Here is a 104777-nt window from a genome sequence, read left to right as displayed (position 1 = left end):
TTCTTTAGAAATAAAGGATATGATATTTAAAAACATAATGTTAAAGTCTTAAAATTTTTCTAGCGAATATTTAAATGAGAGTTTAAATATAAACTAAAAAACGAAACAATTTTAAAAACACAACTTTTTTATTAGATGTAGCAATATATTTAATAAGATAGTAGCCAAGGAATAATTATTCAAAACGGTGAAGTAATGTAAATTACTTTATCAACAAAAATAAGCTATTAAGGGCTAATGGTGGATGCCTAGACTGTAAGAGGCGAAGAAGGACGTACTAGACTGCGATAAGCTACGGGGAACTGTCAAGAAGTTTTGATCCGTAGATTTCCGAATGGGACAACCCAGCATATAGAGATATATGTTACCTTTCGAGGGGCGAACGTGGCGAAGTGAAACATCTCAGTAACCACAGGAAGAGAAATCAAATGAGATTCCGTTAGTAGCGGCGAGCGAACGCGGATTAGGACAAACCCAATGCTTGCATTGGGGGTTGTAGGACCATAACATGAGACTAAAGAAGATAGAAGAAATAGTTGGAAAGCTATAGCATAGAAGGTGATACTCCTGTAATCGAAATTTTCAATAGCTCTAATGGTATCCTGAGTAGGTCGGAACACGTGATATTTTGACTGAATCTAGGGGGACCACCCTCTAATCCTAAATACTACTTACAGATCGATAGTGAACAAGTACCGTGAGGGAAAGGTGAAAAGTACTCCAGTGAGGAGAGTGAAATAGAACCTGAAACCATTAGCTTACAATCATTCGGAGCCCTATGATTTATCAGGGTGACGGACTGCCTTTTGCATAATGAGCCTGCGAGTTGTGGTGTCTGGCAAGGTTAAGTCAAGTACGAAGCCGTAGCGAAAGCGAGTCTTAATAGGGCGAATTAGTCAGATGCTGCAGACCCGAAACGAAGTGATCTATCCATGAGCAGGTTGAAGCTGGTGTAAGAGCCAGTGGAGGACCGAACCGGTGGGCGTTGAAAAGTCCTCGGATGACTTGTGGATAGGGGTGAAAGGCCAATCAAACTTCGTGATAGCTGGTTCTCTCCGAAATATATTTAGGTATAGCCTTGTGTAGTAGCATATAGGGGTAGAGCACTGAATGGGCTAGGGCTGCTTACCGCGGTACCAAACCCTATCAAACTATGAATACTATATGTGTAATCACAGGAGTCAGGCGTAGGGTGATAAAATCCTATGTCGAGAGGGGAACAACCCAGACTAACAGCTAAGGTCCCAAAGTCATATCTAAGTGGAAAACGATGTGGAGTTACTGTGACAACCAGGAGGTTGGCTTAGAAGCAGCCATCCTTTAAAGAAAGCGTAACAGCTCACTGGTCTAGTGATTCTGCGCGGAAAATATAACGGGGCTAAGATATGCACCGAAGCTTTAGACTCAAGTTTACTTGAGTGGTAGGAGAGCGTTCTATTCAGCGTTGAAGGTGTACCGGCAAGGAGCGCTGGAGCGGATAGAAGTGAGCATGCAGGCATGAGTAGCGATAAAAGAGGTGAGAATCCTCTTCGCCGAAAACCCAAGGTTTCCTACGCGATGCTCGTCATCGTAGGGTTAGTCGGGACCTAAGTCGAGTCCGAGAGGGGTAGACGATGGCAAATTGATTAATATTTCAATACCAACAAATAAGCGCGATGTGGGGACGCATAGAGTTAATCGAGCACACTGATGGAATAGTGGGTCGAAGGACGTAGGCTGTAACTTAGGCAAATCCGGGTTACATGAAGCCGAGATCTTATAGGCTCTTGACACTCTTCGGAGGAGATAGAGAATCGATGATACTGTCGTGCCAAGAAAAGCCACTAAGTATATTATTTGTTGCCCGTACCGTAAACCGACACAGGTGGGTGGGATGAGTATTCTAAGGCGCGTGGAAGAACCCTGGTTAAGGAACTCTGCAAACTAGCACCGTATCTTCGGTATAAGGTGTGCCTACTTTGGTATAGAGATTTACTCTCAAAAGCTAAAGAGGTTGCAACAAAGAGTCCCTCCCGACTGTTTACCAAAAACACAGCACTTTGCTAACACGTAAGTGGATGTATAAGGTGTGACGCCTGCCCGGTGCTCGAAGGTTAATTGATGATGTTAGCATTAGCGAAGCATTTGATCGAAGCCCGAGTAAACGGCGGCCGTAACTATAACGGTCCTAAGGTAGCGAAATTCCTTGTCGGTTAAATACCGACCTGCATGAATGGCGTAACGAGATGGGAGCTGTCTCAACCAGGGATCCAGTGAAATTGTAGTGGAGGTGAAAATTCCTCCTACCCGCGGAAAGACGGAAAGACCCCGTGCACCTTTACTACAGCTTGACACTGTAGCTTGGATATTCTTGTGCAGGATAGGTGGGAGGCTTTGATTCATAGACGCCAGTATATGATGAGCCATCCTTGAGATACCACCCTTGAATATTTGAGTTACTAACTGTGTATAATTATCTTATACCAGGACAATGTCTGGTGGGTAGTTTGACTGGGGCGGTCGCCTCCTAAAAAGTAACGGAGGCTTACAAAGGTTAGTTCATGGCGGATGGAAATCGCCAGTTGAGTATAATGGCATAAACTAGCTTGACTGTGAGACATACAAGTCGAACAGAGACGAAAGTCGGTCATAGTGATCCGGTGGTTCTGTGTGGAAGGGCCATCGCTCAAAGGATAAAAGGTACGCCGGGGATAACAGGCTGATCTCCCCCAAGAGCTCACATCGACGGGGAGGTTTGGCACCTCGATGTCGGCTCATCGCATCCTGGGGCTGGAGCAGGTCCCAAGGGTATGGCTGTTCGCCATTTAAAGCGGTACGCGAGCTGGGTTCAGAACGTCGTGAGACAGTTCGGTCCCTATCTTCCGTGGGCGTAGGAAAGTTGAGGAGATTTGTCCCTAGTACGAGAGGACCGGGATGAACGTACCACTAGTGTACCAATTGTTCTGCCAAGGGCATCGTTGGGTAGCTATGTACGGATGTGATAAGAGCTGAAAGCATCTAAGCTCGAAGCCAACTTCAAGATGAACTTTCCCTGAAGATCCCAGCAAGACTAGCTGGTTGATAGGCTAGGTGTGTAAGCGTTGTAAGACGTTTAGCTGACTAGTACTAATAGATCGTTTGGCTTTTTTTAATAAATTTCTTGGTTTACTATCTTATTAAGTATATTTACTTAATAAATGTGTGAATTGTTTCACAAAGCGTTTCCTTGAAAAGATGAACATCTTTTTAAGAAGCTATAAGACTTTAACATTATCTTTACACTCATTACCCTAATGTGAGTATAAAGAGTTTATTTGAACTTTTTATACTCATATTGCTGGTGGTTATAGAGAAGTGGAAATACCCAGCCCCATTCCGAACCTGGAAGTCAAGCACTTCATCGCTGATAATACTGCAGGTTTCACTTGTGGAAACGTAGGCCGCTGCCAGCTCTTGAGTATTGTTTCTCAAAAAGATATTCATCTTTTTAAGGCACAGTTTATTCTAAAAGCTTTTATCTATTTGAACTTCTTTACAGTTCCTTTAGGTAGAAGCTTTTTTTTTAGCCCTTTTTTATTATTTTTCTGTTTTTATTGCCTCTATCCATCTTTTTATAAATTGCTCTCTTGTGTATATCTTAGCTCCTAGTTTTATTTTATATTCCATATATGGATGACCTAAATTCCATATTTTGTATCTTTCTTTTTTTAAATACTCTCCTGTTACTACTAGTTGTAATTTTCCATAATTGTTGTATTTTTTCTCTTTTGAACTAAAGCCTGTTAATGATGTATAGGTTTTCCCTATTTTATATCCTATTTCACCTGCAATAATTTCTTTTGTATTTTTATCAATTATGCAAAATGTTTTAATTTCAAAGTTATTATGATTTTTTCTTTTATTTAATTTTATAATTAATTCTTTATATTCTTTTATAAGCCAGTTTGGTTTATGATATTTATCTAATTTATCAAGAACTTTTTCTAAATTTTTATCTACTTCAAATATATAGTCTTCTTTTTTTAAAAGTTTTTTAACTTTCTTACTTATATGTAAATCTTTAAAATCTAAGATTGCATATTCAAATTGTATTTCTGGTAATAAAAATAATTCATTATTATTTATTATAGAAGTACTGATAAATCCTAATGAGCATAAATCAATATAAAATTCTTCAGAGAAATCATCACTATAATAATAATTCGTGGTCTTATTTGCATAGATTTCATTTATTAATATATCTTTATTTAATATATCTTTGTGTTGTAAATAGTAAATTGTATTATTTTGCTTCATAATTTTCTTTATTAAAAGTGGGTTTAGTTAAACTAACGTATAATCAAAATTAAAAAAGACTATATTTTGAATAAATTACTTGTAAATAACGCTAGCTCAAATTTTTATAATTATATAACAAAACTTTTAAAAGAATGTGATTTTTTTGTTTTTAATGTTGCTTTTGTAAATTTTTCTGGGATTCAACTTTTATTAGATACTTTTGATGAACTCAATAAAAAAAATATAAAAGGAAAAGTATTAACATCTACATATTTGAATTTTACTGAACCTTATGCTCTTGAGAAGATAAATGAGTTTAGTAATATAGAATTAAAAGTATATGATAGTTTAACTACTCAAGTTGGTTTTCATAGTAAATCATATATTTTTGAGTTTGAAAATAAATATGAAGTTATAATTGGTTCTTCTAATATAACTGCAAGTGCTTTTAAATCTAATATTGAATGGAATTGTAAAACAATAAATAAAAAAGATGATTTATTTATAAAAGATATTTTTATCCAATTTGAGAACCTTTGGAATGATTCATATTTAGTAGATGAAAATTTTTTATTAAGATATAAAGAGTTTTATTTTAAAGATAAAAAGCATAAAAATTTTAAATTTATTGAAGAGATAATTCCTAATAAAATGCAAATTGAGGCATTAGAAAAGATTGAATATTTAAGATTAAAAAAACAAAAAAGAGTTTTAGCTATTGCTGCAACTGGTACGGGAAAAACATACTTAAGTATTTTTGATGTTAAGAAATTCAATCCTAAAAAAATGTTATTTATAGTTCATAGAGAAAACATATTAATAAAAGCAATGAACTCGTTTTATGCTTCTATTAAAAATAAATCTATGGGTTTATATACAGGTAATAAAAAAGAGTTAGAAAAAGATTATATTTTTGCTACTATCCAAAGTTTACACAATAGAGTTAATGATTTTAAACAAAATACTTTTGATTATATTATAGTTGATGAAGCTCATCATATCTGTAGTCCTAGTTATAAAAAAGTTATTGAATATTTTAATCCAAATTTTCTATTGGGTCTTACAGCAACTCCAAATAGAATGGATAATGAAAATATTTATGAGTACTTTGATGATAATATTGCTTGTGATATTAGATTGAATGAAGCTTTAGAACAAAAACTTATCACTCCTTTTCATTATTATGGTGTTAGTGATGTTTCTATTGATTATTCTTCATGTAATATAGATAAAATTTATGAGTTAACTAAACTTTTAATGGTAAATAAAAGAGTAGATTTTATAATTGAAAAAATGAATTTTTATTCTTTTAGTGGAGTAAAAAGAAAAGCATTAGCTTTTTGTGCTTCAAAGGAACATTGTTTTTTCATGGAAAAAAACTTTAATAAAAAAGGAATAAAGAGTATAAGTTTAACTAGTGATAATACAATTTCAAGCCGTGAAAAAGCTATTAAAAGTTTAGAAGACGATATGGATGATCTTGAAGTAATATTTTGTGTTGATATTTTTAATGAAGGGATAGATATTCCTTGTATAAATACTATTCTTATGTTAAGACCTACAAACTCTTCAATTGTTTTTGCGCAACAACTAGGACGTGGTCTTAGAAAGTATAAAGATAAAGAGTTTTTAACATTAATTGATTTTATAGGTAATCATGACAAAGCTTTTTTAATTGCTTTAGCAATGTTAGGAAACAAAAAAATAGATAAAGAGAGTTTAAAAATATCAATCTTAAATAACTTTGCTATTTTTCAAAATGCATTTATTAGTATTGATAAAATTTCTAAAAAAAGAATTTTAGATCAAATTAACAAAGAAAATTTTAATAGTATTAAATATTTAAAAGATGAGTATTTTAAATTTAAAGATTATCTACAAAATAAAATACCAATGTTATGTGATTATATAAATTATAATGATTTTATTGATCCATTAAAATTTATTAGTGAAAGCAAATCCTATATTGAATTTCTGTTAAAGGTTGAAAAAGATACTAAATATGAAGATTTATGTAATGATATTGAATTTATAAAAACTTGTAGATTTATTGAGTATTTGTTACCTATTAAGAGAGTTTACGAATTTGTGATATTACGAATTTTATCAAAGAACAAAAAGATAAGTTTTATATTTTTAGAAAAAGAATTAGAAAAATATCAAGAAAGAGTTGATAAAAATACTTTACTTCATGCAATAAATTTTCTGAAGCAAGATTATTTTGATAAAGCGCAGATTTTAAGGTATCCAAAACTACTTGAATTTAAAGATGGTTATATTTATAAATCAGAAATATTTGATAGGTTATTAAAAGATGAAAATAAAAAAATATTTATAGAGGAAAGTATTAATTATGGAATCATAAATTATGAGAAAAATTTTGGTTTAAGTTATCTTGGAGTACCTGCGTTAAAACTTTATGAAAAATATAATATGCTAAATATTGCACAACTGTGTAATTTTAATAAAATTCATTCATCTTTCAGAGGTAGTGGATTTTTAAAATTTAATAATGATTTCTTTTTATTTATTACTATAGATAAGCATAAATATTTAAAAGCACAAAAGTATGTAAATGATTTTGTTTCAAAAGAAGTTTTTACTTATTCAAGTAAGCCTAGCCATAGTAGTGATAAAGGAGATGGCTTAAGACTTGTCAAAAACAAAGAATATCAAGTCAATTTACATATATTTGTAAGAAAATATGCAAGTGTTGATAAAAAGACACAAAGTTTTATTTATCTTGGTTTAGCAGATTGTATTTCTTATAAAAATAATAAACCTATAGATTTAAAATTAAAGCTTCGAACTCCTCTTAATTCTAAGTTATATGAGGAGTTTACTAAGCTTGTAGATTAGTTTTTATTATAAGTTATTGGCTTATTATTTTTGTCAAATAATGGATATTTCTTTTCATTTAGTATCATTTTTTCTAAGATGGCTTTTTCTAAATCTATATCTAGCTTTATGCATAATCTAATAAGATAAATTGCTATATCAGCTATTTCTTGCTTAGCATGTTCTTTTTTATCAATGGTTAGATTTTCAGATTCTTGTAAATTTAACCATTGAAAAATCTCTAATAATTCTGCTGCTTCAACATTTAATGCCATAGCTAAATTTTTGGGATTATGATGTTTATCCCAATTTCTATCATTTGAAAACTTTAAGATTATTTTTTTTATATTTTCTATGTTCATGCTATTCCTTTGCTGTTAAATTACTTTATAATGGAAGCTATTATAGATACTCTTATATATAATATATATTAAAAAGTATATAATTACTTCAAAATAAGGAGACTAAGCCTATGCCAAATACAAAGCAAATAGAAGAGCTAAGAATTGCTTTAGAAAATAGAAAAGAAAAAATTCTTGAAAATATTGATGGTAGTAAAGAAAATATTCAAAGCTTAAAAAGTCAAGAAGTAAATGATGACTTAGATTATGCAGAATTAGCAAGTGATTCTTTCACAGAAGGGGCAATTGCTAATCATCAAATAGATGAATTAAAGCAAATTGAAGATGCTCTTAAAAGAATCAAAACGGGTGAATATGGTAAATGTGATATGTGTTCAGTTGTGATTCCCATAGGAAGACTAAAAGCAAAGCCTTTTGCTAGGTATTGTACTGAATGTAGAGAAGTTTATGAAAATGAACAATTAAGGAAGAGTTCTTAAGGTGATAAAAAGAGTATATAACCATAGTGCAAAAGTTTTGAATTTTGAGTTCATACAAAATGAAAATGATTTTATTGTTGATGAAATTCCTTTGAGGTTTTCTAATAGTGGAAATTTTATTATTTTAAAAGTAAAAAAAGTAAATCTTGATACTTGGGACTTAATAGAAACTTTTGCAAAATATCTTAATATTTATACCAATGAAATTGGATACGCTGGATTAAAAGATAAAAAAGCTACAACCACTCAATATATTTCTATTCCTAAAAAGTATTTAAAAAAAATTCAAACTTTTAGAAGTAATAAAATACAGATTTTAGAAACTATATTACATAATAAAAAATTGAATATAGGTGATTTAAAAGGAAATAGATTTAGAATTAATTTACATAATACTTCTCTTGAAGATTTAAATCATATTCAAAGGAGATTAAAAAAAATTTCTAAAGAAGGTTTACTTAATTATTTTGGTTATCAAAGATTTGGGAGAGATGTTGAAGAGAATCTTAGAAAAGCGAAAGAATTAATTGAAGGTGAAAAGATTATAAAAGATAGAAAATTATCAAAAATGTTGATAATGGCATATCAAAGTAATTTCTTTAATTCTTGGTTAGTAAACAGAACAAAAACTTCTAAAACAAATTTTGATTTAATTAATGGAGATGTTTTTTTAGATATCAAAAAACAAAAATATATAACACCTAAAATAATTACAAAAACAATTGAAGATAGTTTTTCAATAAAAAATATAGTTCCTACAGGTCTACTACCTGGTAGAAAAGTATTTCGTGCAATTGGTGAAGCAAGAGCTATTGAAGAAAAGTTTGATGATACATATATCCAAGATAAAGGATATAGAAGAGAAGCTATAATTTTCCCTAAAGATGTTATTTGTAAATTTAGTAATGACAAAAATATTTGTACTTTAGAATTTAGTTTGTCTAAGGGCTCTTACGCAACAGTTTTAGTAGAGTATTTAGCAAATAAGAACTTCTCATAAATAGTGTTTAACACTATTTATGGAAGAGTTATATACTTATTGTCAAAATATATTTTGTTACCTAATACAATCATTCTTTCTTCATTATCAAAATCAAATTCTAAAACTTTACTCTTTGTAAAATCTTTATCAATTTTAATAACATAACCTTGAGATTCAATAGCATACAAAGCATCTGCAAATGCTAAAGCATGGATTTTTGAATATTTAAATTTCATTTTTGAAATTTCTTCAAGATTTAAAGACAGTTTGATTATTTGTCCATCAATTGTTGCTATATAAATATATTCGTCTTTTAAAATAATATCTCTTATTTCGTACTCTTTTGATAAAATTTCTTTAGTAGATATTGAAACTACTTTATTTGCTGTAGCAGTAATTAAAGTTTGAGTTGGCTTATCAACATCTAAGAAAATAATATTATTGAATTGACCTTTTGGATCTACTGAAATATTTTTTACAGAGTCATTACTTAATGTTGAAACGATAATTACTTTTCCATTTAATGTTGGAAATAAAATCAAGTTACCCATAAAATAAGGATTTACAACTCTTGTATCATTTGCTAAGGAATCAGATAAATAGTCTTTGTATAAAGTTTTTTTAGTATCTAATTGTATTAACTCAATTGAATTATCAGAATAGATTAATGCTAGTTTATTATTTTTAAGTGATGCAGCAATAACTACATTATTTAAAATTAATTCTTCACTTCCAATCATAATTCTATCTTTTTTATTTGATGCGATTACTTTTCCATCAATTGATAAATTTAAAAACTCAAAATTTTCAGGTAATTTAAAATCTGATAGTCCATATTTTGTAATTACTTCATTTGATTGTAATGTAGCACCTACTCTATTCATAGCCTTTATTGATGATGGTAATGATGAAGTTTGAACTTTTAAATCATCTTCAACATCTTTTGGTTCAAAATATTTTTTTGAAGAACAAGCTGTAAATAATAAAACAGCTAAAAGTGAAGTTAATAAATATTTCATAATTATCCTTATTTTGTTGCTAAATAATGCTTAAGTAAGTTAGCAAGTTCAAAAGCTTTTGAGTCATTTGGAATTAATTTTAAAGCTGTTTTTGCTTCTTCATATTTTCCATTATTTGCTAATAGTAAAGCTTTATTAAAAATAGCAAATTCTTTTAATAAAAAGTCATTTTGCATTGATAATGTATTTAACTTTTCAATACTGTTTTCTTCTAATGCTTTGTTGTAAGCAACTAATTCTTTTAAGTATTTTACTTCTATATTTTCTTTTTCACCATTTATATATGATGCAACTTGATAAAGCTTGTTATTTGTTTCTTTTAAAGTTGATAATGCTTTTTCATCTTTTGGATTTTGAAGAAGTGTTTCAAAGGCTTTATTCGCTTTTATTAAATTTTGCTCATCCATGTAGCTTTTTACACTTAATCCTACTGTTAGTGCAATTAATAATACAACTACAGCTATAATTGGGAATTTATATTTTTTAAAAACTCTCTCAACTTTTACAAAGCTTTCAAGAAACTTTTCTTCACTATTTAATTCACCTTTTACAAAATCGACATTTTCTTTCATACTCATAATAATTAACCTCTTTATAATGTAAATGTATATTACAAAATTTTTGATAAAATCTTACTTTTATAAACTTTTTTGTATAATATATCTTTATTAATTTAATAAGGTTATATTCAAATGAAAAAACTAATATTGGCTTCAACTATACTATTTACACTAACTCAAACACTTTTTGCAAAAACTACAGAACCTCAAGAAGATGAACCTACAAGGTTTGAATCTTTATCAAAAATGACAAAAGTTATAGGTACTGTTGAAAAGTATTATGTTGATGATATAAAACTACAAGAAATAGTAAATAAATCTTTAAAAGGTTTAATGCAAGAACTAGATGCTCACTCAAGCTTTCTTGATAAAAAGTCTTCAAAAGAAATGAGTATTCAAACTAAGGGTGAATTTGGTGGTTTAGGAATTACTGTTGGTATGAGAGATGGTGCTTTAACTGTAATTTCCCCAATTGACAATACTCCTGCTTATAAAGCTGGAATAAAAGCTTCAGATATTATATTAAAAATAGATAATAAAGCTACTTTAAATATGACTTTAGATGAAGCTGTTTCTTTAATGAGAGGGAAACCAAAAACAGATATTTTTTTAACAATTGTTAGAGAAGGTGAAAATAAACCACTAAAAATTAAAATTACTAGAGATATTATTAAAGTAGAATCTGTTTTTGCTAAAAAAATAGAGGATGAAAAGTTACTTTATTTAAGAATTAGTAGTTTTGATTCAAAAGTTGTTAGTGCTTTAGAAAAAGCTATAAAAGAAAACAAAAAAAATGTTGATGGAATAATTTTAGACTTAAGAAATAATCCTGGAGGATTATTATCACAAGCTATTGGTACTGTTGATTTATTTGTAGATAAAGGTGTGATTGTTTCTCAAAAAGGTAGAGATGAAAGTACAGAAGAAAAATTTTTAGCTACTACTTCAAGTACAATTACTAAAAAACCATTAGTTGTTTTAGTAAACGCAGGTTCTGCATCTGCTTCTGAAATTGTAAGTGGTGCTTTACAAGATCATAAAAGAGCTATCGTAATTGGTGAAAAAACTTTTGGAAAAGGTTCTGTTCAAGCAGTACTTCCAATAAATAATGATAGAACAGAAAATATTAAACTTACAATTGCAAAATACTATTTACCAAGTGGAAGAACTATACAAGCTACAGGTGTAACACCTGATGTAATTGCATATTCAGGTGAAGTTCCACAAGATGCAAATTCAGAATTTAAAATAAAAGAAGCAGATTTAAAAAAGCATTTAGAAGGTGAGCTTGAAAAAGTAGAGACTAAAAAACAGAAAAAAGAGATTAAAAAATCAGATAAAAAGATAATTTCAAAAGAAGATCTTGCGAAAGATAATCAATTGAATACATCAATTGGTATTTTAAAAAGTTTAATTATTATGAGTAAATAAACATTAATTTATTAATAGGGGGAATTAATGAAAATTAGTGATATCATATCACTTGGTCTATGGCCAGAATCAAAAAAAACTACAACAAAAAAAGGTATTGCTGAGTTAGAAAACTTAGGATATAACCTTTTCTACATAGGTAAAAATGCTGATCTTTATACTTGTCCTGGGGATGAACCTAAAGTTCTCCTAGTTAGAAGTGATAGATGTTCTGTTTTTGATATTCCACTAAACTTAGAAATTGAAGGTAAGGGAGTTTCTCAAACTACTATTTCTAATAGTGGAGCATTGTTCGCTAATAAAGCAGGAATTAAAACAGCTATTTTAGATGAAAAAATTGATCAATCTTTAAAAATAGCTCCAAGATGTCAAATTATGGAATTATGTAAACCTTTAGAAGCAAATATTGATGGAGAAACTGTTCAATTTGAATTTATTTTTAGAAATTATTTAACAGGTTCTTTATTTGAAGCTTGTCAAAATGGAAAAGATCCTTATGGTTTAGATTTGTCTTCTGATTTACCTCAATGGCATAAATTTGAAAATCCAATTTTTACTCCTACAACAAAAGGTGTTAAAGATGTACCTTTAAATTCAAAAACTGTAAGAGAACATTTCCCAGAAATTATCTCAAGTTTAGAAAACTTATTTACAAAATTTACACAGTTTGCTTTTGAAAATAATATTATAGTTGTTGATACTAAATTTGAAATATTTGTAAATTCAAAAGGTGAGTGGTTATTAGGAGATGAAGTTTTAACTCCTGAAAGTTCAAGATTTATTTCTAAAACTGATTTTGACTCAAAAAATTATATTTCAATGGATAAACAAATATTAAGAGATTTTGGTAAAGCACAAAATTGGAAAGAACAAGCTAAAGATTTAAAAGCTGGTGAAAAACTGGATGTTAATGTTCCTCAAGAGATTAAAGATAAAATCTTAAGTGGATATACAACGATAGAAAATAGTTTAACTATATAAGAGATAAAATTAGATATAATCGCAAAATATTAAAAGAAGAAGGGTATATATGAAAGCAATTGTAAATGTAGCATTAAAACAAGGTGTATTAGACGATCAAGGTAAAGCAACTCATCATGCATTAGATACTTTAGGATTTAAAGAAGTAGTTAAAGACGTAAGAATTGGTAAACAAATTATTATGGAATTAAACTCTACAAATGAAGATGAAGCAAAAGAAGAAGTTGCAAAAATGTGTGAAAAGCTTCTTGCTAACACTGTTATTGAAGATTATGAAATAGAAATAGTAGGTTAATATGAAAATATCAGTATTACAATTTCCAGGAACTAACTGTGAATATGATACTCAATATGCTTTTGAGAAATTGGGTGCAGAAGTTGAAATAATTTGGCATAAAGATAAAAATATCCCAGAAGATACTGACCTTTTAGTTATTCCTGGAGGATTTTCTTATGGTGATTATCTAAGATCAGGTGCAATTGCTAGATTCGCTAATATTATGGACTCAGTTCAAGAATATGCTGCAAAAGGTGGAAAAGTTTTAGGAATTTGTAATGGTTTTCAAATTCTATTAGAAGCGGGATTACTTCCAGGTGCAATGAAAAGAAATGATTCACTTCACTTTATTTCTAAATATAATCATTTAAGAGTTATTAATAATGATAATAGCTTTTTATCACTAATGAAAAAAGATGAAATAGTTAATATCCCAGTTGCTCATCATGATGGTAATTACTTTATTGACCAAAAAAGTCTAAGTAAATTAGAAGAAAATGGACAAATACTTCTTAAATATTGTGATGAAAATGGAAAAGATACAAATATTAATGGTTCATTAGCAAATATTGCAGGTGTTTGTAATGAGTCAAAAAATGTATTTGGATTGATGCCTCATCCAGAAAGAGCAATCGAAGAATTATTAGGTTGTGATGATGGAGTAAAAATGCTAAAAGGATTTTTACAATAAGAAGATAGAGAAATCTATCTTCTTAAATAAAAGTAATTATGAAAAAAATAATATCTATACTCATTTTTATTAATTTATTATTCTGTGTAAATTTATTTGCTGCAAAAAACCTGTATTTATCTTATAAAAGTGTCCCTAAAAATGTATATAAAAATCAAAGATTTGAAATTGTTGTAAAAGCTTTAGTTACCTCAAAATATTTTGATCAAATAAAAACTTCATTTAGTGGGGGAAATATTCAACCATTAAATAAACAAAGTAGCTGGAAAAAAATTAGTGATAATGTTTATGAAAACTCTTTTTATTATAAGGCTTCTAATCCAAAGTTTCAAATCCCAAATTTAAATGTTAGTTTAGAAAAAAATGCTCAAGTGATTGATAAGAGTATTTTAAATGCAATTAATATTAACTATTCAGATATTGCTAAGGGTGATATTAGATTTAGTGGAGTTATAGCAAAAGATTTAAAATTAAAAGCATATAAAACTAAACAGTATAATAATAAAGAATCTTTAACAATAATTGATATAGATGCAATAGGCTCAAACCTTGAAAATTTTAAGTTAAATGGTATTTCAGAACAAGGTGTTACTAAACTTAATGATAATTATTCAACACAAAATATCATTTACTATTTTGTTATGCCTGTTCATAAAAAGAAAGTGGTTTTTAATTATTATAATACTTCTACAAAAAGTTTACAAAGTGTTACAATACCATTAATATTACAAAATGAATTAGTAAGTACACAAACAGATTTAAATCCAAATGATTCAAGTTTTGAAAAATATAAAAAAATTGCTGTAGCAATTTTATTTATTATTTTTTTAATAATTTATATATTAAAAAGAAATAAAATATATCTTGTAATAACAATTATTTTATTCATAATTACTTCAATTTATTTAATGCCAAATCAAAAAGGTATAGTAAAAAAAGACTCTTTTATTTATATTTTACCTACAAAGAACTCTACAATATTTTTTAAATTAGATGAAAAACAAAAGGTTGAAGTATTAAGTAAAAAAAGAGATTTCATAAAAATTATGGGAATTGATAATAAATTTATTGGATGGGTTAAGGAAGAAAACTTTGAAGAAGATTAGAGGAATTATAATATTTATTCAATTTTCTATTACTGTTGCTATTACTGTGGTAGCAATGTATACATTTAGAAATCATACTCATAAAGTAATTAAAATATGGATGAAATTACAAATGTTCTTTTTAGGCATAAAACTAGAAGAACATGGAAAACTAGATGAGTCATGTGATATGGTTATGCTTAATCATCAATCCCTACTTGACATTATAGTAATGGAGTATATTCACTCAAGGGATTTAGCTTGGGTAGCTAAAAAAGAAATTTCAGATCTTTTCTTTTTTGGACATATAATAAAAGCCCCAAGAATGATTAGTATTGATAGAGAGAATAAAGCGGGAATTATCCACCTTTTAAAAGAAACAAGAGATAGACTTGATAAAGGAAGACCAATTGCTATGTTTCCTGAGGGAACTAGATCAAATGGTAAAGAACTACTATCATTTAAACCAGGTGCAAAAATGGTTGCTAATAAACATGGCTTAAGAGTTCAGCCTGTACTTTTATTTAATACAAGAGATATCTTAGATTCAAAAAAACTTGAAGCTAAACCTGGTATTGTTAAAGTAATATATTTAGAACCTGTACAAGCAGATAAAAAAACTGATTGGTTTGAACAAACAGAAGCTAAAATGAATAAAGTTTTCCAAGAAGAGCTATCTAAAAATGTCTCTTAGTTGGCAAACTATTTTAGCTATTGGAATAGGAGGATTCCTTGGTGCAATAGCTAGAGCTTATAGTGTACATTTAAGTAATAAATATATACCTTTAGAGTTTCCAATTGGAGTTTTATTAGTAAATGTGATAGGCTCTTTTTTAATAGGATTGCTTTTTGCTTATTTCAATCACTTTGATACTTCACCTACTCTAAAAGCTTTTTTAACTACAGGTTTTTTAGGAGCTTTAACTACATATTCTACCTTTGCTATAGAATCATATTTACTTTTTAATACTTCAATATTTTTAGCTATTACAAATATGATTTTAAATCTTTTAGGAACTGTATTAGCTGCTGGGAGTGCATATAAGTTATTAAATTTCTTTCTAAAATAAAATCTATGAAATTTGATTTAAATCATTTTTTTTAAGCATTAAGAAGATATAATATTTAATAAGAATAAAAATTAATTATAAGGATTTCTCATGGGTATGCCAGGTGGTATGGAATGGATTTTAATAGCTTTAGTAGTATTACTACTGTTTGGTGGTAAAAAAATACCAGAACTTGCTAAAGGTTTAGGATCAGGAATCAAAAACTTTAAAAATGCAGTAAAAGAAGATGACGAAAAAGTTGCAGACACTAAAAAAGCTGATGAGTTAGAAGAAAAATCAGAAACTAAATCAGAAACAAAAAACGAATCTAAAACAGTATAAGAGAATAAATTGCAGAGTTTAGTAAAAGAGTTTATTGAAAAAACACTAGAAAAAGATGTAGTTTTAGAAAAACCTAAAGATAGCAGTTTGGGTCATTTTGCGACACCAATTGCTTTTTCTTTAGCAAAAGAATTTAGAAAATCTCCTATGCTTATAGCAGAAGAGTTAGCTGCAAAATTTGATAATACTTCAATGTTTGAAAAAGTTGAAGCGGTAAAAGGTTTTATTAATTTTAAACTTTCAACTTCTTTTTTAGAATCATTAGTAGATGATGCACTTAATTCAAAAATGAATTTTGCAAAATCAAAGCCTAAACATGAAAAAATTTTATTAGAGTATGTTTCAGCTAATCCAACTGGACCTTTACATATTGGACATGCAAGGGGAGCAGTTTTTGGAGATACTTTATTTAGAGTAGGTGATTATTTAGGTTATGATATAACTACTGAGTATTATATAAATGATGCTGGTGCACAAATGGATTTATTAGGTTTATCTGTTTCATTAGCTGCAAGAGATTTTATATTTGAAGAAGATGTAGATTATCCAGAGACTTACTATAGAGGGGATTATCTAATTGATATTGCTAAAGTAGTAATTGAAAAATTTGGAAAAGAAGTTATTTATGATGAATCAAAATATAAAGAAATAGCTTTTTTCTCAAAAGATTTAGTTATGGATATTATTGTAAAAGATTTAAAAGATTTAGGTGTAGAATTCAATAATTTTGTATCTGAAAAATCTTTATATTCATCTTGGGATAAAACTAAAGAAGTTTTAGAAAAAAATGGATCTTTATATGAAAAAGATGAAAAAGTTTATCTTAAATCAACTGATCATGGTGATGATAGTGATAGAGTTGTAGTAAGAGATAATGGTATCCCAACATATTTAGCAGGCGATATTATTTATCATAAAGATAAATATGATAGAGCTTACGATCGATATATTAATATTTGGGGTGCAGATCATCATGGATATATTAAAAGAGTAAAAGCTGCAATTGAGTTTTTAGGAAATGATTCTTCAAAATTAGAAATATTACTTTCTCAAATGGTGCAATTATTAAAAGGTGGAGAACCTTATAAAATGTCTAAAAGAGCAGGTAATGTAATTTTAATGTCAGATATCACAAAAGAAATTGGTTCTGATGCTTTAAGATTTATTTTCTTAACTAAAAAAAGTGATACTCATTTAGATTTTGACATTGATATGTTAAAAAATCAAGATTCATCAAATCCTATATTTTATATTAATTATGCACATGCTAGAATAAACCAAGTTTTTAAAAAAGCTGAACTTAGTATAGATGATGTAAAAAATGAAAATTTTAATAGTTTAAATCAAGATGGTTTAAATTTAGTATATGAGTCATTATTATTAGGTTCTGTGCTTGAAGAAGCATTCATAAAAAGAGATATGCAAAAAGTAACTGATTACTTATACTCTTTAGCTTCATCTGTGCATAGATTTTATAATGATAATAAGGTTGTAGGTGTCCAACATCAAAATACTTATTTAAAAGTATTATCAATGGCTGCATTAAGCATAAAAGTTGGATTGTCTTTATTAGGAATTAAAGCTCGGGAGATTATGTAATGAAATGGTTTTTAGTAATTTTTGCTTTGGTTATTGGTATTGCAATTTATACAGGTAATATGGGTGGAGCAAAAGATGCTACATCTAATTATGGAAAAGTTATGAGAGGAGGAGAGTAAAACTCTCCTCTTTTATTTTCTTTCTTCTAGTTGATTTAAAAAGTCTTCTAGTGAATACTTTTCTCTTGCTTCTTCATTCATTAGGTTAATAAACATATCACCTAAATCACAAATAGTCCAATCATCATTTTCATCCACTCTTAAAAACTCTTCACCTAATGGCTTAAGTTCAGTTTTTAAGTAGTTTAATAATGCAAAACCATGTTTAGGATTTAAAGTAGTTGCAATAACTACATAATCAACTATATAGTCTTTTTTTGTTAAGTCAATAACTTCTATACTTTCAGCTTTCTTTTCATCAAGTATTTGTTTTATCTTTTCAATTCTGTTCAAAGTTTACCTTTTCATATTTTATATGATGTATAATATCATCTTTTATCTGATATGGAATAAAATTTAAGTCGATTTCATCCCTAAGTTTTGAAGAACTAATATTAATATTAACATTCAAAACTTTATAACTATCTAGTTTATTGCCTTCATATCCTTCTCTTGTTGCTATAACAAATTCAACTAAAGAATTTAATTCTTCATATTTATACCATTTTTCTAAACTTTTTAGATTATCAGCACCAATTATGAGATAAATTTTAGAAGGTTTATATAAGTTTTTTAAATAATTGACAGTTTCAATAGAAGGAACTGCTTTATTTTGTTTTATTTCAAAATCACAAACTTCAACTTTTTTGTTTTTTTGAAATACTTTTTTTAACAACTCATATCTTAATTTAGGTTCTAAATGATAGTTTGTTTTAAAAGGATTTAAATATGTGGGGACAACAATAATTTTGTTAATATTTAGTTCTTCTAATGCTTGTTCAACAATAGTAATATGAGCTATATGAACAGGGTCAAAACTCCCACCAAATATCGCTAGTTGCACCTATTTAAAACCTTTGAATTTTGCTTAAATAATATTATAGCAATTTTTGGATAAAATATCTACCATTAAGATTTAAATAAAGGGAAAATATGGCTGTTAAAGTTGCAATTAACGGATTAGGTAGAATTGGAAGATGTGTTGCTAAAATTGTAGCAAGTAGAGATGATGTTGAATTAGTAGCTGTTAATGCAAGTGGTAGTGAAGAAATGATTCAATACAACCTAAAATATGACACTGTACATGGGAATGCAGATGTTGTAGTTAAAGATGGGTATGTTTGTATTGGAAATGACAAAGCTAAATTACTAGCAGAAAGAGATCCAGCAAAATTAAACTTTGCTCAATATGGTGCTGATGTTGTTTTAGAGTGTACGGGAGCATTCTTAACACAAGAGAAGTGTCAAGCTTATATTGATGGTGGAGTTAAAAAAGTTGTAATGTCTGCACCAGCAAAAGATGATACACCAACATTTGTTATGGGAGCAAATGAAAAAACTTATGCTGGAGAAGCAATTGTTTCAAATGCTTCTTGTACTACAAATGGATTAGCTCCAGTTGCTAAAGTTTTAGATGATGTTTATGGAATTGAAAAAGGTTTAATGACTACAATTCACTCTTATACTTCATCTCAACCAATTTTAGATGCAAAAGATAAAAAAGATCCAAGAAAAGGAAGAGCAGGAGCAACTAACTTAACTCCAGCTAGTACTGGTGCTGCAAAAGCTATTGGAAAAGTAATGCCTCATTTAAATGGAAAATTAAATGGTCAAGCAATTAGAGTGCCAACACCAAATGTTTCATTAGTTGATTTAACAGTAACTCTTAAAAAAGATGTAACTTTAGAAGAAATTCAAGCTGCATTTAAAGAAGCTTCAACTGGTTCTTTAAAAGGAATTTTAGGAGTAGATGAAGAATATAGAGTAAGTTCTGACTTTAATGGTGAGACATTATCAACAGTTGTTCCTTTAGATACTATCCAAGTTATTGAAGGAAATATGGTAAAAGTATTATCTTGGTATGACAATGAATGGGGATACTCTACTAGACTTGTAGATATGGGTGTTCACGTAGCAACTAACTAGTAGTAAGGGAAAAGATGAAATTACAAGAAATCAAAAGTATTGATATAGCAAATAAAAGAGTATTTATTAGATGTGACTTTAACGTACCAATGGATGAATACAATAATATTACTGATGATAGAAGAATTAGAAGTGCTTTAAATACAATCAGATATTGTATTGATAATGATTGTTCTATTATTTTAGCCTCACACTTTGGTAGACCAAAAAATGGTTTTGAAGAGAAATTTTCTTTAAAACCAATTGCTAAGAGATTACATACTTTACTTAAGCAAGAAATTAAAATGGCTCCTGGAATAGTTTGTGATGATACTATTTCAATGGCAAAATCATTAGAAGCTGGTGAAATTTTATTATTAGAAAATATGAGATTTGAAGCAGGTGAAACTAAAAATGATGAAGCTTTAAGTAGTAAACTTGCTTCTATGGCTGATGTTTATGTAAATGATGCATTTGGTGTATCTCATAGAGCACATGCTTCTGTTGAAGGAATTGCACAACATTTTGATATTAATTCAAAAGCAGCTGGTTTCTTACTTGCTAAAGAGATTAAATTTTTCCATCATATTGTAAATGAGCCAAAAAGACCATTTGTTTCAATTGTAGGTGGTTCAAAAGTATCTGGAAAATTAGAAGCTTTATATAACCTTGTACCAAAAGTAGATAAGATTCTTATTGGTGGAGGAATGGCATTTACTTTTCTGAAAGCACAAGGTTATGAAGTTGGAAACTCATTAGTAGAAGAAGATTTAATTCCTGAAGCAATTAAGATTATGGAAGAAGCAAAACAATTAGGTGTAAAATTATATTTACCAGTAGATGTTGTAGCAGCAGAAGCATTTGATGCAGAAGCATTTGCTAAACCAACTACTACACAAGAAATTCCAAAAGGTTGGATGGGATTAGATATTGGACCTGCAACAGCACTTTTATTCTCTCAAGCCCTAGAAGACGCGCATACTATTTTGTGGAATGGACCAATGGGAGTTTATGAGATGGATAAATTCGCAAAAGGTAGTACAAAAATTTCACACGCAGTAGCTTCATCTTATGCAACAACTGTAGTTGGTGGTGGTGATACTGCTGATTTAGTAAGAGTAACTGGTGATGAAGATGAAATGACATTTATCTCAACTGGTGGTGGAGCATCGCTAGAATTAATTGAAGGAAAAGTTCTTCCAGGTGTAAAAGCACTAGTTATTGAAGACTAAATATTAATAGAAATAAAGTTTTCTTTTTAAAGAGAACTATTAAAAAGGAATGTTATGGCAATAATTGCTAGTAATTTTAAAACAAACCATACAAGAAAAACAACATCTTATTTTGTAGAAGAAGTAAATAAATATTTAGTATCAAATAATGTGTCGAGTGATGTATATATTTTCCCAACATCAACTTCACTTGATAAGTTTGAAACAATACCAACACTAAATATTGGAGTACAAAATGCTTATGCAACGCAGAAAGGCTCTTTTACAGGAGAGATTGGTACAGAACAATTAGATGAATTTGATGTAAATACAATTCTAATAGGTCATAGTGAAAGAAGACATATTTTAGGAGAATCTCAAGAAGAAATAGCAAAAAAATTTGCTTTTTATAGTGAACTTGGATATAAAATAATTTATTGTGTAGGAGAGCCTTTAGAAGTTAAAGAAGAAGGTTTAGAAAAAACATTAGAATATATTTATTCTCAATTTGAAGGAATTGATATAAATTATGAAAATCTAATTTTAGCTTATGAACCTATTTGGGCTATTGGAACAGGTGTTACAGCTACACTTGAAGATATTACAGATGTTCATTCTGCACTAAAATCAAAAATTGAAAAACCACTTTTATATGGTGGTTCTGTAAAAGTTGATAATGTTAGAGATATTTGTTCATTACATGGTGTTGATGGGGCATTAATAGGTACTGCTTCATGGATTATTGAAGACTTTATTCAAATTTTAGAAAATACAAAGGATTTATAATGTTTATGAAGGGTAAAAAAGGTGTAATTTTAGGTGTTGCAAACAATAAGTCTATTGCTTATGGTATTGCTAAAGCTTGTGCGGCACAAGGGGCGCAAATTGCATTTACTTATTTAAATGATTCTTTAAAGAAAAGAGTTGAACCAATTGCACAAGAGTTTGGAAGTGCTGATTATGTATATCCTTGTGATGTATCTAAACCAGAAGAGATTAAAGCATTAAAAGAATCAATTGAAAAAGATATGGGTCAAATTGACTTTATTGTTCACTCAATTGCATTTGCTCCAAAAGAAGGCTTATCTGGAAGATTTTATGATATTTCTAAAGAAGCATTTGATGTGGCAATGGATATCTCTGTTTATTCATTAATTGAAGTAGTAAGAGAATTAAAACCTTTATTAAGTGATAATTCATCTGTATTAACATTAACTTATTATGGTGGAGCTAAATATATTCCTAATTATAACTTAATGGGTGTAGCAAAAGCTGCGTTAGAAATGACTACAAAATATTTAGCAGAAGATTTAGGAAAAGATGGAATTAGAGTAAATGCTATTAGTGCTGGACCTATTAAAACTTTAGCAGCAGCTGGTATTGGTGATTTTAGATTTATGCTTAAGTGGAATGAAGCACATTCTCCTTTAAAGAAAAATGTATCAATTGATGAGGTTGGAAACTCAGGTATGTATTTATTATCTGATTTAAGTTCAGCAGTAACAGGTGAAATTCATTATGTTGATTCAGGATTTAATGTAATGGGTATGCCTGCGGTTAATTTTGATGAGAATGGAAGACCTACTATTGCATGGAATGGCACAGATAAATAGTCATTAAGCATAAGCTTTTGGCGAACTTCTACGTTGTCAGAAAAGTTTTAGACACTCACTTACTACAGTAAGCTCCTGCCTAAAACTTTTCTTCCGCCTTGAACTTCACTCAAAATCTCATACTTACTAATTATTTATATATAAAACAAAAAAGTTTTAATTTTTAATTTATTGAAATTTTAAATTAAGATTTTAAAGAGGAATAGGGAATTAAAGAGTATGAATATAAATTTTAAAGAATTAGCAAACAAGTATCAAACGCCATATTATGTATATGATTTTGATCATATTACGGCACAATATGAAGAATTAAAAGGGGCTTTTAAAGCTAGAAAATCTCTTTTAGCTTATGCGGTTAAGGCGAATTCGAATTTATCTGTTATTAAGCACTTAGCAAATTTAGGAGCGGGGGCTGATTGTGTTTCAATTGGTGAGGTTAAAAGAGCGTTAAAAGTAGGAATTCAACCTTATAAGATTATTTTTTCAGGTGTTGGGAAAATTGATAGTGAAATAAAAGAAGCTTTAGAACTTGGTATCTTAATGATAAATGTTGAAAGTGCTGCAGAGCTTGATAGGGTTGAAGTAATTGCAAAAGAGTTAGGAAAGGTTGCTAGAATATCAATTAGAGTTAATCCAAATATTGACCCTCAAACTCATCCATATATTTCAACTGGTTTACATGAAAATAAGTTTGGTGTTGATATTGATACAGCAAAAAGAATGTATATCCAGTGTAAAAATAGTGAAGCTTTAGAGCCAAGTGGTATTCATTTACATATAGGGTCTCAACTTACAGAGTTAGAACCAATAAAAGAATCAGTTAAATTAGTTGCTGATTTAGTAAGAAACCTTGCAGCAATTAAAATTGATTTATCTTTCTTTGATGTTGGTGGTGGATTAGGTATTGTATATGATGATGAAAAACTTATTGATACAAATGAATATGCTCAATCAATTTTAGAAGCTTTATTTGGTTTAGATATTACAATTGTATGTGAACCAGGAAGATTCTTAGTTGGAAACTCTGGGGTATTTGTATCAAAAGTACTTTATGAAAAAGTAAATGGTGATAAAAGATTTGTTATTGTTGATGGAGCTATGAATGATTTAATTAGACCATCTTTATATAATGCTTATCATAAAATTGAGGTATTAAATGACAATGAAGAGTTAAGTGATTGTAACTTAGTTGGTCCTGTTTGTGAAAGTGGAGACTTTTTTGCTAAAAATATTAACTTACCAAAAACACAACATAATGACTTGGTTGCTATTTATAGTGCAGGAGCTTATTGTTTTACTATGGCTTCAAACTATAATACAAGAGGAAAAGTTGCAGAAATTGCAGTTGAAAATGGGGAAGATAGACTAATTAGAAAGAGAGAAACTTTTGAAGATATAATTGCTTTAGAAGAAGAGTACATTAAATAGCACAAAAAAGGGTACAAATGAATGAGCACGGATTATTAGACTTAAGAAATAAACTTGACACTATTGATGAGGAACTTTTAAAACTTATAAATGAAAGAATGGAAGTTGTCCATCAAGTAGGACTTTTAAAAGCTAAAAGTGGTGGAGCAATTTATAGACCTGAGAGAGAAAAAGAGATTATTGACAGATTGGAAGCTGTTAATAATGGAAAATTAAATAGAGCTGCTATTGAAGCTTTATTTTTAGAGATATTTGCTATTTCAAGAAATTTAGAATTACCTGAAAATGTAGCTTACTTAGGTCCTGAGGGAAGTTTTACTCATCAAGCTGCTGAAGGAAGATTTGGAGCTATGAGTTCTTATGTATCGATTTCTTCAATAAATGGGATATTTAGGGAAGTAGATACTAAAAAAGCGAAATTTGGGGTTGTTCCTATTGAAAATTCATCAAATGGAATAGTTACTGATACTATCAATTGTTTAAGTAAATATAATCTTAAAATTATTGCTGAGGTTGTTCTTGATATTCATCATACTTTAGCAAGTACTTGTGATAAGGTAAAAGATATAAAAAGAATTTATTCTAAAGATATAGCTTTTGAACAATGTAGAAAATTTTTAGCTAATTTTGGTTTAGATGAAGTTGAACAAATTCCAATTGAATCAACAACAAAAGCTGCAAAACTTGCAGCAAAAGAACCATTTAGTGCAGCAATTTGTCCTCATGTAGGTGCAAAACTTAATAATCTTCCTATATTATTTGAAAATATTGAAGATAAAGATAATAATAAAACGAGATTTTTTATAATAAGTGATTTTGAAAATGCTCAGTCAGGAAATGATAAAACTTCTATTTTAGTAGAATTACCTGATAGACAAGGTGCTTTAGTTGAGTTTTTAAATGATTTTAACAATGCCCAAATAAATTTAACAAAAATTAAATCACATATTGTTCAAGGAAATTCTATTTTCTTTATAGATTTTGATGGACATAAAGATGATGAACATGTTAAAGAATTGTTAGCAAAACATAAAGACACTGTAAAAGTATTAGGATCTTATGTAAAAGAGATAAACGATATATAAATATTAAATAGGAAATATAAATGGAATTTAATAAAGTTTTAGAAAATGTTACAACTTATGAAGCAGGAAAACCAATCGAACTAGTTGTAAGAGAATATGGAATTGATCCAAAAGATATAATAAAATTAGCATCTAATGAAAATCCTTATGGAACATCGCCAAGGGTGCAAGAAAAAATTCAAGAGTTATCAAAAAATATGTTTATATATCCAGATGATTCTATGTTTGAATTAAAAGAAGCCTTAGCTACTAAATTTGATGTAAATGAATCAAATATTATTATAGGTTCAGGAAGTGACCAAATTTTAGAGTTTTGTGTTCATGCTAAGTGTAATGAAAACTCAAAAATGTTAATGTCTAAAACAACATTTGCTATGTATGAAATATATGGTAAACAAACAGGAAGTCAAATTTTAAAAACAAAAGATGATGAACATAATTTAGAACAATTTAGTGCTATGTATCAAGAACATGGTGCTGATATAATATTTTTATGTTTACCAAACAATCCTTTAGGAGAGTGTTTAGATAAAGAAGATGTTTATAAATTTTTAGAGACAATTAGCAAAGATACTTTAGTTGTAATAGATGGAGCTTATCAAGAGTATGCTTCATTTAAAGATGAAAAGAAAAAGATTGATGCAAAAGATTTAATAAACAAATTTCCTAATTGTATATATTTAGGAACATTTTCAAAGGCTTATGCTTTAGGTGGTATGAGAGTTGGATATGGTGTGGCAAATGAAGAAATTATCAAGACTTTATATAAATTAAGAGCACCATTTAATATAACAACTTTATCATTAGCAGCAGCAATAGAAGCTTTAAAGGATGAAGAGTTTGTTCAAAGTTGTATAGCTTTAAATTTTGAAGAAATGAAAAGATATGAAGAGTATGCAAAACAAAAAGGTTTTGATTATATTGATTCATATACGAACTTTATTACATTAAAATTTGGTGATAAATATAGTTCAAAGCTAATAGCAACTCAACTTTTAAAAAGAGGTGTTATTGTTAGAGATTTAACTGGCTATGGTGTAAATGCAATTAGAATTACTATTGGTTCACAAAGTCAAAATACAAAAGTCTTTAGTATCTTAGATGAGGTATTAGAAGAAAATAAATAAATAAGAATTATTATGGAAGTAAAAAACAAATCATTAGAAGAGTTAGAAGATATTTCTCAAAAAATCAGAGATAGAATTATTGATGTTGTATCGAGAAAAGGTGGACACTTCTCTTCAACTTTAGGTGCAGTTGAATTAACAATTGGAATGCATTATATATTTGATGCTTATAAAGATCCTTTTATATTTGATGTATCTCACCAGTGTTATCCTCATAAACTCTTGACAGGAAGATGGGAAGAGTTTGAAACTATTCGGCAGTTCGAAGGATTAAGTGGTTTTACAAAACCCAATGAAAGTGTTGCTGATTATTTTGTGGCAGGACATAGTTCAACATCTATATCATTGGCAGTGGGTGCTGCTAAATCAATACAGCTTAAAAAAGAAGATAGAACACCTGTTGTTATGATAGGTGATGGTTCAATGACTGCTGGTATGGTATATGAAGCTTTAAATGAATTAGGTGATTTAAAACTTCCTGTTGTGATTATTTTAAATGATAATGAAATGTCAATAGCAAAACCAATAGGGGCTATTTCAAAATATCTTTCTAAGCTTTTAGCAGGGAAGTATTATCAAGGATTTAAAGGTAAAGTTGATAGCTTTATTAAGAAAAATATGCCTGAGGGTACTACTTATATAGCAAAAAGAATGGAAGAAGCTATGAAGCTTATAACTCCAGGAATTTTATTTGAAGAAATGGGGATTGATTATATTGGACCTATTGATGGGCATAATTTAGAAGAAGTTATTGATACTTTAGAAATCGCAAAGGCAATGAAAAAACCTGTAATAGTTCATGCAAGAACAGTAAAAGGTAAAGGATACAAAGTAGCAGAGGGACAACATGAACATTGGCATGGAGTAGGGCCTTTTAATGTTGAAGATGGAGCTTTTGTAAAAAAAGAAGCTCCAAAAGCTGCAACAGCAGTATTTGCAGAAGCACTTACTAATTTAGCCTGTAAACATGAAAATGTAGTTGGAGTTACAGCTGCCATGCCAAGTGGTACAGGAATAAATAAACTTATGGACGCCTTCCCTGATAGATTTTGGGATGTAGCAATTGCGGAACAACATGCCGTAACTTCAATGGCTGCTATGGCAAAAGAGGGTTTTAAACCATTTATCACTATTTATTCAACATTTTTACAAAGAGGTTTTGATCAGATAATTCATGATGTATGTCTTATGGGCTTACCTGTAGTTTTTGCAATAGATAGAGCAGGAATTGTAGGAAATGATGGGGAGACTCATCAAGGAGCATTTGATATTTCATATTTAAGATTTATTCCAAATATGGTTTTATTTGCTCCAAGAGATAATGAAACTCTTCATCAAGCAATTGATTTTGCTTATATTTTAGATAAGCCTTGTGCTATTAGATATCCAAGAGGTGCATTTATAGAAACTAATTATAAAAGTGAAGGTTTTAAATTAGGAAAAGCTGAACTTTTAAAAGATGGTAGTTCAAAAAAACTTTTTATTGGATATGGAGCAGCTGTTGGAAGAGCCTGTAAAACTGAAGCTTTACATGAAGAAGATATAGCAGTTTTAGATTTAAGATTTGTAAAACCTCTTGATAAAGAGACTTTAAAAGATTTAGCCTGTAAATATGATGATTGGTATGTATTTAGTGACTCTCAAAAACAAGGTGGAGTAGGAAGCGCTATTTTAGAGTTTTTAAATGAAGAAAAAATATGTGTTAAGCTAACTTCTTTTGAATATGAAGATGATTTTATAGAACATGGTGATACAAAAAAAATAGAAGAGTCAATAGGTTTACTTCCTGAGCAATTAGTACAAAAGGTAATATGATGAATGAATCATTAGATGAATTATTAAAAAAAGCTTCAAAAGAAGAAATTTTAGAAGCATATTCTCTTGCATTAGATAAAAGTGAAGAAGAAGATTTTTGGAAAGAAAAAATTTTACCTTATGTAGAAGCAACACTATCAGTTCTTTTACCACTTAGAGATCAAAATCTACTTTTTACTCCTGAGGGAAAAAAAGTAGAGGAAATCAATAAAGATTTTTTTTATAGATGGGCTGACTTAGTTTGTTTAAGAACAATGGCTTTTATAATAGAGCAATCAAATGAAAGAAATGAACTTGTAAGAACACAATATAAAGATGTCGATTATAAAGCAATTGATTTAAAAATTTTAGGAGAGTATTTAAACTCTTATAGAGTAAATCTTACAGATGAAGATAATCTTGATTTTCCTGTAGCAAACTACAATCTTCATACAGGAATGTTAACTACTATAAAAACTCTAATTAAATAGGTAATATTTTACCTATTTAAAGTTTTAGATATTTTAAAAACTATGATTTAACTTTTGGATTTTGTCATATCCATAAATATCATCAGTAAATTTTAACTTACCATTTTTTTCATAAGCTGTGATATAAGTTATATGTAAAGGAAGTTTTTTACTTAGTCTAATAGAGTCAGTTTGTTCTTTATTATATATATTTCTTACACTTTTATATGACTTTGTCGTGTAATAAGTACTTATATGTTTCATTAAAGCTAATGGATGCTCCAATCTAATACAACCATGACTTACAGCTCTAATCTTTGATTTATTTATTTTGAAACGCCATGAACCAATAGTATCATGCATATAAACAGCATGGTCATTTTTGAACATATATTTTACTCTACCCATTCCATTTGTTTTAGAAGGCAATTGAATAAATTTATAAGGTATATATTTTACATCATCTTTTAGATATTTATCCCATTTTACATCTTTAAATTTTATAGGTTCTAAGTCTAAGTCATATTTTTTGTATCTAATTACAATATTTTTCTTTTTCAAAAAGTTTTTATCTTTTAAAGCCTTAGGAATAATACTTTTTTTAGCAATTGAAGTAGGGATATTCCAAGTAGGATTTATAATAAAATAAGATAACTTACTAGATAAAATAGGAGTTTGATCTTTTTTTGAGCCTACAACTGTACCAAAGCTTTTTACTTTTTTGCCTTTTTCATATAAACTAAAATTATAAGAAGGAATATTTAACTGAATAAAGTTTTTATTATCAAAACTTTTTAATAGTTTCAATCTTTCAATATTTAGTTTTAATCTATATTTTTTCTTTTTGTTTAAATTTTTTTTATTTAAAAGCGTAATAAATTTAAAAAAATCAGGATGTTTGGGAGTATATTGCTTTAGTATTTCATTTATTGAGATATTAGGATTTTCATAGTTTTTTAGAAGAGCTTTTGTATTTATTTCTTTTAAATACATTTCGTATGAATACTTAAAGTCTTTGTACTTTTCTTTTTTCAGTTCTTTAAAAAAAGCATCTTTATTGATACATGAGTTTTCTAAGTTATTTACATATATAGGAAAAAAATCTTTTAAATTTTGTGAGATTTCTTCTTTAGTATCTAGTTTTTTAATTTCTTCATAAAAATCATTGTTTTTACATAAAGAAGAGTATTTATCAACTTTTATAATCTCAAGAAATTCTTTTTCTTTCTTATTTAATAATGCCAAAGGATTTACTTTTTGTTTTTCCTTTTTTTCTAAAATATTTGCTTCTTTATATTTCGTATTTATAACATATTGTTCAGGTATTTCTTTTTTACTACAGGCTGTTAAAATAAAAATAGTTATACTTAATAGAAAATAATTTGATAGTTTCATGGTATCCTTTCTTTTGGCTATTTTACAATAAATTTATAAAATAGTTATTAAATTTTTAGTTCTCAATATAGTTATTGTGAGATTTAAAATTAATGGTTTTCTTTATACTTTTAACAATTCAAAATATAATTTACTCATTTTTTCATAGTATGAGGTATTATCACCTAATTCAATATTTAGTAGTTCATATATTACATAATCATTAAGTAAATCATCTGTTAGTTCAATAAATTCGGTCTCTATATCTATATTTACATAATTAGATTCTTCTTTAGATTTTAAATACTCTTTTATAGATTTAAGTGTTTTTGGTTTTTTTAATGTTTCTAAATCTTTTAATAGTTGAGTTAAATCATTTTTGATATCTGATTTTTCTTTTTTTGCCCAAGCTTTTAAATTTTCAAAATCTATTTTATCTATGTTTGAGTGTGCTACAGCTACTGCTTGAGGATAACATTCTTTTCCATTGTGATAGTAATATGCACATAATCTATCTTTAACACAATCTGTTGGAGATAAAAGTTTTAATGTTCCAACATGAGATTTTAACTCAATTGTTTTATGTACTCGTTCGTCACCTACAGAAATAGGACCTGTTGGAAATTCTATAAAGTATGGATTATCTTTATATTTAAAATAACCATCTTTTGTCTTGTGAAAACCTAAATCTAACATAGTGGAAATTACTTGTTTTGTTTTTACATTAGGATTTGCAATAAAATCTAAATCAAGTGATGAGTAATTGGAATTAGTATATATTTCCATACAACTTCCCCCAGTTAATACAACATCAATATTTCTATTTTTTAATACTTGACAGACTAATGTAGCACAATCTTGGACATCAATCAGATTATTAAGCAACTCAATATTACTATGGTCATTTTTTTCTTCCATATTTAATTTTACCTATCTTCTTAAATTTAATGGTTTATTTTTACTTCTAACTCTTGTTCTATCTTTTTTTACTAGTTTTGCTCTTTCTTCTGGCTCGTATGTTGATCTTACTTTTAGTAATAAAGCAATAAGTTCTTTCATATATATATTTCTTTGATTGAGTTTGTATATTCTCATATTACCATAGTCTTGGCCAACAATAATAGAGCCTTTTTCTAATTTATCTAGTTGTTTTTTAATTGTAGCTTGAGTTACATCATAGAATAATGCAATTTCTCTTGCATAAGCAGAGTCTCTTGCTAATAAGTATTGTAGGATTCTTTCTACATTTTGACCACCAAATAGTACTTCTAACATTTTTTGTTCCTTTTTATTTACTATGAGTAAATATATATATGCTTATGGCATATTTATATATTATAATAGTAAATATTAAAAAAAAATTAATTTAACTATAATTTCTATAAAATAAGGGTTGTATGAATATTGTCTTGTTTTTATACATATTTTTTAAGTTAAATTTTATAAATAAATATGATAGAATTTTAATAAATTTCTTAAAGATATGTTAAAAGTTTTTCAACACAAAGTCCCATTGCACAACTTTCATATCCCTTTACTTTTTTTATATAAGGCTTACAAAATCCTTCTACCATGATAGCACCTGCTTTTCCAAAACATTCACCAGAATTTATATATTCATTTATATGTTTTTCATCAAATTTATCAAATTTATATGTAGTAACACTTATATCTATAAGCTCTTTTTCCTTTGATTTATAAATCATACAAGTTATTACAGAAGTTTCATTTCCACTTTGAAGTTCTAACATTTCTCTTGCATCATCTTCATCTTTTGCTTTTCTAAGTAGCCTTCCATTTGCAGTAACTACAGAATCAGCAACAAGTAAAGGCATATCTTCAACACCATACTTTTTATATAGTTCTTCAAATTTTCCTTTTGTTGCCTCATAGCAAAAAGATTTTGGATTTTGTGTAGTTATACTATCTTCATCAAAATCTCCACCATTTTGAATAAAATCAATCCCAAAATTCTTAAGTATTAGTGCTCTTGTGGGTGAATTTGAACCAAGTCTTATCAAGTTAAACCTTTTTTAGTAGAATTATACTGTATTAGTATATAATATGACTTTTAAAAAATGAATAATTTATAGGAATAAATAATGAATATAGTTGTAATAGGTGCAGGTGGTATAGGTGCTTTTTATGGAATGATATTACATGAAGTAGGATGTAATATTAAGTTTATTGCTAGAGGTGAGAATTTAGAATATTTAAAAAATAATAACATGAAAGTAACTCACCCTGATTATACTATTGAAGATAAAATAGACACATATAGTATTGAAGAATTTACTAAAAGTTTTAAAGCAGAAGAAATTGATGCAATTTTTATAGCAACAAAAGCAATGAGTACAGAGAGTATTTCTAAATCATTAGCTTCTTGGGCCAAAAACTCTTCTAAAATACCATATTTTATTTCTCTTCAAAATGGAGTGGAAAATGAAGATATCATGGCAAAATATTACAATAATGATTATGTAATAGGTGGATTAACAAGGCTTATTGTTTCTCATACTATCTCTTTAGGGCATGTTCATTGTTCTGGAAATGTTGAGACTTTAATAGGTGCTATAAAAGCAAATGAGAAAAATCAAGCTTTTTTAAAAGAACTAAAAAATATTTTGGATAAAACACAAACATCAACGATACTTTGTGATGATATAAAACTTGAATTATGGAATAAATTGATTATTAATAATGGTGTGAATGCAATTTGTGCTTTATTAGAAGAGAAAACAAGACCTTTACTTACAGATAAGAAAACTTCTAAAATTATCTATGGGCTTATGAGTGAAACAGCCGTAGCTGCAAAAGCTGCAGGTGTAAATATATCACAAGAAGGCGTTGATAAAATGTTTGAATTGATAAAAGGTTTTGTAAACTTAAAACCTTCAATGTATGTGGATAGAGAAAACAATAGACCCCTAGAACTTGAAGAAATTTGTGGGGTAGTTGTACGAAATTGTGAAAAACAAGGTCTTGATGCCCCCTATACAAGAACTATTTCAACAATTTTAGAGTTTCAATACGAAAGAAAAAGAGTATTAAATGGATAAAACAGTTGTATATCAAGGGGTTGAAGGTGCATATTCACATTTAGCATCTTCTCAATTATTTCCAAACTCAAACTTAGTAGCTTCTGATTCTTTTTTAGAATCAATGCAATTAGTTGAGCAAGGAAGAGCAGATATTGGGGTAATTCCTATTGAAAATTCATCAGCTGGTAGAGTTGAAGAAATATATAGGCTTATTCCTAAAATGCAGTTAAATATTATAGATGAATACTTTCATCCAATAGAACATGCCTTAATAGCTGTAAAAGGGTATAAACTAGAAGAGTTAAAAACAGTATCTTCTCATCCACAAGCTTTAGCTCAATGTATGAATAATATAAAAGAGTTAAATCTAAAAGCTATTTCAGAGTTTGACACAGCAGGTTCAGCAATGAAACTAGAAAAATCAAAAGATAAAACTCATGCTGTAATTGCTTCAACATTAGCTGCAAAGATTTATAATTTAGAAATTGTAAAAGAAAAATTTTCAGATTATGTAGGAAATGTTACTAGGTTTATTGTTTTAAGTAAAGAGAAAAGAACACCAAAATTTGAGGAAAACAAATCTTACATAACTTCTCTTATTTTTAGTGTTAGAAACATACCAGCATCACTTTATAAAGCTCTTGGTGGTTTTGCTACAAATGGAATAGATCTAATAAAAATTGAGAGTTATTCAGGGATTGGAAGTATGTATTCAACTCAGTTTCATGCAGACTTATACGGACATACAGATGAAAAAAGACTACAACTAGCCCTTGATGAGCTGAGGTTTTTTGTAGAAGAGTTAAAAATAATTGGTGTTTATGAAAGACATGAATACAGAGATAAAATGTGTGAATTAAACCAAATAATAAAATGAAGCTCTATCTTCATTTTATTTGTTGATAATAGTATATCTGTAGAAGAACAAAAAATACTACTAATAAATCTTTTGTTATATTATCAAAAAGGTAAAGTACACGAATTAAAATTAAATAATGGCAAAATGATTGAGGATTAATTCCTGCATACTCTAAACTTTGTTGAGAAACTGGTTGAGAATTAGCAATTGATGAAAGTACACTTGCTAATTGTATATGCTGACTGTGACATAGTACCACTATTAAATGCTTGAGTATTATTTAAATATTGTTGCTGTATCATACTTATTAATCCTTGTTGAGCCATTCCGTTAGAATTATTAGCCATGAAAGGCATTGCAGTTGGTATATTGTTAAGTTGATTTTGTGCAATACTAGGAATTAATTGACTTTGAGCTTGTTGCATTTGATAATTTGGTGGAGGAACAATATCACTTCCTTCTCCTAAAGGCATTCCATTAAAAAGATTATCTGGTGTAGGTATTGCATTTAATATATTTCCAATTGCTTCACTCTGCGAACCTAAAACTAATGCTGAAGCAGCAAGTCCTAATTTTGTTTTCCAACTACCTGGACCATTAAGTGCATCTTGTACTGTATCAAACCTTTGTGATAAGAAACCTTTATTAGCTCCTACAGTTTTTGCTTCTGCTTCTGTCATAAAATTATCAATCTTTGGATGTTGAGTTTGCGGTTTAGGTGTATCAACATCTGGACTTTGAACTTTTCCTGCATCAACACTTGGAACTGCTTCTACTTTTGGATTACCATTTGCATCAAATTTATTTAAGTTTTATTCTTCAACTCTAATCTTACTAGCCTCTACTTCTTTTAACTGTTTGTCCATACTCTGATGTACTAATTACTTCATAAGGCTTATTATTCTTTGACATTTTTGTTTCCATAGGAAGTTCTTGAGTAGGTTTAATACCTACATCTTTTAAGTCTTTCATTCCTATATCTGCACCACTATTGACTTTACTCATAAAAGAAGATAATTTCGCATTATTTTTACTAAATGTATCTTGGTCAATCTTACCACTTCTAAAATCATCTACATTTAACTTATACTTTTGTTGTGCTTGATTAAACATTGTTTCTCTTGCTAATTCATCTGGATCTTTCTTAATTAAATCAGTTTTTTTATCATTTAATTCTTTTTCCATATATTTTTGTGTCTTTTTATTCTTTTTTATGTTATCATCTTTTATATCTTTAGAAGGAGAGTCTGTTATGTCATCTGCAATTTTAGGAGCTGTATTTGTATTTGTTGTGCTTTGGGTTGGTGCTGCACTTTGGGGAGCAGTTGAAGGGTTTTTTTCAAAAGCAGTAGGAGAAGATGAAGAATAATATTTTTCTTTAGTTGCATCATCCAAGTTCTCTAAATTTTTAGGGTCTTTTGCAAATTCTTCTCTACCTTTTTCTGTTTTTAAATCATACCATTTTCCATCATTACCTTTTTTATGCCCTTCTTTTTTAGAATGTCTTTTATCTGATATTTTTTCAGAAAGCTTTTTCCTTGAACTTGCAATTCTATCTCTTACTTTACCACCAGTTAGAGTATCTAATGCACCTAGCACTACTGCACCTTGTAAAACTCCTTTAGCAATTTCGCCTACAGTATCATTTCCTACTAAATCAATTAATGGATCATAATTAAATTGCCCACCTTTGTTTTTAACATCAACATTATCATTATACTCTTTTCTATCTCCTGAAACCACACTATTTAGTGCATTAGCTTGTATTGATGGGTTTTTACCTAATGTACCACTAAATGACATACCACCTGCAATTAATGAGTTATTACTATTCATATTATTTGCATTTAAAAAAGCTTTTGCTCTTGCAAAGTTTTGTGGGTTTACTTGATATCCCCCTTTATCATCTATACTAATTAAGCCTGACTTTTCTAAATCATTCATAACTTCATTTTTTCTAGCATTGCCTTCTTCTTCATTTTTTCCAGATTCTTGTGCCATTGAGATCATTTTATCTGCAAGATTTTTTATATATTCTGGGTTATTTTTCATTACATTCATCATACCTGCAACATTACCCATTTTTTGATAAGATTGAAGTTCTGCTGAACCACTAACTGTAAATTTACCTTGACTAGTTAAAGTACCATCACTATTAAGCATTTTGGCTTTTTGTTCACCTTTCATTGTAGAAATTGAGGTATCAGTTTGTTTATTAGCTGTTTGTACTTGTAATCCTACATAGCCTCCATTATCTTTATTACTTTTATTAGCAGTATCAACTGTTGCAATATCTGCTGAAGTTTTACCTTCTGCCATATCTTCTATTACTTGATTAAAGTTTTTTCCTGTTCTTCTAGCTTTATTTGTTGATATACTCAACTATAATATCTCCCATTTGTGAAGTACTTAAAACCTCTTTGGCATCAAAAGATGCTAAATCTTTTGTTCTATAGCCATCTTTTAATACATCTTTTATAGCTTTTTGAATTATATTTGAAGCTTCCTCTTCATTTAGTGAATACTTAAGCATCATACTAGCACTCTCAATAGTAGCTATTGGATTTGCTATTCCTAAACCTGCAATATCAGGAGCTGAACCATGAATAGGCTCATAAACTGCTGTTTTATTTCCAGTTGAAGCACTAGGAAGAAGACCGATTGAACCTACTACCATTGAAGCTGTATCACTTAAAATATCTCCAAAAATATTTCCTGTAACTATTACATCAAACTGTTTAGGATCTCGCACTAACTGCATAGCTGCATTATCTACATATATATGAGTTAATTCCACTTCTGGATACTCTTTTGATAACTCAATCATAGTAGCTCTCCAAAGTTGTGATACTTCAAGAACATTTGATTTATCAACTGAACATAATCTTTTATCTCTTTTCATAGCAAGTTCAAAAGCTGTTTTTCCGATTCTTTGGATTTCCTCTTTTGTATAAACCATGGTATTAAAAGCTTTTTGTCCATTATTTTGCCTTGGCTCTCCAAAATATATACCACCAATTAATTCTCTTACAACCATAATATCACAGCCTTTAATAATTTCAGGCTTTAGGGTTGAAGCATTTGTAAGTTCATCATAAACAATCGCAGGTCGTAAGTTTGCATATACTCCTAATTCTTCTCTAAATTTTAAAAGTCCAGATTCAGGTCTTAGATGTCTAGGTAAGTTATCCCATTTTTCACCACCGATTGCTCCAAATAAACAAGCATCTGATTTTATAACTCCTTCAAGAGTTTCAATAGGTAAAGGATGTCCTACTTTATCAATAGCAGCACCACCCATTAAATATTCTTTATATTCTAAACTAAAGCCACACTTTTTACTAACTGCATCTAATACTTTCACAGCTTCGTTTATAATCTCAACACCAATTCCATCACCTTTGATTAAAGATATATTATAGTTTTTCATCTGTTTCCTTTTTATATTGCACTTTGAACTACACCAGCATCAGCTCTTAAAACTGCACCATTTGTGGCACTTGATAATGGGCTTGATGTGTAAACAATCATATTTGATACTTCTTCAACTTCTGTGAATCTTTTAAGTAGCGATGTAGGTCTTATATTTTTAAAAAAGTCATCTTGCATTTGTTCAAAAGTAAAGTTCATTTGTTTTGCATAGTCATTTAAAAAAGTAGTAACACCTTCTGATTTAGTAGGTCCTATTATTATAGAGTTTGAAGTTACATTTGTACCAGCTGTAAGTTCTGCTATTCCTCTAGCAACTGATAATTGTGCAGTTTTAGTCATACCATAATGAATCATTTCTTTTGGTATTTGATATGCTGATTCACTAGAAATAAAGATGACTCTTCCCCAGTTTTGCTCTAACATAAAAAGTAAATAGTGTTGAGATAGTCTTACTCCACTCATTACATTGGTATTAAACATTTTAAGCCAGTCATCTTCCTCTAAACTTGTAAACTCTTTTGGCTCAAATATTCCTAGATTATTTATCAAAATATCTACTTTTTGTAGCTGTTTTATTAGTTTGTCACAGCCTTCTTTACTTGATAAGTCAGCAACAATTCCTTCAACTTTTGCATTTTGATTATGTGATTTTATTTTATTGATAGCTTCTTGAACATTTTGTTTATTTCTTCCATTTATATAGACATAAACACCCTCATCACATAGTTTTTTAGCTGTTGCAAAACCAACACCTAAGGTTGAACCTGTAACAAGAGCAGTTTTATTTTCAAGTTTTAAATCCATACTAATACTCCTTTATAAAAATAAAGGCATTTTAGTAGAATTTAATCGTATTCTTATCGCACTTTTTTTAGAACAACTCTATTTTATAACCTGAATTATTCTGATTTACTATTAAATCTTTATGTATTTTACTTCTAAGTCTAAATAACACAGATCTAAAAGCTGCATATCCTGCTGGTTCATCTTGCCAAATAGCATATTCCATTTGTTCTTGTGATACAAACTGCCCAGCACTCCTACAAAGTAAATCAATAATTTTTTTTTCTTTAGCAGTAAGTTTTATAGGCTCATCTCCATAGTATAAAACTTCTACTTCTTTGTCATAAAGATATCCATATTTTAACTGTATTGTTCTATGATTTTGTTCCTTATTTAAAGATAATTGATGTTCTAAAGTTTTGTTTATATTCTCAACGGCGTCAAGCTTTTTAATTTTTTCATTATCTTCTTTTGCTTTGCTAAGTGCTACTTCAATTGCTGCGTGTAAACTTTGTTTTTTGTATGGTTTTATTATATATCCATAAGCGAAAGTTTCAGAAGCTTCTTTTATTGTTTTTATCTCTGAATTAGCTGTTAGAAAAACTACAGGTACTTCAGGAATTGAATTTTTTAACTCTTTAGCAAGTTCTATTCCTGTAGTTGGACCTTTTAGATAAATATCCATTAAAATTAAATCAGGTTTAGCACCTTTTTCTAGCAAAGCTAAAGTTTTACATCTATTAGGTGCAACTCCACAAACCTTATACCCTAATTCAATTAGTGTTTCTTTTAGGTTTAGTGCAATTATTGATTCATCTTCTACAATTAAAATTTCAATTTTGCTCATTATTATTCTCCCTCATCCTTAGAAAAAATTATATTACACTCTAAGCCATTATTATTCTTAAACTCTATAGTCCCATCTAGTTGATCTTCTATAATTGAGTGAATAAGTTGCATTCCAATTGAATCACCTTTATATAAAGAACTAATATCTTCTAAGCCTTCTCCATTATCGCGTATTTTTACATGAATTTTATCTTGAATCTTTTTCATGTGAATACATAGTAAATTATCTCTATCTTCTTTAAATGCGTATTTTAAAGCATTTACACATAATTCATGTAAAACCATACCTATTTGAATACATCTGTTTGTAGAAAAACTTAAATTATCAATATGAACATCTACATTTAAAGTTGTATTTTGAGAAATATATAATTCTTTTATATCATCCACAAGTCTTTTTATATAGTTTTTTAGATTTATATATGCAAGGTTTTCACCTAAATATAAAAACTCATGAACTAAGGCCATAGTATGAATTCTACTTCTACTTTGTTGTAAGATATAAATCATATCTCTATCTTTTGTTCGTCTCTCTTGCATATTTAATAAAGAAGAGATTATTTCCATATTATTTTTTACTCTATGATGTATCTCTTTTAGTAATATATCTTTTTCTTCAACTGATTTTTGAAGTTCTTGATTCATCTTTGTAATTTTTGTTCTATATTCTTGTCTTTGTGTCATATCTCTTGCAAAAGCACAGATATATTCATGGCCATTGTGAGTAAACCCATGTCCTGAAACCTCTACAGGAAAAATAGTTCCATCTTTTCTTATTTGTGTTGTTTCTAATCTCCAGTCTTTATGATTATAAATATTATGCATACACTCTTTTGCTGTTTGTCTATCAAAGTTTGGATCCATATCTTCTAAATACATTTGGTTTAAAAACTCTTCTTTACTTCTACCTATCATTTTACAAGCAGCTTCATTTACATAAATAAATTTTGCATCTAATGTAAACCAATAAATTGCGTCAATTGAGTTATTTAATGCAAATTCATAAGGTACAAGTCTTTCTTTATCTTTATCTTTTAATTCTTTATATGACTGCTCAATCCTAGATACTACTTTTTGCATGTGATTTAACATGATAAATAGAATTATTCCAGTTGTTATTAAAAATAAAATCCCAAAAGTTAAAGGTCCTTCTTTACTTAGTGAATGATACTTTGAAAACTCACTTATAAGTCTATCAATAAACAAAATACCAATAGCACCTATTAATATATAAGTTAGTGAAAACTTAGTAGGTATAGATTTATTATTTAAAATATAGTTCTTAACTTTTCCCATTTTACTGCTCTTATTGTAGATTTGAAAAATTATAACATAAATAAAAATATTCACTAATAACTGCGATAATTTTGCGATTTTTTTCCATTAAGATTCAAATTGAATTAAAAATTCATAATTGAAAAAGGTAGGTGTTATGGCTAATGAATCACCATTTGAAAGAAAATATGTACATATTACTGATGTTAAACCAAATGATTTAGTAGAGTTTGATTTTTCTATTGGTGATCCATGTATGTATGTTGAACTTGCATTGCCGAAAAAGCAATTTGATGAGTTTTGTAAAAGAAATGCAGTTAAGCATTTAACAAGAGAACAACAGATTGATGTGGAAAACGACAAACATAAATGGCAGTATGGTGTTGTTGGAACACTAAGTAAATAAAGGAGTTAAGAATATGTCTTTAGATATTAAAAGTATAGATATTAAACCAAAGAGAGAAACTTTTGGTCATGTAGAAAGAAGAATTGGTGAAGGCAAGATGGCTTCAAGATATGAAGAGGCTACTTATGATATTCAACCAATTGCTAATTTTCACTACAGACCGTATGCAAACCCAAATTTTGAGTTATATGATAAAAACAAAACTAGCATTAAAATGGAAGATTGGTATAAGTTTTTAGATCCAAGACAATATCACTATGCTTCGTATGTTACAGCAAGAGCAAAACAACAAGAAGTTGCTGAACAAAATTTTGTATTTGTAGAAAAAAGAAATATGTTAGATGTAATGCCAGAAGATATAAAACAAGAAATCTTGAATTATGTTTTACCTCTTAGACATTATGAGTGGGGAGCAAATATGAATAATCTTCAATTATGTTCAGAAGGTTATGGGGCAGCTATTACAAATGCATATATGTTTCATGCAGAAGATAGACTAGGAAACGCTCAGTATCTTACAAGAATTGGACTATTACTTAGTGAAAATGAACCTGCTGTTTTAGATACTGCAAAAGATAAATGGTTAAATGATGAATCATGGCAGCCACTTAGAAAAGCAATGGAAGATAGCTTTGTTTTACAAGATTGGTTTGAATTACATATTGCACAAAATGTAATTTTAGATGGTTTTATTCATCCTTTAGTATTTGACAAATATGAACAAGAGTTAAATCAAAGAGGTGGAACAGCTCAAACAATGATGACAGAATTTATCACATCATGGAATGATGAATCTGCAAAATGGATTGATATGACAATTAAAGTTGCAGCTTTAGAATCTGATGAAAATAAAGAGTTATTAAATCAATGGTGTAAAAAATATATTGATATTGCTAAAAATGCAGCACTAGCAATTGCTAAAAATATAGTTAATAATCCAGAAGAAACAATTAGTAGTATAGAAGAACAATTAGTGGCAAGATTAAATAAAAATGGTTTAAACCTATAGGAGAAAGAATGTCAAAAGTATTTTTAGCACTTCAAGCAGTAGATGAAACAAGAGCTATTATTGAAGCAATTCAAGAAGATAACGAAAATGTTGAGGTTGATCCACAACCTGCAATGGTAAAAATTTCAGCAGAGAAAAAGATGGTAATAAATGCCCAAACAGTATCTGAAAAACTAGGTAGAGAATGGGATCCACAAGAGTTACAGTTAGTTTTAATTTCATTAGCCGGAAATGTTGATGAGGATTATGATCATTTTACAATTTATTGGGAAAACTAGGAGAAAATATTATGACTATGAGTACACAAAAAAGAAAAAAACGTCTAAATATGAAGGACAAATATAAGTATATGACAAGACTTGGTTGGGAAACTACATATCAAGATATGGATGACGTTTTCCCTGAAGATAAATTTGAGGGAATAAAAATACATGATTGGGAAGCTTGGGAAGATCCATTTAGAATGACAATGGATGCTTATTGGAAATACCAAGGTGAAAAAGACAAAAAGTTATATGCAATTATTGATGCATTTGCTCAAAATAATGGACAAAAAAATATTACAGATGCAAGATATGTATCAGCTTTAAAACTGTTTTTAACAGGTGTTTCGCCATTAGAATATCAAGCACATAGAGGGTTTGCTAATATTGCAAGAGCTTTTAGAGGTGATGGTCCAAGAGTTGCTTGTCAAATGCAAGCTATTGATGAGTTAAGACATGTACAAACTCAAGTTCATACTTTAAGTCATTATAATAAATATTTTAATGGTTTTTCAGAATGGACACATTGGCATGATAATGTTTGGTATTTATCTGTTCCTAAATCTTTTTTTGATGATGCAAGAGCAGCAGGACCTTTCGAGTTTATTATTGCTATTGGATTCTCATTTGAGTATGTATTAACAAATCTTTTATTTGTACCATTTATGAGTGGTGCTGCTTATAATGGAGATATGGCGACAGTAACATTTGGATTCTCTGCACAAAGTGATGAGGCAAGACACATGACTTTAGGTTTACAAGCAATTAAGTTCTTATTAGAGCAAGACCCTGATAATGTTCCTATTGTTCAAAAGTGGATTGATAAATGGACATGGAGAGGATATAAAGTTTTAGGTTTAGTATCTGCAATGATGGATTATATGTTACCTGAATCACCACAATCTTGGAAAGAAGCTTGGGAATTATATTTTGAGCAAAACACAGTTGCATTATTTAAAGATTTAGAAAGATATGGAATTACAGTTCCAGATTGTGCAGCAACAATAAAAGCTGAAAAAGAGCATATTTCTCATCAAGTTTGGATGACTTTATATACTCATAATGCAGCAGCACCTTTCCATACTTGGATTCCAGATGAGAAAAAAATGGACTGGTTAAGCCAAAAGTATCCAGATACTTTTGATAAGTACTACAGACCTGTTTATGAACATTGGAATAAGTTAGAAAAAGAGGGTAAAAGATACTATTCTGAAATGCTTCCTCAATTATGTCAAACTTGTCAATTACCAATGTTAGCAACAGAAGTTGAAAAAGGTGAACCAACACAAATTGCTCATAGACATACTATGTATAATGGTGAGAGATTCCATTTCTGTTCGGATCATTGTAAAGATATTTTTGAAGATGAACCTGAAAAGTTTATCCAATCGTGGTTACCAGTACATCAAATTTTCCAAGGAAATTGTGGTGGAGCAACACTTCCAGAAGTACTTAAGTGGTATAAAGTTGAGTTTGGACAAGACAATCTTGATTATGTAGGTTCTCAAGATGAAAAAATGTGGAAAGAATGGAAAGGAGAAGCATAATGGCAATTCAAGCAAAAGGTGAATATCCAGTAATTATGATGGATAGTGTAGATAAGTTTCATGGTAATCAACTTGTATATGTAGGTTGGGATAAACATAAGTTGATAAATTCAGCAATGGCTTTTCCTTTGCCACCTGCTATGCCTTTTAAAGCATTAGTTCATGAAGTAATGCCTAGTTGTTATAAAGATCATCCAGATTTTGAAAAAGTTGTATGGGATGATTCTGTTATTTGGAGATTAAACGGTGAAGAGTTTACTCCTGATTTTGAAAAGTCACTTGAAGATAATGGAATTGACCATAAATCATTAGTTAGATTTGAAACACCAAATTTAACAGGAATTAATGGAGTAGGAATGTGAGTTATCAAGTAGAAATAGAACCAACAGGAGATATAGTAGAAGTAGGGGATGGTCAAACTATCCTTGATGCTGCTTTAAGACAAGGGGTATATATTCCCCATGCGTGTTCTCATGGTTTATGTGGTACTTGTAAGATAGAAGTTTTAGAAGGTGAGGTTGACTATGGTGCAGCCTCTCCTTTTGCCCTTATGGATATGGAAAAAGATGAGGGGAAATGTCTTGCTTGTACTGCTACACCTATGGAAGATTGTGCTATAGAAGCTGATGTTGATGAAGATCCAGATGCAAAATCAATACCTGTAAAAGACTTTATGGGAACAGTTGTTGAGGTAAAGGATTTAACACCAAGAATCAAAGGTATTTTTATAGAATTAGATGAAGAGATTGAGTTTCAAGCAGGTCAATATGTACAATATCATGTACCAGGCTTTGATGAACCAAGAGCATTTTCTTTATGTAACTCTTCAAATGATAAAAAAATTGTAGAGTTAAATATCTCTTTAGTTCCAGATGGAGAAGCAACTCCTTGGATTCATAAAAATGTAAAAGTAGGTGCTAGAAGGAAAATATCAGGACCTTATGGAAGATTTTTTGTAAGAGAATCTGCTAATAAACCTATGATTTTCTTTGCAGGAGGTTCAGGTCTTTCAAGTCCAAAATCTATGATTTTAGAACAACTTGAAAATGGAAGTAAACAAGAAATAACACTTTTTCATGGTGCTAGAAATGAAGAAGAGTTATATTATGCTGATTTATTTAGAGACTTAGAACAAAAGTATGATAATTTTACTTATGTACCCGTTTTATCCGATGAAGATACACCTTCTTGGGAAGGAAGAAAAGGCTTTGTAAATGATGCAGCAAAAGAGCTTTTTGAAAATGACTTCTCAGGGAAAAAAGCATATCTTTGTGGTCCTCCTCCAATGATAGATGCTTGTATTACAACACTTATGAGAGGAAGACTTTATGAAAAAGATATTTATACTGAAAAGTTCTTCTCAAAAGCTGATTTAAATGCTGAAAATCAGCGTTCACCTCTATTTAAATCTATTTAATTTTATTTAAAAAAAGGCCTGTGTATGCAGGCCTTTTTTTGTTTCTGAAAATTTTTTAAAAATTTATTTTCTGCGATTTTTCTGCGAATCTTTTCAAGTATAGTTCAAATAGTAAAAATATAGATAGTTTTTTTATCTATATATTTTAAAGGATTGAAAATGAATAGTTCAATATTTCAACTTAAAATGCTTGGACTAGATAATAGTGTAAATGCAAATATAAATGAGCACATTTTAAACTCTATGGCAAAAGGTGGAATTGAAATTGCACCAAACGGTTGTCATGGAGGAGGATGTGGTGTTTGTAAAATAAAAATTTTAAAAGGTGATGTTGAAACTTCATGTATGAGTGAAAAACATATATCCCCTGTTGAGAGAGAACAAGGTTTTGTTTTAGCATGTAGAGCTTATCCTAAAACTGATATTGAATTTGAGTTTATTGGAAAAGTAAAATGTAAAAAAACAAAAGATAAAAAATTTGGACTAGTTTAATTTAAAAAAGGAGCAAAAATGGATCAAGGAATTATGAGAATTGGACATATAAATATCAAAGTAATTGATATGGATGAGGCTATTAGACATTATACAAAAGTTATGGATCTAAGAATAACTCATACTGATGAAAATGGAAATGTTTATCTTAAGTGTTGGGATGAGTGGGATAAATACTCATTAGTATTAACACCATCAAATGAAGCTGGATTTATTAATATTGCTTATAAAGTTGTAAATGATTCAGATTTAGATGTTATTAAACAAAAAATTCTTGATTATGGAATTGATGTACAAGATGTTCAAGAAGGAGAAGTTCTTTTCTGTGGAAGAGGTATTAAGTTTAATCTTCCATCTGGACATGAGATGATTCTTTTTGCTAAAAAAGATTTTGTTGGAAAAGATGTTGGGACAAAAAATCCTGATCCATGGCCAGATGGTCTTACAGGAGTTGGAGCTCATTGGTTAGATCATGCTTTATTAATGTGTGAATTAAATCCTGAAAAAGGAATTAATAAAGTTGCTGAAAATACAAAATTTTGTATTGAAGTTTTAAACTTTAAATTAACAGAACAAGTAGTTGTAGGGCCAAATAGTGATGTCCAAGCAGCAACATGGTTAGCTAGAAGTACAACACCTCATGATTTAGCTTTTGTGGGTGGTCCTGAAATGGGATTACATCACTTTGCATTTTTCTTAGATGATTGGGCAGATATATTAAGAGCTGCTGATGTTATGTCAAAAAATGATGTAAAAGTAGATGTTACACCTCAAAGACATGGTATTACAAGAGGAAATACTATTTATTTCTTTGACCCATCTGGAAACAGAAATGAAACATTTGCAGGGCTTGGGTATTTAGTACAACCTGATATGCCTACTATTACTTGGTATGAAGAGAGTCTTTGGAAAGGAATCTTCTATCATACAAAACAGCCTGTTGAATCATTTACAAATGTTTATACATAGAATTTAGGAAATAAAATGTTAACAAAAATATCAAAAGATTTAAGAAGCCAAACAGCTTTAAAACTTTGTGAGTATTCAGTACAAAAAGCAGAAGAATTAAATATAAAAATAAATGTAAGTGTAACTGATTCAAAAGGAGTTGAACTTGCATTTATAAGAATGGATGATTCTTTTATCCATTCAATTCAAATAGCAAAAGATAAGGCTTATACAAGTGCAAGTTTTGGTTTTGATACAGATACTTGGACACAGATTTTCAAAAATGAATCTCATTTAGAACAGGGTTTTTCAAATCGAGATAGATTAATTCCTTTTGGTGGAGGAATTACTATCTTTGAAAATAAAGAAAAAGTTGGAGCTATTGGAGTTTCAGGTGGAACTGAACAAGAAGATATTATTTGTGCAAAATATGCAATAAAAAGGTTAGGATTAAATAATGAATAAAGTACAACACTATATTAACGGACAATTTTTAGACTCATCTTGTGGAGAGTTTTTTGACAATATTAACCCAATGAATGGACAACTTTTAAATAAAGTTGCCTTAGGACGTGAAGATGAAGTAAATGCAGCAGTTGCAGCAGCAAAAGCAGCACTTACAGGGGAATGGGGGCAAATGAAGTTAAATGACAGAATTGCCATGATGTATGAAATTGCAGAAGAAATTGATAGAAGATTTGATGATTTTTTAGAAGCTGAGTGTTTAGATACAGGTAAACCTTACTCAATTGCTAGACATATTGATATTCCAAGAGGTGCTGCAAACTTCAAAGTATTTGCTGATACTATGAAAGCTGTTGCAGATGAAGCTTATAGAATGGATACTCCTGATGGTAAGATAGCAATGAATTATTCAATGAGAAAACCAAAAGGTGTTATTGCTGTAATTTCTCCTTGGAATTTACCTCTTTTACTTATGACTTGGAAGGTTGGTCCTGCTATGGCTTGTGGAAATACAGTTGTTGTAAAACCATCACAAGTAACTCCCTCAACTACATCTTTACTTGGTGAAGTAATGTCAAAAGTAGGAGTTCCTGCTGGTGCATATAATGTAGTTCAAGGAAAAGGTTCAATCACTGGTAATTTACTTACTGCTCACAAAGATGTTGATGCTATTACTTTTACAGGTGAAACAAAAACTGGTGAGATGATTATGAATGCTTGCTCAAAAGGTGTTAGGGATGTATCCTTAGAGCTTGGTGGGAAAAACCCTGCAATTGTTTTTGCTGATTGTGATATGGATAAAGCAGTTCATGAAACAACTAGATCTTGTTTTGCTAACTCTGGTCAGGTTTGTTTAGGAACAGAGAGAGTTTATGTGCAAAGACCAATATTTGATGAGTTTGTATCAAGATTAAAAGAATCAGCACTTAAGTTAAAGCTTGGTATTCACAATGATGATTCAGTTGATATGGGGCCTGTTGTAAGTAAAACTCATCAAGACACAGTTCTTAAATATTATGATATTGCTAAAAAAGAAGGAGCAAATATTGTTCTTGGTGGTGGAGTTCCAAAAATGGAAGGTGAATTAGCAAATGGATTCTTTGTTGAACCTACTATTTGGACAGGACTTCCAGAAGATGCAACTGTAGTAAAAGAAGAGGTATTTGGACCTTGTTGTCATATTGCACCTTTTGATAGTGAAGAAGAGGTAATTAAAATGGCAAATGATACAGACTATGGACTTGCTTCTACAATTTTTACAGAGAATTTAGATAAAGCACATAGAGTAGCTTCTCAAATTGATTCAGGAATTGTATGGATTAACTCTTGGTTCTTAAGGGATTTAAGAACACCATTTGGTGGTATGAAAGGTTCAGGTATTGGTAGAGAGGGTGGTCATCACTCTTTAGAGTTCTATACTGAACTTAAAAATGTATGTATAAAAATGTAAGGGTGTAAAATGGCAATGACACAAGAAAAAATAGAAAAATATGGAAATGAATTATATGAAGCTTTAAAGGGAAATCATACTATTGAGCCAATTTCAAATAGAGAGCCTGATTCTACAATTGAAGATGCTTATGCTATTCAACATCATTTTTTAAAGTTAAGAATGCAAAATGATGGATCTAAAATCATTGGTAAAAAAATTGGAGTTACTTCAAAAGTTGTAATGGATATGTTAGGTGTTCATCAACCTGATTTTGGTTACCTTTTATCAGATATGATTTATTCAGATGGTGATGTAATTGATGTGTCAGCTGGAATGATTCAACCAAAAGCAGAGGGAGAAATAGCCTTTGTTTTAAAAGAGGATTTACAAGGTCCTGGTGTTACAGTTGCTGATGTTATAAAAGCTACTAAGTTTGTAATGCCTTGTTTTGAAATCGTTGATTCAAGGATTAAAGATTGGAAAATCAAAATTCAAGATACAGTAGCTGATAATGCCTCTTGTGGATATATGGTATTTGGAGGTCAAAGTGTAAGTCCTTTAGATGTAGATTTAACAACTTGTGGTATTACTTTAGAGAGAAATGGCGAGCTATTACACACTGGAGCAGGTGCAGCAGCACTTGGAAGTCCTGTAAATGCAGTAGTTTGGCTTGCTAATAAACTTGGAGAGTTTGGAGTATCACTTAAAGCAGGTGAGGTTATCTTATCAGGTGCTCTATGTGCGATGGTTGATATTAAACCAGGTGATAATATGACTGCAAGTATTGGTGGAGTTGGTTCTGCCTCAATTAGATTTGAATAGACAATTTTTAAGGAAATATCATGTCAAAAATAAATTGTGCATTAATTGGGTCTGGAAATATTGGAACAGACCTAATGTATAAACTAAAAAGAAGTGAAATATTAAATCCTTTATGGATGGTTGGTATTGATCCAGAGTCTGATGGTTTATTAAGAGCTAAAGAAGATGGAATGAAAACAACAGCTCAAGGTGTTGATGGATTATTACCTTTTATAAAAGAAGATGGGGTAAAAATTGCATTTGATGCAACATCAGCTTATGTTCATGGTGAAAATAATAGAAAATTAGCTGAACTTGGAGTTCAAGTTATTGATTTAACTCCTGCTGCTATTGGTCCTTTTTGTGTACCATCTGTTAATATGGAAGAGCTTTTATCTCAAGATACTCAAAATGTAAATATGGTTACTTGTGGTGGACAAGCTACTATTCCTATGATAGCAGCTGTATCAAAAGTTCAAGAAGTTGAATATGCAGAAATTGTAGCAACAGCAGCATCTAAATCAGCAGGGCCTGGAACTCGTGCAAATATTGATGAGTTTACAGAAACTACAAAACTTGGTATTGAGCAAGTTGGTAAAGCTAGAAAAGGTAAAGCTATTATTATTTTAAATCCAGCAGAACCACCACTTATGATGAGAGATACAATTCATTGTTTAACAGCTGAAAAACCTGATGAAGAAGCTATTACAAAATCAATCCATGAAATGGTTGAAAAAATGCAAGAGTTTATTCCTGGATATGTATTAAAAAATGGACCAGTTTTTGATGGTAATAAAATTTCTATTTGGTTAGAGATTGAGGGATTAGGGGATTATCTTCCTAAATATGCAGGTAATTTAGACATTATTACAGCAGCTGCAACTAATATAGCTGAACAAATGGCTAAAAAAATTAAAGGAGCATAAGATGGATTTACAAGGTAAAAAAATAAAAATTCATGATATGTCTTTAAGAGATGGAATGCACTCAATTAGACATCAATTTTCACTTGAAGAGATGACAAATATGTCAACAGCAATGGATAAAGCAGGTGTTCCTTTTATTGAAGTTACACATGGAGATGGTCTTGGTGGTTCATCACTTAACTATGGATGGGGAAGACACACAGATGAAGAGTGGTTAGATGCAGTAGTACCAAATATGACACAAGCTAAAATATCAGCTCTTTTACTTCCTGGTATTGGAATTGTAAAAGACCTTGAGAGAGCTGTAGAACATGGAATTTCTATGGTTAGAGTAGCTACTCACTGTACGGAAGCTGATTGTTCTGCTCAACATATAAAAGCTGCTAAATCTATGGGAATTGATACAGTTGGTTTCTTAATGATGGCACACATGGTAGATGAAAAAAGATTAGTTGAAGAGGCTAGAAAAATGGTTTCTTATGGTGCTACTACTATTTATGCAACTGATTCAGCTGGATATTTATTACCTGATATGGTAAGTGCTAGAATATCTGCACTTAAAGCTGAGTTTGGAGATGAAATTGAACTTGGTTTCCATGGTCATAATAACTTATCAATGGGTGTGGCTAATTCTTTAGCAGCTATTGAAGCAGGAGCAACTAGAATTGATGCATCACTTGCAGGTTTTGGTGCTGGTTCTGGTAATACTGCAACAGAAGTATTAGTTGCTGTTTGTAATAGAATGGGTGTTGAAACTGGTGTTAACCTTGAAGCTATTGAAGATGCTGCTGAGGATATTGCACTTCCTATTATGGGTAAACCTACAAGAATTTCAAGAGATTCTATTACTTTAGGATATGCAGGGGTTTATTCATCATTTTTACTATTTGCTAGACGTGCAGAAGAAAAATATGGAATAGATGCTAGAACTTTACTAGTTGAATTAGGTAGAAGAGGAATGATTGGTGGTCAAGAAGATATGATTGATGATTGTGCTATGGAATTAGCTAAACAAAAAGGATTACTATAATGGCATTAGATAAAGCTACAATAGAAAAATTAGCAAAGCATTGTGAAGATGCTGAATTACAAGCTTATGAGATTACTAAAATTACAGATGATTATCCAGATATGACTTATGAAGATGCTTATGATATTCAATGGACTGCAAGAGCTGCAAAAGAGAAAAGAGGTCATAAAATTGTAGGTATGAAAATGGGATTAACATCTCAAGCTAAAATGAAACAAATGGGTGTTCCTAATCCTTGTTATGGATACTTATGCGATTACTTTGCTTATGGTGATGGGGCACAAATTCCTTTTGATGAATTAATTCATCCAAAAGTAGAAGCTGAGATTGCTTTTGTATTAAAAGATGATTTAAGTGGACCTGGATGTCATATAGGTGATGTTTTAGCTGCTACTGATTTTGTAATGCCAGCTGTTGAGATTATTGATTCAAGATATAAGGATTTTAAATTTGATTTAAAATCTGTAATTGCCGATAACTCTTCATCTTCAAGATATGTAAGTGGTGGTATGGCTAAAAAAGTTGATGAAATTGACCTAAAAACACTTGGTGTAGTTATGGAAATAAATGGTGAAGTTGTTCAACTAGGAGCTGGTGCTGCTGTTCTTGGACACCCTGCTACTGCTATTGCTATGCTTGCTAATATGATGAGTGAAAGAGGTGAGGTTTTAAAGGCTGGTTCTTATATTTTAAGTGGAGCAATTACGGCTGCTACTACTGTTAATAAAGGTGATAATGTAACTGTTAAATTCCAAGACTTAGGAACTTTAACTATGAAATTCATATAGAAAACAAGAGCAACTCGTTGCTCTCTTTAGGGTTTGTTTCTTTAGGTAAAATTTACTTTTACCGATGAAAGAAATTAAAAATGAAATGGTCCCTTTTTTGATGGGACATTAAAAAAGGAGCTTTTATGCCTATTGCACAAATTAATATTATTGAAGGTAGAAGTGATGAGCAAAAAGAGAAACTTATAGAAAAAGTAACTCAAGCAATTCATGAAGCTATAGATGCACCAAAACAAAATGTTAGGGTAATTTTAAATGAAATGCCAAAACAACACTTTGGAATAGGTGGAGAGAGTGTAAAAAAGATGGGGCGATAAAGTGTTAAAATTAAGTGTATTAGACCAATCACCTATTCATGATGGAAAAGAAGCAAAAGAAGGTTTATTTGATACTATAGAATTAGCTAAGTTTTGTGAAAGCTTAGGTTATCATAGATATTTATTAGCAGAACATCATGATACTCCTGGGTATGCTTCTTGTGCTCCTGAAATTATGATTGGAGCAGTTGCTTCTAATACTTCAAAGATTAGAGTTGGTAGTGGTGGAGTTATGCTAAATCATTATAGTTCTTTTAAGGTAGCTGAAACATTTAATACACTTAGTGCTTTATATAATAATAGAATTGACTTAGGAATAGGACGAGCTAGTGGAGGAAGTTTCTTAGCTACACGAGCTTTGCATACTTCAAAAAGTGATTATTCTCAAAAAGCTTATGAACTTATAAACTATTTAGATAATACTACTTCAAAACAATCAGTATTTTATGATTTAAAACTTTCACCCCAAGGAGTACACAGTACACCTGTGTATTTACTTGGTTCTAGTAATTCTAGTTCCTCTTTAGCAGGGGTTTTAGGTGCTGGTTTTATTCTTGCTTTATTTATAGGTACTCATGATAGAAACCCTTCTATTTTAGAAGAGTATAAAAATAGCTTTAATAAAAGTCAAAATTTTAAGGAACCAAAAGCAAGTATTGCTGTTGCTTGTATAGTAGCAGAAAATAAAGAAGAAGCAGAATATATAGCAAGTACTCATACTTACTGGAAATTACAAGCTTTTAGACATCCATCAAGGGATGAACTTCAAAATCCACAAATAGTTCAAGAACTAATAAAAAGTTTAAGCTTTGAGGATAGAAAATATTATGAAGAAACAATGAATACTATGATACTTGGAAATGCAAAAGAGTGTAAACAACAAATAGAACAGTTAGCTTTAGAGTATGAAGTTGATGAGGTAATTGTTGTGAATGTGACTTATTCTTTTGAACATAGAAAAAGATCTTATGAACTTTTAGCAAGAGAATTTAATTTAAATAAGGAGTAAAAATGTCAAACCCAGAAATAGCAAATAGTATAAAAACAGGTGAATTTGATACAAATTATCATGATTTAGGAGAGGGTGAACCTATAATATTTATTCATGGTTCAGGCCCAGGGGTTTCAGCTTATGCAAATTGGCGATTAGCAATGCCTGAACTTGCACATAATTTTAGAGTGATAGCTCCTGATATGGCAGGTTTTGGATATACGCAAAGAGTTAATGGCATGGTTTATAATATGGATGTGTGGGTAAAGCAAATTATTGATTTAATGGATGCTTTAAATATTGAAAAAACAAATTTAGTTGGTAACTCTTTTGGTGGAGCTTTAGCTTTAGCTTTAAGTATAAAATATCCTCAAAGATTTGATAAAATAGTTTTAATGGGAGCTATGGGTGTTGAGTTTGAATTAACAGCAGGACTTGACCAAGCATGGGGTTATATACCAAGTATAGAAAATATGAAAGCTTTACTTGATACTTTTGCTTATAGTAGAGAATTAGTAACTGATGATTTAGCAAAGATGAGATATGAAGCTAGTATTAGAGCTGGTTTTCAAGAGTCTTTTGGTTCAATGTTCCCATATCCAAGACAAAGTAGTGTAAGTGCTATGGCAAGTGATGAAAAAGATATTGAAGCTATTGAAAATGAAGTTTTAATAATTCATGGAAGAGATGATAAGGTTATACCTTTTGAAAATTCTATAAGACTTCATAAGTTAATTGATAATTCTCAACTTCATAGTTTTGCTAAGTGTGGACACTGGAGTCAAATAGAACATAAAGATAGATTTAATAAACTGTTATTAGATTTTTTTACTGAGTAGTATTTTTGCGATTAAATTGCGAAATTTTTTTGTTATTATTTTAACTGAAGGTACAAGTGATACATTTAAAATTTGAAGTTGTGGTACCTGTGTTTTTTGCTTTTAAACTTATTGTGCTTTCTTTTTATCACTAGCAACTTCAATACTCAACATTCTTTTCTTAAAATGATTTAGACATAAAATACGGCATTTCTATGCCGTATGCCCCTATATTTTATTAGTGCGATAGTTTTGCGATTTTATTTAATTAAAATATTTTTTGTAGAGTACCAACTATTATTGCGCGTGTATGGTAGTCTAGAAAATTTCGAAATCTTGGGGAGATAAAATGAAAAAAATTACAAAATTAAGTATGGCTGCATGTTTACTATTTTCAGGTACGACATTTGCTGACACTTTAGAAGAGGCTTTTTCTAATTCAAAAATGAAAGGTGAAATAAAAGCTCAATATTTTAGTGTAGAGCCTGTATCAGATGGGAAAAGTGATGATATCTCAGTTATTGGTGGTAATATAAATGTTATTACAGGTTCTTTTTATGGATTTAATGCAGGAGTTACTTTTCAAACTTCTCATGTTTTAGATATATCTACAGAGGGTACTAATGATTTTAATAAGACTATGGATGCATCAGGTTCTGTTATGTCTGAGGCTTATTTACAATATACAATTAGTAATACATCTTTAAAAGTTGGTAGACAGTATATTAAAACTCCATTAGTTGCTGGTTCTGGTACTAGAATGATTAAACAATCATTTGAAGGAATTACTGTAGTTAATAAAGATTTACCAAATACTATTGTAAGTGCTGCTTATGTTGATAAATATCAAGATAGAACAAATCAAGCTGGAGATCCAGGTGAATTTGATCAGTTTGAAGATGGTGCTATGACTTTATATATAAAGAATAATTCTATAGAAAATTTAACTTTACAAGCACAATATTTAGATGTAAAAGGTAAAGTTTCTGCAAATGATAAGGATGCTACATATTTAGAAGCAGGTTATGATTTTGGTGTAGCAAATATTCATGCACAGTATTTTGATACAACAAATGGTTCAGAAGATGGAACAATGTTTGGTTTAAAAGCTAGTGGAAATGTTGGGGTGTTTAATTTAACAGCATTATATACAACAACAGGAAGTGATGGTACAGTTTATCCTGGTGTTGGTTCAGGTGCTGATAATGCCTTTACTGCTTTACCTTTACATGGTGGAAGTGTAACTTATACTAAAAATACTGATACTTTAGTTGGTGTTATTGCTACAAATATTGCAGGTGTAACGGCTGTTGCTTATTATGGTCAAGTAAATACAGATGAACCTACTTCACCTTTAAACTATGAAAAAATTGATGCAGTTGGTGGATTCTTACAATATGCATTTAATAAAAATCTTTCTGCAAAAGTTATGTATGAAAGTGCTGATTTTGACACAGCTTCAAATGATGATAATATCTTTAGAGTTTACACTTCATATAAATTCTAGTAAAATATTTTATTATAAAAGCTTTTTTTAAGGGTTCAAGTATATACTTGAACCCTTTTTTAATTTAAAAATTTTTTCAAAAGAAGTGGAAGATGCAATATTATATATTATTAGTTTTAGCAGTACTTTTTTGGTCTGGTAATTTTGTTTTTGGGAGATTAGTATCAACAAGTATTGAACCAACAGAGTTATCTTTTTATAGATGGTTTTTTGTTTTAGTTTTATTTTTACCATATATTTTAATAAATATTAAAAGATTAACAAAGGCATTAAAAAAAGATTTTTTACTTTTATTTTTATTGGGTGGTTTTGGTGTTGCTGGGTTTAATACCTTTTTATATTATGGTTTACAAACAACAACAGCTATAAATGCCTTATTAATTAACTCAGCTATTCCTATAATGATAGTTGTTTTATCAACTATTATATTAAAAGTAAAAATTAAAGCTATTCAGGTTTTTGGTATTTTTTTATCAACTTTAGGGGTTATATATCTTATCTTAAAAGGTGAGTTTGAATCTTTAAATACTTTAGAGTTTTCAAAGGGCGATTTATGGATATTATTAGCTGGATTAGTTTGGTCTTTATATTCGATACTTTTAAAGTTTAAACCTAAAGATTTAAAAGCTTTTGATTTTTTAACAATTACTTCTTTTATAGGTGTAGTAATGTTAAGTGTTGCTTTTTACTATCAAGGATATAGTTTTAGTGTAAGTTTTATAGAGAATAAACAGCTTTTTTACTCTTTGATGTATATGATAATATTTCCTTCAATTTTATCTTTTTACTTTTGGAATATAGCTACAGTTGAAGTGGGTGCAAATAAGGCAGGGCAATTTACTCATTTAATGCCAATTTTTGGAGCAGTTTTAGCTTATTTCTTTTTAGGTGAGAAGTTAGAACTATATCATTTAGTTGGAGTTGTATTTATAGCTTTAGGAATTTATTTATCCATATTTTATTTAAAAAAGGACAAAAAAAGTGAATAAAATAATTCCTTTTTCAGGGGTATTAATATTTTTATCTTTTATAAGTACTTTTATTGCTTATTTTTTTAATAATAAAGTATTGATAATTTCAGGCTTATTAGCTTGGTTTGCACTTATTCTTTTGTATATAAGTTTAAATAGTAAGAAGATTTTAAATATACTTATTGTTTTAAGTTTATTTGCTTTTAGTCTCTCTTTTTATATGAATTTTAAAATAGATTTTGTAAAAGTCTTTACAGTAAATCAATATCTATTAACTCTTCTAATAGGAGTAGGTTTTTTAAGATTAATAGCAACTCCTAAAAAAGATAAAAGTTCAAATCTTCCTAAAGGGAAAAAATCTTTTTTAAAAACTTATTTAGGAGTACATCTTTTTGGTTCAGTAATAAATCTTTCATCATTAATTTTAGTAGCAGATAAAATGTATAAAAAAGCTAAGCTTACAAATACTCAAGTGATAGTTCTAACAAGAGCATTTGCTAGTGATGCTTACTGGTCTCCTTTTTTTGTAGCCTTTGCTGCTGCTGTGACTTATGCACCTAATTTAAATACGGTTATTATTCTTTCAAATGGTCTTGTTTTAGCCTTTATCGCTTTTTTATTTACTTATTATGAAGTTTTAAAAGATAAAAGTTTTAATATAGATGAGTTTAGAGGGTATCCTGTAGCTTTTGATACTTTGATACTTCCTTTTGTTTTAGCTGTTTTAGTTTTAATTACTAATCATTTTTTCCCAACAATAAAAGTAATTGTTCTTATCTCTGTTTTTTCTTTTTTATTATCTTTATTTGTTTTACCAATAAAAAAAGGTTTTATTAAAGCTATAAATAAATTAAAAGAGCATATTTTTCATGAACTTCCAAAGATGAAAGTTGAAATGTCTCTTTTTTTAATTGCTGGTATGTTTGGTATTTCAATTAGTTCTATTTTAATAGGCTTAGATTTATCCTTACCTTTTGAAAAATTTGATTGGTTTATTGCCTCTATTCTTTTAGCTATTTTTATTATATTAGCATTTGTAGGAATACATCCCATAATTACTATAGCGATAATTGGGGATTTTTTAAGTTCAGTAAATCATACTTTATTAGCAGTAACATTTTTAATGGCTTGGTCAACTACAGTTTCAACTTCACCTTTTAGTGGTTTAAATCTAACTATTGTCGCAAGATATGGTTTTGAAGGTAAACAAATATTTAAGTTAAATATCTTATATGCACTAAAAATGTACATAGTATGTGTTATTTGTCTGTATTTTTTATCAAATTACTTAAAATTGTAATAAAATCATACAATTATCATATACTCTTATTATAATTACAGTATTAAAGAGGTAGATGCATTCTCATTTGTATCCTTTCTGCTTCCTAAATTATAAATTTAAGTGCATTTACCTCATTAACCTATACTAATTACTAAAAGCCCTATTTATATTACTCTTTTAATCATATTTCAAATTTTATAGCAAGAGTAGTAAGTAAAAATAAACTCATTTCTCCTAAATACAATTAAAACTTTAGGGCTTTTGTATTATAAATCTTTGATTATTCTTCTTGATGTCCAATATGCTTTTTTGTAGAAATTCTTATTTAGTTTTGTAAATTTAACGCCTTTTATTGAAGCGTGCATAAATTTTCCATTACCCATATAAACCCCAACGTGTCTATCAATTCTACCTGTTTTAAAAAATACTAAATCTCCTAGTTTTAATTGAGACTTTTTGATTTTTTCTCCTACTTTAACTTGTGTTCTAGTACTTCTTGGAATTTTAATATTAAATTTCTCTTTAAATATTCTTTGAGTGAAAGCAGAGCAGTCGATTCCTTTTTTTGAATTACCACCAAATTTATATCTTACACCTTTCCATTCATTATAAAATTGCATAAGTGCTTTTTTTATGATCTCATCATTTGATAAAACTTTTTTTTCTATTTCAGTTTTTTTATTCGGTATTTGGTTTTTTACAATATTTTTATTTATTGTATTTGGCTTTACTGGAACCTCAATTTGGGATATTATATTTTTCTTGGGTGTTTCTTTATATATTAGTGTTTTTGTGCTATTACAGGCATTTAAAAAGAGTATAATAAAAGTAAAAAATATTATTTTTTTAATCACGAATTATTCCTAAAATATGATTTTTAAGTGAATATTATACCCTTTTTTTTCTTAGTGTTAAAAGAGAATTCTTTTTGCTTTCCAATAGTGTTTTTTATAATATGGATTGTTTAAAGAAGAGATAATTACACCTTTTTTAGTAGAAGCGTGCATAAATCTAGCATTATCTAAATATATTCCTACGTGTCTTGTATTCCAACCTGTTTTAAAGAAGACTAAGTCTCCTAATCTTAAAGCATCTTTTTTAATATACTTTCCTATGTTATGTTGTTTTTTTGTTGTTCTAGGAAGTTTTAAATTAAAACTTTTTTTATATGCTTTTTGAACGAATGCAGAACAATCAATACCTCTTTTTGAATTTCCTCCCCACTTATATCTAACTGCTTTCCAATCTTTGTAGAAGTGTCTTAGTTGTGAGTTGGTATTTATGAGAGTCTTTTCAAGTGAAGCACTAGGAAATGGTAAGTTATCAAGTTCTTTATAACTATTTACAAAATTTAATGATTTAGTTTTATTTGAGCAAGCTGTTGTAAATATTAAAACTGTAAAAACTAGCAGTATTGTCTTAATCATTTTTAAATTGTTTCCCTTTATGTTATATTTGTTTATATTAATAAAAAAATAATAGGATGTCAATTAATTGCCCAAAAGATGGTATAATTCGCCTTTAAAGAAAGGATTTTAAATGAAAATGGTATTACTAATAGTAATAAGTGCATTTATTTTTAATGCTTGTACTTCTACTAAATATACAAATAATTTGAATAATATAGAAAAATTAAATACTGAAAAAAGACTTTTAACTATAAATTACTGTACAAACAATGCGTATATTAAATCTATAAATGATGAAAAATATGGAAAGTTATTTGTTGAGTATATATGGCTAGATAACTCATGTACTTGGAATGGCTTATCAAGAGGTTTTTTTGAGTATCAATTGAAAAAAGATTTAAAAGTTTCATCTATGAAAATAGTTGAAAGATTAGAGTATTCTAACTATGAGTTTACTAGTTATTTAATTGATAATAAATATTATGTAGACTTAATTTATAAATACTCAAACAATGAAGATTTGTTTATCTTGGATTATAAGGGATTGTATTTTCAAGAACAAATACAAAAGTTTAAAAAAGATTTTAAAAGTAAATCTTTAGGAAAAAAAAGATTGACAAAAGAGTATTTTAAAAGTCTAGTAAGAATGAATATAGTTGAAAATTATTTCGAAAAGGTTTATATAAGAGATGAAAGATAGATGAAGAAAATAGATTTATTTATTGTGGTTTATTGTATTGTGATTGTTTTATCTGTGATGTATGCAACTCAACCCTTACAACCACTTTTAGCAAAAGAGTTTAATATTTCAGTTATAAAAGCTTCTCAATTTACAGCAATTATAATGCTTTTTTTAGCTATTTCTCCTATTGTATATGGATATATTTTAGAAAAAGTATGTGCTAAAAAAATGCTTATGTATTCATCTTCTATTTTACTTATTACAAATATCTTTTTAGGTTTAAGTAATAGTTATGAAACATTTTTATTTTTTAGATTTTGTGAAGCTTTAGTTATTCCTGCTATTTTAACAGCACTTATGAGTATATTAGCAAATATAGATAAAGAAAATATCAAATACAATATGGCAATTTATGTAGCTGCAACAGTTTTAGGTGGAATGATAGGTCGGATTTTTTCAGGTGCTATTGCTACAAGTTTTTCTTATGAATATGTTTTTTACTCTTTATCTTTAGCAATTTTTATTTCACTATTTTTTGTTAAAAAATTAAAATATGAAGGTGATGCAACACTATCTAAACCAAGTTTTAGTGATATTACAAATATTTTAAAAGATAGAAGATTTGTTTTAGTATATTTATTAATGTTCTGTGTATTTTTCGTATTTGCAGGAGTATTAAATGTACTTCCATTTAGATTAAAAGATATAAGTAGTTCTATAAATGAGTTTCAAATAAGTCTTTTATATTTAGGTTATGGAATGGGAATTTTAGTTTCGTTATTATCTAAAAAAATAGTAAGATTTTTTAAAACAGAACTAAATACTATTTTAGTAGGTCTATTAATTTTTACAGTAGTTAACTTTTTTTTAGTAAGTGATGATGTTTTATTTTTATTTGTAATGTTATTTGTTTTTTGTATTGGTATGTTTACAGTACATACAATGAGTACAGGTTTAGCAAATTCTATGAAAAGTGAACAAAAGTCATTAACTTCAGGAATGTACCTTACTTTTTATTATCTTGGTGGAGCTATGGGTTCATTTTTACCTTCTATAATATATGAACATTTTGGATGGAATATAATGATTTATTCTTTTATATTTATTCTTTTATGTATGATTCTATTAGTTTATAAAAATAGATTATTATTTAAATAAAAGGAAATTTTATGTCAACTTTTAGTAGTAAATCAATTTATGTTTTAGGAATATGTCTTATTTTAGGGCTAAGTTCTTTAGGATATTTTTTAGTAAAAGGTGTTAAAACCTATAAGCAGTTTGATAGAAGTGTAACGGTAAAGGGCTTATCTCAAAAAGAGTTTAATGCAAATATTGTTTTATGGCCAATAAAATTCACAGTTGCTAGCAATGATCTAAATGACTTAAATAAACAGATTGAAATAAATACAAAAACTATAATAGATTTTTTAAAAGATAATGAAATTATGGAAGATGAATGGACAATACCAGCACCTTCAATAAATGATAAGTTAGCAAACAGTTACTCAAATGAAAATGTAAGATTTAGGTATAGTGCAAATCAAACAATCAATGTGTACTCTAAAAATGTCGATTTAGTTAGAAGTGCAATTTTAAATATTTCATCTTTAAATAAAAAAGGTATTTTATTTAGAATGAATGATTATGATTCAAAAGCTCAGTACTTTTTTACAAAACTAAATGAAGTAAAACCTATTATGATAGAAGAGGCTACAAGAAAAGCTAGAGAAGTTGCTTTGAAGTTCGCTAAAGATTCAAATAGTAAATTAGGAAAAATTAAAAAAGCAAGACAAGGACAATTCTCTATTTCAAGTAGAGATCAAAATACACAACATATAAAAAGAGTTAGAGTTGTATCAACAGTTGAGTATTATTTAGACGATTAAGAGGATTAAAATCCTCTTAATGTAACTCCTAAGAATATAGCAATAATTCCTAGAATAATATTTAATGGAATAAAGTATTTAGCTATAGGTTCTAATTGTTTTTTAGCAGCAGGTAAATTCCCACTTTCAAAAGCCTTTGAAGCTTTGTTTCTTTTTATATAAATAGTTATGAAGATTATTGTCATTATTGTTAAAACAATTTCTTTTACCATCACTAAGTTATAAAGTGTTGATTCTTTTAAATTTAAAGCTATTATCATTATTGTTGCTGTTATTAAAATTAAAATAATAGCAGGAATAACCATATTAAAAAATCTTCTTAAAGACTCTAAAGTTCTTCCTAGTTTTATTTTTGGGTCTGTAATATCTTGCATTGAGTAGTGAACGGCAAATCTAATTGCTAACATTCCACCTACCCATAATACAGCAGAAATCACATGTAGAAAAACTATAATTGATGAATAATTATCAAATAGTTCAGTCACTTTTTAATCCTATAAATTTTCTTTTGCATACTCTAAAGCAGCTTTTTTTGCATCTTCAATTTTTGATACATCTTTACCACCAGCTTGGGCGAAGTCAGGTCTTCCACCACCTCCACCACCAACGATTGGAGCAATATTCTTAATCCAGTCACCAGCTTTTATATTTGTATTTTTACTTCCTGCAACTATCATTACTTTATCACCTTTTGCTTGTAACAATAATACTGCAAGTTTTTCATTAGCATTTTTTAAATCATCAACAATTTTTTTAATATCACCATTTTTAACAACATCAACAACAACTTTTGTATCAGCTATTGTTTCTTCACTAATAGGAGCTGAGCTTTGGCTTTGAGCTTCTTCAACTTCTTTCTTAAGTTCTTTAATTTGGTCTTTTAGTTTTTTGATACCAATAAGTACATCTTGATTTTTAACTTCTGCTTGAACTTCTTGATATTTTTTCATAAATGATTTTGCATAAGAAATTGCTGACATTCCACATACTGCTTCAATTCTTCTAACACCTGCACTTACACCTGCTTCTTTAGTAATATAGAAAGAACCAATATCATGAGTATTTCTTACATGAGTTCCCCCACAAAATTCAACGGATACATCTCCAAATTCTACTACTCTTACAACATCACCATATTTTTCACCAAACATAGCAATAGCACCTTTTTTCTTTGCATCTTCAATAGCTAATTCTTCTACACTTCCTGCAATTCCTCTTGAAATCATAGAGTTTACTAAATCTTCAACCTCTTCAATTTGGCTTTGAGTCATAGCTTTTGGATATGTAAAATCAAATCTTAATCTTGAAGAATCATTTAATGAACCAGCCTGAGATACAGTATCTCCTAAAACCATTTTTAAAGCACTTTGTAAAAGGTGTGTTGCACTATGATGTTTCGCAACTTCATATCTATTTACTACAACAGCTTCTACTTGCTCATTTTGGCTAATATCACTATTCTCTACTTTTACTTTTGAAAGGTTTAATCCATGGAATTTTTGAGTATCTTCAATAATCGCAATATGTTCATTATCTTCTAATGCGCCAATATCTCCACTTTGTCCACCAGAAGTTGCATAAAATGGAGTTTTATCTAACATAACCCAACCATTCTCACCTTTTTTTAATGAAGTAACTTCTTTAAAGTTTTCATCTAATAATGCTACAATTGTACTTTTGTAATTTGTATTTTCATACCCTACAAATTCATTTTCACCATATTTTTCAAGTAAAGCTTTAAAATCACCACTAGTTGCAGCATCTCCACTACCTTTCCAAGCAGCTTTAGCTTTAGCTTTTTGTTCAGACATTAATTCATTAAACTTCTCAATATCTACTTTAAGATTTTTATCTCTTAACATATCTTCTGTTAAATCTAATGGGAATCCATAAGTGTCATAAAGTTTAAATGCTACATCTCCTGAAAATACTTCTTTTGTATTAGCTAGTTCTTCATTAAAGATGTTCATTCCTGTATCAATAGTTTTGATAAATCTCTCTTCTTCTAGTGTTAATTGCTCTTTTATATAATCTTTTTGTTCAATTAAGGCAGTATAGTGATTACCCATAATTTCACATAAAGTATCATAAAGTTCAGCTAAAAATGGTTTTCTAAATCCAAGTAAATAACCATGTCTTACAGCTCTTCTCATAATTCTTCTATTTACATAAGGTCTTCCCTCATTTCCAAATAAAATACCCTGAGATAACATAAATGAGTTAGCTCTTAAATGATCTGCAATTACTCTATATGAACCAATCGTTTCAGAAGTAGCTTTCTTAGCTGATAATTCTTCAAGTTTTTTGATGATAGGTTGGAAGTTTGATGAATCAAAGTTATTTAAAACACCTTCTTTAATAGCAATAACTCTTTCTAGTCCCATTCCTGTATCAATTGATGGCTTTGGTAAAGATGTTCTTGTGATTTTTCCATTTTCATCTTTAGTTTGCTCATATTGCATAAATACTAAGTTCCAGATCTCTAAGAATCTATCACCTTCTCCACCTAAATAATCTTCATCAGATGAGAAGTGTTCTTCCCCTTGATCATAAAAAATTTCTGAACATGGTCCACATGGTCCTGTGTCACCCATAGACCAAAAGTTGTCTTTATCTCCAAATCTTTTGATTCTTGAAGCATCAATATGTTTTTGCCATAATTCATAAGCTTCATCATCATCATTATGAATAGTTACCCATAATTTATCTATAGGTAGTTCAAGATTAACTGTAATAAATTCCCATGCATAAGCTATTGCATCTTTTTTGAAATAGTCACCAAATGAGAAATTACCTAGCATCTCAAATAAAGTGTGGTGTCTTGCAGTATAACCAACATTTTCTAAGTCATTGTGCTTTCCACCAGCTCTTACACATAACTGACATGATGTAGCAGTAGGATTACTTGGTTTTGGAACTGCACCTGTGAAAATATCTTTAAATTGTACCATTCCAGCATTTGTAAACATTAATGTTGGATCATCTGGTACTAAAGGCATTGATGAAACAACTTCATGCCCTTTATTTTTAAAAAATTCTAAATACTCTTTTCTTATATCCATAAAACTATCCATTTTAATTAAAATAGAGTTATTTTATCCAAAAACAGATTTAAGCTAGATTAGTGTAATTAATGAATTCAATTTATACATAAAAGATAATTTAAGTTTAGCTAGGCTAGAATATAAGAGTTTAATTTATAAATTATTTTGATAAAGAGAACTAAAATATTAATAATAAGGAAATAAAAATGGGTAAATATATTGAATTAACTCCTGCAAATTTTGAAGAAGTTACAAAAAGTGGTGTTTCATTAGTTGATTTTTGGGCTCCATGGTGTGGACCTTGTAGAATGATTGCTCCAGTTATTGAAGAGTTAGCTGAAGAGTTTGAAGGAAAAGCAAATATTTGTAAAGTAAATACAGATGAAGAGCAAGATCTAGCTGTAAAATATGGAATTAGATCTATTCCTACAATTATCTTTATGAAAGATGGTGAAGTTGTTGATCAAATGGTTGGAGCTTCTTCTAAGCAAGCATTTGCTGATAAAATTAACTCATTATTATAATAAATAATAAAAATACAAACAATTATTAAGAAAGGTAAGACAAAATGGTCTTACCTTTTTTTATGCCCAATTTAAGCTAAATATTATTTATTAAATGATAAAATTTTTCCTATAAAACAAAAAGGATAAAAAATGAGTAAATATATAGAATTAAATAATAGTAATTTTGAAGAAACAACAAAAGAAGGTGTAGCTTTAGTTGACTTTTGGGCTCCATGGTGTGGACCTTGTAGAATGTTAAGTCCTGTTATTGATGAATTAGCAGCAGAGTTTGAAGGTAAAGCAAAAGTTTGTAAAGTAAATTCTGATGAAGAACAAGATTTAGCAGTTAAATTTGGAGTTAGATCTATTCCTACAATTATCTTCATGAAAGATGGTGAAGTTGTAGATACAATGATTGGGGCTTCTTCAAAACAAGCTTTCGCTGATAAACTTAACTCATTAATTTAATTAACAAAAAAAACTTATAAATACTAACAATTATTAAAACTAAGGATTTTCTCCTTAGTTACTTTCTTTTTTATTACTTAGTAAATGTCATACTAAGGTCATTTTACTTTTTTAAAATTTCAGTATAAGAAATAAAAAGGAGATGACATGCTTCAAAGTCAAACTTTTAAAATAGCATTACCGTTACTTGTTGCAATACTTATTGCAATAATGCCAACGCCAGAAGGTTTAAGTGTAAATGCGCAATACTTTTTTGCAGTATTTTTAGGGGTAATTGTAGCTTTAATTTTAGAGCCAATCCCAGCAGCACTTATAGGTTTAACAGGAGTTGCATTTAGTGCAGCATTTGGTTTAGTAGGTGAAACAGCAAAAGCCAATAGAGATTGGGCTTTAAGTGGTTTTTCAAATGGAGTGATTTGGTTAATTTTTGCAGCATTTATGTTTGCATTAGGTTATAAAAAATCAGGACTTGGTAAAAGAATCGCTTTACTTTTAGTAAAAGCTTTAGGTAAAACATCACTAGGTTTAGGATATGCAGTTGCTTTTGCTGATGGTATTTTATCACCATTTATGCCATCAAACACAGCAAGAAGTGCAGGAACAATTTTCCCAATTGCTATTAATATTCCTCAGATGTTTAATTCAACTCCTGAAAATGAACCAAGAAAATTAGGTGCATATATTTCATGGGTAGCAATTGCAGCAACTTGTGTTACAAGTTCAATGTTTTTAACAGCTTTAGCACCAAATTTATTAGCTGTATCATTAGTTGAAAAAAATGCAGGTATTTTAATCTCTTGGGGAGAGTGGTTTAGTACATTAGCTTTAATTATGATACCACTATTTTTACTTGTTCCTTATATTACTTATTTAGTATATCCACCTGAGCAAAAAACTTCACCAGAAGCTCCTGCATGGGCAGCTAGTGAACTTGAAAAAATGGGACCTGTAACTAAAAAAGAGTTAATTATGTTAGGACTTGGTTTATTAGCTTTAGTTATGTGGATTTTTGGAAAAACAATTGGTATAAACGGTACAGTAGCTGCACTAGTTGTTTTATGTTTACTTGTTTTAACAAAAGTTATTGATTGGGAAGATGTAATCACAAATAAAGCAGCTATCAATGTATTTATTTGGTTCGCAACACTAGTTGCAATGGCAAGTGGTCTTAAAAAAGTTGGATATTTAAAATGGGCAGCAGGTTTAATCTCAAGTTGGTTAGCTGGTGTTGATCCTGTAAATATTGTAATAATACTTGTAGTGTTATTCTTCTTATTCCACTATTTATTTGCTAGTGTTACGGCTCACGTTGTTGCACTTTTACCATTATTCTTAGGAATTGGTATGAATTTAATTCCTGCTGAAATGGTACCATCATTAGCAATACTGTTAGTTGGATCACTAGGACTTATGGGAATTATTACTCCTTATGCAACAGGACCATCACCTATTTGGTATGGAGCTGGATATATTTCACAAGCAACATGGTGGAAATTAGGAGCAATTTTTGGAGCATTATTCTTAGCTTCATTAGTTCTTTTAGGATTCATTATACTTTAAATAAAATAGCACCAATAAAGGTGCTATTTTTGTAAATCTTACTATAATAAGTTTATGAAAAAAACTTTATTACTACTATTAATTCTTTCAAGCTTTCTTTTTTCAAATGATTCAAATAAAAATATATTGATTATAAACTCTTATCATAAAGGTTATAAATGGAGTGATGATGTAATAAAAGGAATAGAAAAAGTTTTTTATAATCATTCTAATCTAAATTTAAATATTTTATATATGGACTCTAAAAGAATAACATCACAAGAGTATAATGAAAATTTAAAAAATCTCTATAGAGTTCAGCTAAATCAGAGAAAATACGACTTAGTAATTACTGTTGATAGGTTTGCCTATGATTTTATCATTAATTCCTATAATGAACTTTTTTCTGATACAAAAATACTTACTGTTGGAATAGAAAATTTTTCAAATAAAAGGTTAGTTGAAAAGAATTTATTAAATAAAGTTTGGGTTTTATTAGAAAAAAGAGATTTACAAGGGAATTTAGATTTAATCAAAAAAATTATTCCAGGTATTAAAAATCTCTATATAATTAATGATAAAAGTTTAAATGCTCAACATACTGAACCACTTATTAAAAACTTGTTTAAAAACTTTGATGGAAGATATAATCTTATATATATTAAAGAAGATAATATCGAAGCTTTGAAAAATCGTTTTAATTTTTATGAAAATAATAGTGCAATTTTATTTATAAGATTTTATAAAAATAGTGATGGAAAATTAAATAAAAATTATGAAATTTCAAAATTTATAGAAGAATCAAAAGTGCCAATTTTTATTACTGATTCTGTTTTTAAAAGTAAAGGTGCAATTGGTGGTAAAATAATTGATTTGATAAAGTTTGGTGAAAAGTCAGGAGTTTTAGCATTAGATATTTTAAATGGAAAAGAAATAAGAAAAGTAAATGTATTTAGGGATTTTACTTATGTTTTTGATGCTAAAAAATTAGATGAATTTACTATTGCTATAGCTCAAGTTACGAATGATTATGAGCTGGTAAATAAAAGAATTACTTTTTTTGATAAACATAGAGGTTTTATAAATTTTGTCTTTACAATTTCACCTATTTTTATTTTTCTTATTTTAGGATTAATTCATAATATTTATATGAGAATAAATACTCAAAATAAATTAAAACAAAGAATTGTTTTTGATGAAGTGTTATTAAATGCAATAGAAAGTCCTATTTTTTGGCAAGATGAGAAGGGAAAAATAATTGATTCAAATATGATGTTTTGTAATATTTTAGATATAAAAAAAGAATCAATTTATAATAAAAAATTAGATGATTTTTTAGATAATAAAAATATTGAAATATTAAAAAAGGCATTATTACGATATCAGAAAAATTCTAAGAAGAATTCTATTTTTAAACTTAAAACAACAACTATTCATGAAAAAATATATTTTATAAAACAAGCAATTTATTGTGATAGTAAAACAAAAAAGACAGGAATTGTGACAATTTTAACTGATATAACAAAAGAAAAGAAAATTGAAAATGAACGGCAAAAAAATCAACAGTTTATTATTCAACAATCAAAATTAGCAGAAATAGGAGAAATATTTTCATCAATTGCACACCAGTGGAAAGCTCCATTAGTTGAAATCACAACTATAGCGCAAGAGAGTTTTTATAATTCTCAAACAAATAAAAGTGAGAATGAATCTTATGTAAAAGATATTATGACACAAGTTGAATATATGAACAAAACTATAAATGATTTTCAAAATTTTATTATTCCTTCAAATAAAAAAACAATCTTTAATGTAAAAGAAGCAATTGAAGAATTATTAAAAATTGTAAATCATAATATAAAATACAACTATATTGATATAAACTTATATTGTGAAAATAATCTAAATTTAACTGTATGTGGATATAGAAATGAATTTATGCAATCAATATTGAATATTATAAATAATGCAAAAGATGAATTAATAAAAAAAGATTTAAATGATAGAAAGATAGATATTAATATTTTAAATTTAGAAAATTTTGTAAAAATACAAATAATAGATAATGCAGGTGGAATAAAAGAAGCAAATTTAAAAAAGATTTTTAAAGCTTATTTTTCTACAAAAAAAGAAGGACATGGTATAGGTTTATATATGGCAAAAATGATTATAGAAGATAAAATGAATGGTAAATTAAATGTAAAAAATACCAATGAAGGTGCTTTATTTGAAATTGTTTTGGAGTATAAGAAGTGAAAATTTTAGTTTTAGAAGATAATGAAAGATTACTAAATTTAATAAAAGTATCATTAGAGAAAGAAAATTATCAAGTGGATACCTTTACAGATGGGCAAGAAGCTTTAGATAATTTAGAAAATGGTTACTCATGTTTTATTTTAGATATTAATGTACCCAATATTGATGGTATATCACTTTTAGAACTATTAAGAATGAATCATAAAGATAGTCCAGCTGTTATAATTAGCTCAAATCATGATTTTGAAAGAATTCAAAAATCTTATGATTTAGGTTGTGATGATTATATAAAAAAACCATTTTACATATTTGAATTAGTTGAAAAAATAAAAAAGCTTTGTAAAATTGAAAAAAAATATTTACAATTTAATGAGAGTTTAAAGTATGATTTTAAAAATAGAATTATGTATGAAAATGAAAATGAATTAGAATTAACAAAAAAAGAAATTCTTTTTTTAGAATTATTTTCTAAAAATTTACATCATATAGCAAGTTATGATGAAATTTATGAATATGTTTGGGAAGGTGAAGATACAAACTTAACAAATGTAAGAGCTATGATTAAAAGATTAAGAAGAAAACTTTTTAATGATGCAATATTAAGTGTGAAAGGCTTAGGATATAGTTTAAGTAAAAGTACTAAGTTAGTATAAAAGCTTAAGCTTTTATACTATTTATTTTTAAAATATCTATTTGTTTCTGTTGTAACAACTTTAGAAAGAATTAAAAGACCTATTAGGTTAGGTATTGCCATTAAACCATTTGCTAAGTCAGAAAAATTCCAAACTAATTTTAGTTGAGATACACATCCTACATAAATTATACAGATAAAAAATACTCTGTAAAAATATATTTTTTTATCTCCTAAGATATATTCAAAAGCTCGCTCTCCATAGTATGACCATCCAAGAATTGTAGAATATCCAAAAAGAATTGTTGCAAAAACAATTACTAAAGCTCCCCAATCACCTAAAAAGAATTCAAAACTTTTTAGTGTTAACTCACCTGCATTTCCACCTTGTGTCCAAATAGGTGCCATTAAAATAATTAATGCTGTCATTGTACAAACAATTAAAGTATCTATAAATGTTTGAGTCATTGAAATTAAAGCTTGTTTTACAGGATCACTTGTTTTTGCAGCAGCAGCTGCAATTGGCGCAGAACCTAAACCTGATTCATTTGAGAAAACTCCTCTTGCTATACCATATCTAATTGCAGCAGCTATTGCAGCACCTGCAAAACCACCTGTAGCTGCCATAGGATTAAAAGCATAATAAAAAATCATTCCAAAAGCATCACTAACTTTATCAATATTAGTAAAAATAATAATAAATGCAGTAACTAAATATATAGCAATCATAAATGGAATTAAATAAGTGGTTACCTTTCCAATAGTTTTAATACCACCTAAAACTACAATAGCAGTAATTGTAAGTAAAACAACACCTGTCATCTCATAAGAAATATTAAATTGAGAATTTAAAGCATTAGCAACAGCATTTGCTTGTGCCATATTTCCTATTCCAAAAGAAGCAATAACAGTAAATATAGCAAAAGCCATAGCTAGCATTGGCATATTAGCACCTTTGTAAATATAGTACATAGGTCCACCTTTGTAACCATTTAAACCTTTTTCTCTATACTTAACTGCTAGAATTGCTTCTGAATATTTTGTTGCCATTCCAACTAAACCTGTAACCCACATCCAAAAAACAGCACCAGGGCCTCCCATGTTTATTGCAGTAGCAACACCTACAATATTTCCTATTCCAACAGTAGCTGCAAGAGCAGTCATTAGTGCTGCAAAGTTAGATATATCACCTTTTGCATCATCTTCTTTTTTAAAAATTAATTTAAAAGCATGACCTAATGCCCAAAACTGCATACCTTTTAATCTTATTGTTAAATAAAGACCTGTCCCAACTAGCAGTATTAACATTGGTGGTCCCCAAACAAAAGATGCGATTGATGAGATAATTGTGTTTAAATTTTCCATATATTTCCTTTTAGTTATGAAATAATAGCATAAAAATTTTAAACAAAAAATCAATTCTTTAAGTTGATATTTAATATTAAATGATAAAATTTATCCAATAAAGTTTTGTTTTGATTAAACTATAACTTACATAGTTTTTAGTATTATACTGTTTTGATAAATACTATAAATTATAATAAAAATAAATGATATAAATAAAAGGATACTAATATGTTAGATTTAGCAATTATTGGTGGAGGACCTGCTGGGTTAACTGCTGGGCTTTATGCTACAAGAGGTGGTTTAAATAATGTTGTTATGTTTGAGATGGGAATGCCTGGTGGACAAATCACTGGTTCATCTGAAATTGAGAATTATCCAGGTCAAGGTGAAGTAATGACTGGAATGGAATTAATGCAAAATTGGCCTGAACAATGTCAAAAATTTGGATTAAAACATGAAATGAACCAAATTACTAATGTAGTAAAAGAAAATGATATCTTTAAATTGACAGCTGTTGATGGAAAAGAGTATGAAGCTAAAACTGTTTTAATGGCTACAGGTTCTGTTCCAAGACGTGCAGGTTTTGCAGGTGAAGATAAATTCTTCGGTCAAGGTATTTCAACTTGTGCTACTTGTGATGGATTTTTCTATAAAGGAAAAGAAGTTGCAGTTGTAGGTGGTGGAGATACAGCACTAGAAGAAGCAGTTTATTTAGCAAAATTATGTTCTAAAGTTTATCTAGTTCATAGAAGAGATACTTATAGAGCAGCTCCTTCTACAATTGAACACATGAAGAATACTGAAAATATTGAAGAGGTTACAAATGTAACTGTAGAAGAAGTATTTGGTGATAACACTGGTGTTTTAGGATTAAAAGTAAAATCAAAAGAAACAGGTGAAATTAGAGATTTACCAACACCAGGTGTATTTGTTTTTGTTGGTAGAGATGTTTTAAATGATCCAATTAAACAAGAAGATGGAAGTTTCCTTTGTGATGTAAATGAACAAGGTGAAGTTATTGTTAATCTTAAAATGGAAACATCAACACCTGGGTTATATGCAGCTGGTGATATTAGAATTGATGCTGCAAAACAAGTTGTTTGTGCTTCTGGTGATGGAGCAACAGCAGCAGTAAATATTATTGAATATATTGGATAAGGAAAGTATAAAAGATGATAAAAGTAGGTATTTTAGGAAGTACAGGTAGAGTTGGATCATTGTTAATTGATGATTTAGAAAATGATGAGCATGCAAGAGTAGGTGCAGTACATGTTTTTGATAAACTAAAGAAACAAGTACCAGAAGATACAGTGGTTACAAATGATTTAGCAGTTTTATTTGAAAACTCAGATGTAGTTATTGATTTTTCAGCTCCTGCTGCAACAGAAGCTTTACTTACAGAAGTAGTAGAAAATGGTGCTAGAAAGCCATTAGTTATTGCTACGACTGGATTTAATAAGCATCAACAAAATTTATTGTTAGAAGCTAGTAAATTAGTACCAGTATTATATGCTACAAATATGAGTTTAGGTGTTGCTGTTTTAAATAAACTTGTACACTTAGCTTCAAAAACATTAGCTGATTTTGATATTGAAATTGTTGAACAACATCATAGACATAAAGTTGATTCTCCCTCAGGTACAGCTCTTACACTTGCAGAACATGCTGCAGATGCAAGAGGTTTAGATTTAGATGATGTAAGAATCTCTGGAAGAGATGGACAAATAGGTGCTAGAACAAAAGATGAAATCGCTGTTATGGCATTAAGAGGGGGAGATATTGTAGGAAGACATACTGTTGGACTATATAATGATGGAGAATTTTTAGAGTTAAATCATACTGCAACAGCAAGAAACACATTTTCACAAGGTGCTATTAAAGTTGCAAAATGGATTATTGGAAAAGATGCAAAACTTTACTCAATTAATGACGCTTTAGGTCTATAAAACTAATAACAAATTAAATATAAAAATACTAAGAGGAAAAGATATTTTACTCTATAAGTTTTTTACTTATAGGTGCGCATCAAGTTCACTTCTTCCTCTTTTAAAAGGTTAAATAAATGTGTGCAATAGTTGGAATTTACGGAAATGATAATGCAGCAAGGTTAGCTTCTTTAGCTTTATTTTCTATGCAGCATAGAGGTCAAGAAGCAACAGGTATTTCTTCTTCTTGTAGTGGTAAAATTTATACAAAAAAAGATAGAGGTTTAGTATCAGAAGTATTCACAGATGAGGCTTTACAATATTTAAAAGGTAATATGGCAATTGGTCATAATAGATACTCAACAGCAGGTGGGGATTCAATTTTAGATGCACAGCCAGTTTTTGCTAAGTATAAATTAGGTGAGATATCAATAGTTCATAATGGTAACTTAATTAATAAACAAGAAGTAAGACAAGACTTAATTGACAAAGGTGCTATTTTCCAAACTGGAATGGACACAGAAAACCTAATTCATTTAATTGCTAAAAATACAAAAGATAGATTAAGAGATAGAATAAAAGAGGCTTTAACTAAGACTATAGGAGCTTATTGTTTTATTGTTCAGTCAAGATCAAAACAGTTTGTAATTAGAGATAGATATGGTATTAGACCATTATCTTTAGGAAAATTAAAGTCAGGTGGATATATTGTTGCATCAGAAACTTGTGCATTTGATTTAGTAGATGCCGAGTTTATAAGAGATGTTAATCCAGGAGAAATGTTAATCTTTAGTGAAGATAAAGATGAACCAGAATCAATTCAATTATTTGAATCTCAGTATAGACCTTGTGCTTTTGAGTTTGTATATTTTGCTAGACCTGATTCAGTTATAGATGGCAAAAATGTATATAGAACTAGAGAAAATATGGGAAGAGCACTTGCTAGAAACGATGAAGATTCTGAAATAAATGTAGACATGGTTGTACCTGTACCAGATTCAGGAGTTCCAGCTGCACTTGGTTATGCTGCACAAAGTGGAGTACCTTTTGAGTATGGGATTATTAGAAATCACTATGTTGGAAGAACCTTTATTGAACCAACACAAGAGATGAGAAACTTAAAAGTAAGAATGAAACTAAGTCCTATGAAATCACTTATTGCTGGAAAATCACTACTTGTTATTGATGACTCAGTTGTAAGAGGTACTACATCTAAAAGAATAGTAAAAATGCTAAAAGATGCAGGAGCTAAAGAAGTTCATTTTAGAGTTGCTTCTCCTGAAATAAAATTCCCTTGTTACTATGGTATTGATACACCAAATAAAGAAGAGTTAATTTCAAACAATATGTCAGTTGATGAAGTATGTGAATATATTCAAGCTGATTCATTAAAATATCTTTCAGTTGATGATTTAACAGGTGCAATTGGAAATGATAGAAATTATGCTTTAGAGAGTTTCAATGGGGATTACTTCGTAAAAGAGTAAAATGAGTAATTTAAAAGACGTTTTAACAATAGGTAGGTATTTTAAAAATAAATTTGGAGAAAAAGTTTATAAAGTTCCTATTTCAATATCTGGATTTACTTGTCCAAATATTGATGGAACTAAAGCAAAAGGAGGGTGTTCATTTTGTGAAAATGACTCCTTCTCTCCTAATTTAAAAGAGAAAAGAACTAAGTTCAAATTAAATCCTAAAATTAATGAAAACCCATATTTAGATAATCAATTAAAACAACTTGAAATGCAATTTGTTGCCACAAGAGATAGGCTCCAAAATAAATTTGGAGTTGGAAAATTTATAGTTTATTTCCAATCTTTTACAAATACTTATGCTCCTTTTTCAACACTTAAAGCTTTATATGAAAAAGCCCTATCTTTTGATAATGTAATAGGACTTAGTATAGGTACAAGAACAGATTGTGTTACTGATGAGATTTTAGACTATTTAGTAAATCTATCAAAAGATAAAGAGATTTGGGTTGAGTATGGTATTCAATCTTTTTATGATGAAACGCTAGATACTATTAACAGAGGTGATAGTGTTGAAAATATGAAGTATTGGATTAAAAGAAGTAAAGAAAAAGGTTTAAATGTTTGTGGACATTTAATCTATGGACTTCCAGGTGAAAACCAAGAAATGATGTTAGAATCATTTAAGCAAACAGTTGATTTAAATGTTGATTCTATAAAATTTCATCCTTTGTATGTAGTAAAAAACACTCTTTTAACAAATGAGTTTAGAAAAGGAAGATTTACACCAATTACTGAGGATTTATATATTGATACAGTTGTGAAGTCTATAGTTGATTTACCTGAAAATATTTCAATTCAAAGAATTACTGCTGGAATTGATGATGATACTTTACTATCTCCTGATTGGTGTAGAGATAAACATACTCAAATGAAAAAAATAAGATTAGCTTTGGAAAAAGAGGGGCTTAATTATTAAAATAAGTATTAGAGTTCTAATACTTATTTCATTTTTAGAAGATAGTCAACTACATTGTCTATAAAAGCATCATGTTTTCTATCTTTTCTATATGCAATATATAATTTTCTAACCATTTTTTGATTATTTATTCTTGATTCATATAAAGCACCAGATTTTAAAAGTGATTCAATGGCATTTCTTGAAACAATTGAAACAGTTGGTGTTGCATTTTTATCTGAGTGTAAAACAGTTTGTACAATTGTTGTGGCACTTGTAACTTCACTAGTTACATCAAAAGTATCACAGTCAGGATAATTAGCTTTATCAAGATTTTCTTTAAAAATAGCTCTTGTATGAGAATCAGGGTTTCTACATACCCATTTATAAGATAACAGATCTTCTGCTTTTGCTCTTGTTGGAAGCTTCTGATTTGAAAATATTACAATTTCATCTTCCATCCATTCTCTATATACAATATCGTCGTTTGGAACATAGTTTTCAACTAAAGCCATATCAATTTTTTTATCAAGTAAGTCTTGAATTGCTTCATGAGAAACAGAAACATTGATTGATACTTCATTGTTAATATTTTCTTTAAGATTATTTAAAAATCTAGGTAAAATATAGTTTCCAATAATAAATGATGCTCCAAAAACAAAAGTAACATCTTTATTCATAATTTTTAGTAGTTCTTTTTCGCCATTTGCAACACATTTTTCGATCTTTAAAGCGATTGAATAAAGCATTTGACCTTCTTTTGTAAGTCTAATACCATTTTTCTTTCTATCAACTACTTGTACATCTAAGTAATCTTCAATATATCTCATTTGTTGTGTTACAGCAGGTTGAGAAATACCAAGTTTTGCTGAAGCTTTAGAAAAAGACTTTTCTCTAACAACTGTTAAGAATGTCTCTAGTTTAGCAAAATCTGTTAGCATTATAACCTCCGTAAAATAAATTATGATTATAATAACATTTATTTATATATAGAATAATTAAGAGAAATAGTGAATTTAATTTTTATGTGGTATAATTATATATTATTGGGAGAAGAAATGTCAGAAAATCTATTATCATTATTAAACGATTCACAAAAAGATGCCGCACAACATATTGATGGTTCACTGTTAATTTTAGCAGGTGCAGGGTCTGGAAAAACAAAAACTATTACAACTAGACTAGCATATTTGATTTCAATAGGAATTGACCCAAGTTCAATTTTAACACTTACATTTACAAATAAAGCAGCAGCTGAGATGAGAGAAAGAGCTTTCTCTATGATAGACCCAGCTATGATAAATACTCCACCATTATTATGTACATTTCATAAATTTGGTTTACTATTTTTAAAGTTTCACATGACGCAACTTGATAGAAAAAACAATTTCATAATAATAGATACAGATGATAAAAAAAGAATACTAAAATCAATAGAAAAAGATATTACAACTTCACTTTTAGTTAGTGAAATATCAAAGTATAAAAACACTTTAATTACACCTGACGAGGCAAAAGCAGCAGCACAATTAAAGCTTTATCAGCAAATTGCTGATGTCTATGAAAAATATGAAGCATATTTAGAAAAAAATAATCTTGTAGATTTTGATGATTTAATTTTACTTCCATACTTAATACTAAAAAATAATGAAAGATTAGCACAAGAAATAAGTCAAAAATATCAATATATAATGGTTGATGAGTATCAAGATACAAATGAACTTCAATACAAACTTTTAAAGATGTTATGTTCTTCACATAATAATCTTTGTGTTGTTGGTGATGATGACCAAAGTATTTATGGTTGGAGAGGTGCTACTATTAAAAATATTCTTAATTTTAGTGAGCATTTTGAAAATACAAAAGTTGTGAAACTTGAAGAAAATTATAGATCGACTGATACTATTTTAGACCATGCAAATCAACTTATTGAACACAATAGAGATAGGCTTGGTAAAAAACTTGTAGGAACAAGAAAAAAAGGTGATTCTATTAGAATATATGAATCACATGATGAAAATGAAGAAACAAGAAAAATCATTGATGATATTAAAAAACTTTTAGATAGTGGTGTTAGTGCAAAAGATGTAGCTATTTTATTTAGAGTTAATGCCTTATCAAGATCACTAGAAGAAGGTTTTAACAGAGCAGGATTAAACTATAAATTAGTTGGTGGTATGAAGTTCTATGAAAGAGCAGAAATTAAAGATTTAATAGCTTATTTTAGAGTTCTTACTAATTCTCATGATAATTTTTCCTTAAAAAGAATTGTAAATAAACCTAAGCGTGGGATTGGGAAAACCACAATTGAAAAACTTGATGCAAAATCGGCGCAGTTACAAAAACCGATTTTTGAACTTATTCAGAGTTTTAATGCTGAAGAATTAACAGCAGTTGTTGGTAAAAAGAATTCAAGAACATTAAAAGTATTTGAAGCTTCAATTATGGATTTAAAAGAACAGTTAAAAGAATCAAAAATGAAGTTTTTAGATTCTTTTGAAGAAGCTTTTGATTATAGAGCTTCTTATGATACTGTTCCAGATGGATTTGATAGACAGGCTAATATTGATGAATTTTATGGATATATAAGAGATTTCTTTATTCAAAATCCTCACTTAGATTTAAAAGATTTTTTAAATGAAATTGCACTTGAAAGTGAAAATGATGGACTTTATAATGAAGCTGTTTCGATGATGAGTATTCATGCTTCAAAAGGTTTAGAATTTAAACATCTTTTTATTATCGGTTTTGAAGAAGGTTTTTTCCCTATAACAGGTGATGGTAGTGATATAGAAGAAGAAAGAAGATTAGGTTATGTTGCTATTACAAGAGCTATGGATAATTTAACTTTATCGTTTGCTCACTCAAGATTTTATAAAGGGAAAAGAGCCGTTTTAAATAAATCAAGGTTTTTGAGTGAATCAGGACTTATAAAAGGTTGTTTAACAATTGAGAAGCATTCATCTTTCAAAAAAGGTGATTTGGTTCAACATAAAATATTTGGTATGGGTAGAGTTCAAAAAGCAAATAAAGCTGGTAAAGATTATAAACTAACAATTAATTTTGGTGGACAAAGAAGAGATATTCTATCTTCATTTGTAGAAAAAATATAAGAGGTTTTCTTTGCAAAAGAAATTATATAATAAAGAACCCTTAAATAAATTGTTTGTTGTAAAAAAACCAATATTTAGAAGTTCAAACTCTTATTTAAATGAAATAAAAAGAAAATATAAAAATAAAAAAGCAGGTTTTAGTGGAACTTTAGATCCCTTTGCTTGTGGATGTTTAATTGTAGCTTTTGGACAGTATTCAAAACTATTTAATTATATGAGTAAAACACCTAAAACTTATAGAGCAGTTATTTGGTTAGGAGCTCAATCTGAATCATTAGATATTGAAAATATGATTAGTATTGAAAATGAAGAAAAGCTTGATTTAGAAGTTATTGAAAAAGAAGTGAAGAATCTTATTGGTGTTCATGAATATTATCCTCCTAAATTTTCTGCAAAGAAAATAAATGGTAAAAGAGCTTATGATTTAGCCAGAGAAGGTAAAGATGTGCAAATGAAAAAGTCATCTATGAGAGTTTATAATACTAAATTAATATCATATAATCATCCTTTTATTACTTTTGAAAGTTCAGTAAGTGAAGGTTCATATATTAGAAGTCTAGCTCAAATATTGCTAAGTAAACTTTTAAGAAAAGGAACTTTATCATATCTTGAAAGAATTAATGAAGGTAAGTTTTTCTATGAAAATGAAAAAGATTTAAATCCACTTGATTATTTAGATTTACCAAAAAATAAATACTTTGGAACAAAAGAATGGCTTGATACGGGAAGAAAAATATCAATAGAGTATTTAGAAAATAAAAATGATGGAAAATATCTAATAGTATTTGATGAGTTTTTTAGTATAATCCAAATTGAAAATAAAGAAGTAAAATATCTATTAAATAAGGTTTCTTTATAATGTACGCAAAATCTTATGCAAAAGTAAATATCTTTTTAAAAATTTCAGGAAAAAGAGATACATACCATGAACTTGTATCTAGGTTTGTTCGAGTTCATAATATGTATGACGAATTCTCTTTTGTTAAAACGAATAGGAAAGCATTTAATATTATAGGGAATTTTGGGTGTAAATTAGAATCAAATACTGTATATAAAGCATACAATTTGATAAAACACTTGAAGAATGTTGAAGAATTTTTTAAAGAATACAGTGTAAAAATAGAGAAAAATATTCCTGAATTTGCTGGATTGGGAGGTGGTAGTTCTAATGCAGCAACTTTTTTAATAATGGCTAATAAATATTGTAATTTAGATTTAACAAAAGATGAACTATGTGAAATAGCAGTGAAAATTGGTGCAGATGTTCCATTTTTTGTATACGAATATGAAAGTGCAAATGTTACTGGTATTGGAGAAATTGTAGAAAAATTTGAGGAAGAGCCTTTAAATATAAAAACAATAACACCAAATGTAAAATGTGACACAGGAAAAATCTTTACATTTTTTAGAGAATATTTTTATAAAGAAATAAATGAAGAAGAAAGAGCAAAGCTATTAAGTATGAAATCAATTGATATTTTGAATGAGCTTAATATAAAAGAAGCAAATGATTTATATGAACCTGCAATTATGGCTAAGCCAGAATTGGAAGAATACTCAAAAGAAAAATGGTATTTTAGTGGAAGTGGAAGTTCGTTTTTCACTATAAATGAGGAAAAGTAAATGGCAAAAAAAGAAAAAGAAAAGAGCTTAGTTTTTAAAAATAAAAAAGCATGGCATGATTATCATATATTAGATACTTATGAAGCTGGAATTTCTCTTCAAGGTAGTGAGGTAAAAGCTATTAGAGAAGGTAGAGTTAATTTAAAAGATACTCACATTAGAATCATAAAAGATGAAGTATTTTTACTAAATATGCATATTTCTCATTTAAGTACAGCACATACAACTTTTAGACCTAATGAAAGAAGAGATAGAAAACTTTTACTTCATCGAAAAGAAATTGAAAAATTACATACAAAAGTTACTAAAGATGGAATTACAATTGTTGCATTAAAACTTTACTTTAATAAAAAAAATATAGTGAAAGTACAAATCGCAACAGCTCAAGGTAAAAAACTTCATGATAAAAGAGAAGATATGAAGAGAAAAACCATGCAAAGAGAGACTCAGCAAACACTAAAAAATTGGAAGTGATAAAACTTCCAAGTTAATAATAAAATTTACTAAATAACTATTATTAATTGCTAATTATGTAATTTGACTGAAAAATCATTCATATTAAGCTTTTATTCTACTTTAAAATAATCATATTTAAAGAAAAATAAAATATTAGATTTATAAAAATTCAACTTTTTAAAACTAAAAGCAATAACAAAAGCCTATAATAAGGCCTTTTAAAATATATGTTTATCCAATAGATTCAACAAAAACATAAGTTTAGATTATATAAAACTGTAAATAAGAAAAATAACATTAAAATAGCAAAACAGATAATTATTATCATTATAGAGTTGTTATTTAATTGTTAAATATTTGTTAATAAAATACTTAAATACTACTAAAATTAAGTAAAACTTTAGAGGCATTTAGCTAATATTTAGCATAAGTGACGATTTGTGACTTGTATATAAAATTAGTAGGAGGAGATTGATGCAAAACGGTGCAAAAATTGAGTACGATTACTCAGTTGCAAAAGCCTTTACATTTGCAACAATTTTGTTTGGTATCATTGGTATGACAATTGGTGTTATATTAGCGTTTCAACTAGCTTTCCCAGGTTTAAATAACTTAGCAGGGGAATATGGTACTTTCAGTAGATTAAGACCTTTACACACTAATGGTGTTGCTTTTGGTTTTGCTCTAAGTGGTATCTTTGCAGGATGGTATTACCTTTCTCAAAGAGTATTAAAAGTTTCTTTAAAAGAATCGCCATTTTTAATGGCTATTGCAAAATTACATTTTGCTTTATATTTTATCACAATTCTTTTAGCTGTTGTTACTCTATTTATGGGTATTACAACTTCAAAAGAGTATGCTGAATTAGAGTGGCCACTAGACATTTTAGTTGTTGTATGGTGGGTTTTATGGGGAATTTCAATTTTTGGTTTAATTGGAATTAGAAGAGAAAGAACTTTATATATTTCAATTTGGTATATGATTGCTACATTTATTGCCGTAGCAATGTTATACTTATTTAATAATATGGAAGTTCCTACTGCAATGGTATCTGGTTATGGATCGTGGATTCACTCTGTTTCTATGTATGCAGGTACAAATGACGCATTAGTACAATGGTGGTATGGACACAATGCTGTTGCATTCGTTTTTACAACGCCAATTATTGCTTTAATTTATTACTTTTTACCTAAAGAATCTGGTCAAAATGTTTATTCATATAAATTGTCGATCTTAGCATTCTGGGGATTATTATTTGTTTACTTATGGGCTGGTGGTCACCACCTTATTTATTCAACTGTTCCAGATTGGATGCAAACTATGGGTTCTGTAATGTCTGTTGTATTAATTTTACCATCATGGGGATCAGCTATTAATATGCTTTTAACAATGAAGGGTGAATGGCAACAATTACAAACAAATACACTAATTAAATTTATGGTATTGGCTTCAACTTTCTATATGTTATCAACAATTGAAGGGCCAATTCAAGCTATTAAATCTGTAAATGCAATTGCACACTTTACTGACTGGATTCCTGGTCACGTACATGATGGTGTATTAGGTTGGGTTGTATTTATGATTATGGCTGCTTTATATCACATGGTTCCAAGAATGTACAAAAGAGAATTATACTCTAAATCATTAATGGATACTCAATTCTGGTTACAAACAACAGGTATTGTTTTATACTTTACTTCTATGTGGATTGCAGGAATTACTCAAGGTATGATGTGGAGAGCTTATGATGAATATGGTTCATTAGTTTACTCATTTATTGATACAGTAGTTGTATTAAAACCATACTATACTATTAGAGCAGTTGGTGGATTATTATACTTAATTGGATTCTTTATGTTTGCTTACAACATTTACAAAACTGTTAAATGTGGTAGAATACTTGACAAAGAACCAGCTAATGCTACACCAGTAGCTGCGTAAGAAGGAGGGGAAATTATGTTTCATTGGTTTGAACAAAGACCGTTTTTCTTTGCGGTATTAGTATTTATTTTTGTTGCATTTGCAGGTATTGTTGAAGTAATTCCTGATTTTGCAAAACAGTCTAGACCAACAGTTGGTACTAAACCTTACACATTATTAGAGTTAGCAGGTAGACAAGTATATATTAAAGATTCTTGTAATGCGTGTCACTCACAATTAATTAGACCATTTAAATCAGAAACTGATAGATATGGTATGTATTCATTATCTGGTGAGTATGCTTATGATAGACCATTCTTATGGGGATCAAAGAGAACTGGTCCAGACTTATGGAGAGTAGGTAACTACAGAACTACTGACTGGCATGAAAATCACATGTTAGATCCAGAATCTGTTGTACCAGGTTCAATTATGCCAGCTTATCCTCACCAATTTGAGAATATTGCTGATTTAGAAACTGCTTATGCAGAAGCATATACAGTAAAAACAGTATTTAATACACCTTATGATGTAGATATCGATGGTGATGGTAATATTGATGTTCCATTAGGTGATTTTGAAACTGCTATTGCTAAAGCAAAAGCAGATGCTAAAGAAATTGCTGCTGATATGAAAAATCAAGCTGTAAAAGATGCTGTTGCAAACGGTCAGGTTCCTGAAATAGTTGCATTAATTGCATATTTAAATTCTTTAAAATAGAGGTTCTTAATGGATTATGAAACACTGCTTACTGTGCAAGGTTATGCTAAATTCTTTTTGATTTTAGCTGTATTTATTATTTTTTACTCTTATGCTTACTCTATATATAAAAGAGATAAAAAGGGTGAAAGAGATTTTGAAAAATATTCAAAATTAGTGCATGATGATGCAGATGTTTCAGTTCCTCTAGAAGATAGAAAAAAAGATAAAGATATAGATAATAAGGAGAAATAAGATGAAATCTATGGTAGTAGGTGGAATTGTTCTTATCATCGCTTTATTAGCAGGAACTTACTTTGCCGCAGGTGATGCTTTTAAAGGTGATGATTATATTAACAGCTTAACAATGTTAGGTGCTGTAGCAATTATTACAATTACAGTATTTGTAGCACTTAAATATGTTAATCAAATGAAAAATGATACAGCTAGTGGTGATTTAGCTGAAGAAAACTGGGATGGTATTGGTGAATATAAAAATCCTATTCCTTCTGGATGGGGTTTAGCATTTATCGGTGTTATTCTTTGGATGTTTTGGTACTTTACAGTTGGTTATCCAATTAATGGTTTTTCACAAATTGGTCAATGGAATGAAGAAACTATTGAATACAATAAAAAGTTTGAAGCTAAATGGGAAAATCCTTCACAAGAAACACTTGAAGCTATGGGTAGTTCATTATTCTTAGTACAATGTGCTCCTTGTCATGGTGTAGATGCTGAGGGTATTAATGGTAAAGCTCATAATTTAACAAAAAGATTTGCTAAAAATCAAGTTGTTGATGTGATTAAAAATGGTGCAAACAATTTAAAAACTGCATACCCAGCTGGAATGCCTCCAATGATGTTAACAGAAGAAAAAGATATCAATGAAGTTGCAGAGTACGTAGCTAATGGATTCCAAGGTGAACAACCAGCAGCTTATGGTGTTTGTGCTGGATGTCATGGTATGGATGGTAAAGGTATGGCTTACGTTGCACCAAATATTAGAGAATATGATGATGCAATTGTTATGGCTGTATTAAAAGATGGTAAAAAAGGAAACATTGGTGTAATGCCAAGTTTTGATGGAAGACTTAACGAAACTCAAGAAAAAGCATTAGCTACTTATATTAGAAGTTTAGGAGAGTAATATGGCTGGAAATACACAAATGAATGAAAATGAAAGAGGAATCTTTAAATTACATGGTATTACAGGGATGCTTATAGCAACTGCTTTATTACTTACAATCTTAGCAGTATTAACTGTTAATGGTATTAAGGTTCAACAAGACGAAGCTGACAATTACTATAAAATAAATCAAGATTTAAATGGTTTAAAAATGAATAGTAGTGATAACCACAAGCAATATGAGCTTGTTGGTAATGGTAAGTAAGGAGTAAAATATGGAAAAAATTATAGGTGTATTACTTTTAGTTTCTGCCGTAATGACAGCTTACTATGGGTTCTTTGACTCTACTAAAGTGTTCGTTGGATAAATGAAAAATTTAGTTAATTTTAAAATAGCAGTGGTTTTCTCACTGCTATTTTTTTTATCACAAAACTTATTAGCTCAAGGTTTTATTATCAATGATGATAATTTAATTGATAAAAGAGCAGAAGATAAAATCAATCAAATTGGAAATGAAGTAAAAACTAAACTAAATGTAAATGTTTATATTTATACAAAACAAACATTAGGTTTAGATGAAGAACTTCCTATGAAAAAGAAATTTCTCGCTATTAAAAATTTTGAAAATGAAATTTTGCCAGCACTTCAAAAGCCTTATGTTCTTTTAACAGCTTTTATTGAAGAAACTCATGTAAATCTTATTTATTCTAATGAAGAATTAAAGAAAAATATAGATAAAGATGATATTTTAGATGGATATGTTGTGCCTTTATTAGCTTCTAAAGATAAAAATACGCTTTTTGCAAAAGTTAGTGCTTCTATGCTAAATGGATATGCAGCTATAGCTGATACTTTAGCTTCTAAAAAAGAAATTAAACTTGAATCTAGTATAGGAAATCAAGGAAAAGTTTCAAGTACTATTTGGCGTGTGTTTATGTATACAATGATTGTTCTTGGATTATTGGCTTATACTTATGCAGTTTTAAGAAAAAGGAAATCATAAATTTATGAAGAAAAGAAATTATTGGCCACTTTTTTTTATAGGAATATTTTCATTTGTATTTTCAATGATTATATGGACTATATATAGTACTTCTCAAGCTAACATTGATGAAGATCAAAGCTTTATGAAAAAATATCAAGATGTTGATGAAAATTATAATAATATTATAAATTCAAATAAAAAATTTAAAGAATTATATGATTTAAAACTTGTTTTAAATGATAAAACTTTTGATTTAAAAGTTGATGATATAAAATATTCACAAAGAGTATTAGAAAAAATATCTCGACATAAAGATATTATGTTACTAGGTCAAAATACAATAAAAGTATTTGCAATAGATAAAAAATCAAATACTAAAAAAGAAATAGACATTAATATTAAAGTTACTAAAAGTAGTACGGTTGATAAAGATATTATTTTAGATAATAGTCAATTTAAGATTAAAAATAATGGTTATTTAACACAATTTAAAATTGAAGAAGAGAATAATTGGAATATAACAGGTACTTTTACTATAGATGGTAATATTGGTTATATTTATATAAAAACAAATGCTAGAAAAAAATAGACTTTTCGTTTTCCCAACTTCAAGAGCGATTAGAACTTTTTTGAGTGATCAAAAAAATTCTAATACTCTTTTACCTTTTACTTTAACAATTGATGAGTTTTTTAAAAAATCTATAATTCTTAAGAATAAAAAATATTGTGATGAAGAACAAAGATTTTTATTTTTAAAAGAAGCTATTAAAGATTTAGATATTTCAAAACTTGGTATATCTGATAGTTTTACAAAATTTTTAAAACAAAATGAATACATATATAGATTTTTTACAGAACTTTCAAGTGAAAAAATTTCAATTAATGAGATTAAGACAGCTGATACCTATGATTACTATTTTGAACATCTTGAAATATTATCAAAAATTTATGATAATTATGTAGATATCTTAGATAAAAATGATTTTGTTGATAGAGTTACTTATTTTAAATATTATGAATTAAATAAAAATTACTTAGATAAATTCAGTGAAATAAATCTTATTTTTGAAGGTTATTTTACAAAGATTGAATTTGATATTATAAAAGCAATATCTGAAAGAGTAAATTTAAATATAAAGTTTTTTTCAAATGAATATAATCAAAAATCCTTAGAAGTTTTTAAAGATTTTATTTTAGATGATATTATAGATATAGATTTTGAATATATAATAAATATGAATGAAAAAAAAATCACTTATAAAAAAAAGTTAGAATCAAAAAATACAAATATTGAAATAAAAGGTTTTACTTCAAGAATAAACCAAATTGCATTTATAAAGTCATCAATTACAGAATGTATCAAAAAAGGTATAAATCCATCTAATATGGCTTTAGTATTACCTGATGAGAGTTTTGCTCCTACAGTGCAGTTATTTGATAATGAACGATACTTTAACTTTGCTATGGGAAAATCTATAGAAAATAGGAAGCTTTTTGAGGTTTCAAATGCAATATATAACTATCTTAATGAAAAAGAAATAGTGACTATAGAAAGACTAAGATATCTTAAAATAGATAAAAAGTTTGTTGATGATAATATTCAAAAAATTTATACAAAAATTTGTACTATTGAAAACTTTGATTTTTTATGTGATTATATAAAAACATTTGAAACTAATAATGAAATATTACAAAAATTTGATGACTTAATTTACAAGTTAAAAAGGCTACTATTTTCTTCTTCTAATTCATTATTAGTAAAAGATGTATATAAAATATTATTACAAAGAATAAATGAGATTAAATTAGATGATATTAATTCTGGGAAAATAACCGTTCTAGGATTACTTGAAACAAGAGCAAATATATTTGATGCAATTATTGTTTGTGATTTTAATGAACAATTTATTCCAAAGGCTTCTGTAAAAGATAAGTTTTTATCATCAAAGATTAAAGCAATGACAAATCTTCCAACATTAAGTGATAGAGAATTACTTCAAAAATATTATTATAAAAGATTGATTGATTCTTCAAAAGAAATTTATATTTCTTATGTTAACTCTGATTCAAATCAAATTACAAGATTTGCAAATGAACTTTTTAAAGAAAAAGTTGATTATGGTGTTTATGATAATTCTTATAGACATATTTTATATAATAATCATACTTTAAAGCATTTTGATAAAGATATAATTGATAGAGTTGATTTAACAAAATTTTCTTGGTCAGCTAGTTCTTTGAAAACTTTTTTAGATTGTAAAAGAAAGTTTTATTTACAATATATTTTAAAAATTAAAGAGCATTATACTTCTTTGAAACCAAAGGCATTTGAACTTGGCGATATTGTTCATAAAATACTTGAAAGGTATTATACAGTTGATAATACATCATTAGAATTAGATTTTAGAAAAATTGAAAACCTATTTAATGAATATAGAAGTGAAAATCCACTTTTAGCACTTGATCTGGAAATATGGAAAAAGAAACTTTATGATTTTTATTTATATGATTCAAAAAGATTAGAGAATTCAAGAATATTAGGTTTAGAGAAAAGATTTGATATTAATTTTGAAGGAATAAATTTAAAAGGTATTGTTGATAGAATCGATTTTAATAATCAAACAAACAGATATGAAGTTATTGATTATAAAACATCATCTACTTTAAAGGTAGATACTTTAAAAAACTATGATAAATCTATTGATTTTCAATTAGAGTTTTATTATTTAGCTGTAAACGAATTATATAAAACAGATACAATTGATACTTTTTATTATGATTTAAATTCTACAAAATTAATAGAAGAAATTGCTCTTGATAAAAAATTAGAATTATTAAGTGAAAAGCTTAATGACTTAAAAGAACTTAGTAAGAGTGATATAAATTTTGAGAAAACGCAACAAAAGTCCTCTTGTAATTTTTGTATATATAAAACTATTTGTAATAGGGAATAGTTTTTGAAAATAAGTGCGAATTGATTCGCACTTTTAAATTGAATTTTAGTTTTATTTACTTGTAGCTATTAATACATCTTCAATAATCTTAGTAATATCTCCATCTAAAATAGCATCAACATTTGAATAACCAATATTACTTCTTGTATCTTTTACTTGTTGATAAGGTTGAAGTACATAAGATCTAATTTGATGACCCCATCCAATTTCACTTTTTTCAACACCATCTTTATCTGCTTTTTGTTTTTCAAGTTCTAATTCGTATAGCCTTGATTTAAGCATTTTCATAGCACTTGCTTTATTTTTATGTTGACTTCTGTCATTTTGACATTGTACTACAATACCTGACTCTATATGAGTGATTCTAATAGCTGATTCAGTTTTATTTACATGTTGACCACCAGCTCCACTTGCTCTATATGTATCTATTCTAATATCTTTATCTTCAATTTCAATATCAATATTATCATCAATTTCTGGACTTACCATAACAGAAGCAAAAGAAGTATGTCTTTTTGCATTTGAATCAAAAGGCGAGATTCTAACAAGTCTGTGAATACCATTTTCAGCTTTTAAATAGCCATAAGCATTTTCACCTTTTACTATAAAAGAGACATCTTTAATTCCAGCTTCTTCTCCTGGTTGATAATCAAGTAGTTCAATTTTGAAGTTTGATCTTTCTGCCCATCTTAAATACATTCTATAAAGCATAGAAGCCCAGTCTTGTGACTCTGTTCCACCTGCACCTGGGTGAATAGAAACTATAGCATTTGAAGCATCATCAGGGTTACTTAGCATTACAGATATCTCAGTTGATTTTATAAGCTCTTTTAGTTCTTGTGCTTCTTCATAAAGCATTTCAATAGTATCTTCATCTTTTTCTTCATTTGCTAATTCATAAAGTTCATTTGTCCCACTTAAGGCTTCATTTGCTTTGTTGAATTTACTAAGTTTTGAAAGTATTCTATTTTTTTCAATACCAATTTTTGTAGCTGTTTCTACATCATTCCAAAAGTCTTGTTGAGCTTCTAACTCTTCTATTTCTTTTAGTCTAGTATTTAATTCATCAGGTTTTAAAATACCTTTAATATTTTCAAGTTTAGTATTTAATGTTTTTAATAGTTCACTATATTCGTATGCATCCAAACTATTTTACCTTACTTATTTATGCTATTTAAGTATTGATATATTGCTTCAAGTTCATTATTATTGACACTTGCTGCATAAGGTCTCATAATAAATTGATTTCCATTTCCATATTCATGAGAATTTGTATATCTTGCAACTGCATCTTGTATCTCTTCTAATGATAAACTATTTAGCTTTTTTGAACTATTATAAGCTTCAATTTCACCTTTTGAACCATGACATGTTTGACATTTTTTAGTATATATTTTTTGACCTTTTTCTTTTAAGTCAATTTTTCTTTTTATCTCTTGTTCTTTTCTCTCTTGTTCTTTTTTAGCTTCAAGTTTTTTTATAATTTTAGCTTCAAGTTCTTCTGAAGTAAGATTAGAATTTACATTTATAAAATTAGATGAAGATTTAGAGTTTTTGAAAATATATATAAAGTTATATTTTCCTTTATTTGTTGTAGTAATTTTTATATCATCTACATTCCAACCATTTTTTTTCATTTCTTTCACAGTATATATACTTTTACACTCTCCTCCATCAAGTTTAGTGTTTTCAATAGTACTCATAGAGTTATGGTTTTCTTTAAAACACATAGTTGTTTGTGCAAAAAGTGTTGATGTTGTTAAGAGTGTAAGTGTTAGGGGTTTTAAAAGTCTCAATTTTTATCCTTTTATTTAAAAAGGATAGTTTAGCATAAATACTCTTATATAAAATTTTTAGGTAAAAAAAAAGGTTAGAGCAAAGCCCTAACCTTTTAAATAAGTTTAGTAAGTAAACAATCTATTCTATTATTAGAAAGAGTATTTTAACTCAATTGCACCTTTTGTTGAATCTACAGTAGTTGTAGATCCTGCTTCTTCTTCATAGATAGAGTATAATGCTCTGATTTTGAAGTTTTTAGACATTTGATATTTAGCAGTGAATAAAATCTCTTCAACATCAGTTTTAGCAGTTCCATTCATATAGTCACCACCTGCATAATCAAGTGCTAAATTAATGTTACTTGTAACGTTACCATTAACACCTAAAGCATAAAAGTCTGCATCTGTTTTATCAACTGCAACTAATTGCTCTAAAGCCCAAGTTGCTGTTGCATCATCGTCTTTATCAATTGCAACACCTCTATCATTGTCATCACCAGTTGCGATATATGCAGCATTAACTTCAACTACATCTAAGTCAAGTGCAGCAGTTACATTTAATTCTGTATCTTTTTTAGATCCAGCTGCATCTTCTTCTGAACTTGTATATTGTGCCATTAATGCAACTGGTCCTACTTTTGTAGAAGCTTTAACATTATATACGTCTAATACTTCATCAACATCTGCATACCAGATTTCAGCATTTACACCAGCAATATTAGCTAATGCAGCAACTTCCATTGCATTTCTATCTTTAACACCAGTTACTGTGTGGTTATTAAAGTAACCAGCAGCTAATGTTACAGGTCCAACAGGAGCTAATGCAACAATACCAGTACCTTGTTGACCATCAGTAAATGGTCCAGGGATATTTTGTTGACCTACATTAATTGTAGCGTATTGTGTTGTAAATTGGAAGTATGCATCTTCTACATCAACATTTTTGTTATTATTTGCACCAGAATCTTGACTTTCTTCGTCATTTACGTCAATTTTAATGATTGCTTTAACCATATCATTAACTGGAACTTTTGCAGTTAATTCTAAATCATACTCATTTTCTTGATTAGATTCTTTATTAGTTGCAGTATCATTATTTACATCTTTATATTCAAATGTGAAGTTACCAGAAATATCAACACCTTTGATTGCTTCTTCTAATGATCCAGCGTTTGCTGCAGTCATAGCCATTGCAGCTACTAAACTTAATTTTGCGATTTTTTTCATTTGTTCTCCTAAAATTTCGAAATCTTTTATCAGTTTACCGGAGCGCGCGAACTCATTTAAAAACTAGTTTTAAAACTTTTCCGGCTTACCGTTACGGTCATTCTACAGCACTAAATTTTAAAGTTTTCTTAAAAGTTATCTTTTTCATGTTAATTGTGTGTTAATTTAAGGTTACTTTTAATTAACAGCTCATTAACCCTTGATTAATTACTTAGTGATACAATACAATCACTTAAAATATCTGGCTTTATTATTTCTATTTTTAAGTCATTTATTTTATACATTTTGTATAGCTTTGCCTCTATATGGGCGATAGCCTCTTCTAGTAACTCAAATTTCTTCTTTTTCATCTGTTTTTTTAAATAATTTGATATCTCACTATAATCTATAAAGTAATCTTTTTTGTATGTGTAATTAAATGAAATATTAATAATTACTCTTTGTTTTTCTTTTCTTTCAAAAGGAAGTATTCCTATTATACATTTAAATGTTAGTTGTTTTATGTTTATTGTTAGATTTTGCTTCATTTGTCTTTCCTTGTATTAAGTATTAAATTTTTAAAGTATTGTGAATAAATTTATTTTGTAATTTTGTATTGAGTATATTATATTAAAAATTAAGGATGATAGAGTTGTTATAAAAAAAGAGAAGTTAGTTTTATTTAACTCTCTTTTTATTTGGAAAAAAAACTTATGTTAGATAACTTTTTTTTCCTCTCCCTTTATTACTCTTACTATATTTGGGATATGTTTATAGTATATGATAAAGGCGATTAAGTACATTGGTACATTTGAGCCTATATTTAATCCATCATTCATAAGTGTTGCACTTATTATTACTGTTGTTAATCCTAAAAGTGAAGATACAGATGATATTTTAAGTACTTTTGCAGCTATTATCCAAGTAAGTGCTCCTATTAAAGTAGCAACTGGCACTAGCGCTATATATACACCAAGTCCTGTAGCAACTCCTTTTCCACCTTCAAGTCCTAAATATATAGAGTAGCAGTGACCTAAAACAGCTAAAACTGCAATAGCCCAAAGTGTTTGTTCACTCATTCCCATACTCATTGCTATTAAAATAACTACTGTACCTTTTAGTGCATCAAGTATAACTGTTGCGATACCTAGTTTTTTTGCTAAGCTTGGATTTGTTTGCTTTACTACTCTTAGTACATTTGTTGCACCAATTGATTTACTTCCTTGAGATTTGATGTCAACTCCTGCGAAAGTTTTTGCAAGTAGTAGTCCAAAAGGAATAGAACCTATTAAATATGCAGCTAGATAAAATAGCATATTAGGGTTTGTTAAAAAATCCATTTATTACCTTTATTTATTGTCTGTAGTGAGTTTTCACCTTTTTAGTTAAAAGGATTATAACTAAAATTTAGTTATATTATCATTTAAATATGTTTTATTGAAGGTTTATTTTGAATTTAAAAGAAGAGATAATAAAGCTTAAAGAGGAGCTAGATGTAACACTTGTAGCTCACTTTTACCAAAGAGATGAAGTTTTTGAATTAGCAGATATTACAGGTGACTCTTTAGAACTAGCCAAAAAAGCAAAACTAACAAAATCAAAATTTATTGTATTTTGTGGTGTTGGTTTTATGGGAGAGAGTGTAAAAGTACTTGATCCACAAAAAAGAGTTTTAATGCCAAAAATTGCCTGTTGTGCAATGGCAAGAATGATTGATGAAGGTTATTACGAGCAAAATTTAAAACAGATAAATGATGCCGGAATTCCAAATGAAAATATTTTGCCTATTACATATATCAACTCAAGTGCAAGAGTAAAAGCAAGAGTTGGTGAAATGGGTGGAATGGTTTGTACTTCATCAAATGCCTATAAAATTATTGAAAAAGGTTTAAAGTCTGGTAAAAAAATATTTTTTGTTCCAGATAGATGTTTAGGACAAAATTTTGCAAAATCTTTAAATCTAAAATCAGCAGTTGTTGGTGAGGGGACTGATTTAAAAGAGGCTGATATTATATGTTATAACGGCTTTTGTTCAGTACATCAGCAGTTTACTGTGGAGGATATAGAGTTTTATAGAAACAAATATCCAGATATCTTAATAGCAGTTCACCCAGAATGTGATCCTTCTATTTGTGATGAAGCTGATTTTGTAGGTTCAACTTCTCAATTAATTACTTATATTAAAGAGTTACCAGAAGATCAAAAAATTGCTGTAGGAACTGAGTTCAATATGGTAAATAGATTAAGAGAGAAAAATACTTATATTTTAAGCTCTACAAAACCTGAGTGTCCAACAATGAATGAAACAACACTTGAAGATGTTTACAATACTTTAAAATCTATTAAAGATGATAATATCTCAAAAGAGAATGAGATTTTTGTTGATGAAGAGACTGTAAAATATGCAAGAATAGCATTAGAAAGGATGTTTGAAGTATGATAAACATAAAAAAGTTTGTTAAAAATGCCATTATTGAAGATAATGGAAGAGGAGATTTATTTTTTGATGTGGCTCCAAAAGGTAGATTTACAGCAAGAGCAATTTCTAAATCAGATGGTATTGTTGCAGGAATTCAATATGCAAAGGTATTAGCAAGAACTGAAAAGTTTGATTGTAAATTTTTAAAAAGAGATGGTGATGAAATAAAAGCAGGTGAAGTTATCGCTGAACTTGAAGGTAAGGCTTCAATTTTACTTTCATCTGAGAGAACTTTTTTAAATATGCTTCAACATGCAAGTGGTATTGCTACTATGGCAAATAAATATGCAAAACTCTTAGAAGGTTATGATGTTGTTTTACTTGATACAAGAAAAACAAGACCTCAATTAAGAGATTTTGAAAAGTATGCAAGTAGAGTAGGTGGTTCTATAAATCACAGACTTGGACTTGATGATTGTTTAATGCTTAAAGATACGCACTTAAGAACTATTAAAAATTTAAAAGAATTTATTAAAAAAGCAAGAAAAAGAATTTCATGGGTTACAAAAATTGAGATAGAGTGTGAAACTTTTCCTCAAGTTGAAGAAGCAATGGAAGCAGGTGCTGATATTATTATGTGTGATAATATGACTCCTGAACAAATCAAAGAAGTAGTTAAGTATAGAGATGAAAAATATCCACATATTTTACTAGAAGCTAGTGGAAATATTAATCTTGATACTATTCAAACTTATGCAAAAACAGGTGTAGACGCTATAAGTAGTGGAAGTATTATTCATCAAGCTACATGGTTAGACTTTTCAATGAAATTTGACTAAGAGAAGTAAAATATTGTTAACTTTTTGTTAGTATAAGTTTAATAAAATTGAGATGCAGTTAAAGGAGAAGGGTTGAAGAAAGATTTTATTGTTAGTAATAAAATAGATATGGCTGATTATACAAAAGCCTTAAATCTAATAGAAAAGAGTAAATATATTTTAATTATTACTCATGTTAACCCAGACCCTGATTCTATTGGTTCAGCATTAGCACTTTCAAATTTATTTCATGAAAATAAAATTAAACATAAGGTATTTAATATAAGTTCTGATTTACCTGAAAACTTAAATTTTATAGAAAGGTTTGACAAAATCACAGATCAGTTACCTAAGTTTTTTGACTTAGCTATATCTGTGGATTGCGGAACATATAAAAGATTAGGATTTGAACTAGATTCTAATATTCCTTTGATAAACTTTGATCATCATAAATCAAATGATAGTTTTGGAACTATAAATATAGTAGATCCAATGAAAAGTTCAACAGCTGAGATTGTTTATGATTTTTTTAAACATAATGGATTATATATTACAAAGAATTCAGCAACTGCACTTTATGTAGGTATTTATGATGACTCTTTAGCTTTTTCTTTAGGAAGATGTGATGAATTAACTTTTGATAAAGTTAATTTTTTAGTTCAATGTGGAGCAAATCCTTCTTCAATAGCAAATAAGCTTTTAAGAAGAGACTCACTAGCTAAATATAGAATCATACCTAAGGTATTAAATAGTTTAGAACTTTATAAAGAAGGTGAAGTTGCTTCTATTTATGCAAAAGAAAAATGGTTTAAACAAACAGGTGCTCACAATAGAGATTGTGAAGATGCCTTAGATATGATTATGAGTATGGCAATAGTAAGGGTTGCTTTTTTCGTAAGAATAGTAAATGGAAGCACAAGGGTTTCTTTACGTTCAAAAGGAAAATTTGATGTTGCTAGAATTGCTTCACAATTTGATGGTGGAGGACACCTAAATGCTGCTGGTTGTACTATTGATACAATAGATGAACAAGAAGCAAAAAATTTAGTTATAAAGGAAATTTTTGAGTTTTATAAATAGAAAAAAGAGTAATAAAGTTAAAAATTTATTAATATATATTGTTGTTCTTTTAATAATAGCTGTTACAGCTTTTGTATTTTTTTCACCAACTTTTGAAAAGAATGCCCCTAAAGTTGTTTATACAGGAGATAAGTTTTGGAATTTTAAAAAACCGTTAAAATTAAAATTTACTGATGATAATGGAATTAAATCTTATAAAGTAGCATATTTAGATGGAGATAAATTAGTTAAGTTAGAAACAAAAATTCTAAATAATGATGCAAAAAATATAGTTGTAGAAATTATTCCGCCTAAATTTAATAGACTTAACACTCCTCCTAAACAAATAGTTTTAAAAACTCAAGTAGTTGATAACAGTAAATGGAATTTTTTTAATGGAAATATAACTAGTAAAGATTTTGTTATTGATATTGATAGAAAAAAACCTATAGCAAATGTAGTTAGTAATTCTTATTTAATAAGACAAGGTGGAAGTGCTACAGTTGTTGTTGAAGTAAAAGATGAAAATTTAAAAGATTTTTATATTTCATTTAATGAGGAAGAAAGGTTTGAACTTATTCCTTTTTATAAGAAGAATTTTTATATGGCGATTATTGCTTGGCCTGTTACAATAGAAGAGTTTAAAAGAGTAAATTTGATAGCTATTGATAAAGCGGGAAATAAAACTACTACTAAAGTACCTTATTATATAAAAGAGTTAAAAGTAAAAGTAGATAATATTAAAATTTCTAAAAGTTTTGTAGAAAAAGTAAGTAAAAATGTACTTTCTAAAAGTGGATTTGATATTCCAGAGGGAACTGCTGAGGCATTTGTTGCTACAAATAAAGACTTAAGAGCTCAAAATGTGAAACTTTTAAAAGATGTTTCGAGACAGAACTTAGATTTTTCACAAGTTTCAAAATTTGATTTAGATGCTTTCAAACAATTAAGAGGTTCAAAGACTTTTTCTAGATATGCAGAGCGAAGACATTATTATTATAAAGGTGAAAAGATTGATGAAGCTTGGCACTTAGGTATGGATTGGGCAAGTATCAGAAATGCAAAAATTTATGTAACTAACCCTGGAAAAGTAATATTCAAAGATTATCTAGGAATTTATGGACATACTGCTATTATAGACCATGGATTTGGTTTAGCTACTTTATATGCACATACAAGTAAGTTAAATATTGAATTAAATGATTTTGTAAATGCTAAACAATATATAGCAAATACTGGTTCAACTGGGGCTGTATTTGGAGATCATTTACATTTTGGAGTTTTGGTTCAAGGTCTTGAAGTAAATCCATTAGAGTGGATGGATAAAAAATGGATAGATATAAATGTTAAAAAGATATTAAATCAAGCAAAGAAAGTGATAGATACTAAATGAAACAAAGAACAATAGCTAAGAGTGTAGAAATTGTTGGAGTAGGTTTACATAAAGGTGTTCCTGTAAAAATGAAATTAGAACCATTAGACTCTGACATGGGGATAGTTTTTTATAGAGTAGACGCTGGGGTAACTATTCCTTTGGCAATTGAAAATGTGGTTGATACGAAAATGGCTACAGTAATTGGAAAAGATGATGTTGTTGTTTCAACAATTGAGCACTTATTATCAGCTGTTTATGCTTATGGAATTGATAATTTAAGAGTTGTTATTGATAATGATGAAGTTCCTGTATTAGATGGAAGTTCATCAGGTTATTGTATGCTTATTGAAGAAGCAGGAATAAAAGAGTTAAATAAATCAAAAAAAGCAATAAAAGTTAAAAAAGAAGTTGAAGTTACAACTGCTGAGGGTAAAAGAGTTTGTTTAAAACCTTCAAATAGAATCATTTATGATTTTAAGATTGATTTTGATCATCCTTCTATTGGGGAGCAAAATTTTCATTTTGATTACTCTATTGCTGAATATAAAGAGAATATTAGTAGAGCAAGAACATTTGGTTTTTTACATGAAGTACAATATTTAAGAAGTATTGGTCTTGCTAAAGGTGGATCTATGGAAAATGCTATAGTTTTAGATCAATCAAAGGTTTTAAATCCAGAGGGCTTAAGATATAATGATGAGTTTGTAAGACATAAGATTCTTGATGCAATTGGTGATATGGCTTTACTTGGATATACTCTTGTAGGGGAATATGATGCAATTGCAGGAAGTCATCATTTAAATCATCTTTTAACAAAAGAGCTTTATAAAGATAAAGAAAACTATGAAATTATAGATTTAGAAGAGGCTAATGAAGAAGCAGAAGTGTTTGAATTAGCTTATTCAAGAGTTGAAGTTTAGGATAAAAATTTGACTGAAGTTTTAGTTATAAGTATTTCAAATCCTATTTTAATAGGTATTTATGAAAATGAAAATTTGATTAAAGAGTATAAGTTAGAGGGAAAAACTTCTGATTTACTTCCAAAACTTTTTGAAGAAATATTAAAAAAATATGAAATTAATAGATTAAATTATGTAAATACTCCAGGTTCTTACATGGCTATAAAAGTTTCTTATGTATTTTTAAAAACAATTAGTATTACTAAAAATATTCAATTAAGAGCTTGTAGTGGTTTTGAATTTAATAAAAACTCTCCAATAAAAGCTTTAGGTAAAAAATATTTTATTCAAGAAGAAAATGAAATTAAAGTAGACTTTTTAGAAAAAGATTGTATAATTCGCGACTTTGAATTACCTAAGAGTATAAATAAAATAAATTTTAATAAACAGACATTACCAATTTATAATTTACCTGCTGTTTAAGAAGGAAATAGATGAAAGTAAGCGTTCCAGCTACTAGTGCAAATTTAGGACCTGGTTTTGATTCCCTAGGTCTTGCAATCACAATGAAAAATCAAGTTATAATTAGACCATCAAAATTTCATAGTGTGTCATTAAAAGGTGAGGGTGCAAATAATCCAGTACTAAAAGATAACAATATGTTTATCTCTATATTTAATGATTTTTACCATAATTTGTCTCATAAAAAAAGGCATTTTAGATTTGAATTTTTTAATGAAATTCCTTTATCAAGAGGTTTAGGAAGTTCTTCTGCTGTAATTGTATCAGCAATTGCTAGTGCTTATGCTATTGAGGGAATTAGACTTGATAAAAATAAGTTACTAAATTTAGCTTTAGCTTATGAAAATCATCCAGATAATATTACACCTGCTGTAATGGGTGGATTTAATGTTGCAACAGTACAAGAAAATGAAGTTAGATATATTAATAAATCAATACCAAAAGCTTTAAAAGCTGTAATTGTTGTACCTAATAGACCAATATCTACTCAATTATCAAGAAAAACTTTACCTTTTAAATACTCAAAAGATGATGTTATTTTTAATATTTCTCATTCATCTTTATTAACAGCAGCATTTATGAATGAAGATTGGAAGATGTTGAGAACGGCATCTTTAGATAAAGTTCATCAAAAATATAGAATGAAACAAATGCCAGAGTTATTTGATGTACAAAAAACTGCTCTTAGAAACGGAGCTTTAATGAGTACACTTTCAGGTTCTGGTTCAACACTATTTTCTATATGTTTTGCAGATGATGGAAAGAGAATTGAAAAGGCATTAAGAAATAGATTTTCACATTTTAAAGTATTTACAAGTGATTTTGATAATACTGGTGTAAAGATAGATTTATAAGTTTTTTGATAAATAAGTATATTTTAGGTATAATAATTGGCTAATTCGAAAAAAACCTTAAGAACTTGTATTTTTTGTAGAGGAAAATTTGAACAAAATGAGTTGTTAAGGTTAAAATGTGAAGAAAAAGAAATTGTACTATATAATAACAAAGGTAGAAGTTTTTATCTTTGTAATTCATGTATAAAAAAAGTACAAGAAGATAATAATCAAAAAGATTATAAAAGATTTGAAAACGCACTATGTAGAGAGTGTAAAAATAAAGATAAGTATGTTCTACAACTTAAGGAGATTTTAGCAGATGTCAGATAAAGTAAGAGTTTATGAAATTGCAGATGAGGCAGGAGCAAGTAGTCAAGAAGTAATAACGAAAGCAAAAGATTTAAATATTGAACTTAAATCGCCTCAAAGTGCAGTTTCTTATGAAGATGCAGAAGAAATTGCAAACTATATAATGACCGGTAAAAGTAAAAAGTTAGCAGCAAAAGCTACACCGGCACCAAAGAAAACTACGCCAAAAAAAGTTGAGACAGTAGTTGAAAAAGACTCAAAAAAAGAAGAAAAAAAAGAAGAAGCACCTAAAAAGGTTGAAGAAATTAAAACTGAGAAGAAAGAAGAAGCTATATCTAAACCTATTAAAAGTGTAGAAAAAAAAGAAGAAGAAAAAGTAGTAGAAGAAAAAGTAGAGAATAAACCTAAAAAGATTATTCCAAAAAGAAGAGGTCTTAAAATTATTAAGAAGAAAAAACCAAGACCTGAACCAAAAGAAGAAATAATAACTCATTCTCCTTCAACAGATAAAGCTAAAATGAAATCACTTAGTGAAATTTTAGGTGGTGAAAAAGAAGAGAAAAAAATTACTCCTCAAGCTAATGTAAATGAAGAAGCTGCAAAAAAAGCAAAAGCTAAAAAGAAAAAACAACCAGCAAAAACTCAAACTCATGGTAAAAAACTTGAAGTTCAAAGAGATAACAATGAATTCAATAATACTTCTACTGATTCACTTTTAGGTGAAGAAGTTGTTTTACTTGATATGGATTTATCTGATACTTCTAAACTTTTTGAAGAACAAAAAACAAATACTAATCCAAATAAGCAAGCAAGAGGTTCAAAACCAGCTGCATTTGGTAATAGACCACAAGGTTTAAAAAGAAGAAAAAGAAAGAAAAAAGTAAGAAAAGCAGAAGAGAATATTGAAATAAAAGAAGTTACAATTCCTGAAGATATTAGAGTATATGAATTTGCTGAAGCTTGTGGAAAATCTGCATCTGAAGTAATTAGTGTTCTATTTGGTTTAGGAATGATGGTTACTAAAAATGACTTCTTAAAACAAGATGAATTAGAGATTCTTGGAGAAGAGTTTGAAATTGAAGTAACAGTAAAAGATGCTTTAGAAGATGCTAACTATGTTGAAGAGTATAATGAAGAAGATATTGATGATTCAAACTTTGAGACTAGACCTCCTGTAGTTACAATTATGGGACACGTTGATCATGGTAAAACATCATTATTAGATAAAATTAGAGAATCTAAAATTGCAGCAGGAGAAGCTGGTGGAATTACACAACATATTTCATCTTATACTGTTGAAAAAAATGGTGAAAAAATCACTTTTGTTGATACACCAGGTCACGCCGCATTCTCTGCTATGAGAGCAAGAGGTGCTAGTGTAACTGATATTGTAATTATTGTTGTTGCAGCTGATGATGGTGTAAAACAACAAACTGAAGAAGTTATTTCTCATGCAAGAGCATCTGGCTGTCCTATTATTGTTGCTGTAAATAAAATAGATAAAGAGGCTGCTAATATTGATATGGTTAAATCTCAAATGGCAGAAAGAGATATGACTCCTGTAGATTGGGGTGGAGATATAGAATTTATTGGAGTATCAGCAAAAACTGGTGCGGGAATTGATGATTTATTAGAGAATATTTTACTTCAAGCTGAAATTTTAGAGCTTAAAGCTGATCCAACTGCTAAAGCAAAAGCTACAGTTGTTGAGTCTTTACTTGAAAAAGGTAGAGGACCTGTTGCTACAATTATTGTTGAAAATGGTACTTTAAGAGTTGGAGATAATATTGTTTGTGATACTACTTATGGTAGAGTTAAAGCAATTACTAATGATATGGGAAAACCAGTTAAAGAATTAGGTTTATCAGAAACTGGTTCTGTTTTAGGTTTAAATGAAGTTCCTGCTGCTGGTGCTATTATGGTTGCACAAGATTCTGATAAAGAAGCAAGAGATATAGCAACTAAGAGAGCTGAACATGAAAGAGCAAAAGAGTTATCTAAATCTACAAAAGTTTCATTAGAAGAAATGAGTGGTTTAATTGCAGAAGGTAAAATTAAACAACTTCCAGTAATTATTAAAACTGATGTTGGTGGTTCACTTGAAGCTATTAAAGGGTCATTAGAAAAAATTGCTAATGATGAAGTAAAAGTAAAAGTTATTCATGCTGCTGTAGGTGGTATTACTGAATCAGATTTAGTTCTTGCTAGTGCATCAGAAGGATGTATTATTTTAGGATTTAATGTAAGACCTACTGGTTCTGTTAAATCAAAAGCAAAAGCTGATGGTATTACTATTAATACATACTCAATTATTTATGATTTACTTGATGATGTTAAAGATACTTTATCTGGTATGATGAGTGGAGTAATTAGAGAAGAAAATACAGGACAAGCAGAAGTTAGAGATACATTTGTTGTTCCTAAAGTTGGAACAGTTGCAGGTTGTATTGTAACTGATGGTAAAGTAATTAGAGGTGGATTAGCAAGAATCATTAGAGATGGTGTTGTTACTTATACAGGTAAAATTTCATCACTTAAGAGATTTAAAGATGATGTTAAAGAAGTATCTAATGGTTACGAGTGTGGTGTAATGTTTGAAAAATTCAACGACATTCAAGTTGGTGATTTTGTTGAAACATTTATACAAATTGAAGAAAAAGTTTCTATTGACGATAAATAATGAAAAGTATTAATCTACAAAGAACAGAATCTTTATTGATGGAGCTAATTCCAGAAGCTCTATCAAGTATGGCAGATGAAAGAATAAGATCTTTACCTATTACAGGTGTGAATTGTAAAAATGGTAAATATGATGCAATTGTATATTTTGATGGAAGTGATTTTGATAAAAATCAAATTAATCAAATTATTTCACTGCTAAAAAAAGCTAATGGAAGAATGAAATCACATATTTTAGCAAGTACAGGTTGGTATAAATGTCCTAACTTTAAGTTTGTTAATGATACTTCATTAGAGCAGTCAAGAAATATAGAATCACTTTTTGCACAAATAAAAAAAGACAAAAAAGAAGAAGAGTAATGAGTTTAGAAGAATCAATTAAACTAGCTGTTGAGAGTTTAGATGCTCAACTTTATGATATTGTAACAACAAAAGAAAATGATAGAAATATTTATAGAGTTTATGTTACTGCAAAAGGTGGAATAACTTTAGATAAATGTGCTGAAATTTCAAGAATGATTTCTCCTATTTTAGATGTTGAAGAACCAATGAGTGGAGTTTATAATTTAGAAGTAAGCTCACCTGGAATTGAGAGAAAACTAAAAACTGTAGATCATTTTAAAGCTTCTATAGGAGATAAAGTAAAAATCAAAGATATTGCTACAGAAGTTTATAAAGGTGAACTTTTAGAAGCATCTGATGATAAAATACTTGTAAAAACTGAGTTTGGTGAAGAGAGCATTGAATATGATTCAATTCTCTCTGCATCAACATATTTTGAATGGTAGTAGGTTTAAACCTATTACTATTTTCCTTATAAAAACTAACTTTTAATTTAGCCTTCTTTTAATATACTACTTTTCATAAATACAAATAATTATTATGGATTAAAAATGAAAATAAACGACAAATTTTTTATGAAATTAGCTATTGATGAAGCTTGGAAATATCAATTTTTAACTTACCCAAATCCAGCAGTAGGGTGTGTCATAGTAAAAGGTGATACAGAAATTTTAGCTATAGAAGCCCACAAAGAAGCTGGAGAAGCCCATGCAGAAGTAAATGCTTTAAAAGAGGCCTTTCTTAAATACTATCCAAATGACTTATTAAAAACGAAAATTAGTTCAAATGATATACATGAATATTTAATAAAAAACCATAAAGGTTTTTTTAATGATTGTAAAGTTTATGTAACATTAGAACCTTGTAATCATATAGGTAAAACACCTGCTTGTGCAAATTTATTAAAAGAATTAAAACCTAAAAAAGTTATAGTAGCACATGAAGATTTAAATAAAAAGGCTAGAGGTGGATGTGAGACATTAAAAGCGGTTAATATCTATGTAAGTATTGGATGTATGAAAAAAGAAGCTTATGAGCTTTTATATCCATTTTTAAAGTGGAATAGTGGTACATTTATATTTTATAAAATGGCGCAAACTTTAAATGGTTCTATTGATGGAGCAATTTCTTCAAATAATGCTAAGGCCTATGTACATACTTTAAGAGATAAAATTGATTTAATGCTTATTGGAGGAAATACTGTAAGAATTGATAAACCTACCTTAGATGCTAGGTATATTGCAGGTAAAGCACCAGATATAATGATATATAGTAAAAATAAAGTTTTTGATACAAATATCCCTTTATTTAAAATTCCAAATAGAAAAGTTCATATAAGTAACGATTTATTTAAATTACTTGATTATAATTTTGTCATGGTTGAAGGAACATATAATTTGTTAGATATTTTAAAAGATAGACTTGATTATATTGTTTTATTAGTAAACCCTAAAATTAGAAAAGGCCATAATGCTTTAAATGATATTGACATAGATTTCCAAATTGTTCATGAGAACTATATTGGGGAAGAAAAAATCATGTTTTTAAAAAGAAAATAAAAAATAGAGATTTGAATCTTTATAATATTTTATAAAGATTCAAATTGTATCAGTGTTTAAATTTTTTTTCATTTACATCTTCTAAAATTTTGGCTGCAATTGAAGATGTGTTATTTGCTACTAAATTACTTTGCATAGCCATTGAAGCATTTTCTTGTGTTTGTTTGTCAAGACTATTTATGGCATTATTGATTTGCTCAATACCTAGTA

General features: G+C 28.7%; 107 protein-coding genes and 2 rRNA genes (1 of these 109 only partly in view). 81 read left to right on the top strand and 28 right to left on the bottom strand.

Translation table 11 applies throughout. The features are described from left to right. Positions 1-217 precede the first annotated feature (217 nt). A 23S ribosomal RNA gene (locus ACH5BK_RS08115) occupies positions 218-3130 on the top strand. 185 nt (positions 3131-3315) lie between these two features. After that, a 5S ribosomal RNA gene (gene rrf, locus ACH5BK_RS08110) occupies positions 3316-3431 on the top strand. A 124-nt stretch (positions 3432-3555) separates the two neighbouring features. Here rrf and ACH5BK_RS08105 read toward each other — a convergent pair. Continuing rightward, positions 3556-4275, bottom strand: a complete 720-nt coding sequence (locus ACH5BK_RS08105) for a hypothetical protein (RefSeq protein WP_404306244.1) — start codon at positions 4273-4275, stop codon at positions 3556-3558. A 66-nt stretch (positions 4276-4341) separates the two neighbouring features. Here ACH5BK_RS08105 and ACH5BK_RS08100 point away from each other — a divergent pair, with 66 nt between their 5' ends. Next, positions 4342-7116 carry a DUF3427 domain-containing protein gene (locus tag ACH5BK_RS08100; RefSeq protein WP_404306242.1) on the top strand — a complete coding sequence of 925 codons (2775 nt, stop codon included), beginning with the start codon at positions 4342-4344 and terminating at the stop codon, positions 7114-7116. Here ACH5BK_RS08100 and ACH5BK_RS08095 read toward each other — a convergent pair. Then, positions 7113-7457 (bottom strand): nucleotide pyrophosphohydrolase, encoded by a 345-nt coding sequence (locus tag ACH5BK_RS08095; RefSeq protein ID WP_404306240.1) that lies wholly within the window; start codon positions 7455-7457, stop codon positions 7113-7115. The genes ACH5BK_RS08100 and ACH5BK_RS08095 overlap by 4 nt on opposite strands. A 110-nt stretch (positions 7458-7567) precedes the next feature. On the opposite strand from ACH5BK_RS08095, the gene dksA reads away from it, so the two are divergent. Both dksA and ACH5BK_RS08085 read left to right on the top strand, forming a co-directional pair. After that, positions 7568-7936 carry an RNA polymerase-binding protein DksA gene (dksA, locus tag ACH5BK_RS08090; RefSeq protein ID WP_404306238.1) on the top strand — a complete coding sequence of 123 codons (369 nt, stop codon included), beginning with the start codon at positions 7568-7570 and terminating at the stop codon, positions 7934-7936. Between the two features lies 1 nt (position 7937). Then, positions 7938-8936, top strand: a complete 999-nt coding sequence (locus ACH5BK_RS08085; protein ID WP_404306236.1) for a tRNA pseudouridine(13) synthase TruD — start codon at positions 7938-7940, stop codon at positions 8934-8936. Between the two features lie 17 nt (positions 8937-8953). Here ACH5BK_RS08085 and ACH5BK_RS08080 read toward each other — a convergent pair whose 3' ends face one another. Beyond that, positions 8954-9937, bottom strand: a complete 984-nt coding sequence (locus ACH5BK_RS08080; RefSeq protein WP_404306234.1) for a hypothetical protein — start codon at positions 9935-9937, stop codon at positions 8954-8956. 8 nt (positions 9938-9945) lie between these two features. Continuing rightward, the gene (locus ACH5BK_RS08075; protein WP_404306232.1) at positions 9946-10515 is read right to left on the bottom strand and encodes a hypothetical protein; all 570 of its coding nucleotides are present in this window, start codon (positions 10513-10515) and stop codon (positions 9946-9948) included. Positions 10516-10629: 114 nt separating this feature from the next. On the opposite strand from ACH5BK_RS08075, the gene ACH5BK_RS08070 reads away from it, so the two are divergent. From ACH5BK_RS08070 to argS, 9 genes are all read left to right on the top strand, one after another. Continuing rightward, the gene (locus tag ACH5BK_RS08070) at positions 10630-11928 is read left to right on the top strand and encodes a S41 family peptidase (protein ID WP_404306230.1); all 1299 of its coding nucleotides are present in this window, start codon (positions 10630-10632) and stop codon (positions 11926-11928) included. Between the two features lie 27 nt (positions 11929-11955). Further along, a complete protein-coding gene (locus ACH5BK_RS08065; protein WP_404306228.1) occupies positions 11956-12909 on the top strand; it encodes a phosphoribosylaminoimidazolesuccinocarboxamide synthase in 954 nt (317 codons plus the stop codon). A 49-nt stretch (positions 12910-12958) separates the two neighbouring features. Continuing rightward, a complete protein-coding gene (gene purS, locus ACH5BK_RS08060; RefSeq protein WP_404306226.1) occupies positions 12959-13204 on the top strand; it encodes a phosphoribosylformylglycinamidine synthase subunit PurS in 246 nt (81 codons plus the stop codon). A gap of 1 nt (position 13205) precedes the next feature. Next, a complete protein-coding gene (gene purQ / locus ACH5BK_RS08055; protein WP_404306224.1) occupies positions 13206-13877 on the top strand; it encodes a phosphoribosylformylglycinamidine synthase I in 672 nt (223 codons plus the stop codon). A gap of 38 nt (positions 13878-13915) precedes the next feature. Then, positions 13916-14983, top strand: coding sequence for a hypothetical protein (locus ACH5BK_RS08050; RefSeq protein ID WP_404306222.1), 1068 nt, complete (start codon positions 13916-13918; stop codon positions 14981-14983). Then, positions 14970-15656 (top strand): lysophospholipid acyltransferase family protein, encoded by a 687-nt coding sequence (locus ACH5BK_RS08045; RefSeq protein WP_404306220.1) that lies wholly within the window; start codon positions 14970-14972, stop codon positions 15654-15656. Before ACH5BK_RS08050 ends, ACH5BK_RS08045 begins: the two co-directional genes overlap by 14 nt. Further along, complete coding sequence (locus ACH5BK_RS08040; protein WP_404306218.1) at positions 15646-16032, top strand: fluoride efflux transporter FluC; 387 nt, start codon at positions 15646-15648, stop codon at positions 16030-16032. The genes ACH5BK_RS08045 and ACH5BK_RS08040 overlap by 11 nt, the downstream gene beginning before the upstream one ends. Positions 16033-16122: 90 nt before the next feature. Then, the gene (locus ACH5BK_RS08035; RefSeq protein WP_404306216.1) at positions 16123-16353 is read left to right on the top strand and encodes a twin-arginine translocase TatA/TatE family subunit; all 231 of its coding nucleotides are present in this window, start codon (positions 16123-16125) and stop codon (positions 16351-16353) included. A gap of 9 nt (positions 16354-16362) precedes the next feature. Next, positions 16363-17952 (top strand): arginine--tRNA ligase, encoded by a 1590-nt coding sequence (argS, locus tag ACH5BK_RS08030; protein WP_404306214.1) that lies wholly within the window; start codon positions 16363-16365, stop codon positions 17950-17952. A 131-nt stretch (positions 17953-18083) separates the two neighbouring features. On the opposite strand, the gene rsfS is transcribed toward argS, so the two are convergent. Both rsfS and nadD read right to left on the bottom strand, forming a co-directional pair. Next, on the bottom strand, positions 18084-18404 hold the full coding sequence (gene rsfS / locus ACH5BK_RS08025; RefSeq protein WP_404306213.1) for a ribosome silencing factor: 321 nt from the start codon (positions 18402-18404) through the stop codon (positions 18084-18086). After that, positions 18391-18954 carry a nicotinate (nicotinamide) nucleotide adenylyltransferase gene (gene nadD / locus ACH5BK_RS08020; RefSeq protein ID WP_404306211.1) on the bottom strand — a complete coding sequence of 188 codons (564 nt, stop codon included), beginning with the start codon at positions 18952-18954 and terminating at the stop codon, positions 18391-18393. Before nadD ends, rsfS begins: the two co-directional genes overlap by 14 nt. Before the next feature lie 89 nt (positions 18955-19043). Here nadD and gap point away from each other — a divergent pair, with 89 nt between their 5' ends. From gap to ACH5BK_RS07975, 9 genes are all read left to right on the top strand, one after another. Continuing rightward, on the top strand, positions 19044-20036 hold the full coding sequence (gene gap, locus ACH5BK_RS08015; RefSeq protein ID WP_404306209.1) for a type I glyceraldehyde-3-phosphate dehydrogenase: 993 nt from the start codon (positions 19044-19046) through the stop codon (positions 20034-20036). A 14-nt stretch (positions 20037-20050) separates the two neighbouring features. Continuing rightward, the gene (locus tag ACH5BK_RS08010; RefSeq protein ID WP_404306207.1) at positions 20051-21247 is read left to right on the top strand and encodes a phosphoglycerate kinase; all 1197 of its coding nucleotides are present in this window, start codon (positions 20051-20053) and stop codon (positions 21245-21247) included. A gap of 54 nt (positions 21248-21301) precedes the next feature. Beyond that, positions 21302-22012 (top strand): triose-phosphate isomerase, encoded by a 711-nt coding sequence (locus tag ACH5BK_RS08005; protein ID WP_404306205.1) that lies wholly within the window; start codon positions 21302-21304, stop codon positions 22010-22012. Next, positions 22012-22839, top strand: a complete 828-nt coding sequence (fabI, locus tag ACH5BK_RS08000; RefSeq protein WP_404306203.1) for an enoyl-ACP reductase FabI — start codon at positions 22012-22014, stop codon at positions 22837-22839. Before ACH5BK_RS08005 ends, fabI begins: the two co-directional genes overlap by 1 nt. A gap of 189 nt (positions 22840-23028) precedes the next feature. Next, the gene (gene lysA, locus ACH5BK_RS07995) at positions 23029-24267 is read left to right on the top strand and encodes a diaminopimelate decarboxylase (RefSeq protein WP_404306253.1); all 1239 of its coding nucleotides are present in this window, start codon (positions 23029-23031) and stop codon (positions 24265-24267) included. A 17-nt stretch (positions 24268-24284) separates the two neighbouring features. Beyond that, positions 24285-25352 carry a chorismate mutase gene (gene pheA / locus ACH5BK_RS07990; RefSeq protein WP_404306201.1) on the top strand — a complete coding sequence of 356 codons (1068 nt, stop codon included), beginning with the start codon at positions 24285-24287 and terminating at the stop codon, positions 25350-25352. 20 nt (positions 25353-25372) lie between these two features. Beyond that, the gene (gene hisC / locus ACH5BK_RS07985; RefSeq protein WP_404306199.1) at positions 25373-26479 is read left to right on the top strand and encodes a histidinol-phosphate transaminase; all 1107 of its coding nucleotides are present in this window, start codon (positions 25373-25375) and stop codon (positions 26477-26479) included. A gap of 12 nt (positions 26480-26491) precedes the next feature. Further along, positions 26492-28294, top strand: a complete 1803-nt coding sequence (dxs, locus tag ACH5BK_RS07980; protein ID WP_404306197.1) for a 1-deoxy-D-xylulose-5-phosphate synthase — start codon at positions 26492-26494, stop codon at positions 28292-28294. After that, complete coding sequence (locus ACH5BK_RS07975) at positions 28294-28764, top strand: hypothetical protein (RefSeq protein ID WP_404306195.1); 471 nt, start codon at positions 28294-28296, stop codon at positions 28762-28764. Before dxs ends, ACH5BK_RS07975 begins: the two co-directional genes overlap by 1 nt. Before the next feature lie 33 nt (positions 28765-28797). On the opposite strand, the gene ACH5BK_RS07970 is transcribed toward ACH5BK_RS07975, so the two are convergent. From ACH5BK_RS07970 to maf, 4 genes are all read right to left on the bottom strand, one after another. After that, positions 28798-30138, bottom strand: coding sequence for a L,D-transpeptidase family protein (locus tag ACH5BK_RS07970; RefSeq protein ID WP_404306193.1), 1341 nt, complete (start codon positions 30136-30138; stop codon positions 28798-28800). Positions 30139-30240: 102 nt separating this feature from the next. After that, complete coding sequence (locus ACH5BK_RS07965) at positions 30241-31035, bottom strand: hypothetical protein (protein WP_404306191.1); 795 nt, start codon at positions 31033-31035, stop codon at positions 30241-30243. A gap of 12 nt (positions 31036-31047) precedes the next feature. Next, positions 31048-31392, bottom strand: coding sequence for a winged helix-turn-helix domain-containing protein (locus ACH5BK_RS07960; protein WP_404306189.1), 345 nt, complete (start codon positions 31390-31392; stop codon positions 31048-31050). A 200-nt stretch (positions 31393-31592) separates the two neighbouring features. After that, a complete protein-coding gene (gene maf / locus ACH5BK_RS07955; RefSeq protein ID WP_404306188.1) occupies positions 31593-32138 on the bottom strand; it encodes a septum formation inhibitor Maf in 546 nt (181 codons plus the stop codon). Positions 32139-32219: 81 nt separating this feature from the next. Here maf and ACH5BK_RS07950 point away from each other — a divergent pair, with 81 nt between their 5' ends. Together ACH5BK_RS07950 and ACH5BK_RS07945 are read left to right on the top strand one after the other, a co-directional pair. Beyond that, the gene (locus tag ACH5BK_RS07950) at positions 32220-33176 is read left to right on the top strand and encodes a ketopantoate reductase family protein (protein ID WP_404306186.1); all 957 of its coding nucleotides are present in this window, start codon (positions 32220-32222) and stop codon (positions 33174-33176) included. Continuing rightward, positions 33169-34035 (top strand): prephenate dehydratase, encoded by an 867-nt coding sequence (locus tag ACH5BK_RS07945; protein WP_404306184.1) that lies wholly within the window; start codon positions 33169-33171, stop codon positions 34033-34035. The genes ACH5BK_RS07950 and ACH5BK_RS07945 overlap by 8 nt, the downstream gene beginning before the upstream one ends. 182 nt (positions 34036-34217) lie before the next feature. Here the strand turns inward: ACH5BK_RS07945 and ACH5BK_RS07940 are convergent, their stop codons facing one another. The 6 genes from ACH5BK_RS07940 to ACH5BK_RS07915 form a co-directional block, all read right to left on the bottom strand. Continuing rightward, on the bottom strand, positions 34218-34697 hold the full coding sequence (locus ACH5BK_RS07940; RefSeq protein ID WP_404306182.1) for a hypothetical protein: 480 nt from the start codon (positions 34695-34697) through the stop codon (positions 34218-34220). A 154-nt stretch (positions 34698-34851) separates the two neighbouring features. Continuing rightward, complete coding sequence (locus ACH5BK_RS07935) at positions 34852-36399, bottom strand: hypothetical protein (protein ID WP_404306180.1); 1548 nt, start codon at positions 36397-36399, stop codon at positions 34852-34854. After that, the gene (leuB, locus tag ACH5BK_RS07930; protein WP_404306178.1) at positions 36380-37447 is read right to left on the bottom strand and encodes a 3-isopropylmalate dehydrogenase; all 1068 of its coding nucleotides are present in this window, start codon (positions 37445-37447) and stop codon (positions 36380-36382) included. The genes ACH5BK_RS07935 and leuB overlap by 20 nt, the downstream gene beginning before the upstream one ends. 11 nt (positions 37448-37458) lie before the next feature. Continuing rightward, the gene (locus tag ACH5BK_RS07925; RefSeq protein WP_404306176.1) at positions 37459-38253 is read right to left on the bottom strand and encodes an SDR family NAD(P)-dependent oxidoreductase; all 795 of its coding nucleotides are present in this window, start codon (positions 38251-38253) and stop codon (positions 37459-37461) included. Positions 38254-38320: 67 nt separating this feature from the next. After that, the gene (locus ACH5BK_RS07920; protein WP_404306174.1) at positions 38321-39079 is read right to left on the bottom strand and encodes a response regulator; all 759 of its coding nucleotides are present in this window, start codon (positions 39077-39079) and stop codon (positions 38321-38323) included. A gap of 2 nt (positions 39080-39081) precedes the next feature. Further along, on the bottom strand, positions 39082-40377 hold the full coding sequence (locus tag ACH5BK_RS07915; RefSeq protein ID WP_404306172.1) for a sensor histidine kinase: 1296 nt from the start codon (positions 40375-40377) through the stop codon (positions 39082-39084). 136 nt (positions 40378-40513) lie between these two features. On the opposite strand from ACH5BK_RS07915, the gene ACH5BK_RS07910 reads away from it, so the two are divergent. The 20 genes from ACH5BK_RS07910 to ACH5BK_RS07815 all read left to right on the top strand — a co-directional run bounded on the left by ACH5BK_RS07910 (position 40514) and on the right by ACH5BK_RS07815 (position 57784). Beyond that, the gene (locus ACH5BK_RS07910; RefSeq protein WP_404306170.1) at positions 40514-40762 is read left to right on the top strand and encodes a phenol hydroxylase subunit; all 249 of its coding nucleotides are present in this window, start codon (positions 40514-40516) and stop codon (positions 40760-40762) included. 13 nt (positions 40763-40775) lie between these two features. Then, on the top strand, positions 40776-41771 hold the full coding sequence (locus ACH5BK_RS07905) for an aromatic/alkene monooxygenase hydroxylase subunit beta (RefSeq protein WP_404306168.1): 996 nt from the start codon (positions 40776-40778) through the stop codon (positions 41769-41771). Between the two features lie 8 nt (positions 41772-41779). Beyond that, positions 41780-42049, top strand: a complete 270-nt coding sequence (locus ACH5BK_RS07900) for an MmoB/DmpM family protein (RefSeq protein ID WP_404306166.1) — start codon at positions 41780-41782, stop codon at positions 42047-42049. A gap of 11 nt (positions 42050-42060) precedes the next feature. Beyond that, entirely contained in the window at positions 42061-43581 is a 1521-nt protein-coding gene (locus ACH5BK_RS07895; RefSeq protein ID WP_404306164.1) for an aromatic/alkene/methane monooxygenase hydroxylase/oxygenase subunit alpha, read from the top strand. After that, complete coding sequence (locus tag ACH5BK_RS07890; RefSeq protein WP_404306162.1) at positions 43581-43943, top strand: phenol hydroxylase subunit P4; 363 nt, start codon at positions 43581-43583, stop codon at positions 43941-43943. The genes ACH5BK_RS07895 and ACH5BK_RS07890 overlap by 1 nt, the downstream gene beginning before the upstream one ends. Next, positions 43940-44998: an NADH:ubiquinone reductase (Na(+)-transporting) subunit F gene (locus ACH5BK_RS07885; protein ID WP_404306160.1), complete on the top strand. Its 1059-nt coding sequence runs from the start codon at positions 43940-43942 to the stop codon at positions 44996-44998. The genes ACH5BK_RS07890 and ACH5BK_RS07885 overlap by 4 nt, the downstream gene beginning before the upstream one ends. Positions 44999-45157: 159 nt before the next feature. Further along, the gene (locus tag ACH5BK_RS07880) at positions 45158-45490 is read left to right on the top strand and encodes a 2Fe-2S iron-sulfur cluster-binding protein (RefSeq protein ID WP_404306158.1); all 333 of its coding nucleotides are present in this window, start codon (positions 45158-45160) and stop codon (positions 45488-45490) included. An 18-nt stretch (positions 45491-45508) separates the two neighbouring features. Further along, positions 45509-46459 (top strand): catechol 2,3-dioxygenase, encoded by a 951-nt coding sequence (locus tag ACH5BK_RS07875; protein WP_404306156.1) that lies wholly within the window; start codon positions 45509-45511, stop codon positions 46457-46459. A 15-nt stretch (positions 46460-46474) separates the two neighbouring features. Next, entirely contained in the window at positions 46475-46903 is a 429-nt protein-coding gene (locus tag ACH5BK_RS07870; protein WP_404306154.1) for a heme-binding protein, read from the top strand. After that, positions 46896-48353 (top strand): 2-hydroxymuconic semialdehyde dehydrogenase, encoded by a 1458-nt coding sequence (locus ACH5BK_RS07865; RefSeq protein ID WP_404306152.1) that lies wholly within the window; start codon positions 46896-46898, stop codon positions 48351-48353. The genes ACH5BK_RS07870 and ACH5BK_RS07865 overlap by 8 nt, the downstream gene beginning before the upstream one ends. Before the next feature lie 9 nt (positions 48354-48362). Continuing rightward, entirely contained in the window at positions 48363-49157 is a 795-nt protein-coding gene (locus tag ACH5BK_RS07860) for a fumarylacetoacetate hydrolase family protein (RefSeq protein ID WP_404306150.1), read from the top strand. Between the two features lie 17 nt (positions 49158-49174). Further along, on the top strand, positions 49175-50062 hold the full coding sequence (locus ACH5BK_RS07855) for an acetaldehyde dehydrogenase (acetylating) (RefSeq protein ID WP_404306252.1): 888 nt from the start codon (positions 49175-49177) through the stop codon (positions 50060-50062). A 1-nt stretch (position 50063) separates the two neighbouring features. Further along, a complete protein-coding gene (gene dmpG, locus ACH5BK_RS07850) occupies positions 50064-51092 on the top strand; it encodes a 4-hydroxy-2-oxovalerate aldolase (protein WP_404306148.1) in 1029 nt (342 codons plus the stop codon). Next, positions 51092-51880, top strand: coding sequence for a 2-oxo-3-hexenedioate decarboxylase (dmpH, locus tag ACH5BK_RS07845; protein ID WP_404306146.1), 789 nt, complete (start codon positions 51092-51094; stop codon positions 51878-51880). The genes dmpG and dmpH overlap by 1 nt, the downstream gene beginning before the upstream one ends. Before the next feature lie 107 nt (positions 51881-51987). Next, the gene (locus ACH5BK_RS07840; RefSeq protein WP_404306250.1) at positions 51988-52197 is read left to right on the top strand and encodes a 2-hydroxymuconate tautomerase; all 210 of its coding nucleotides are present in this window, start codon (positions 51988-51990) and stop codon (positions 52195-52197) included. A gap of 1 nt (position 52198) precedes the next feature. Further along, a complete protein-coding gene (locus tag ACH5BK_RS07835; RefSeq protein ID WP_404306144.1) occupies positions 52199-53206 on the top strand; it encodes an MsnO8 family LLM class oxidoreductase in 1008 nt (335 codons plus the stop codon). Positions 53207-53208: 2 nt separating this feature from the next. Then, positions 53209-54027 carry an alpha/beta fold hydrolase gene (locus tag ACH5BK_RS07830; protein WP_404306142.1) on the top strand — a complete coding sequence of 273 codons (819 nt, stop codon included), beginning with the start codon at positions 53209-53211 and terminating at the stop codon, positions 54025-54027. Between the two features lie 328 nt (positions 54028-54355). Continuing rightward, positions 54356-55513 (top strand): OprD family outer membrane porin, encoded by a 1158-nt coding sequence (locus ACH5BK_RS07825; RefSeq protein WP_404306140.1) that lies wholly within the window; start codon positions 54356-54358, stop codon positions 55511-55513. A 92-nt stretch (positions 55514-55605) separates the two neighbouring features. Continuing rightward, positions 55606-56502 carry a DMT family transporter gene (locus ACH5BK_RS07820; RefSeq protein ID WP_404306138.1) on the top strand — a complete coding sequence of 299 codons (897 nt, stop codon included), beginning with the start codon at positions 55606-55608 and terminating at the stop codon, positions 56500-56502. Beyond that, entirely contained in the window at positions 56495-57784 is a 1290-nt protein-coding gene (locus tag ACH5BK_RS07815; RefSeq protein ID WP_404306136.1) for a tellurium resistance protein TerC, read from the top strand. Before ACH5BK_RS07820 ends, ACH5BK_RS07815 begins: the two co-directional genes overlap by 8 nt. Before the next feature lie 248 nt (positions 57785-58032). Here the strand turns inward: ACH5BK_RS07815 and ACH5BK_RS07810 are convergent, their stop codons facing one another. Both ACH5BK_RS07810 and ACH5BK_RS07805 read right to left on the bottom strand, forming a co-directional pair. After that, the gene (locus ACH5BK_RS07810; RefSeq protein ID WP_404306134.1) at positions 58033-58620 is read right to left on the bottom strand and encodes an NlpC/P60 family protein; all 588 of its coding nucleotides are present in this window, start codon (positions 58618-58620) and stop codon (positions 58033-58035) included. A gap of 57 nt (positions 58621-58677) precedes the next feature. Then, positions 58678-59193 carry an NlpC/P60 family protein gene (locus ACH5BK_RS07805; protein WP_404306132.1) on the bottom strand — a complete coding sequence of 172 codons (516 nt, stop codon included), beginning with the start codon at positions 59191-59193 and terminating at the stop codon, positions 58678-58680. 112 nt (positions 59194-59305) lie between these two features. Here ACH5BK_RS07805 and ACH5BK_RS07800 point away from each other — a divergent pair, with 112 nt between their 5' ends. From ACH5BK_RS07800 to ACH5BK_RS07790, 3 genes are read left to right on the top strand one after another with little or no spacing between them, the layout of a single operon-like run. Beyond that, the gene (locus ACH5BK_RS07800; RefSeq protein WP_404306130.1) at positions 59306-59875 is read left to right on the top strand and encodes a hypothetical protein; all 570 of its coding nucleotides are present in this window, start codon (positions 59306-59308) and stop codon (positions 59873-59875) included. Then, on the top strand, positions 59876-61015 hold the full coding sequence (locus ACH5BK_RS07795) for an MFS transporter (protein WP_404306128.1): 1140 nt from the start codon (positions 59876-59878) through the stop codon (positions 61013-61015). 11 nt (positions 61016-61026) lie between these two features. After that, positions 61027-61743: an SIMPL domain-containing protein gene (locus tag ACH5BK_RS07790; protein WP_404306126.1), complete on the top strand. Its 717-nt coding sequence runs from the start codon at positions 61027-61029 to the stop codon at positions 61741-61743. A 5-nt stretch (positions 61744-61748) separates the two neighbouring features. On the opposite strand, the gene ACH5BK_RS07785 is transcribed toward ACH5BK_RS07790, so the two are convergent. After that, positions 61749-62228 (bottom strand): hypothetical protein, encoded by a 480-nt coding sequence (locus tag ACH5BK_RS07785; RefSeq protein ID WP_404306124.1) that lies wholly within the window; start codon positions 62226-62228, stop codon positions 61749-61751. Between the two features lie 9 nt (positions 62229-62237). After that, positions 62238-64805, bottom strand: a complete 2568-nt coding sequence (alaS, locus tag ACH5BK_RS07780; RefSeq protein WP_404306122.1) for an alanine--tRNA ligase — start codon at positions 64803-64805, stop codon at positions 62238-62240. A gap of 188 nt (positions 64806-64993) precedes the next feature. Here alaS and trxA (ACH5BK_RS07775) point away from each other — a divergent pair, with 188 nt between their 5' ends. From trxA (ACH5BK_RS07775) to ACH5BK_RS07755, 5 genes are all read left to right on the top strand, one after another. Further along, a complete protein-coding gene (gene trxA, locus ACH5BK_RS07775) occupies positions 64994-65311 on the top strand; it encodes a thioredoxin (protein ID WP_254577012.1) in 318 nt (105 codons plus the stop codon). A gap of 132 nt (positions 65312-65443) precedes the next feature. Continuing rightward, on the top strand, positions 65444-65761 hold the full coding sequence (gene trxA / locus ACH5BK_RS07770) for a thioredoxin (RefSeq protein WP_404306119.1): 318 nt from the start codon (positions 65444-65446) through the stop codon (positions 65759-65761). A gap of 147 nt (positions 65762-65908) precedes the next feature. Further along, positions 65909-67321, top strand: coding sequence for a DASS family sodium-coupled anion symporter (locus ACH5BK_RS07765; RefSeq protein ID WP_404306117.1), 1413 nt, complete (start codon positions 65909-65911; stop codon positions 67319-67321). Between the two features lie 54 nt (positions 67322-67375). Then, the gene (locus ACH5BK_RS07760; protein WP_404306115.1) at positions 67376-69556 is read left to right on the top strand and encodes an ABC transporter substrate binding protein; all 2181 of its coding nucleotides are present in this window, start codon (positions 67376-67378) and stop codon (positions 69554-69556) included. After that, positions 69553-70209, top strand: coding sequence for a response regulator transcription factor (locus ACH5BK_RS07755; protein WP_404306113.1), 657 nt, complete (start codon positions 69553-69555; stop codon positions 70207-70209). Before ACH5BK_RS07760 ends, ACH5BK_RS07755 begins: the two co-directional genes overlap by 4 nt. A gap of 17 nt (positions 70210-70226) precedes the next feature. On the opposite strand, the gene ACH5BK_RS07750 is transcribed toward ACH5BK_RS07755, so the two are convergent. Next, positions 70227-71552 (bottom strand): alanine/glycine:cation symporter family protein, encoded by a 1326-nt coding sequence (locus ACH5BK_RS07750; RefSeq protein ID WP_404306112.1) that lies wholly within the window; start codon positions 71550-71552, stop codon positions 70227-70229. A 210-nt stretch (positions 71553-71762) separates the two neighbouring features. On the opposite strand from ACH5BK_RS07750, the gene trxB reads away from it, so the two are divergent. From trxB to ACH5BK_RS07730, 4 genes are all read left to right on the top strand, one after another. Then, positions 71763-72692, top strand: coding sequence for a thioredoxin-disulfide reductase (gene trxB / locus ACH5BK_RS07745; RefSeq protein ID WP_404306110.1), 930 nt, complete (start codon positions 71763-71765; stop codon positions 72690-72692). 14 nt (positions 72693-72706) lie between these two features. Then, on the top strand, positions 72707-73480 hold the full coding sequence (gene dapB, locus ACH5BK_RS07740) for a 4-hydroxy-tetrahydrodipicolinate reductase (protein ID WP_404306108.1): 774 nt from the start codon (positions 72707-72709) through the stop codon (positions 73478-73480). A gap of 116 nt (positions 73481-73596) precedes the next feature. Continuing rightward, positions 73597-74946 carry an amidophosphoribosyltransferase gene (purF, locus tag ACH5BK_RS07735; RefSeq protein ID WP_404306106.1) on the top strand — a complete coding sequence of 450 codons (1350 nt, stop codon included), beginning with the start codon at positions 73597-73599 and terminating at the stop codon, positions 74944-74946. A gap of 1 nt (position 74947) precedes the next feature. Then, complete coding sequence (locus ACH5BK_RS07730) at positions 74948-75910, top strand: TIGR01212 family radical SAM protein (RefSeq protein WP_404306104.1); 963 nt, start codon at positions 74948-74950, stop codon at positions 75908-75910. A 23-nt stretch (positions 75911-75933) separates the two neighbouring features. Here ACH5BK_RS07730 and ACH5BK_RS07725 read toward each other — a convergent pair whose 3' ends face one another. Then, positions 75934-76830, bottom strand: a complete 897-nt coding sequence (locus tag ACH5BK_RS07725; RefSeq protein WP_404306102.1) for a LysR substrate-binding domain-containing protein — start codon at positions 76828-76830, stop codon at positions 75934-75936. A 117-nt stretch (positions 76831-76947) separates the two neighbouring features. On the opposite strand from ACH5BK_RS07725, the gene ACH5BK_RS07720 reads away from it, so the two are divergent. The 12 genes from ACH5BK_RS07720 (at position 76948) to ACH5BK_RS07665 (ending at position 88766) form a co-directional block, all read left to right on the top strand. Next, positions 76948-79002 carry an ATP-dependent helicase gene (locus tag ACH5BK_RS07720; protein WP_404306100.1) on the top strand — a complete coding sequence of 685 codons (2055 nt, stop codon included), beginning with the start codon at positions 76948-76950 and terminating at the stop codon, positions 79000-79002. A gap of 10 nt (positions 79003-79012) precedes the next feature. Continuing rightward, positions 79013-79861 (top strand): tRNA pseudouridine(55) synthase TruB, encoded by an 849-nt coding sequence (gene truB / locus ACH5BK_RS07715; RefSeq protein ID WP_404306098.1) that lies wholly within the window; start codon positions 79013-79015, stop codon positions 79859-79861. Continuing rightward, positions 79861-80625 (top strand): 4-(cytidine 5'-diphospho)-2-C-methyl-D-erythritol kinase, encoded by a 765-nt coding sequence (locus ACH5BK_RS07710; RefSeq protein WP_404306096.1) that lies wholly within the window; start codon positions 79861-79863, stop codon positions 80623-80625. Before truB ends, ACH5BK_RS07710 begins: the two co-directional genes overlap by 1 nt. Further along, positions 80626-81099, top strand: a complete 474-nt coding sequence (gene smpB / locus ACH5BK_RS07705) for an SsrA-binding protein SmpB (protein WP_404306094.1) — start codon at positions 80626-80628, stop codon at positions 81097-81099. Between the two features lie 456 nt (positions 81100-81555). Beyond that, positions 81556-83022: a cytochrome-c oxidase, cbb3-type subunit I gene (gene ccoN, locus ACH5BK_RS07700; RefSeq protein ID WP_404306092.1), complete on the top strand. Its 1467-nt coding sequence runs from the start codon at positions 81556-81558 to the stop codon at positions 83020-83022. A gap of 15 nt (positions 83023-83037) precedes the next feature. Further along, positions 83038-83721, top strand: a complete 684-nt coding sequence (gene ccoO / locus ACH5BK_RS07695; protein ID WP_404306090.1) for a cytochrome-c oxidase, cbb3-type subunit II — start codon at positions 83038-83040, stop codon at positions 83719-83721. A 9-nt stretch (positions 83722-83730) separates the two neighbouring features. Beyond that, positions 83731-83955 (top strand): CcoQ/FixQ family Cbb3-type cytochrome c oxidase assembly chaperone, encoded by a 225-nt coding sequence (locus tag ACH5BK_RS07690; protein ID WP_404306088.1) that lies wholly within the window; start codon positions 83731-83733, stop codon positions 83953-83955. Between the two features lies 1 nt (position 83956). Further along, positions 83957-84847 (top strand): c-type cytochrome, encoded by an 891-nt coding sequence (locus ACH5BK_RS07685; RefSeq protein WP_404306086.1) that lies wholly within the window; start codon positions 83957-83959, stop codon positions 84845-84847. Between the two features lies 1 nt (position 84848). Beyond that, a complete protein-coding gene (locus ACH5BK_RS07680; protein ID WP_404306084.1) occupies positions 84849-85091 on the top strand; it encodes a DUF4006 family protein in 243 nt (80 codons plus the stop codon). Positions 85092-85194: 103 nt separating this feature from the next. Next, positions 85195-85830, top strand: coding sequence for a hypothetical protein (locus ACH5BK_RS07675; protein WP_404306082.1), 636 nt, complete (start codon positions 85195-85197; stop codon positions 85828-85830). A 4-nt stretch (positions 85831-85834) separates the two neighbouring features. Then, positions 85835-86401 (top strand): hypothetical protein, encoded by a 567-nt coding sequence (locus ACH5BK_RS07670; RefSeq protein ID WP_404306080.1) that lies wholly within the window; start codon positions 85835-85837, stop codon positions 86399-86401. A 40-nt stretch (positions 86402-86441) separates the two neighbouring features. After that, the gene (locus ACH5BK_RS07665; protein ID WP_404306079.1) at positions 86442-88766 is read left to right on the top strand and encodes a PD-(D/E)XK nuclease family protein; all 2325 of its coding nucleotides are present in this window, start codon (positions 86442-86444) and stop codon (positions 88764-88766) included. Between the two features lie 51 nt (positions 88767-88817). Here the strand turns inward: ACH5BK_RS07665 and prfB are convergent, their stop codons facing one another. From prfB to plsY, 5 genes are all read right to left on the bottom strand, one after another. After that, entirely contained in the window at positions 88818-89912 is a 1095-nt protein-coding gene (gene prfB / locus ACH5BK_RS07660) for a peptide chain release factor 2 (RefSeq protein WP_404306077.1), read from the bottom strand. Between the two features lie 11 nt (positions 89913-89923). After that, positions 89924-90562 carry a c-type cytochrome gene (locus ACH5BK_RS07655; RefSeq protein WP_404306075.1) on the bottom strand — a complete coding sequence of 213 codons (639 nt, stop codon included), beginning with the start codon at positions 90560-90562 and terminating at the stop codon, positions 89924-89926. 132 nt (positions 90563-90694) lie between these two features. Continuing rightward, positions 90695-91771 (bottom strand): porin, encoded by a 1077-nt coding sequence (locus ACH5BK_RS07650; protein ID WP_404306073.1) that lies wholly within the window; start codon positions 91769-91771, stop codon positions 90695-90697. A 203-nt stretch (positions 91772-91974) separates the two neighbouring features. Beyond that, positions 91975-92298 (bottom strand): dihydroneopterin aldolase, encoded by a 324-nt coding sequence (locus tag ACH5BK_RS07645; RefSeq protein ID WP_404306071.1) that lies wholly within the window; start codon positions 92296-92298, stop codon positions 91975-91977. Positions 92299-92466: 168 nt separating this feature from the next. Then, positions 92467-93090 carry a glycerol-3-phosphate 1-O-acyltransferase PlsY gene (gene plsY / locus ACH5BK_RS07640; RefSeq protein ID WP_404306069.1) on the bottom strand — a complete coding sequence of 208 codons (624 nt, stop codon included), beginning with the start codon at positions 93088-93090 and terminating at the stop codon, positions 92467-92469. Positions 93091-93200: 110 nt separating this feature from the next. Here plsY and nadA point away from each other — a divergent pair, with 110 nt between their 5' ends. The 12 genes from nadA (at position 93201) to ribD (ending at position 104567) form a co-directional block, all read left to right on the top strand. Next, entirely contained in the window at positions 93201-94190 is a 990-nt protein-coding gene (gene nadA / locus ACH5BK_RS07635; protein WP_404306067.1) for a quinolinate synthase NadA, read from the top strand. Then, positions 94187-95008 (top strand): carboxylating nicotinate-nucleotide diphosphorylase, encoded by an 822-nt coding sequence (nadC, locus tag ACH5BK_RS07630; protein ID WP_404306065.1) that lies wholly within the window; start codon positions 94187-94189, stop codon positions 95006-95008. The genes nadA and nadC overlap by 4 nt, the downstream gene beginning before the upstream one ends. A 72-nt stretch (positions 95009-95080) precedes the next feature. Beyond that, on the top strand, positions 95081-96067 hold the full coding sequence (locus ACH5BK_RS07625) for a bifunctional oligoribonuclease/PAP phosphatase NrnA (protein WP_404306063.1): 987 nt from the start codon (positions 95081-95083) through the stop codon (positions 96065-96067). Then, positions 96051-97439 (top strand): M23 family metallopeptidase, encoded by a 1389-nt coding sequence (locus ACH5BK_RS07620; RefSeq protein ID WP_404306061.1) that lies wholly within the window; start codon positions 96051-96053, stop codon positions 97437-97439. Before ACH5BK_RS07625 ends, ACH5BK_RS07620 begins: the two co-directional genes overlap by 17 nt. Continuing rightward, a complete protein-coding gene (gene lpxC, locus ACH5BK_RS07615; RefSeq protein ID WP_404306059.1) occupies positions 97436-98341 on the top strand; it encodes a UDP-3-O-acyl-N-acetylglucosamine deacetylase in 906 nt (301 codons plus the stop codon). Before ACH5BK_RS07620 ends, lpxC begins: the two co-directional genes overlap by 4 nt. Positions 98342-98350: 9 nt before the next feature. Next, complete coding sequence (locus tag ACH5BK_RS07610; protein WP_404306057.1) at positions 98351-98803, top strand: hypothetical protein; 453 nt, start codon at positions 98351-98353, stop codon at positions 98801-98803. Between the two features lie 11 nt (positions 98804-98814). Next, on the top strand, positions 98815-99696 hold the full coding sequence (gene thrB / locus ACH5BK_RS07605; RefSeq protein ID WP_404306055.1) for a homoserine kinase: 882 nt from the start codon (positions 98815-98817) through the stop codon (positions 99694-99696). Positions 99697-99732: 36 nt separating this feature from the next. Beyond that, positions 99733-100008, top strand: a complete 276-nt coding sequence (locus tag ACH5BK_RS07600) for a DUF448 domain-containing protein (RefSeq protein WP_404306053.1) — start codon at positions 99733-99735, stop codon at positions 100006-100008. After that, positions 99998-102667 (top strand): translation initiation factor IF-2, encoded by a 2670-nt coding sequence (infB, locus tag ACH5BK_RS07595; RefSeq protein ID WP_404306051.1) that lies wholly within the window; start codon positions 99998-100000, stop codon positions 102665-102667. The genes ACH5BK_RS07600 and infB overlap by 11 nt, the downstream gene beginning before the upstream one ends. Further along, the gene (gene rbfA, locus ACH5BK_RS07590; protein ID WP_404306049.1) at positions 102667-103026 is read left to right on the top strand and encodes a 30S ribosome-binding factor RbfA; all 360 of its coding nucleotides are present in this window, start codon (positions 102667-102669) and stop codon (positions 103024-103026) included. The genes infB and rbfA overlap by 1 nt, the downstream gene beginning before the upstream one ends. Further along, positions 103026-103454 carry a ribosome maturation factor RimP gene (gene rimP / locus ACH5BK_RS07585; protein WP_404306047.1) on the top strand — a complete coding sequence of 143 codons (429 nt, stop codon included), beginning with the start codon at positions 103026-103028 and terminating at the stop codon, positions 103452-103454. Before rbfA ends, rimP begins: the two co-directional genes overlap by 1 nt. Before the next feature lie 105 nt (positions 103455-103559). Next, positions 103560-104567 carry a bifunctional diaminohydroxyphosphoribosylaminopyrimidine deaminase/5-amino-6-(5-phosphoribosylamino)uracil reductase RibD gene (ribD, locus tag ACH5BK_RS07580; RefSeq protein WP_404306045.1) on the top strand — a complete coding sequence of 336 codons (1008 nt, stop codon included), beginning with the start codon at positions 103560-103562 and terminating at the stop codon, positions 104565-104567. 49 nt (positions 104568-104616) lie between these two features. Here ribD and ACH5BK_RS07575 read toward each other — a convergent pair whose 3' ends face one another. Next, positions 104617-104777 carry the 3' portion of a methyl-accepting chemotaxis protein gene (locus ACH5BK_RS07575; protein WP_404306043.1) on the bottom strand. The gene runs 2035 nt beyond the window's last position, so the window shows 161 of its 2196 coding nt (coding positions 2036-2196); the start codon falls outside the window, past its right edge; the stop codon is at positions 104617-104619.

The organism is Arcobacter sp. YIC-80 (assembly GCF_044841725.1).
Lineage (GTDB): Bacteria > Campylobacterota > Campylobacteria > Campylobacterales > Arcobacteraceae > Arcobacter_B.
Note: the sequence above shows the minus strand (reverse complement) of the source record. Positions and strands in the feature narration are given on the sequence as shown.

Excerpts from the sequence above, each read along its gene's own strand:
- ACH5BK_RS07895 (WP_404306164.1), top strand. The coding sequence starts at position 42,061 with ATGACTATGAGTACACAAAAAAGAAAAAAACGTCTAAATATGAAGGAC.
- ACH5BK_RS08080 (WP_404306234.1), bottom strand. The coding sequence starts at position 9,937 with ATGAAATATTTATTAACTTCACTTTTAGCTGTTTTATTATTTACAGCT.
- purQ (WP_404306224.1), top strand. The coding sequence starts at position 13,206 with ATGAAAATATCAGTATTACAATTTCCAGGAACTAACTGTGAATATGAT.
- ACH5BK_RS07750 (WP_404306112.1), bottom strand. The coding sequence starts at position 71,552 with ATGGAAAATTTAAACACAATTATCTCATCAATCGCATCTTTTGTTTGG.
- ACH5BK_RS07860 (WP_404306150.1), top strand. The coding sequence starts at position 48,363 with ATGGCAATGACACAAGAAAAAATAGAAAAATATGGAAATGAATTATAT.
- ACH5BK_RS07650 (WP_404306073.1), bottom strand. The coding sequence starts at position 91,771 with ATGAAAAAAATCGCAAAATTAAGTTTAGTAGCTGCAATGGCTATGACT.
- fabI (WP_404306203.1), top strand. The coding sequence starts at position 22,012 with ATGTTTATGAAGGGTAAAAAAGGTGTAATTTTAGGTGTTGCAAACAAT.
- ACH5BK_RS07720 (WP_404306100.1), top strand. The coding sequence starts at position 76,948 with ATGTCAGAAAATCTATTATCATTATTAAACGATTCACAAAAAGATGCC.
- ribD (WP_404306045.1), top strand. The coding sequence starts at position 103,560 with ATGAAAATAAACGACAAATTTTTTATGAAATTAGCTATTGATGAAGCT.
- dmpH (WP_404306146.1), top strand. The coding sequence starts at position 51,092 with ATGGCATTAGATAAAGCTACAATAGAAAAATTAGCAAAGCATTGTGAA.
- purS (WP_404306226.1), top strand. The coding sequence starts at position 12,959 with ATGAAAGCAATTGTAAATGTAGCATTAAAACAAGGTGTATTAGACGAT.
- ACH5BK_RS08050 (WP_404306222.1), top strand. The coding sequence starts at position 13,916 with ATGAAAAAAATAATATCTATACTCATTTTTATTAATTTATTATTCTGT.
- purF (WP_404306106.1), top strand. The coding sequence starts at position 73,597 with ATGTGTGCAATAGTTGGAATTTACGGAAATGATAATGCAGCAAGGTTA.
- rimP (WP_404306047.1), top strand. The coding sequence starts at position 103,026 with ATGAGTTTAGAAGAATCAATTAAACTAGCTGTTGAGAGTTTAGATGCT.
- ACH5BK_RS07830 (WP_404306142.1), top strand. The coding sequence starts at position 53,209 with ATGTCAAACCCAGAAATAGCAAATAGTATAAAAACAGGTGAATTTGAT.
- infB (WP_404306051.1), top strand. The coding sequence starts at position 99,998 with ATGTCAGATAAAGTAAGAGTTTATGAAATTGCAGATGAGGCAGGAGCA.
- ACH5BK_RS07760 (WP_404306115.1), top strand. The coding sequence starts at position 67,376 with ATGAAAAAAACTTTATTACTACTATTAATTCTTTCAAGCTTTCTTTTT.
- pheA (WP_404306201.1), top strand. The coding sequence starts at position 24,285 with ATGAATGAGCACGGATTATTAGACTTAAGAAATAAACTTGACACTATT.
- ACH5BK_RS07790 (WP_404306126.1), top strand. The coding sequence starts at position 61,027 with ATGTCAACTTTTAGTAGTAAATCAATTTATGTTTTAGGAATATGTCTT.
- ACH5BK_RS07905 (WP_404306168.1), top strand. The coding sequence starts at position 40,776 with ATGTCTTTAGATATTAAAAGTATAGATATTAAACCAAAGAGAGAAACT.
- ACH5BK_RS07920 (WP_404306174.1), bottom strand. The coding sequence starts at position 39,079 with ATGAGCAAAATTGAAATTTTAATTGTAGAAGATGAATCAATAATTGCA.
- ACH5BK_RS07800 (WP_404306130.1), top strand. The coding sequence starts at position 59,306 with ATGAAAATGGTATTACTAATAGTAATAAGTGCATTTATTTTTAATGCT.
- ACH5BK_RS07865 (WP_404306152.1), top strand. The coding sequence starts at position 46,896 with ATGAATAAAGTACAACACTATATTAACGGACAATTTTTAGACTCATCT.
- ACH5BK_RS08010 (WP_404306207.1), top strand. The coding sequence starts at position 20,051 with ATGAAATTACAAGAAATCAAAAGTATTGATATAGCAAATAAAAGAGTA.
- rbfA (WP_404306049.1), top strand. The coding sequence starts at position 102,667 with ATGAAAAGTATTAATCTACAAAGAACAGAATCTTTATTGATGGAGCTA.
- ACH5BK_RS07710 (WP_404306096.1), top strand. The coding sequence starts at position 79,861 with ATGTACGCAAAATCTTATGCAAAAGTAAATATCTTTTTAAAAATTTCA.
- ACH5BK_RS07645 (WP_404306071.1), bottom strand. The coding sequence starts at position 92,298 with ATGAAGCAAAATCTAACAATAAACATAAAACAACTAACATTTAAATGT.
- ACH5BK_RS07900 (WP_404306166.1), top strand. The coding sequence starts at position 41,780 with ATGTCAAAAGTATTTTTAGCACTTCAAGCAGTAGATGAAACAAGAGCT.
- thrB (WP_404306055.1), top strand. The coding sequence starts at position 98,815 with ATGAAAGTAAGCGTTCCAGCTACTAGTGCAAATTTAGGACCTGGTTTT.
- ACH5BK_RS08070 (WP_404306230.1), top strand. The coding sequence starts at position 10,630 with ATGAAAAAACTAATATTGGCTTCAACTATACTATTTACACTAACTCAA.
- ACH5BK_RS08105 (WP_404306244.1), bottom strand. The coding sequence starts at position 4,275 with ATGAAGCAAAATAATACAATTTACTATTTACAACACAAAGATATATTA.
- dxs (WP_404306197.1), top strand. The coding sequence starts at position 26,492 with ATGGAAGTAAAAAACAAATCATTAGAAGAGTTAGAAGATATTTCTCAA.
- lpxC (WP_404306059.1), top strand. The coding sequence starts at position 97,436 with ATGAAACAAAGAACAATAGCTAAGAGTGTAGAAATTGTTGGAGTAGGT.
- hisC (WP_404306199.1), top strand. The coding sequence starts at position 25,373 with ATGGAATTTAATAAAGTTTTAGAAAATGTTACAACTTATGAAGCAGGA.
- ACH5BK_RS07915 (WP_404306172.1), bottom strand. The coding sequence starts at position 40,377 with ATGGGAAAAGTTAAGAACTATATTTTAAATAATAAATCTATACCTACT.
- ACH5BK_RS07975 (WP_404306195.1), top strand. The coding sequence starts at position 28,294 with ATGAATGAATCATTAGATGAATTATTAAAAAAAGCTTCAAAAGAAGAA.
- dapB (WP_404306108.1), top strand. The coding sequence starts at position 72,707 with ATGATAAAAGTAGGTATTTTAGGAAGTACAGGTAGAGTTGGATCATTG.
- ACH5BK_RS07670 (WP_404306080.1), top strand. The coding sequence starts at position 85,835 with ATGAAGAAAAGAAATTATTGGCCACTTTTTTTTATAGGAATATTTTCA.
- ACH5BK_RS07910 (WP_404306170.1), top strand. The coding sequence starts at position 40,514 with ATGGCTAATGAATCACCATTTGAAAGAAAATATGTACATATTACTGAT.
- ACH5BK_RS08005 (WP_404306205.1), top strand. The coding sequence starts at position 21,302 with ATGGCAATAATTGCTAGTAATTTTAAAACAAACCATACAAGAAAAACA.
- ACH5BK_RS07795 (WP_404306128.1), top strand. The coding sequence starts at position 59,876 with ATGAAGAAAATAGATTTATTTATTGTGGTTTATTGTATTGTGATTGTT.
- ACH5BK_RS07765 (WP_404306117.1), top strand. The coding sequence starts at position 65,909 with ATGCTTCAAAGTCAAACTTTTAAAATAGCATTACCGTTACTTGTTGCA.
- ACH5BK_RS07675 (WP_404306082.1), top strand. The coding sequence starts at position 85,195 with ATGAAAAATTTAGTTAATTTTAAAATAGCAGTGGTTTTCTCACTGCTA.
- ACH5BK_RS07940 (WP_404306182.1), bottom strand. The coding sequence starts at position 34,697 with ATGACAGAAGCAGAAGCAAAAACTGTAGGAGCTAATAAAGGTTTCTTA.
- ACH5BK_RS07970 (WP_404306193.1), bottom strand. The coding sequence starts at position 30,138 with ATGAAACTATCAAATTATTTTCTATTAAGTATAACTATTTTTATTTTA.
- ACH5BK_RS07925 (WP_404306176.1), bottom strand. The coding sequence starts at position 38,253 with ATGGATTTAAAACTTGAAAATAAAACTGCTCTTGTTACAGGTTCAACC.
- gap (WP_404306209.1), top strand. The coding sequence starts at position 19,044 with ATGGCTGTTAAAGTTGCAATTAACGGATTAGGTAGAATTGGAAGATGT.
- ACH5BK_RS07805 (WP_404306132.1), bottom strand. The coding sequence starts at position 59,193 with ATGATTAAGACAATACTGCTAGTTTTTACAGTTTTAATATTTACAACA.
- ACH5BK_RS07825 (WP_404306140.1), top strand. The coding sequence starts at position 54,356 with ATGAAAAAAATTACAAAATTAAGTATGGCTGCATGTTTACTATTTTCA.
- dmpG (WP_404306148.1), top strand. The coding sequence starts at position 50,064 with ATGGATTTACAAGGTAAAAAAATAAAAATTCATGATATGTCTTTAAGA.
- ACH5BK_RS07730 (WP_404306104.1), top strand. The coding sequence starts at position 74,948 with ATGAGTAATTTAAAAGACGTTTTAACAATAGGTAGGTATTTTAAAAAT.
- ACH5BK_RS07950 (WP_404306186.1), top strand. The coding sequence starts at position 32,220 with ATGAATATAGTTGTAATAGGTGCAGGTGGTATAGGTGCTTTTTATGGA.
- trxA (WP_254577012.1), top strand. The coding sequence starts at position 64,994 with ATGGGTAAATATATTGAATTAACTCCTGCAAATTTTGAAGAAGTTACA.
- ccoN (WP_404306092.1), top strand. The coding sequence starts at position 81,556 with ATGCAAAACGGTGCAAAAATTGAGTACGATTACTCAGTTGCAAAAGCC.
- ACH5BK_RS07960 (WP_404306189.1), bottom strand. The coding sequence starts at position 31,392 with ATGTTAGAAGTACTATTTGGTGGTCAAAATGTAGAAAGAATCCTACAA.
- ACH5BK_RS08095 (WP_404306240.1), bottom strand. The coding sequence starts at position 7,457 with ATGAACATAGAAAATATAAAAAAAATAATCTTAAAGTTTTCAAATGAT.
- plsY (WP_404306069.1), bottom strand. The coding sequence starts at position 93,090 with ATGGATTTTTTAACAAACCCTAATATGCTATTTTATCTAGCTGCATAT.
- ACH5BK_RS07875 (WP_404306156.1), top strand. The coding sequence starts at position 45,509 with ATGGATCAAGGAATTATGAGAATTGGACATATAAATATCAAAGTAATT.
- ACH5BK_RS07965 (WP_404306191.1), bottom strand. The coding sequence starts at position 31,035 with ATGGAAGAAAAAAATGACCATAGTAATATTGAGTTGCTTAATAATCTG.
- ACH5BK_RS07880 (WP_404306158.1), top strand. The coding sequence starts at position 45,158 with ATGAATAGTTCAATATTTCAACTTAAAATGCTTGGACTAGATAATAGT.
- ccoO (WP_404306090.1), top strand. The coding sequence starts at position 83,038 with ATGTTTCATTGGTTTGAACAAAGACCGTTTTTCTTTGCGGTATTAGTA.
- trxA (WP_404306119.1), top strand. The coding sequence starts at position 65,444 with ATGAGTAAATATATAGAATTAAATAATAGTAATTTTGAAGAAACAACA.
- ACH5BK_RS07680 (WP_404306084.1), top strand. The coding sequence starts at position 84,849 with ATGGCTGGAAATACACAAATGAATGAAAATGAAAGAGGAATCTTTAAA.
- ACH5BK_RS07890 (WP_404306162.1), top strand. The coding sequence starts at position 43,581 with ATGGCAATTCAAGCAAAAGGTGAATATCCAGTAATTATGATGGATAGT.
- ACH5BK_RS08040 (WP_404306218.1), top strand. The coding sequence starts at position 15,646 with ATGTCTCTTAGTTGGCAAACTATTTTAGCTATTGGAATAGGAGGATTC.
- ACH5BK_RS08075 (WP_404306232.1), bottom strand. The coding sequence starts at position 10,515 with ATGAGTATGAAAGAAAATGTCGATTTTGTAAAAGGTGAATTAAATAGT.
- ACH5BK_RS07945 (WP_404306184.1), top strand. The coding sequence starts at position 33,169 with ATGGATAAAACAGTTGTATATCAAGGGGTTGAAGGTGCATATTCACAT.
- alaS (WP_404306122.1), bottom strand. The coding sequence starts at position 64,805 with ATGGATATAAGAAAAGAGTATTTAGAATTTTTTAAAAATAAAGGGCAT.
- leuB (WP_404306178.1), bottom strand. The coding sequence starts at position 37,447 with ATGAAAAACTATAATATATCTTTAATCAAAGGTGATGGAATTGGTGTT.
- ACH5BK_RS07685 (WP_404306086.1), top strand. The coding sequence starts at position 83,957 with ATGAAATCTATGGTAGTAGGTGGAATTGTTCTTATCATCGCTTTATTA.
- ACH5BK_RS07725 (WP_404306102.1), bottom strand. The coding sequence starts at position 76,830 with ATGCTAACAGATTTTGCTAAACTAGAGACATTCTTAACAGTTGTTAGA.
- trxB (WP_404306110.1), top strand. The coding sequence starts at position 71,763 with ATGTTAGATTTAGCAATTATTGGTGGAGGACCTGCTGGGTTAACTGCT.
- ACH5BK_RS07820 (WP_404306138.1), top strand. The coding sequence starts at position 55,606 with ATGCAATATTATATATTATTAGTTTTAGCAGTACTTTTTTGGTCTGGT.
- ACH5BK_RS08065 (WP_404306228.1), top strand. The coding sequence starts at position 11,956 with ATGAAAATTAGTGATATCATATCACTTGGTCTATGGCCAGAATCAAAA.
- smpB (WP_404306094.1), top strand. The coding sequence starts at position 80,626 with ATGGCAAAAAAAGAAAAAGAAAAGAGCTTAGTTTTTAAAAATAAAAAA.
- ACH5BK_RS07690 (WP_404306088.1), top strand. The coding sequence starts at position 83,731 with ATGGATTATGAAACACTGCTTACTGTGCAAGGTTATGCTAAATTCTTT.
- ACH5BK_RS08035 (WP_404306216.1), top strand. The coding sequence starts at position 16,123 with ATGGGTATGCCAGGTGGTATGGAATGGATTTTAATAGCTTTAGTAGTA.
- dksA (WP_404306238.1), top strand. The coding sequence starts at position 7,568 with ATGCCAAATACAAAGCAAATAGAAGAGCTAAGAATTGCTTTAGAAAAT.
- ACH5BK_RS07870 (WP_404306154.1), top strand. The coding sequence starts at position 46,475 with ATGTTAACAAAAATATCAAAAGATTTAAGAAGCCAAACAGCTTTAAAA.
- nadC (WP_404306065.1), top strand. The coding sequence starts at position 94,187 with ATGATAAACATAAAAAAGTTTGTTAAAAATGCCATTATTGAAGATAAT.